Annotated in this window: 108 protein-coding genes (2 of these 108 only partly in view); 56 read left to right on the forward strand and 52 right to left on the reverse strand. The window is 69.5% G+C overall.

Going from position 1 to position 114,167, the window contains the following annotated elements:
- On the reverse strand, positions 1-136 hold the start of the coding sequence (locus tag BS329_RS24410) for a TetR/AcrR family transcriptional regulator (RefSeq protein ID WP_076163582.1). Its footprint begins 392 nt before the window's first position; only the first 136 of its 528 coding nucleotides appear in the window; the start codon lies at positions 134-136; the stop codon falls past the left edge of the window.
- Positions 137-228: 92 nt separating this feature from the next.
- Here BS329_RS24410 and BS329_RS24415 point away from each other — a divergent pair, with 92 nt between their 5' ends.
- Complete coding sequence (locus BS329_RS24415; RefSeq protein WP_076163583.1) at positions 229-1,044, forward strand: oxidoreductase; 816 nt, start codon at positions 229-231, stop codon at positions 1,042-1,044.
- On the opposite strand, the gene BS329_RS24420 is transcribed toward BS329_RS24415, so the two are convergent.
- The 5 genes from BS329_RS24420 to BS329_RS24440 form a co-directional block, all read right to left on the reverse strand.
- Positions 1,041-2,483 carry a purine-cytosine permease family protein gene (locus BS329_RS24420; RefSeq protein ID WP_076163584.1) on the reverse strand — a complete coding sequence of 481 codons (1,443 nt, stop codon included), beginning with the start codon at positions 2,481-2,483 and terminating at the stop codon, positions 1,041-1,043. The genes BS329_RS24415 and BS329_RS24420 overlap by 4 nt on opposite strands.
- Positions 2,484-2,564: 81 nt before the next feature.
- Positions 2,565-3,971: an aminobutyraldehyde dehydrogenase gene (locus BS329_RS24425; protein ID WP_076163585.1), complete on the reverse strand. Its 1,407-nt coding sequence runs from the start codon at positions 3,969-3,971 to the stop codon at positions 2,565-2,567.
- Positions 3,968-5,623 carry a thiamine pyrophosphate-binding protein gene (locus tag BS329_RS24430; protein ID WP_076163586.1) on the reverse strand — a complete coding sequence of 552 codons (1,656 nt, stop codon included), beginning with the start codon at positions 5,621-5,623 and terminating at the stop codon, positions 3,968-3,970. Before BS329_RS24430 ends, BS329_RS24425 begins: the two co-directional genes overlap by 4 nt.
- Complete coding sequence (gene speB / locus BS329_RS24435) at positions 5,620-6,573, reverse strand: agmatinase (RefSeq protein ID WP_076163587.1); 954 nt, start codon at positions 6,571-6,573, stop codon at positions 5,620-5,622. Before speB ends, BS329_RS24430 begins: the two co-directional genes overlap by 4 nt.
- A gap of 21 nt (positions 6,574-6,594) precedes the next feature.
- Complete coding sequence (locus BS329_RS24440; protein ID WP_076163588.1) at positions 6,595-8,046, reverse strand: sodium:solute symporter family protein; 1,452 nt, start codon at positions 8,044-8,046, stop codon at positions 6,595-6,597.
- 111 nt (positions 8,047-8,157) lie between these two features.
- On the opposite strand from BS329_RS24440, the gene BS329_RS24445 reads away from it, so the two are divergent.
- The 4 genes from BS329_RS24445 to BS329_RS24460 all read left to right on the forward strand — a co-directional run bounded on the left by BS329_RS24445 (position 8,158) and on the right by BS329_RS24460 (position 12,662).
- Complete coding sequence (locus BS329_RS24445; RefSeq protein ID WP_208619268.1) at positions 8,158-9,642, forward strand: PucR family transcriptional regulator; 1,485 nt, start codon at positions 8,158-8,160, stop codon at positions 9,640-9,642.
- 376 nt (positions 9,643-10,018) lie between these two features.
- The gene (locus BS329_RS24450; RefSeq protein WP_076163590.1) at positions 10,019-10,696 is read left to right on the forward strand and encodes a response regulator transcription factor; all 678 of its coding nucleotides are present in this window, start codon (positions 10,019-10,021) and stop codon (positions 10,694-10,696) included.
- Positions 10,693-11,811 (forward strand): sensor histidine kinase, encoded by a 1,119-nt coding sequence (locus tag BS329_RS24455; RefSeq protein ID WP_076163591.1) that lies wholly within the window; start codon positions 10,693-10,695, stop codon positions 11,809-11,811. Before BS329_RS24450 ends, BS329_RS24455 begins: the two co-directional genes overlap by 4 nt.
- 26 nt (positions 11,812-11,837) lie before the next feature.
- Positions 11,838-12,662: an aldo/keto reductase gene (locus tag BS329_RS24460; RefSeq protein WP_076163592.1), complete on the forward strand. Its 825-nt coding sequence runs from the start codon at positions 11,838-11,840 to the stop codon at positions 12,660-12,662.
- Between the two features lie 16 nt (positions 12,663-12,678).
- On the opposite strand, the gene BS329_RS41990 is transcribed toward BS329_RS24460, so the two are convergent.
- Both BS329_RS41990 and BS329_RS24470 read right to left on the reverse strand, forming a co-directional pair.
- Positions 12,679-12,999 (reverse strand): alpha/beta hydrolase fold domain-containing protein, encoded by a 321-nt coding sequence (locus tag BS329_RS41990; protein ID WP_244197277.1) that lies wholly within the window; start codon positions 12,997-12,999, stop codon positions 12,679-12,681.
- An 86-nt stretch (positions 13,000-13,085) separates the two neighbouring features.
- Positions 13,086-14,693 (reverse strand): CehA/McbA family metallohydrolase domain-containing protein, encoded by a 1,608-nt coding sequence (locus tag BS329_RS24470; protein ID WP_076163784.1) that lies wholly within the window; start codon positions 14,691-14,693, stop codon positions 13,086-13,088.
- Between the two features lie 156 nt (positions 14,694-14,849).
- Here BS329_RS24470 and BS329_RS24475 point away from each other — a divergent pair, with 156 nt between their 5' ends.
- A complete protein-coding gene (locus BS329_RS24475) occupies positions 14,850-15,311 on the forward strand; it encodes a permease-like cell division protein FtsX (protein WP_143253182.1) in 462 nt (153 codons plus the stop codon).
- 156 nt (positions 15,312-15,467) lie between these two features.
- Here BS329_RS24475 and BS329_RS24480 read toward each other — a convergent pair whose 3' ends face one another.
- A complete protein-coding gene (locus BS329_RS24480; protein WP_076163595.1) occupies positions 15,468-17,579 on the reverse strand; it encodes a 3-hydroxyacyl-CoA dehydrogenase NAD-binding domain-containing protein in 2,112 nt (703 codons plus the stop codon).
- Positions 17,579-18,820 carry a thiolase family protein gene (locus BS329_RS24485; RefSeq protein ID WP_076163596.1) on the reverse strand — a complete coding sequence of 414 codons (1,242 nt, stop codon included), beginning with the start codon at positions 18,818-18,820 and terminating at the stop codon, positions 17,579-17,581. The genes BS329_RS24480 and BS329_RS24485 overlap by 1 nt, the downstream gene beginning before the upstream one ends.
- A gap of 186 nt (positions 18,821-19,006) precedes the next feature.
- Here BS329_RS24485 and bla point away from each other — a divergent pair, with 186 nt between their 5' ends.
- Positions 19,007-19,924: a class A beta-lactamase gene (gene bla / locus BS329_RS24490; RefSeq protein WP_076163597.1), complete on the forward strand. Its 918-nt coding sequence runs from the start codon at positions 19,007-19,009 to the stop codon at positions 19,922-19,924.
- A gap of 75 nt (positions 19,925-19,999) precedes the next feature.
- Here the strand turns inward: bla and BS329_RS24495 are convergent, their stop codons facing one another.
- From BS329_RS24495 to BS329_RS24520, 6 genes are all read right to left on the reverse strand, one after another.
- On the reverse strand, positions 20,000-20,587 hold the full coding sequence (locus BS329_RS24495) for a D-alanyl-D-alanine carboxypeptidase family protein (RefSeq protein WP_076163598.1): 588 nt from the start codon (positions 20,585-20,587) through the stop codon (positions 20,000-20,002).
- A gap of 234 nt (positions 20,588-20,821) precedes the next feature.
- The gene (gene atzF, locus BS329_RS24500; protein WP_076163599.1) at positions 20,822-22,438 is read right to left on the reverse strand and encodes an allophanate hydrolase; all 1,617 of its coding nucleotides are present in this window, start codon (positions 22,436-22,438) and stop codon (positions 20,822-20,824) included.
- Positions 22,435-26,001, reverse strand: a complete 3,567-nt coding sequence (uca, locus tag BS329_RS24505) for an urea carboxylase (protein ID WP_076163600.1) — start codon at positions 25,999-26,001, stop codon at positions 22,435-22,437. Before uca ends, atzF begins: the two co-directional genes overlap by 4 nt.
- The gene (locus tag BS329_RS24510) at positions 25,998-26,609 is read right to left on the reverse strand and encodes an urea amidolyase associated protein UAAP2 (protein WP_076163601.1); all 612 of its coding nucleotides are present in this window, start codon (positions 26,607-26,609) and stop codon (positions 25,998-26,000) included. Before BS329_RS24510 ends, uca begins: the two co-directional genes overlap by 4 nt.
- Positions 26,606-27,439 carry an urea amidolyase associated protein UAAP1 gene (locus BS329_RS24515; protein ID WP_076163602.1) on the reverse strand — a complete coding sequence of 278 codons (834 nt, stop codon included), beginning with the start codon at positions 27,437-27,439 and terminating at the stop codon, positions 26,606-26,608. Before BS329_RS24515 ends, BS329_RS24510 begins: the two co-directional genes overlap by 4 nt.
- A gap of 11 nt (positions 27,440-27,450) precedes the next feature.
- Entirely contained in the window at positions 27,451-28,917 is a 1,467-nt protein-coding gene (locus BS329_RS24520; protein ID WP_076163603.1) for an amino acid permease, read from the reverse strand.
- A gap of 178 nt (positions 28,918-29,095) precedes the next feature.
- Here BS329_RS24520 and BS329_RS24525 point away from each other — a divergent pair, with 178 nt between their 5' ends.
- Positions 29,096-29,752: a TetR/AcrR family transcriptional regulator gene (locus BS329_RS24525; protein ID WP_076163604.1), complete on the forward strand. Its 657-nt coding sequence runs from the start codon at positions 29,096-29,098 to the stop codon at positions 29,750-29,752.
- Between the two features lie 7 nt (positions 29,753-29,759).
- On the opposite strand, the gene BS329_RS24530 is transcribed toward BS329_RS24525, so the two are convergent.
- The 3 genes from BS329_RS24530 to BS329_RS24540 all read right to left on the reverse strand — a co-directional run bounded on the left by BS329_RS24530 (position 29,760) and on the right by BS329_RS24540 (position 33,723).
- Positions 29,760-31,016 (reverse strand): ribonuclease D, encoded by a 1,257-nt coding sequence (locus BS329_RS24530; protein WP_076163605.1) that lies wholly within the window; start codon positions 31,014-31,016, stop codon positions 29,760-29,762.
- Positions 31,017-31,123: 107 nt separating this feature from the next.
- On the reverse strand, positions 31,124-31,840 hold the full coding sequence (locus BS329_RS24535) for a response regulator transcription factor (RefSeq protein ID WP_034318331.1): 717 nt from the start codon (positions 31,838-31,840) through the stop codon (positions 31,124-31,126).
- 1,319 nt (positions 31,841-33,159) lie between these two features.
- Entirely contained in the window at positions 33,160-33,723 is a 564-nt protein-coding gene (locus tag BS329_RS24540; RefSeq protein WP_076163606.1) for a DUF3000 domain-containing protein, read from the reverse strand.
- A gap of 88 nt (positions 33,724-33,811) precedes the next feature.
- Between BS329_RS24540 and hemE the strand changes: the two genes are divergently transcribed.
- From hemE to BS329_RS24560, 4 genes are read left to right on the forward strand one after another with little or no spacing between them, the layout of a single operon-like run.
- Positions 33,812-34,885 (forward strand): uroporphyrinogen decarboxylase, encoded by a 1,074-nt coding sequence (hemE, locus tag BS329_RS24545; RefSeq protein WP_076163785.1) that lies wholly within the window; start codon positions 33,812-33,814, stop codon positions 34,883-34,885.
- A gap of 14 nt (positions 34,886-34,899) precedes the next feature.
- Entirely contained in the window at positions 34,900-36,279 is a 1,380-nt protein-coding gene (hemG, locus tag BS329_RS24550) for a protoporphyrinogen oxidase (protein ID WP_076163786.1), read from the forward strand.
- 25 nt (positions 36,280-36,304) lie between these two features.
- Positions 36,305-36,997 carry a hydrogen peroxide-dependent heme synthase gene (gene hemQ / locus BS329_RS24555; RefSeq protein WP_076163607.1) on the forward strand — a complete coding sequence of 231 codons (693 nt, stop codon included), beginning with the start codon at positions 36,305-36,307 and terminating at the stop codon, positions 36,995-36,997.
- A gap of 11 nt (positions 36,998-37,008) precedes the next feature.
- Positions 37,009-38,355: a CoA transferase gene (locus BS329_RS24560; protein ID WP_076163787.1), complete on the forward strand. Its 1,347-nt coding sequence runs from the start codon at positions 37,009-37,011 to the stop codon at positions 38,353-38,355.
- A gap of 17 nt (positions 38,356-38,372) precedes the next feature.
- Here BS329_RS24560 and BS329_RS24565 read toward each other — a convergent pair whose 3' ends face one another.
- From BS329_RS24565 to BS329_RS24595, 7 genes are all read right to left on the reverse strand, one after another.
- Entirely contained in the window at positions 38,373-38,723 is a 351-nt protein-coding gene (locus tag BS329_RS24565; protein WP_076163608.1) for an SCO6045 C-terminal-like domain-containing protein, read from the reverse strand.
- The gene (locus tag BS329_RS24570; RefSeq protein ID WP_076163609.1) at positions 38,720-39,532 is read right to left on the reverse strand and encodes an MbnB/TglH/ChrH family RiPP precursor modification enzyme; all 813 of its coding nucleotides are present in this window, start codon (positions 39,530-39,532) and stop codon (positions 38,720-38,722) included. The genes BS329_RS24565 and BS329_RS24570 overlap by 4 nt, the downstream gene beginning before the upstream one ends.
- Entirely contained in the window at positions 39,525-40,454 is a 930-nt protein-coding gene (locus BS329_RS24575; RefSeq protein WP_076163610.1) for a TIGR04222 domain-containing membrane protein, read from the reverse strand. The genes BS329_RS24570 and BS329_RS24575 overlap by 8 nt, the downstream gene beginning before the upstream one ends.
- 238 nt (positions 40,455-40,692) lie before the next feature.
- A complete protein-coding gene (gene msrB, locus BS329_RS24580; protein ID WP_076163788.1) occupies positions 40,693-41,115 on the reverse strand; it encodes a peptide-methionine (R)-S-oxide reductase MsrB in 423 nt (140 codons plus the stop codon).
- 19 nt (positions 41,116-41,134) lie between these two features.
- Positions 41,135-41,440, reverse strand: coding sequence for a hypothetical protein (locus BS329_RS24585; protein WP_076163611.1), 306 nt, complete (start codon positions 41,438-41,440; stop codon positions 41,135-41,137).
- 77 nt (positions 41,441-41,517) lie between these two features.
- Entirely contained in the window at positions 41,518-43,134 is a 1,617-nt protein-coding gene (locus BS329_RS24590) for a serine/threonine-protein kinase (protein WP_244197287.1), read from the reverse strand.
- A gap of 181 nt (positions 43,135-43,315) precedes the next feature.
- Positions 43,316-44,002 (reverse strand): TVP38/TMEM64 family protein, encoded by a 687-nt coding sequence (locus BS329_RS24595; protein ID WP_076163613.1) that lies wholly within the window; start codon positions 44,000-44,002, stop codon positions 43,316-43,318.
- A 24-nt stretch (positions 44,003-44,026) separates the two neighbouring features.
- Between BS329_RS24595 and BS329_RS24600 the strand changes: the two genes are divergently transcribed.
- Together BS329_RS24600 and BS329_RS24605 are read left to right on the forward strand one after the other, a co-directional pair.
- Positions 44,027-44,584: a GNAT family N-acetyltransferase gene (locus BS329_RS24600; RefSeq protein WP_076163614.1), complete on the forward strand. Its 558-nt coding sequence runs from the start codon at positions 44,027-44,029 to the stop codon at positions 44,582-44,584.
- Between the two features lie 28 nt (positions 44,585-44,612).
- Positions 44,613-45,632, forward strand: coding sequence for a DNA polymerase domain-containing protein (locus tag BS329_RS24605; protein WP_076163615.1), 1,020 nt, complete (start codon positions 44,613-44,615; stop codon positions 45,630-45,632).
- A 230-nt stretch (positions 45,633-45,862) separates the two neighbouring features.
- On the opposite strand, the gene BS329_RS24615 is transcribed toward BS329_RS24605, so the two are convergent.
- Positions 45,863-46,291, reverse strand: a complete 429-nt coding sequence (locus BS329_RS24615) for a MarR family winged helix-turn-helix transcriptional regulator (protein WP_076163617.1) — start codon at positions 46,289-46,291, stop codon at positions 45,863-45,865.
- 293 nt (positions 46,292-46,584) lie between these two features.
- Here BS329_RS24615 and BS329_RS24620 point away from each other — a divergent pair, with 293 nt between their 5' ends.
- Positions 46,585-46,977, forward strand: coding sequence for a DUF6221 family protein (locus tag BS329_RS24620; RefSeq protein WP_076163618.1), 393 nt, complete (start codon positions 46,585-46,587; stop codon positions 46,975-46,977).
- A gap of 7 nt (positions 46,978-46,984) precedes the next feature.
- On the forward strand, positions 46,985-48,025 hold the full coding sequence (locus BS329_RS24625) for an LLM class flavin-dependent oxidoreductase (protein ID WP_076163619.1): 1,041 nt from the start codon (positions 46,985-46,987) through the stop codon (positions 48,023-48,025).
- 71 nt (positions 48,026-48,096) lie between these two features.
- On the opposite strand, the gene BS329_RS24630 is transcribed toward BS329_RS24625, so the two are convergent.
- Complete coding sequence (locus BS329_RS24630) at positions 48,097-49,698, reverse strand: PucR family transcriptional regulator (protein WP_143253184.1); 1,602 nt, start codon at positions 49,696-49,698, stop codon at positions 48,097-48,099.
- Between the two features lie 129 nt (positions 49,699-49,827).
- Here BS329_RS24630 and pruA point away from each other — a divergent pair, with 129 nt between their 5' ends.
- Both pruA and BS329_RS24640 read left to right on the forward strand, forming a co-directional pair.
- Positions 49,828-51,465, forward strand: a complete 1,638-nt coding sequence (pruA, locus tag BS329_RS24635) for an L-glutamate gamma-semialdehyde dehydrogenase (RefSeq protein ID WP_076163621.1) — start codon at positions 49,828-49,830, stop codon at positions 51,463-51,465.
- Positions 51,466-51,482: 17 nt separating this feature from the next.
- Positions 51,483-52,412: a proline dehydrogenase family protein gene (locus BS329_RS24640; RefSeq protein WP_076163622.1), complete on the forward strand. Its 930-nt coding sequence runs from the start codon at positions 51,483-51,485 to the stop codon at positions 52,410-52,412.
- 86 nt (positions 52,413-52,498) lie between these two features.
- Here BS329_RS24640 and BS329_RS24645 read toward each other — a convergent pair whose 3' ends face one another.
- The gene (locus BS329_RS24645) at positions 52,499-52,855 is read right to left on the reverse strand and encodes a thioredoxin family protein (RefSeq protein ID WP_020637318.1); all 357 of its coding nucleotides are present in this window, start codon (positions 52,853-52,855) and stop codon (positions 52,499-52,501) included.
- Between the two features lie 83 nt (positions 52,856-52,938).
- Here BS329_RS24645 and BS329_RS24650 point away from each other — a divergent pair, with 83 nt between their 5' ends.
- Positions 52,939-53,181 (forward strand): DUF2630 family protein, encoded by a 243-nt coding sequence (locus tag BS329_RS24650; RefSeq protein WP_076163623.1) that lies wholly within the window; start codon positions 52,939-52,941, stop codon positions 53,179-53,181.
- Positions 53,182-53,201: 20 nt separating this feature from the next.
- On the opposite strand, the gene BS329_RS24655 is transcribed toward BS329_RS24650, so the two are convergent.
- The 10 genes from BS329_RS24655 to BS329_RS24695 all read right to left on the reverse strand — a co-directional run bounded on the left by BS329_RS24655 (position 53,202) and on the right by BS329_RS24695 (position 59,907).
- Positions 53,202-54,722 carry an alpha/beta hydrolase gene (locus tag BS329_RS24655; RefSeq protein WP_076163789.1) on the reverse strand — a complete coding sequence of 507 codons (1,521 nt, stop codon included), beginning with the start codon at positions 54,720-54,722 and terminating at the stop codon, positions 53,202-53,204.
- 107 nt (positions 54,723-54,829) lie between these two features.
- Complete coding sequence (locus tag BS329_RS24660) at positions 54,830-55,909, reverse strand: ATP-dependent DNA ligase (RefSeq protein ID WP_076163790.1); 1,080 nt, start codon at positions 55,907-55,909, stop codon at positions 54,830-54,832.
- A 28-nt stretch (positions 55,910-55,937) separates the two neighbouring features.
- Positions 55,938-56,525, reverse strand: a complete 588-nt coding sequence (locus tag BS329_RS24665) for an Asp23/Gls24 family envelope stress response protein (RefSeq protein WP_076163624.1) — start codon at positions 56,523-56,525, stop codon at positions 55,938-55,940.
- Positions 56,522-57,058, reverse strand: coding sequence for a DUF6286 domain-containing protein (locus BS329_RS24670; protein ID WP_076163625.1), 537 nt, complete (start codon positions 57,056-57,058; stop codon positions 56,522-56,524). Before BS329_RS24670 ends, BS329_RS24665 begins: the two co-directional genes overlap by 4 nt.
- Positions 57,059-57,069: 11 nt before the next feature.
- The gene (locus BS329_RS24675; protein ID WP_076163626.1) at positions 57,070-57,426 is read right to left on the reverse strand and encodes an Asp23/Gls24 family envelope stress response protein; all 357 of its coding nucleotides are present in this window, start codon (positions 57,424-57,426) and stop codon (positions 57,070-57,072) included.
- Complete coding sequence (locus tag BS329_RS42765) at positions 57,423-57,599, reverse strand: hypothetical protein (protein WP_143253185.1); 177 nt, start codon at positions 57,597-57,599, stop codon at positions 57,423-57,425. Before BS329_RS42765 ends, BS329_RS24675 begins: the two co-directional genes overlap by 4 nt.
- Positions 57,599-58,048: an Asp23/Gls24 family envelope stress response protein gene (locus tag BS329_RS24680; RefSeq protein WP_076163627.1), complete on the reverse strand. Its 450-nt coding sequence runs from the start codon at positions 58,046-58,048 to the stop codon at positions 57,599-57,601. Before BS329_RS24680 ends, BS329_RS42765 begins: the two co-directional genes overlap by 1 nt.
- 133 nt (positions 58,049-58,181) lie before the next feature.
- On the reverse strand, positions 58,182-58,607 hold the full coding sequence (locus BS329_RS24685; RefSeq protein WP_076163628.1) for a hypothetical protein: 426 nt from the start codon (positions 58,605-58,607) through the stop codon (positions 58,182-58,184).
- On the reverse strand, positions 58,607-59,164 hold the full coding sequence (locus tag BS329_RS24690) for an RNA polymerase sigma factor (protein ID WP_076163629.1): 558 nt from the start codon (positions 59,162-59,164) through the stop codon (positions 58,607-58,609). The genes BS329_RS24685 and BS329_RS24690 overlap by 1 nt, the downstream gene beginning before the upstream one ends.
- Entirely contained in the window at positions 59,161-59,907 is a 747-nt protein-coding gene (locus BS329_RS24695) for a pyrimidine reductase family protein (RefSeq protein ID WP_076163630.1), read from the reverse strand. The genes BS329_RS24690 and BS329_RS24695 overlap by 4 nt, the downstream gene beginning before the upstream one ends.
- A 98-nt stretch (positions 59,908-60,005) precedes the next feature.
- Here BS329_RS24695 and zapE point away from each other — a divergent pair, with 98 nt between their 5' ends.
- Positions 60,006-61,040, forward strand: coding sequence for a cell division protein ZapE (gene zapE / locus BS329_RS24700; protein ID WP_076163631.1), 1,035 nt, complete (start codon positions 60,006-60,008; stop codon positions 61,038-61,040).
- Here the strand turns inward: zapE and BS329_RS24705 are convergent.
- The 3 genes from BS329_RS24705 to rocD form a co-directional block, all read right to left on the reverse strand.
- Positions 60,994-61,596 (reverse strand): phosphatase PAP2 family protein, encoded by a 603-nt coding sequence (locus BS329_RS24705; RefSeq protein ID WP_076163632.1) that lies wholly within the window; start codon positions 61,594-61,596, stop codon positions 60,994-60,996. The two genes, zapE and BS329_RS24705, sit on opposite strands and share 47 nt — an antisense overlap.
- Positions 61,597-61,831: 235 nt before the next feature.
- Positions 61,832-63,193, reverse strand: coding sequence for a DUF2252 domain-containing protein (locus BS329_RS24710; RefSeq protein ID WP_076163633.1), 1,362 nt, complete (start codon positions 63,191-63,193; stop codon positions 61,832-61,834).
- A 31-nt stretch (positions 63,194-63,224) separates the two neighbouring features.
- Entirely contained in the window at positions 63,225-64,427 is a 1,203-nt protein-coding gene (gene rocD, locus BS329_RS24715; protein WP_076163634.1) for an ornithine--oxo-acid transaminase, read from the reverse strand.
- A gap of 156 nt (positions 64,428-64,583) precedes the next feature.
- On the opposite strand from rocD, the gene BS329_RS24720 reads away from it, so the two are divergent.
- From BS329_RS24720 to BS329_RS24730, 3 genes are read left to right on the forward strand one after another with little or no spacing between them, the layout of a single operon-like run.
- Positions 64,584-65,438 carry a PPK2 family polyphosphate kinase gene (locus BS329_RS24720; protein ID WP_076163635.1) on the forward strand — a complete coding sequence of 285 codons (855 nt, stop codon included), beginning with the start codon at positions 64,584-64,586 and terminating at the stop codon, positions 65,436-65,438.
- Positions 65,439-65,458: 20 nt separating this feature from the next.
- A complete protein-coding gene (locus BS329_RS24725) occupies positions 65,459-67,573 on the forward strand; it encodes a S9 family peptidase (RefSeq protein ID WP_076163636.1) in 2,115 nt (704 codons plus the stop codon).
- The gene (locus tag BS329_RS24730) at positions 67,570-68,523 is read left to right on the forward strand and encodes an LLM class F420-dependent oxidoreductase (RefSeq protein ID WP_076163637.1); all 954 of its coding nucleotides are present in this window, start codon (positions 67,570-67,572) and stop codon (positions 68,521-68,523) included. The genes BS329_RS24725 and BS329_RS24730 overlap by 4 nt, the downstream gene beginning before the upstream one ends.
- Before the next feature lie 127 nt (positions 68,524-68,650).
- On the opposite strand, the gene BS329_RS24735 is transcribed toward BS329_RS24730, so the two are convergent.
- Complete coding sequence (locus BS329_RS24735) at positions 68,651-69,727, reverse strand: NAD(P)/FAD-dependent oxidoreductase (RefSeq protein ID WP_076163638.1); 1,077 nt, start codon at positions 69,725-69,727, stop codon at positions 68,651-68,653.
- Between the two features lie 86 nt (positions 69,728-69,813).
- Between BS329_RS24735 and BS329_RS24740 the strand changes: the two genes are divergently transcribed.
- Positions 69,814-70,239 carry a MarR family winged helix-turn-helix transcriptional regulator gene (locus BS329_RS24740; RefSeq protein WP_076163639.1) on the forward strand — a complete coding sequence of 142 codons (426 nt, stop codon included), beginning with the start codon at positions 69,814-69,816 and terminating at the stop codon, positions 70,237-70,239.
- A gap of 1 nt (position 70,240) precedes the next feature.
- Here BS329_RS24740 and crcB read toward each other — a convergent pair whose 3' ends face one another.
- Positions 70,241-70,612 carry a fluoride efflux transporter CrcB gene (gene crcB / locus BS329_RS24745; RefSeq protein ID WP_076163640.1) on the reverse strand — a complete coding sequence of 124 codons (372 nt, stop codon included), beginning with the start codon at positions 70,610-70,612 and terminating at the stop codon, positions 70,241-70,243.
- A complete protein-coding gene (locus BS329_RS24750; RefSeq protein ID WP_076163641.1) occupies positions 70,609-71,019 on the reverse strand; it encodes a fluoride efflux transporter FluC in 411 nt (136 codons plus the stop codon). The genes crcB and BS329_RS24750 overlap by 4 nt, the downstream gene beginning before the upstream one ends.
- Before the next feature lie 172 nt (positions 71,020-71,191).
- Between BS329_RS24750 and BS329_RS45215 the strand changes: the two genes are divergently transcribed.
- The 21 genes from BS329_RS45215 to BS329_RS24850 all read left to right on the forward strand — a co-directional run bounded on the left by BS329_RS45215 (position 71,192) and on the right by BS329_RS24850 (position 93,537).
- Positions 71,192-71,323: a hypothetical protein gene (locus tag BS329_RS45215; RefSeq protein ID WP_255632708.1), complete on the forward strand. Its 132-nt coding sequence runs from the start codon at positions 71,192-71,194 to the stop codon at positions 71,321-71,323.
- Positions 71,324-72,505: a cupin domain-containing protein gene (locus BS329_RS24755; RefSeq protein WP_076163642.1), complete on the forward strand. Its 1,182-nt coding sequence runs from the start codon at positions 71,324-71,326 to the stop codon at positions 72,503-72,505.
- An 85-nt stretch (positions 72,506-72,590) separates the two neighbouring features.
- The gene (locus tag BS329_RS24760; RefSeq protein WP_076163643.1) at positions 72,591-73,538 is read left to right on the forward strand and encodes a sucrase ferredoxin; all 948 of its coding nucleotides are present in this window, start codon (positions 72,591-72,593) and stop codon (positions 73,536-73,538) included.
- 134 nt (positions 73,539-73,672) lie between these two features.
- Positions 73,673-75,580 (forward strand): intein-containing Rv2578c family radical SAM protein, encoded by a 1,908-nt coding sequence (locus tag BS329_RS24765; RefSeq protein ID WP_208619270.1) that lies wholly within the window; start codon positions 73,673-73,675, stop codon positions 75,578-75,580.
- Positions 75,581-75,785: 205 nt separating this feature from the next.
- Positions 75,786-76,358 (forward strand): organomercurial lyase, encoded by a 573-nt coding sequence (gene merB / locus BS329_RS24770; protein ID WP_076163644.1) that lies wholly within the window; start codon positions 75,786-75,788, stop codon positions 76,356-76,358.
- Between the two features lie 100 nt (positions 76,359-76,458).
- Entirely contained in the window at positions 76,459-78,231 is a 1,773-nt protein-coding gene (gene aspS / locus BS329_RS24775; protein ID WP_076163645.1) for an aspartate--tRNA ligase, read from the forward strand.
- Positions 78,231-79,172, forward strand: coding sequence for a DUF389 domain-containing protein (locus tag BS329_RS24780; RefSeq protein ID WP_076163646.1), 942 nt, complete (start codon positions 78,231-78,233; stop codon positions 79,170-79,172). Before aspS ends, BS329_RS24780 begins: the two co-directional genes overlap by 1 nt.
- A 79-nt stretch (positions 79,173-79,251) precedes the next feature.
- On the forward strand, positions 79,252-80,433 hold the full coding sequence (locus BS329_RS24785) for a phosphotransferase (RefSeq protein ID WP_076163647.1): 1,182 nt from the start codon (positions 79,252-79,254) through the stop codon (positions 80,431-80,433).
- Between the two features lie 74 nt (positions 80,434-80,507).
- Positions 80,508-81,356 (forward strand): SGNH/GDSL hydrolase family protein, encoded by an 849-nt coding sequence (locus BS329_RS24790; RefSeq protein ID WP_076163648.1) that lies wholly within the window; start codon positions 80,508-80,510, stop codon positions 81,354-81,356.
- 43 nt (positions 81,357-81,399) lie between these two features.
- Complete coding sequence (locus BS329_RS24795; protein WP_076163649.1) at positions 81,400-82,773, forward strand: replication-associated recombination protein A; 1,374 nt, start codon at positions 81,400-81,402, stop codon at positions 82,771-82,773.
- A 191-nt stretch (positions 82,774-82,964) separates the two neighbouring features.
- Positions 82,965-84,035, forward strand: a complete 1,071-nt coding sequence (locus BS329_RS24800; protein ID WP_076163650.1) for a hypothetical protein — start codon at positions 82,965-82,967, stop codon at positions 84,033-84,035.
- Positions 84,036-84,361: 326 nt separating this feature from the next.
- Positions 84,362-85,399 (forward strand): BMP family ABC transporter substrate-binding protein, encoded by a 1,038-nt coding sequence (locus BS329_RS24805; protein ID WP_244197279.1) that lies wholly within the window; start codon positions 84,362-84,364, stop codon positions 85,397-85,399.
- Positions 85,380-86,897, forward strand: coding sequence for an ABC transporter ATP-binding protein (locus tag BS329_RS24810; RefSeq protein ID WP_244197280.1), 1,518 nt, complete (start codon positions 85,380-85,382; stop codon positions 86,895-86,897). The genes BS329_RS24805 and BS329_RS24810 overlap by 20 nt, the downstream gene beginning before the upstream one ends.
- On the forward strand, positions 86,894-87,898 hold the full coding sequence (locus tag BS329_RS24815) for an ABC transporter permease (protein WP_076163652.1): 1,005 nt from the start codon (positions 86,894-86,896) through the stop codon (positions 87,896-87,898). The genes BS329_RS24810 and BS329_RS24815 overlap by 4 nt, the downstream gene beginning before the upstream one ends.
- Complete coding sequence (locus BS329_RS24820; RefSeq protein ID WP_076163653.1) at positions 87,895-88,752, forward strand: ABC transporter permease; 858 nt, start codon at positions 87,895-87,897, stop codon at positions 88,750-88,752. The genes BS329_RS24815 and BS329_RS24820 overlap by 4 nt, the downstream gene beginning before the upstream one ends.
- On the forward strand, positions 88,749-89,477 hold the full coding sequence (locus BS329_RS24825; RefSeq protein ID WP_076163654.1) for a nucleoside phosphorylase: 729 nt from the start codon (positions 88,749-88,751) through the stop codon (positions 89,475-89,477). Before BS329_RS24820 ends, BS329_RS24825 begins: the two co-directional genes overlap by 4 nt.
- Positions 89,474-90,604 carry an acyl-CoA dehydrogenase family protein gene (locus BS329_RS24830; RefSeq protein ID WP_076163655.1) on the forward strand — a complete coding sequence of 377 codons (1,131 nt, stop codon included), beginning with the start codon at positions 89,474-89,476 and terminating at the stop codon, positions 90,602-90,604. The genes BS329_RS24825 and BS329_RS24830 overlap by 4 nt, the downstream gene beginning before the upstream one ends.
- Positions 90,604-91,620, forward strand: a complete 1,017-nt coding sequence (locus BS329_RS24835; protein ID WP_076163656.1) for a translation initiation factor eIF-2B alpha/beta/delta subunit family protein — start codon at positions 90,604-90,606, stop codon at positions 91,618-91,620. The genes BS329_RS24830 and BS329_RS24835 overlap by 1 nt, the downstream gene beginning before the upstream one ends.
- Positions 91,617-92,333 carry an acireductone synthase gene (mtnC, locus tag BS329_RS24840; RefSeq protein WP_076163657.1) on the forward strand — a complete coding sequence of 239 codons (717 nt, stop codon included), beginning with the start codon at positions 91,617-91,619 and terminating at the stop codon, positions 92,331-92,333. Before BS329_RS24835 ends, mtnC begins: the two co-directional genes overlap by 4 nt.
- Complete coding sequence (gene mtnB, locus BS329_RS24845) at positions 92,330-92,962, forward strand: methylthioribulose 1-phosphate dehydratase (RefSeq protein ID WP_076163658.1); 633 nt, start codon at positions 92,330-92,332, stop codon at positions 92,960-92,962. Before mtnC ends, mtnB begins: the two co-directional genes overlap by 4 nt.
- Complete coding sequence (locus BS329_RS24850; protein ID WP_076163659.1) at positions 92,959-93,537, forward strand: 1,2-dihydroxy-3-keto-5-methylthiopentene dioxygenase; 579 nt, start codon at positions 92,959-92,961, stop codon at positions 93,535-93,537. Before mtnB ends, BS329_RS24850 begins: the two co-directional genes overlap by 4 nt.
- Positions 93,538-93,626: 89 nt before the next feature.
- Here the strand turns inward: BS329_RS24850 and BS329_RS24855 are convergent, their stop codons facing one another.
- From BS329_RS24855 to BS329_RS24865, 3 genes are all read right to left on the reverse strand, one after another.
- Complete coding sequence (locus BS329_RS24855) at positions 93,627-96,011, reverse strand: chitinase C-terminal domain-containing protein (protein WP_076163660.1); 2,385 nt, start codon at positions 96,009-96,011, stop codon at positions 93,627-93,629.
- A 173-nt stretch (positions 96,012-96,184) separates the two neighbouring features.
- Positions 96,185-96,919, reverse strand: coding sequence for a VOC family protein (locus BS329_RS24860; protein WP_244197281.1), 735 nt, complete (start codon positions 96,917-96,919; stop codon positions 96,185-96,187).
- A gap of 65 nt (positions 96,920-96,984) precedes the next feature.
- The gene (locus BS329_RS24865; RefSeq protein WP_076163661.1) at positions 96,985-99,060 is read right to left on the reverse strand and encodes a phosphocholine-specific phospholipase C; all 2,076 of its coding nucleotides are present in this window, start codon (positions 99,058-99,060) and stop codon (positions 96,985-96,987) included.
- A gap of 192 nt (positions 99,061-99,252) precedes the next feature.
- On the opposite strand from BS329_RS24865, the gene BS329_RS24870 reads away from it, so the two are divergent.
- The 7 genes from BS329_RS24870 to BS329_RS24905 all read left to right on the forward strand — a co-directional run bounded on the left by BS329_RS24870 (position 99,253) and on the right by BS329_RS24905 (position 107,171).
- A complete protein-coding gene (locus BS329_RS24870; protein WP_076163662.1) occupies positions 99,253-99,648 on the forward strand; it encodes a DUF948 domain-containing protein in 396 nt (131 codons plus the stop codon).
- Entirely contained in the window at positions 99,645-99,956 is a 312-nt protein-coding gene (locus tag BS329_RS24875) for a hypothetical protein (RefSeq protein WP_076163663.1), read from the forward strand. Before BS329_RS24870 ends, BS329_RS24875 begins: the two co-directional genes overlap by 4 nt.
- Before the next feature lie 100 nt (positions 99,957-100,056).
- The gene (gene alaS / locus BS329_RS24880; protein ID WP_076163664.1) at positions 100,057-102,720 is read left to right on the forward strand and encodes an alanine--tRNA ligase; all 2,664 of its coding nucleotides are present in this window, start codon (positions 100,057-100,059) and stop codon (positions 102,718-102,720) included.
- On the forward strand, positions 102,713-103,216 hold the full coding sequence (gene ruvX / locus BS329_RS24885; RefSeq protein WP_076163665.1) for a Holliday junction resolvase RuvX: 504 nt from the start codon (positions 102,713-102,715) through the stop codon (positions 103,214-103,216). Before alaS ends, ruvX begins: the two co-directional genes overlap by 8 nt.
- 350 nt (positions 103,217-103,566) lie before the next feature.
- Positions 103,567-105,018, forward strand: coding sequence for an endolytic transglycosylase MltG (mltG, locus tag BS329_RS24895; protein ID WP_076163667.1), 1,452 nt, complete (start codon positions 103,567-103,569; stop codon positions 105,016-105,018).
- Positions 105,019-105,031: 13 nt separating this feature from the next.
- Positions 105,032-105,862, forward strand: a complete 831-nt coding sequence (locus BS329_RS24900; protein WP_244197288.1) for a shikimate dehydrogenase — start codon at positions 105,032-105,034, stop codon at positions 105,860-105,862.
- A gap of 58 nt (positions 105,863-105,920) precedes the next feature.
- On the forward strand, positions 105,921-107,171 hold the full coding sequence (locus tag BS329_RS24905; protein WP_076163669.1) for a GrpB family protein: 1,251 nt from the start codon (positions 105,921-105,923) through the stop codon (positions 107,169-107,171).
- Positions 107,172-107,575: 404 nt separating this feature from the next.
- Here BS329_RS24905 and BS329_RS24910 read toward each other — a convergent pair whose 3' ends face one another.
- Positions 107,576-108,247 (reverse strand): TetR/AcrR family transcriptional regulator, encoded by a 672-nt coding sequence (locus BS329_RS24910; RefSeq protein WP_208619271.1) that lies wholly within the window; start codon positions 108,245-108,247, stop codon positions 107,576-107,578.
- Between the two features lie 14 nt (positions 108,248-108,261).
- Positions 108,262-108,684 carry a hypothetical protein gene (locus BS329_RS24915; RefSeq protein WP_076163670.1) on the reverse strand — a complete coding sequence of 141 codons (423 nt, stop codon included), beginning with the start codon at positions 108,682-108,684 and terminating at the stop codon, positions 108,262-108,264.
- Between the two features lie 138 nt (positions 108,685-108,822).
- On the opposite strand from BS329_RS24915, the gene BS329_RS24920 reads away from it, so the two are divergent.
- The gene (locus BS329_RS24920; RefSeq protein WP_076163671.1) at positions 108,823-110,022 is read left to right on the forward strand and encodes an endonuclease/exonuclease/phosphatase family protein; all 1,200 of its coding nucleotides are present in this window, start codon (positions 108,823-108,825) and stop codon (positions 110,020-110,022) included.
- Between the two features lie 3 nt (positions 110,023-110,025).
- On the opposite strand, the gene BS329_RS24925 is transcribed toward BS329_RS24920, so the two are convergent.
- Positions 110,026-110,682, reverse strand: a complete 657-nt coding sequence (locus BS329_RS24925; RefSeq protein WP_084750147.1) for a maleylpyruvate isomerase family mycothiol-dependent enzyme — start codon at positions 110,680-110,682, stop codon at positions 110,026-110,028.
- Positions 110,683-110,729: 47 nt separating this feature from the next.
- Here BS329_RS24925 and BS329_RS24930 point away from each other — a divergent pair, with 47 nt between their 5' ends.
- A complete protein-coding gene (locus BS329_RS24930; RefSeq protein WP_076163672.1) occupies positions 110,730-111,671 on the forward strand; it encodes a D-2-hydroxyacid dehydrogenase family protein in 942 nt (313 codons plus the stop codon).
- Here BS329_RS24930 and BS329_RS24935 read toward each other — a convergent pair.
- Positions 111,661-112,485, reverse strand: coding sequence for a serine hydrolase domain-containing protein (locus tag BS329_RS24935; RefSeq protein ID WP_076163673.1), 825 nt, complete (start codon positions 112,483-112,485; stop codon positions 111,661-111,663). The genes BS329_RS24930 and BS329_RS24935 overlap by 11 nt on opposite strands.
- 536 nt (positions 112,486-113,021) lie before the next feature.
- On the opposite strand from BS329_RS24935, the gene BS329_RS42770 reads away from it, so the two are divergent.
- A complete protein-coding gene (locus tag BS329_RS42770; RefSeq protein WP_143253186.1) occupies positions 113,022-113,441 on the forward strand; it encodes a hypothetical protein in 420 nt (139 codons plus the stop codon).
- Between the two features lie 76 nt (positions 113,442-113,517).
- Positions 113,518-114,167: the 5' portion of a glycosyltransferase gene (locus BS329_RS24940; RefSeq protein WP_158075829.1), read on the forward strand. The gene runs 520 nt beyond the window's last position; 650 of the gene's 1,170 nt are visible here — the first part of the coding sequence; it begins with the start codon at positions 113,518-113,520; its stop codon lies off the right edge, out of view.

Genomic DNA, 114,167 nt, shown 5'->3' on the forward strand with positions numbered 1-114,167 from the left:
CGTAGATCAGCGCCTTGTTGGCACCGGCGTTCTTCGCGATGCGATCGACCCGCGCGCCCGCGATGCCGTACGTCGCGAACTCGCTCGTCGCCGCGTCCAGCAGTTTCCGCTTGGTCGCTTCCTTGTCCCGGACCATACGACCCAGTCTAACTAACTGGTTGGTTGACATCTAGTCAGGCGCCGTGGCAACCTGAGTTAGCAACCAACCGGTTAGTTAGGGAGAGGGATATGAAGATCGCACTGGTCACGGGAGCTTCCGCGGGAATCGGTGAAGCCACGGCCCTCGCGCTGCGAGAAGCGGGCTACACGGTTTACGGTGCCGCGCGGCGCGTCGAGCGGATGGCGGGACTCGCCGAACGCGGCATCAAGATCCTCGAGATGGACGTCACCGACGACGCGTCGATGGTCGCCGGGATCGAGCGGATCATCGAGGAGTCCGGCCGCATCGACGTCTTGGTCAACAACGCGGGCTACGGCTCGTACGGCGCCTTCGAGGACGTGCCGCTCTCGGAGGGGAAGTACCAGTTCGAGGTCAACGTCTTCGGTCTCGCGCGGCTGGTGCAGCTCTCTACCCCGCATATGCGTGCCCAGGGCTCGGGCAAGATCGTGAACATTTCGTCGATCGGCGGCAAGATTCACGAACCACTCGGCGGCTGGTACCACTCGACGAAGTTCGCCGTCGAAGGACTGAGTGATTCACTGCGGCTGGAACTGAAGCCGTTCGGGATCGACGTCGTGGTGATCGAACCCGGCGCCATCAAAACCGAATGGGGTGGCATCGCCATCGAGAACCTCATGAAGACCTCGGGCGACACCGCCTACGCGCCGCAGGCCAAGGCGCTGGCGAAGTTCTTCGACCAGGCCGCGCGCGGTTCCCACCCGAAGGTGATCGCCGACGTCATCGTGAAGGCGGTTCGGGCCCGGCGCCCGAAGACCCGCTACGCCGCGGGGTTCGGGGCGAAACCGATCCTGCTCGTCCGCCGGGTGCTCCCGGATCGCGCCTTCGACGCGCTGTTCCTCGGGGCGCTGTGCCGGTTCGCCTAGACCGCGACAGCCGGTTCCGCGACGGGCTCCGTGTACGAGTAGACCTCCGGCGGTTCGGGGAAGAGCTTGACCAGCACCGGATACGCGATCGCCGCCGTACACAGCGTCACCACCATGCTGATGTCCACGCCGCCCGCGATGTCCTTGAACGGGCCGGCGATCATCGGGGTGTTGGCGGTCAGCAGGCCCAGCGTCGTCGCCGGGATCCACGCGGCCATCGCACGCCAGTTCACGCCGCGGGTGAACCAGTAGCGGCCGCCCTTGCGGCCCTGGTTGAACACCTGGAGGTCGTCCGGGTCGTAGAACCCGCGCCGCAGCACGAATCCGATCATCATGATCACCATCCACGGCGACGTGCACAGCACGATCAGCGTGGCGAAGGCGTTGATGCTGGAGACCATGTCCAGCACGAAGTTGCCGACGAAGATGAACACGACACTGAGCGAGCCGATCAGCAGTGTCGCCTGGACCCGGCTCAGCTTCACGAAGATCGAACTGAAGTCCAGGCCGGTCCCGTAGAGCGACGTCGTGCCGGTGGACAGCCCGCCGATCAGCGCGACCACGATCAGCGGGATCGCGTACCAGAGCGGGGAGATCGCGGTCAGGCCGGTGATGTAGTCGGCCGGATCCGCGACCAGGGTCGCGGTGGCGATGCCGAACCCGAACGGCAGCAACGTCGCCACCTGCGCCAGGAACGGCGCGGCCAACAGGGAACGGCGGCTGTGGCGCGCGGGGATGTAGCGCGTCCAGTCGCCGAGGAAGGCGCCGAACGAGATCGGGTTCGCCATCGTGGTGAGCGCGGCCAGGATCCAGGTCGGCCAGAACTCCCCGAGGGCGTAGGCGCCGGTGCCGGCGAATCCGGGGTCGAACGTGCCGCCGTAGGCCACGACCCCGAGCAGCATGATCGCCGTGCCGAGGGTGACGGCGACCCGGTTCACCAGCAGCATGAACCGGTAGCCGTAGATGCACACCACCAGCGTGGCGATCGCGATGACGCCGTACGCGACGCCGCGGAGCACCTCACCGCCGTCGAAGCCGAAAAGCCGTTGTGCCGCACCGGCGACGGCGTCGCCGCTCACCCAGACCGAGATGGCGAAGAAGGTGATCGCCGTCAGCAGGGAGAGGAAGGAGCCGACACAACGGCCGACGACGCCGAAGTGCGCGCCGGAGGAGACGGCGTTGTTGGTCCGGGTGAGCGGGCCGAACAACGACATCGGCGAGAGCACCAGCGCGCCGACGACGACGCCCGTCGCGGTGGCCGCGACCGCCGCCCAGAAGCTCAGGCCGAAGGCGATCGGGAGCGTCCCGAGGATGATGGTGGCGAAGGTGTTCGCGCCACCGAACGCCATCCGGAACAGGTCGCGGGGGCGCGACGTCTGTTCCTCCGGCGGGATCGGCGCGATGCCGTGCTGCTCGACTTCGGTGATCTTCTCACCCATAGGGACCTCCAAATACGCAACTCGTCCTCTAGTTGCGGTAGTTCGTGCCGCCAACTACCGCAACTAGAGGACGAAACGCGGTCAGGCGAAGCGGGTCATGACGTGCTTGACGCGGGTGTACTCGGCGAAGGAGTAGGACGAGAGGTCCTTTCCGTGGCCGGAGTGCCCGAAACCGCCGTGGGGCATTTCCGCGACCAGCGGCCCGTGGGTGTTGACCCAGACGCAGCCGAAGTCGAGTTCGCCCGAGACGCGGGTCGCGCGTCCGAGGTCGTTGGTCCAGATCGACGACGCCAGCCCGTAGGGGACGCCGTTGGCAAGGCGCACCGCCTCGTCCTCGTCCACAAAGGACTGAACGGTGATGACCGGGCCGAAGATCTCCTCCTGAACGATCTCGTCGTCCTGCTTCAGACCCGAGATCACGGTGGGGGAGAAGAAGAACCCGCGGTCACCGGCGGGGACGCCGCCGGTCTCCACCCGGGCGTGGGACGGCAGCCGGTCGACGAGGCCGCGGACCCGGCCGAACTGCGCCTCGCTGTTGAGTGGGCCGAAGTCCCGGCCGGGCGCCTGCGCCGCGGCGGCCTTGGTCAGCTCCGCGACGAACTTGTCGTGGATCGCCGCGTCCACCAGCACCCGGCTGCCCGCGGTGCAGTCCTGCCCGGCGTTGTAGAACGCCGCGCCGACGATGCCTTCCGCCGTCTCGGCGAGGTTCACGTCGCCGAACACCAGCAGCGGCGCGTTCCCGCCGAGTTCCAGGTGCGTGCGCTTGAGGTCGGCCGCCGCGACGGTGGCGACGTCGATGCCCGCACGGGTCGAGCCGGTGATGGACACCATCTCGGTGATCGGGTGCTTCACCAGCGCGCGGCCGGTGTCGCGGTCGCCGCACAGCACGTTGAAGGCGCCCCGCGGCAGGAACTCCGCCGCGACCTTCGCCAGCAGCACGGCCGTCGACGGCGTGGTCTCCGCCGGCTTCAGCACGACGGTGTTGCCCGCCGCCAGCGCCGGGGCGATCTTCCAGACCCCCATCATCAGCGGGTAGTTCCACGGCGCGATCTGCGCGCAGACGCCGACCGGTTCGCGGCGGATCGCCGAGGAGTGCCCTGGCAGGTACTCGCCGGACGCGGTGCCTTCGAGCTGCCGTGCAGCACCGGCGAAGAACCGCAGCGCGCTGACGCACTCCGGGATCTCCTCGTCCAGCACGACGGCCCGGATCTTGCCGGTCTCGCGGATTTCCAGCTCGGCGAACTCCTCCGCGCGGGCCTCGACGGCGTCGGCGATCTTCAGCAGCGCGAGCTGACGCTGGGCGGGTGTGCTCTTGCGCCACACCTCGAACGCCCGTTCGGCGGCCGCCAGCGCGGCGTCCACATCGGACTCTTCGGACAGGACGCTGGTGCCGAAGACGTCGCCGGTGGCGGGGTCCACCAGGTCGAGCGTCCGCGAGCCCGCCGCCGATACCTCGGCGCCGTCGATGAAGTTCAGGACCTGAGTCATTTCTTCTCCAGGTGGGTCGGCTCGAACATCTTGAGCAGGGCGGGGACGACGACCACCGACGGGCCCGGCGTGCCCAGCGCGTCGGCGAGATCCTTCCCGACGGTGTCCAAAGAGGACACGGTGGCGTGGACGCCGAAAGAGCGTGCCAGCGCGGCGAAATCGGGTCGCGCGAGTTCGGTGGCGGTGGACTGCCCGAAGGCGCCGGTCAGGTATTCGCGAAGGATGCCGTAGCCGCCATCGTCGATCACGAGCCACGTGACGTCCAGTTCGTGCTGGACCGCGGTGGCCAGTTCCGCGATGCCGTACATCGCGCCGCCGTCGCCGGACACCGCGAGCACCGGGCCACCGGTGGCGGCCGCGCCGCCGAGCGCGCCGGGCAGGCCGTAGCCGAGCCCGCCCGCGCCCTGCGCGGTGTGGATCGGCGCGCCATCGGGGTTCCACGCGGACCAGGCCCAGTAGGCCGCGATCGTCATGTCCCAGAACGTCTGCGTGCCTTCGGGTACCGCCGCGCGGATGTCGTCGATCAGCTTGCGTTCGGCTTCGAGTGGCTGGCCGTCGAGCCGTTCGCGCACCTTGGCCAGCAGGTCCGAGACAGCCGCTTCGGCGACGCCGTCCGGCTGCCGGAACGGTACCTGCTCCAGAACTCCTTGCAGGGCAAGCCGGACGTCGGCGTGGATGCCCAGCGCCGGGTAGTTCGACTCCAGCTTCCCGAGATCGGCCTCGACCTGGATCAGCCGGCCGCGCGGGGCGAATTCGCGGTAGTTGCTGGACAGCTCGCCGAGCCCGGAACCCAGCACCAGCAGGACATCCGCGGCCGAAAGGAACTCGGTGCTGTGCCAGTCCTCGAGCCAGGACTGCCCGGAAAGTTCGTGGTCCCAGCCGAAGACGCCCTTGCCGCCGAACGTCGACAGCACCGGGGCGCGCAAGGCCTCCGCGAGCGCCTTCAGCTCCGCTCGCGCGCCCGAGCGCAGTGCGCCGCCACCGGCGAGGATCACCGGATTCTTCGCCGCACCAAGGAGATTCGCGGCCTCGGTGACGAGTTCCGGCAAGGGCGCGAGCGGCGCGGGCCGAGCCGTCACCGAGGTGATCCGCGGCAGCTCCGCCGGCGCCAGCAGGATGTCCTGCGGGATTTCGACCCACACCGGGCCATACGGTGCGGTCGACGCGGACTCCCACGCCTCGCGCAACGCCGTCGGGAGCTGGCCGACGGTCCGCACCACGTGCACGGACTTCACCACGTCACGGAAACTGGCCTGCTGGTCGGGAAGTTCGTGCAGGTACCCGTGCCGTCCGCCGCCGAGCCCGGCGACCGGGATCTGGCTGGAGATGCCGAGCACCGGCACCGACGCGGCCCGGGATTCCTGCAGTGAAGCCAAAGTCAGCAGCGCGCCGGGACCGGTCGACACGATCATCGGGGTCACCGGGACCGGGCCCTCGGGGTCCGCCGCGAGCCGGGCGCGGGCGTGCCCGTCGGCCGCGAACGCCAGGTTGTTCTCCACCCGCGAGCTGATGACGCGCAGGTCGTCCGTGCGCCGCAGCGCTTCGAACAGGCCGAGCGCGTGCTGGCCGGGCAGGCCGAACACGGTGTCGGCGCCGAGCGCGCGGAGGGTTTCGACGACTACGTCGCCGCCTATCCGTTCTGCGTTGGTCATTCGCCCTTCCCCAAGCTGAGCAGGCTCACCAGGTCGTAGGCGACGTGGGAAGCCGCGATGGCGGTGATCTCCGCGTGATCGTAAGCCGGGGCGAGTTCCACCACATCCGCCCCGACGAGGTTGCAGTCCCGCAGGCCACGCAGGATTTCCAGCAGTTCGCGGCTGGTCATGCCGCCCGCCTCGGGGGTGCCGGTGCCCGGCGCGTGCGCGGGGTCGAGCACGTCGATGTCGACCGAGATGTAGAGCGGGCGGCCGCCGATGCGCTGGCGCAGCGCGTCGACGGTCTCGGCGACCCCGCGGCGCATGACGTCGCCGGAGGTGACGATGCCGAATCCGAGGCGGCGGTCCTCTTCCAGGTCCCGCTTGCCGTACAGCGGGCCGCGCGTGCCGACGTGGGACAGCGCTTCGGTGTCGAGGAGGCCTTCCTCGGACGCCCGCCGGAACGGGGTGCCGTGGGTGTACGGCTCGCCGAAGTAGGTGTCCCAGGTGTCGAGGTGCGCGTCGAAGTGCAGCAGCGCCACCGGCCCGTGCTTCTTCGCCGCCGCCCGCAGCAGCGGGAGTGCGATCGTGTGGTCGCCGCCGACGGTCACCAGCCGCGTCCCGCCCGCGGTCAGCGCTTCGGCCTCGTCTTGCAGGGTTTCGATCGCCTCCCCGATGTTGAACGGGTTGAGCGCGATGTCACCGGCGTCGACCACCTGCGTTTCGGCGAACGGGGAGACGTCGAGTTCCGGGTGGTACGGGCGAAGGAGCCTGCTGGCCTCACGGAGCGCCGCGGGACCGAACCGCGCGCCGGGACGGTAGGACACCCCGGCGTCGAACGGCACCCCGACGACGGCGACGTCGGCATGCTCGACCTGATCGATCCGCGGCAGCCTCGCGAAGGTCGCGAAACCGGCGAACCGGGGCACCCTCGAAGAGTCGACGGGTCCGATCGGGGTCTGCTCAGGCACTGTGTCTCCTTCGGATGGTTTTCAGGACTTCGAAGCGGCGAGTTTCGCCTCTTCTTCTTCGGCGACCGCGCTGCCGTTCAGGCGACGGGTCCACACGGTGAGGATCTCGTCCGACGTCCGCGGGGTGAGGAAGCTGACCAGCAGGTACACCGCCAGGCTGGAGCCGAGTCCCCAGTAGATCGGGCTGTTGGCCTCGACGCCGTCCACGAACATGAACGTGACGACCACGACGGTGCCGACGACCATCGACGCGAGCGCGCCCTGCCGGGTGCCGCGTTTCCAGGCCAGCCCGCCGATGATCGCGACCAGCAGGCCGCCGACGAGGATGTCGTAGGCGATGGTCAGCGCGTTGACCACGTCGTCCACGACCATGGCGATGCCGATCGCGGCGATGCCGAGGACCAAGGTCGTGACACGGTTCCTGGTGACCTCGTTGACGGCCTTCTTCAGTCCCAGCTTGGAAAGCAGGTCCGAGGTGCTCACCGTCGAGCAGGCGATGAGCGCGCCGCTCGCGGTCGACATCATCGCCGACAGCGCGGCCGCGAGCACCAGGCCGCGGACCCCGGCGGGCAGTTGGTCCTCGACGATGGTGGCGAACGCGTCCTGCGCGCTGGCCAGCGTCGGGTAGAGCGTCTTGGCCGCGGTGCCGATCAGCGCGCCGGCGAGGCCGTAGACCAGGCAGTAGACACCGGAGATGACGCCACCGCCGGTGGCGATGCCCGGGGTGCGGGCGGTGAACACGCGCTGCCAGATGTCCTGCCCGATCAGCAGGCCGAAGCTGTAGATGAGGAAGTAGGTGAAGATCGTGTCGCCGCCGATGGCGGTGAGTTCGAAGTAGCTCTCGTCCAGCCGCGCGGCCATCCCGTCGAAACCACCCGCCGAGACGATCGAGACCGGCAGCAGGATGAACAGGATGCCGATGGTCTTGACGACGAACTGGACGATGTCGGTCAGCGTGATCGACCACATGCCGCCGAGCACCGAGTAGAGCACCACGATCGAACCGCCGATGGCGATCCCGGCCCAGCTCGGGACGGTGAAGAGGACCTTGAAGATGGTGGCGAACGCCAGCGTCGAGGTGACCGTCAGCATCAGCGTGTAGCCCCACATGACGACGCCGGAAATGGCGCTGGTGGAGCCGCCGTAGCGCAGGTCGAGCATCTCGCCGACGGTGTAGACGCGCAGCCTCACCAGCCGCCGTGCGAACAGCGTGTGCAGGACCAGGATGCCGACGCCGATCGCGATCACGAGCCAGGCGCCGGAGATACCGTAGGTGTAGCCGAGCTTCACCCCGCCGACCGTCGAAGCGCCGCCGAGGACGACCGCGGACATCGTGCCCGAGTACATGAACCAGCCGAGGCGGCGGCCCGCGACCAGGTAGTCGGACTTGGTCTTGGCGAGCCGCAGCCCGAACCAGCCGACGCCGATCATGCCCGCTATGTACAGCGCGATCACCGCGTAGTCACCGGCCACGGTGTCCTCCTTGCCTGGGGGCTGTTCGCTTCGTTCGGGTCACCGTAGGTTCGTTCGCTCCTTGAACGACATGGGATGATCCATCCAAAGTTGTGTACGAATGAGGATGAAATGGCCCAAACCCGCGATCCGCTCGACTCAGATGTGAATGTCCCGTTACGGGCCGTGGTCGGCAACCCGGAACTGGCACTCGACCCGGTCGGGGAGACGCTGCGCCCCGGCGCGCTCGACGCCCCGGTGCGCTGGGCGCACGTTAGCGAACTCCGGGATCCCGCGCCGTACCTGCTCGGGGCGGAGCTGCTGCTCACCGCCGGGGTGAACCTGCCGGTGGAGCCGTCCGAGATCGACCGCTACGTCCGGCGGCTGGCCGACAGCGGGATCTCCGCGCTGGGGTTCGGGCTCACCCCCGGCGCCCACGAAACGCTGCCGCCGCCGCTGCGGGCGGCGTGCGCCCGGCACGGCCTCCCGTTGCTGACCGTCCAGCCGAGGACGCCGTTCCTGGCGATCAGCCGGGCGGTGTCGGTCGCGCTGGCCGAGGCGGGACAGCGGGAACAGCGGCGGATCGCGGTCGCGCGCGAGGCGCTGACCAGGGCGGCCGGTGACGGGCTCGGTGAACTGACGAGCGCGCTGGCCGTACGGCTGCGGGCGTGGGTGGCGCTGGTCGGCGTCGGCGACGTCCTCGCCGCCGATCACGGCACGCCCTCGCCGCTGCCGGCCGAGGTCCGGGAACTGGTCGCCACGCTGCGGGCGGGCCGGGGGATCCGCAGCGCGACGACGGAACTGGCCGACGGCACGCACGTCGTCGCACAACCGGTGTACCCGCAGGCGACGGCGTCGCATCTGGTCGTGGTCGGCCGCGTCGAGCGGTTCGACGGCGCCGACCGCGCGATCCTGTCGGTCGGGGCGGCGCTGCTCGGGCTGGCGGGCCGCGCGGGTTCGGACGCGGCCGGACTGGGCGCCGCCGCCACCGCGTTGCTGCTGGGGGAGACCGACGTGGTCGGCGTGGACGAACGCCGCCTGGTCGCCGGGATCGCCTACCGCCGCGGCCCCACCGAGGCCGCCGCGCGCTACGACTGGCTGCGCGCCCGGCTCGACACCCCGCTCGTGCGCCTGCGGCCGGGCCCGCGGTTCGACGCGATCGTCGGCGAGGCACCGGAGATCGGCGACCTCGACCGGCTCCGCGCCGACGGCTGGCTCGCGGTGGTGAGTTCGCCCGTGCCACCCGATCGCCTTCCCGAGGCCGTCACCGAAGTCGAACTGCTGCTGCGGCGGGCCGCCGCGCTGGAGCGGCCGGTGGTGGCGGAGGCGTCAGGGCTCGGGCTGGACGCGCTGATCACCCCGGGCGCGGCGGCCGGGTTCGCCGCCAACGCCTTGGCGCCGCTGCGCGAACTCGACCGGAAAGGCGACCGCGAACTGGTCGAGACGCTGCGGACCTGGCTCGCGCACCACGGCGGCTGGGACCGGACGGCCGCCGAACTGGGCGTGCACCGCAACAGCGTCCGGCACCGGATCGGGCAGATCGAACGGGCGCTGGAAGTGGACCTGGCGGATCCGGAGATCCGGATGCGGCTGTGGTTCGCCCTGCGCTGGGCGTGAGTGGCGTTTCGGGTCTTGGCGGGCCTGTATTTGCCTACCCACTGGATGCTGATGTGGGTGAGCGGGGAAGATTCCGGACGTTGAGCGTCCGGAATCTTCCCCGCTCGACGGGTGCTGGGGATGGTCTGGGCTGATCGGGGATCCTCAACGTCCCCGATCCTCCGTTGATCAAGGACCGAGACCGGAGGGACCCCTTCGACGATGTGGGAATCGGGACACTCAACGTCCCGATTCCCACATCGTCACACTCCAGCACTCGCTGAGCCGTCACCCCTCGTGCAAGCCAGGCGGTTGCGTGATCCGGCACTCACGACCAGCTGTACCGCCGCGATACTCCGATAAGGTCACTCTCAGGAACCTATGGCAACGTAGGGTCGTGCGGATTCTGGTAGTCGAAGACGAAGAACCCCTCGCCGACGCGATCGCACGCGGACTGCGGCGCGAGGGGATGGCGGTGGACATCGCGCTCACCGGGGACGACGGGCACGAAAAGGCCGCCGTCACCCGGTACGACGTGGTGCTGCTCGACCGCGACCTGCCCGGGATGTCCGGTGACGATTTGTGCCGCGAGATCGTCGCGTCCGGCGAATTGACGCGCGTGCTCATGCTCACCGCGAGCAGTTCCGTTTCGGATCGCGTGGACGGGCTTTCCCTCGGCGCCGACGACTATCTCGCCAAGCCGTTCGCGTTCCCCGAACTCGTCGCGCGGGTGCGGGCGCTGGGCCGCCGGGCGACTCCGGCCGCGCCGCCGCTGCTGACTTCGGGCGACGTCGAGCTGGATCCGGCTAGGCGGACCGTCCGCCGTGCGAGCGGCCCGGTCGAGCTGACCCGCAAGGAGTTCGGCGTACTGGAGGTGCTGCTGTCGGCCGCCGGTTCGGTGGTCAGCAGCGAGGAACTCCTCGAACGCGTGTGGGACGAGAACGCCGACCCGTTCACCACCACCGTCCGGGTCACCGTGATGACCCTGCGGAAGAAGCTCGGCGAGCCGGGGATCATCGAAACCGTCGTCGGCTCCGGCTACCGGGTGCCGGAGCAGGGGACTCCACGCGGGTGAACGCCCGCAGCCTGCGTGCGCGGGTCACGCTGCTCGCGACCGGGCTGGTGGCACTGGTCAGCCTCCTGTTGCTCTGGCTGACCTGGAACCTGGTCGGCGACGCCGTTTCCGCCGTCCCGCAACTGCCGCCGGGCACCACGGTGCGGGTCGACGGCGTCGATGTCGACGCGTCCGCCGTCACCGAGCATCTGCGGGTGTACGCCCGGAACCGGGTGCTGCTGTTCGGCGCGGTCGCGTTCTGTTTCGTCGTGCTGGCGGCGGGGATCCTCGCGTGGACGTTCACCGCGCGGGTGCTGCGGCCGCTGCGTGAGATTACCGGGACTGCGCGGCGGCTGTCGATCGAATCGATGGGGGAGCGGATCGGCGAGGTCCGCACCAAGGACGAACTCGCCGAACTGGCCGAGACCTTCGACGACATGCTCGACAGGCTGCAAGCCGCGTTCGACGCCCAACGGCATTTCGTCGCGAACGCCAGCCACGAACTGCGGACGCCGCTCGCGGTCATCCGCACCGAACTCGACGTCACCCTTGCCGACGAGCACGCCGACGAAGCCGAACTGCGGCGGATGGCGGGCGTGGTCCGCGACGCGACCGAACGGGCGGAACGGCTGGTCGGCTCGCTGCTGCTGCTCGCGCGCACGGACGGCGCTGGACTGGTGGCCAGGGAACCGGTCGACCTCGCGGTGATCGTCGCGAGCGCGTGGCGCGCGGTGCGGGCCGACGCCGAGAAACGCGGTATCCGCACCGAATTCGCGACCCCGGGCGCGGCGACGTTCGGCGATCCGGCGCTGCTGGAACGCATCGCGGGCAATCTGCTGGAAAACGCCGTGCGGCACAACGTCGACGGTGGCTGGCTGGACGTCGTCACCCAGGCCGGTCCACAGTGGTCGGTGCTGCGGGTGCGGTCGTCCGGTGGCCTGCTCGACCCGGCCGCGGTCCCCGAACTGTTCGAGCCGTTCCGCCGCGCCGGTGTCGCCAGGACCGCCCGCACCGGGGCGGGGCTGGGGCTCTCGATCGTGCGGGCCGCCGTCCAGGCTCACGGCGGCATGGTCTCCGCGGAACCCGTTGTGGGCGGCGGTCTTTCGGTGACCGTCCACCTGCCCGCTCTGCCCTGACCCGCCGCCGGGGTTACTGTTCGAGGATGGTCCCCAGCATACGGCTGAACAACGGAACGTCCCTGCCCCAGCTCGGGTTCGGGGTGTACAAGATCGGCGACGACGAGGTCACGGGCGTGGTCCGCGGCGCCATCGAGGCGGGCTACCGCGCGATCGACACGGCTACCTTGTACGCCAACGAACGCGGTGTCGGCGAGGCCGTCCGCTCCAGCGGGCTGCCCCGCGAGGAACTGTTCGTCACCACGAAACTGTGGAACACCGAACACGGCTACGACTCGGCGTTGCGTGCCTTCGACACGAGCCTGAGCGAACTCGGTCTCGAGTATGTCGACCTGTACCTGATCCACTGGCCGCTGCCGTCGCAGGACAAGTACGTGGAGACGTGGCGGGCGCTGGAAAAGATCGCCTCCGACGGCCGGGCGAAGGCGATCGGGGTCTCGAACTTCCAGATCCCGCATCTGGAGCGGCTGATCGAGGAGACCGGCACCGTCCCGGCGGTGAACCAGATCGAGTGCCACCCGTGGCTTCAGCAGCCGCTGCTCCGGGACTTCCACGAGAAGCACGAGATCGTCACCGAGGCGTGGGGCCCGCTGGCGCGTGGCGGGGACCTGCTCGCCGACCAGAAGATCACCACCATCGCGCGGAAACACGGCAAGACCCCGGCGCAGGTCGTGCTGCGCTGGCACATCGAGATGGACCACCTGGTGATCCCGAAGTCCGTCACGCCGGAACGGATCGAGGAGAACATGGACGTCTTCGACTTCGCGCTCGACGCGCACGACGGCGCCGCGATCGCGACCCTGGAGCAGGGCAAACGCCTGGGGCCGGACCCGGACAAGCTGGGCGCGTGAGCCCGCAAGTAGTCCTCTAGTTGCGGTTCGTCGACGCCAGGCACGCCCGCCGCGTGCAGGAGTGCCTGCCGCGCCGACGGATCGACTCCGACCCGGCTGGCGAACCCGTGCAGCTGCCGGGGTGCCGCCGGAGGATCACCGGCACCCCGGCGTCGGCCGGTTTTCGCGCGTAGGCCTCGCCTTCGTCGCGCAGCGGGTCGAAGCCCGACGTCGCGATGTAGGACGCCGGCAGGCCCGCGACCTCGTCGTACAGCACCGAAGCTCGCGGGTCGCGTCCGAGAGGTAGCGGTCGCGGTACCAAGCACGGGCCGGTGAACAGGTGGTCGGCACTGCGCACGTTCCCGCCGATCCCCGCGCCTGCCGGTTCCCCGCTGGTTCAGCTCCACGAGCAGTCGCCTGCCCAGTGAAAAACATGGCGGAACCCTACGCCCGGCGGACGTCCACGAAGATCGGATTCCCGTAGAGCCAGAGGTCTTCGAACGGATTCGACTGCCCGATCACGTCCGCGTTCGGCTCGATCCCGCCGGGCACGTGCTTCTTGCCGTCCGTGCCGCGCGTGCGCACGAAGAACGATTCGCGCACATTGCGGAAGGTGTGCCGGAAGGCGACCGTCCGCCCCGGAGCCCACCGCGGTTCGAAGGAACGCACCACGCGGGTACCCGGCGCCGTCTGGGTGTCGCGGTCGGCGGCGGGGCCGGTGACCGGTCCCGAGACGAGGTCGAGCCGCGCGAGCCGGGGGATCGTGCCGCCGCCGTTGGGCCGCGCCGCCAGTTTCGCCGAGACGACGACCGTGACGTCGGATCCGGGCCGGACCCGCAGCCTGCCGCCCATCGTCGCCGAGCTCCAGCCGCTGTACGCGCCGAACTCCAGTTCCTGCGCGAGCCCGCCGTGCACCACCCAGACGCGTCCCGCGCGCAGGCCTTCGAGCACACCTTCGTGGCTCCGGCGGGTCACGCCGACGACCGTGCGGCTGAACTCGGCGGGTGCGAAGTCCGCGTACGGCGGCAGAGTCTGCGGGACGCCGGTGTCGATCGGGTCCGGGTAGCCGCCGTGCTCGTCGTAATAGCCGTCCGGGACGCCCGGCCGGACGAGGGTGTCGCCGCGGTTGTAGTGCGAGTCGGAGTTGCTGGTGATCCACCACGGCTTTCCTTCGGCCAGCAGGGAATCCCAGAGCCCGCCGACGGTCGCGGTGCTCCAGTCGAATCCGCCGTAAGTGCGGTACGCCGACTCGGGGAAGCCCGGCCACGAGTTCGAACCGGGGGAGTTGCCGTACCCGCCGCGTGCGCCACCGCCGCTTCCGAGCGGTTTGGGGAAGCCGTCGGCCTGCGCGCCGGGCGCGCCCTCCATGCCGATCACGATGCCGGGTGCGGCGTCGCGCAGCGCGCGGATCTCGTGCGGGGCGATCCGGCCGTTGCGCAGCGGGTGGTTGATCACCACCACCGGCGCGTGGATCCGCCGCGCGCGTTCTTCGGTGGCGAGCCAGCGGATCGCCTTGACGGCCAGTGCCTCGTTGTCCGGGGTACCCGGTTCGGTCCCGGTCAGCCGCCAGTCGAAGGCGCGCTCGAACTCACGCAGTTTCGCGGCCTGGTTCGCGCCGGCCTGGAAGAACAGCGTCGCGTGCTCGGCGCCCGGCACGTTCCACTCCATCCCTTGCCACAACAGGAGATCGGGATGCGCGCGCTGCGCCGCCCGGACGGCGGCGTTCGTCCGCTCCACCGAAGACTTCTCGTGCGTGGCGTGGCCGTGATCGGTGATCACCGCCCAGTCCGCCCCGTGACGGCGGGCGCCGTCGGCGATTCCGTCCACTGTGTACATCGCGTCGTAGGAGTACTGGGTGTGGATGTGGTGATCGCCGACCAGCCACCGGTAGCGGTCCCGGCCGAAGAGGAGGCCGACGTCGATGCCGAGGTTCAGATCGAGGGCATCCGCCGGGGTGGCGGCGGCGAGGGGGGCACCCGCGGCCGCCGCGGAGACGAGGCCCGCGCGCTTGAGGAACCCGCGGCGGTCGACGCCGGGTTTTTCGCTGTTCACCGGCGGCACGCTAAAGAGCCTCGCTGAACGGGATGTGTCCGAGCGGCCAACGAACGGCGCCGTGTGATGATTGTCCCTGTGGAAGACGAAGGAAGCGGACCCAGAGCGTCGCGTCGATCGCTCTGGGTGCTCGGCGCGGTCGCCTTACTCATCGTCGTGGCCGCCGTGATCACGGCCGTCGTGGTGCTCGGCGCGGGGCCCGCCGCTCTCGTGGCGCAGCCCCGGGACACCGCGCCCGCCGCGCTCGGCGAACGTGAACTCTGCGGGATCGAGTTGGTCATGTACGTCGAAACCGACCAGGACCTGACCGCCACCGCGGAAAAGCTCCGGGAGGACCCGAAAGCGCGTCGCGTGCTGACCGAGACCAAGCAGCAGGCCTACGAGCGGTTCAAGGAGATGTTCGCGAACAGGCCGGAGTTGCTGGGGCAGACGAGCCCGGACTCCCTCCCGGCGGTCGTGCACCTCGTGCCCGTCGCCGGGACCGACCCCGAAGCGTGGGCGGCAGACCTGCGGCAGCGGTTCCCCGAAGCGGAGAAGGTCGACGTGCTCGACCCCGCGCCGATCGCCGCGCGGATGAAGGTCACACCCCCGCCCTGCCCGCCTTCCGGGGAACGCTGACCGCCCGCCTCCCCGGAGGATGGCCGGGGAGACGAGCTTTCCCGTGCAGGCACAGGATTTCACGAAAACGTAGCTGATTGCCACAAACTCTGCGAAAAACGCAAAAAACCACCGTCGGCGATCAGAAGATCGCCGACGGTGGCCTTTGAGCAGAGATCAGGAGAGCGGAACGCTCGCCACACCCGGCGCCAGGAACGGCTTGCCGTTGACCTTCTCGGACACCCCGGCCCGGTCCAGGTACGGCGTGATGCCGCCCAGCCAGAACGGCCAGCCCGCCCCGAGGATCAGGCACAGGTCGATGTCCTGCGCCTCGGCGACCACGCCCTCGTCGAGCATGATCCGGACCTCCTCGGCGATCGCGGCCAGCGCGCGGTCACGCACCTGCTCGGACGTCGACGGGGAGTCGCCGCGCTGCCAGAGCGCGTCCACCTCGGGGTCGACGGTGGCGTTGCCGTGAGCGTCCCACTGCCAGACGCCCTTCTTGCCCGCCTTGACGAAGCGGTCGAGGTTCTCGCTGACGGTGAACCGGTCCGGGAACGCCTCGTGCAGGGTTTCCCCGACATGCAAGGCGATCGCCGGGCCGACCAGTTGCATCAGCGTCAGCGGGGTCATCGGCAGGCCGAGCGGTTCCAGCGCCTTGTCGGCGACCTCGAACGGCGTTCCCTCGTCGACGGTCACCAGCACCTCGCCGAGGAACCGCAGCAGCAACCGGTTGACCACGAACGCGGACGCGTCCTTGACCAGCACGCTCGACTTCTTGAGCTGCTTGCCGAGCGCGAACGCGGTGGCGAGGGCGGCGTCGTCGGTCTTCTCCGCGCGGACGATCTCCAGCAGCGGCATCACCGCGACCGGGTTGAAGAAGTGGAACCCGACCACGCGCTCCGGATGCTTGAGCCGCGACGCCATCGCGGTGATCGACAGCGACGAGGTGTTCGTCGCCAAGATCGCCTCGGGAGAGACGTACTGCTCCAGATCGGCGAAGACCTGCTGCTTGACTCCCAGTTCCTCGAACACCGCCTCGATCACGAAGTCGGCGTCGGCGAAGGCGGACTTGTCGAGCGAGCCGGAGACGAGCGCCTTCAGCCGGTTCGCACCGTCCGGCGAAACCCGCTTCTTGGCCAGCAGCTTGTCGATCTCACCGTGCACATAGGACACCCCCTTGTCGACCCGTTCCTGGTCGACGTCGGTGAGCACCACCGGCACCTTGAGACGGCGCACGAACAGCAGCGCCATCTGGCTGGCCATCAGGCCCGCGCCGACGATGCCGACCTTGTTCACCTTGCGCGCCAACGACTTGTCCGGTGCGCCGGCCGGCCGCTTCGCGCGCTTGTTGACCAGGTTGAACGAGTACAGCCCGGCACGCAGCGTGTCGTCCATGAGCAGTTCGGCGAGGCCGTCGGTCTCGGCGGCGTAACCGCGGTCGAGGTCGCTCTCCCGGGCCAGCTCCAGCAGCTCGACAGCCTTGGTCGCGCCAGGGGAGGCGCCCTTGGTGCGTCCGTCCACGATGGCCTTGGCGCGGCCGATCGCGGCGTCCCATCCGGCACCGCGGTCGATCTCGCGGCGCGCCGGGGTGATCTCGCCGTTGACGACCTTCGCCAGCCACAGCAGCGACTGCTCCAGGTAGTCGGCCGAGCCGAAGACCTCGTCGACGATGCCGAGTTCCGCCGCTTGCGCGACCTTCAGCATCTTGTTCTGCGCCAAGGCGTTCTCGATGATCACGGTGACCGCGGCGTCCGGCCCGATCAAGTTCGGCAGCAGCTGCGTGCCGCCCCAGCCCGGGAACAGGCCGAGGAAGACCTCGGGGAACGCGATCGCGGCGGTGTTCTCCGACAGCGTGCGGTAGTGGCAGGAGAGCGCGAGTTCGAGCCCGCCGCCCATCACCGCGCCGTTGACGAAGCCGAAGGTCGGGACCTCGGTCTCGGTGAGGCGCCGGAACACGTCGTGCCCGGTCTGCGCGATTTCCCGTGCCAGCGCCGGATCCGCGACCGCTTCGACGCCGGAAAGGTCGGCGCCGACGGCGAAGATGAACGGCTTGCCGGTGACCGCGATCGCGGCGGGCTCGGCCGCGAAGGCGGTGTCGATCGCGGCGTTGAGGCTCACCAGGCCCTGTGGGCCGAAGGTGTTCGGCCGGGTGTGGTCGTGGCCGTTGTCCAAGGTGATCAGCGCGACCGGCTTGTCGAGGCCGGGCACCTTCACCAGACGCGTGACCGCGTTCGTGACGACCTCGTCGGGGAAGGCGGCTTTCGCCTGTTCAGCGGTGAAAGTCATTACTTCGCCCCCTCAGAGCCGTTGTAGGCCGGGTTCTCCCAGATCACGGTGCCGCCCATGCCGATGCCGATGCACATGGTGGTCAGGCCGTAGCGCACGTCGGGGCGCTCGGCGAACTGACGCGAAAGCTGCGTCATCAGCCGGACACCGGACGACGCGAGCGGGTGACCACAGGCGATCGCGCCGCCCCACTGGTTGACCCGCGGGTCGTCGTCGGCGATGCCGAAGTGGTCGAGGAACGCGAGCACCTGGACGGCGAACGCCTCGTTGATCTCGAACAGGCCGATGTCGCCGATCGACAGGCCGGTGCGCTTGAACAGCTTCTCGGTGGCGGGCACCGGGCCGATGCCCATGACCTCCGGCTCGACACCGGCGAAGGAGTAGCCGACGAGCCGCATGCCGATCGGCAGGCCGAGTTCGCGGGCGGTGTCCTCGTCGGCGAGCAGTGCCGCGGTGGCGCCGTCGTTGAGACCGGCCGCGTTGCCCGCGGTGATCCGGCCGTGCGGGCGGAACGGCGTCTTCAGTCCGGCGAGCGTCTCGAGCGTGGTGCCCGGGCGCGGCGGCTCGTCCTCGGTCGCGAGACCCCACCCGAGTTCCTTCGAACGGGTGGCGACCGGGACCAGCTCGGGCCCGATCTTGCCGGTCTTGACGGCCTCGGCGTACTTCTCCTGGCTGCGTGCGGCGAAGGCGTCGGTGCGCTGTTTGGTGATCGCCGGGAACCGGTCGTGCAGGTTCTCCGCGGTCTGGCCCATCACGAGCGCCGTCGGGTCGACGAGCTTGTCGGCGATGATGCGCGGGTTCGGGTCGACACCCTCGCCCATCGGGTGGCGGCCCATATGCTCGACGCCCCCGGCGATGGCGATGTCGTATGCGCCGAAGCCGATGCCGCTCGCGGTGGTGGTGACCGCGGTCATCGCGCCCGCGCACATGCGGTCCAGCGCGAAACCGGGCACGGACTTCGGCAGGCCCGCCAGCAGTGCGGCGGTGCGGCCGATGGTCAGGCCCTGGTCCCCGATCTGGGTGGTGGCGGCGATCGCCACCTCGTCGACGCGCTCGGGCGGCAGTTCGGGATGCCGCCGCAGCAGTTCACGGATGGCGTTGACGACGAGGTCGTCGGCACGGGTGCCGGCGTACATGCCCTTCTCGCCTGCCTTGCCGAAGGGCGTTCGCACCCCTTCTACGAAGGCGACATTGCGTACCGACCGCGCGTTCGGCGCGAGCGGTGGTGCTCCTGCGGCCACGAAATGCTCCTGAAGTAGAGGTAGTCCTGACCGAACCCTAGCCCTGGTTACCCATCGGTAACCAGGATGGTGGCCCGGTCGGGTGGGGGAAGGCACACTCCCGGGTGCGCCCGGGTCGGCCGCTTGGCCGATCCGGGGCCGGTGGGGAAGTTGCTATGTTCGAAGTGATCAGGGGGAGGGATCACGATGAACTCGCCGGGGCAGGCCGTCACCCGCCGTGTGCTGCTGGGGATGGCTGTCCTCGTGCCGCTGGCGGCGTGCACCCGCGGAACGCCGCCCGCGCCGCCGCCGCCCCCTCCGCTGCCCCCGTCTCCTGCCACCCGGCAGTTCCACGACCGGCTGATGGAGCTGGAGAAGAAGTTCGACGCCAGGCTCGGCGTGTACGCGCTCGACACCGAGGGCGGCGGCACGGTCGAACACCGCGCGGACGAGCGCTTCGCGTTCTGCTCGACGTTCAAAGGTGTCGCGGCGGCCGCCGTCCTGCACCGCAATCCGTTGTCGCATCTGGAAACCCGGGTCCGGTATTCGCGGGACGAGCTGATGAAGCACGCCCCGATCACCGGGCAGCACGTGTCCACCGGGATGACGATCCGCCAGCTGTGCGACGCCGCCGTCCGGTTCAGCGACGGCACGGCGGGCAACCTGCTGCTGCGCGACCTCGGCGGCCCCGCGGAGCTGACGGCCTTCGCGCGCGGCCTCGGCGACACCGTGACACAGATGGACCGGCTCGAACCGGCGATCACCGAGGCCACACCCGGCGATCCGCGTGACACCACGACACCGCGGGCGTTCGGCACCGACTACCGGAAGATCGTGCTGGGCGACGCGCTGCCGGACGACAAACGCGACTTCCTCCGCGACCTGCTCCAGCGCAACACCACCGGCGCCGAGCGGATCCGGGCGGGGCTGCCGTCCGGCTGGACCGTGGCCGACAAGACCGGCACCGGCGAGCACGGCACGCTGAACGACATCGCCGTCGTGTGGCCGCCGGACAAGGCGCCGATCGTCGTGGCGATCATGTCGAGCAAGGCCGCCAAGGACGCGCCGTACGACCAGGCGCTGCTCGCGGAGGCGGCGAAGTACGTAGTCGAAACACTCACGTGATCGGGTGAGTTCCGCCTTCAAGCACGCGAGATCGCCGTCCCAGCACGGAAGTTCGGCGTTCGAGCACGACTAGGACTAGTTGCCGGTGGCGCTGGGAAGCAGGGCGGGGCAACCGCCGGTGATGTACGCCGGGTCGTACTCGAAGTGCCACTTCTCGTTGTCGTAGCGGCGGCACCAGCCCAGCGCACCGCCGTTCTTGTCCACCCACGACGCCGAATTCAGCGGCTGGATGTCGACGGCGATTCCCTTGACGTGCATGGACGTCTCCGGCTGCAGTGCCCACTTCTTGGCCTGCTCCACCGAGCCGAACCGCTCGACGGCCTTGTCGAACTCGCGTTGCTGCTGGCTCCGGCTGCGCTTGCCGTCGTTCACGCACAACTCGACGTTCTGTGCCTTGGCCTTGGCGCGCAGGGCATTCCACGCCTCGATCACGTCCGGGCGCATCCCGGTGGTCGCTTCGTCGACATACCGTTTGTCGACGGCGCACGTCGGGCCGTCATCGGGCCCAGGGACCTCTTCGAGGATCGCGAGCGCCTGCCCGTTCACCTGCTTGACGGCCACGCCGGTGGCGCCCAGCGTCACCATCGCGATCCCGGCGAGCCCGAGCGCCACGAGGACGCTGATCACGGTCCTGCGGCTGGAGGTCACTGTGGTGGGCACCACTCCGAAGTTACCTCTCGGCCGGTGGGCCGCCAGGGTTTGTGACCTTCTTCCCAGAATGCCGTCGGAAGCCAACCAAACCGGAAAAGCGCTGATGAGCAGGGGTTCGTGCAGGCCATGGGCAAGTACGCGATCCAGGTCCGCCCTAACGCGACTTACCACTCACGTCACCTGGACCGAACAGGCAGTTTCGCGTGTCGTCCATCCCGTCACGTGAAACCGCTCACGACGCGCTCCTCATCGGCCCAGATAGCCCACCCACCCGCCGTATCCCGTGATGTCCTCGGCGCCTTCGACCGCCATGGGTTCGCAGACGAACCCGGACACCTCGCTTCCGTCGGCCAGCCGCACCTTCCCGATCGCCAGCGGTGCGGGGACGCCCGCCACGAACTCGCCGAAGCCGGCGAGCGGCAGGTCCCACACCTCGGCCTCGATCGGTTCGCCGCCCGACGCGGCCCGGACGAGGCCGGGTTTGGGCGGCACGGTGTCCAGCGCGTAGAGCCGGTACTCGGCCGCCGTCGGCCCCGCCGAGACGAACCGGCCTCCGCGCGAGGTCAGTTCGTGGTTCAGCGGCTGCCCGCGCAGATGGGCGCCGACGACGGCGATCCGGGTCCGCCGCGGGACCAGGCGGGCGACGTCGGCGAGGATCCGGTCGGCGTAGGCGGCCCCGACCAGCATCACCCCGAACGGCAGCCCGCCGACGGTTCCGGCGGGCACGGCCAGTGACGACAGGCCCAGCAGGTTGGTCGAGTTCGTGAACCGGCCCAGCCGGGCGTTCACGCCCAGTGGGTCGGCCTCGACTTCGGCGATCGTCGGATGCTCCGTCGTCGTGGGCAGCAGGACGCAGTCCACAGTGGACAGAATGGCCGAAGTCTGCCGTGAGAGACCGTCGAGTGTCGCGAGGTCGGTGAACAAGCGGTGCGCCGGGATGTCCTTGGCCGCACCGATGATCCGCCGCACGGCCGGATCGACCACGTCCGGACGCGCGTCGACGAACTCGCCGACCGCCGAATACCGCTCGGCCACGAACGCGCCCTCGTACAGCAACCGGGCCGCGGCCAGGAACGCCGATATGTCGACAGGGACCAACTCGGCCCCGGCCTCGCGGAACGACTCGGCCGCCGCGGAGAACGCCTCGGCCCAGCCATCCTGCAAAGGGCCGCCCAGCGAGGCGGGCACACCGATCCGGAAAGGACGGTGGACCACCGGAAGATCCCGTGGCTCACTGAGACACGCGAACGCCGTCGAGGCCTCGTCGACCGTCCGCGCGAACACGGTCACGCAGTCGATGCTCGCGCAGGCGGGTACGACACCGGTCGTCGGCAACAAGCCTCGGGTCGGCTTCAGCCCGACGATGCCGTTGAACGCCGCCGGAACCCGGCCGGATCCGGCGGTGTCGGTGCCCAGCGCGAGATCCGCGATCCCGAGCGCCACCGCGACCGCCGAACCCGAACTCGACCCGCCCGACACGTACGCCGGGTCGATCGCGTTCCGCACCGCGCCGTACGGGCTGCGCGTGCCGACGAGTCCGGTCGCGAACTGGTCCAGATTGGTCGTGCCCAGGATCAGCGCGCCGGCCGCGCGCAGCCGCGCCACCACCGGCGCGTCCTCGTCCGGCAGGTAGGCGTACTCGGGACAGGCCGCCGTAGTCGGCAGCCCGGCGACGTCGATGTTGCCCTTGATCGCGGCGAGTTTTCCGTACAGCGGCAAGAGCTCACCCGCCGCACGGCGGGCGTCCAGTTTCTCCGCGTCGGCGAGCACCTCGTCCTCGGGCCGCAGGTCGATCCAGATCTCTGGCCGGTCGACCCGCGCGATCCGGTGGTACGCGGCGCGCACCCGCTCCAGCACACTCATCCCGCGCTCCTTCCCAGAACCACCAGCGGGGTGCCGGGGGCGACCTGGTCACCGGGGGAGACGAGCACTTCGACGACCTCCCCGGCGGACGGCGCGGGGATCCGCGCCTCGGTCTTCATCGCTTCGAGGATCACCAGTGTCTCCGCCGAGTCGACCTCCTTGCCTGCCTCGACGTCCACCCGCCACACGGTCGCGGCGAACGGCGCTTCGACGACGTGACCGCCGGGCGGAGCCTCGATTTTCGTGGTCGGGACCTTCGCTCCGGCAGGCTCGGGACGAGGGTCGAATTCGCCCGCCGCCGCCCAGGCCCGCCGCTCGGTCTCGAACGCCGAACTCTGCTTCGCGCGGAACGAGGCGATGTCAGCGGCGTTGTCGGCCAGGAACCGCTCGTGGTCGGCCAGCGCGAACTCGCCGTCGGTGATGTCGAGTTCCAGTTCCCCCGCCGAACTCCGCGCCCGCAGGTCCAGCAACTCCTCCGCGGACACGGGATACCACGAGATCCGGTCGAAGAACCGCAGCAGCCACGGCGAACCGGGCTCGAACGAGCCACGCTGCCGCCAGCCGCTCCACACCTGCACGGTCCGTCCGACGAACTGATACCCGCCGGGGCCTTCCATCCCGTAGATGCACAGGTACGAGCCGCCGATGCCGACGGAGTTCTCCGCGGTCCACGTCCGCGCCGGGTTGTACTTCGTGGTGACCAGCCGGTGCCGCGGATCCAGGGGAGTGGCCACCGGCGCGCCGAGATAGACGTCGCCGAGTCCCAGCACCAGGTACTCCGCGTCGAACACCGTCCGGTAGACGTCGTCCACACTGGACAGACCGTTGACCCGCCGGATGAACTCGATGTTCCACGGGCACCACGGCGCGTCGTCGCGCACGCCCGCCATGTACCGCTCGATCGCCTCACGCGTCGCCGGGTCGTCCCAGGACAGCGGCAGCCGCACGGTCCGGCTCGGCACGACCAGATCGGCGGTCCGCGGCAGATCGTGCTCCACCTCCTGGACGAGCCCGAGCAGTTTCGGGACCGGCAGCGCGTCCGGGTCGACATGCACCTGGAGCGACCGGATGCCCGGCGTCAGGTCGATCACGCCGTCCAGGCCTTCCGTCGCCAGCCTGTCGGCCAGTGCGTGGACCCGCATCCGCAAGGCCAGGTCGAGTTTCATCGGCCCGTACTCGATCAGCAGGTTGTCGTCGCCACTGCGCCGGTAGGTGACCTCGGGGTTCTCGTCCGATGTGGACAGACGACCGAGGATGCCGCCGTCGTCGATCGGCTTCCGGCTCGCCTCGACCGCCTTGCCGGGTGCCTCGCGCAGCGAAACCGCGTGCCCGGTGGTGATCGGCACGAACCGGACGGTGTCACCCGGCCGCAGCTGGCCGAGCTTCCAGCGCTGCCCGGTCACCACGGTGGCGGGGCAGACGAAACCGCCGAGGCTCGGCCCGTCCGGGCCCAGCAGGATCGGCAGGTCGCCGGTGTAGTCGACGGCACCGATCGCGTACGGCGTGTCGTGGATGTTCGACGGGTGCAATCCCGCCTCACCGCCGTCTTCCCGCGCCCACCGTGGCCGGGGCCCGACGAGCCGGACGCCGGTCCGCGCGGAGTTGAAGTGCACTTCCCAGTCGGTGGCGTAAAACGTCTCGACGTCTTCCGGAGTGAAGAACTCCGGCGCCGCGTGTGGTCCTTCGGACGCGCCGATCTCCCAGTGCGTCCCGAAAACCGGTCGTTCGGACTCGAAAACCGGCCCGAGGACGTCGTTCTCCGGAAGCGGGCCGGGGGAGAGGGCATCGCCGGTCGCCAGCGCGCGTCCGCCGTGCCCGCCGAAGCCGCCCAGCGTGAACGTCGCCGCGCTGCCCAGGAACTCCGGCACGTCGAAGCCTCCGCGAACGAGGACGTACGCGCGGAGCCCGGCCGTGCCGGTCCCGACGTCCAGCACCCCGCCCGCGGGCACCTCGACCGGTGTCCACTGAGGAACGGTCGCGCCATCGACGGTCACCTGCGACGGAGACCCCGTGACGCAAACGACGGCGTCGTCGGTGAACCGCAGCGAAACACCGTCCACAGTGCACTCAAGACCGGGTGTGCCTTCGGGATTGCCCAGCGCGCGGTTGCCCAGCCGCAGCGACAGATCGTCCATCGGCCCGCTCGGCGGGACACCCACGTGCCAGAACCCCAGCCGTCCAGGCCATTGCTGGACGGTGGTCATCGTGCCACCCCGCAGGACCTCGATCCGCGGTTCGGGATCGAGGATCGCGTCGAGGGTCGCGGTGTCGTGCGTGACGTCGTGCAGCCGCTGATCGGCGGCCACCGCGCGCAACTGCCCGAGGTTCGTGCGGACGCCGTCCACCCGGCTCTCCCCGAGCGCGGCGCCCAGCGCTGCCAGCGCCTCGGCTCGGTCCGCGCCGACGGTGATCACCTTGGCGAGCAACGGGTCGTAATGCGTCGTCACCGTCGTGCCAGCCTCGACCCAGGTGTCCACCCGGGCCTCGGCGGGGAAATCGGCGCGGGTCAGCAGGCCCGCGCTCGGCCGGTGCCCGGCGGCCGGATCCTCGGCGTAGACCCGTGCTTCGACCGCGTGCCCGCGTGGCTCCGGCGCGACGGCGAACATCCCGGTGTCGCCGTCGGCGAGCCGGAGCATCCACGCGACCAGGTCGATTCCGTACACCGCCTCGGTGACCGGATGCTCGACCTGGAGCCGGGTGTTGACTTCTAGGAACGCGGTCTCTTCGCGGTCCGGGTCGTAGATGAACTCGACCGTGCCCGCCGACCGGTAGCGCACCGACTTGCCGAGGTCGACCGCCGCCGAGACCAGGTTCTTCCGCACCGCTTCGGGCAGCCCCGGTGCGGGGCACTCTTCGAGCACCTTCTGGTTGCGCCGCTGGAGCGTGCAGTCCCGGGTGCCCAGCGCCAGCACCTCACCCGCGCCGTCGCCGAACACCTGGACCTCGACATGCCGGGCCCGCGTCACCAGGCGTTCCAGGAACACGCCCGACGTCGAGAAGCTCTTCGCCACGATGCTCCGCACCGCGTCCCAGGCCTCCCGCAACTCCCCGGCCGAAGCGCAGGCACGCATGCCGATCCCGCCGCCACCGCCGGTGGCCTTGAGCATCACCGGGTAGCCGATCTCGGCTGCCGCGGTTTCGGCGTCGGCGAGGGTGTCCAGCAGCCCGGTGCCCGGCAGCAGCGGGACACCGGCCTCGACGGCCTTGTCGCGCGCGGTGTGCTTGCTGCCGAAGACTTCGAGCTGGTCCGCGGTGGGACCGGCGAACCGGATCCCGGCCGCTTCCGCCGTCCGGGCGAAAGCGGCGTCTTCGGACAGGAATCCGTAGCCGGGGTGGATCGTGTCCGCCCCGGTCTTCAGCGCGGCTTCGATGATCGCGTCGCCGAGGAGATAGCTTTCCCTGGCGGGCGCGGGGCCCAGCCGGACGGCCTCGTCGGCGAGCCTCACGTGTGCGGCGGTGCGGTCCGCGTCGGAGTGGACCGCCACCGTCGCGATGCCCATCTCCTTGGCGGTCCGGATGATCCGGACCGCGATTTCCCCCCGGTTGGCGACGAGCAGTTTCACGCGTCACCGCCGGTGACGATCATTCTGACCGGAGTCGGATCGAATCCGTTGCACGGGTTGTTGATCTGCGGGCAGTTCGACACCAGCACCAGGACGTCGGTCTCGGCACGCAGTCCGACCTCCATGCCGGGCCCGGAGATGCCGTCGACGATGCCGAGCGTGCCGTCCTGTTCGACCGGCACGTTCATGTACCAGTTGACGTTGCTGACCAGGTCCCGTTTCGCAAGGCCCCATTTCGCGCCCTCGGTCAGGAAGTTCTCGACGCAGGCGTGCTGGTACCGCGTGTGCTGGCCGTAACGGAGGCTGTTCGACTCCTTGCTGCACGCGCCGCCGATCGTGTCGTGCCGCCCGCAGGTGTCCCCGACGACGGTGAGCAGCGGAGCCCCCTCGCCGGTGCGCAGCACGCTGCCGGTGCTGAGGAAGATGTTGCCCTGCGCGGCGATCGTGGTGGCCGCGCTGTACCGCTTGGCCGTGTCGGCGGCGTCGTAGCACAGGAAGTCGACGGCCTGGTTGCCGCCGAGATCGATGATCGCGAGGGTCTCGCCCTTGCGGAGCACGGTGGAGTACGGGGCCCGCGCGGCGACCTCGGTATCGGAGATGATGGTCATGCCAAGCCCCTTGCGGTGAGGTAGTCGGCGGTGTTCTCGAAGGCGCGCTGGGCTTCGGGCGACGCTGTCCATTCAGGACTGTCCGGAGTGGACGGTGTGCTGCGCTGAGCGAGGACGCGCAGCGGAGTGACCGTGTAGTCCGGGCGCGGGTCGAGCGGGTGCGCCACGTTCGCGATCAGGACGACGACCGGGAGTTCGGTCCGCAGGACCACGGATTTCCCCGGTCCGTCCGAGCCGGTGAACGTCAGTCCGCCGTCTGTCTCCACGTGGATGCCCTGGAAGAAGGACAGGCTCGGCGGCAGATCGCGCGGGGTGAGGCCGTGCTTCGCGGCGGCCAGCGTGAACAGCGCGTTCCCGGACGGCGAACCGCCCTGCGGGCCGCCGTCGCCGTAGCGTTCCGCGTTACCGTCCACAGTGGACGTCCCGCACAACGCGTCGTGCTTGCCGCTCTCGTCGGCGACGACCGTCGCGAGCACCCGCGCCTGATCGGAAAGCAGCGCGATCGCTTCGCCGAGATACGCGTTCCACTGGACCTTCACGGTGTCCGCGACGTTCAGCCGCTCCCACGGCTGATCGGCGTTGAACAGCAGCAGATGCGCGCAGGCGTCGCCATCGAGGTCGGTCAGCCGCAGTTCGGTGCCGCGTGCGAGGACCTTGTGGGTGTAGCCGCCGCCGGCGACGGTCTCGGCCCAGACCAGCTTCGCCGGGTCGATCCCGGGTGGCGGATCCGGCCAGGTGGACGCCGGGATGGAGGGCATCGCTTCGGTCACCGTGCCCGCTTGGGCGCGCGCGTGGTCGCGAGCGCCGTACGTGGTCGATGTCGTGCTCATGGAACCTTCCTTCAGATCGCGGGGACGGGGACCGTGGTGAGCGCGGAGCGGCGGCGCCAGCAGAGGTAGCCGGTGAGGATCGCGGCGCCGACGAACTCGATCGGGAACAACAGGGCCCAGACGGAGCCGGTGCCCGCCAGGTCGTAGATCTCGGCTCGTGGCCAAGCGATGTTGACGATCATCATCGCGCCGTACCCTACTGCCGCGACGTTGACCGGAATAGCCCATCGCCCCAGGGAGAAATGGCCGGGTTCGGCGGTGAAACGGCCTTGACGGCGCCGGAGCAGCAGTGGGCCGGTCACCAGGAGATAGGCGAGGTAGACCACGACCACCGAGGTACCGGTGATGGTGCTGAAGATCGTCGGATTCCCCAGATTCAGTGCCAGCAGCCCGATGGCGAGCGCGCCGGACAGAACGGCGGGCGCGATCGGCGTCCCGGTGCGGGCGTTGACCGCGGAAAGCCGTTTGGCGCCGGGAAGCGCGCCGTCGCGGGCCATCGCGTAAATCAGCCGGACGGTGCCGGTCTGGATGGTCAGGGTGCAGACGACCACCGCGATCGCGACGTCGGCGAGGAAGATCCGGCCGAGTGTGTCCCCGAAGACGGCCGTGATCACGTACGGCAGGCCCTTCCCGGCGAGCTGGCCGTCGGTGAGGCTCGGGGCCGCCATCAGCGCGGTGATGACGACGGCGAGGCCGCCGATCCCGGAGATCAGGAGTGCGCGGAGCACGGCGCGTGGCGCGGTGCGGCGGGCGTCTTTGGTCTCTTCGGCGACCGAAGCCGCGGTGTCGAAGCCGTACAGGACGTACGCGGCCATCAGCGCCGAAGCGAGAACGCCGCCCGCTCCCGGGCTTTCACCCGCCGGTGCGAGCACGACCTGCGGGCCGCGGACGGCGAAGAGCGCGAGCCCGATGATCAGGACGAGGACGCCGACGAGTTCGGCGGCCACCCCGACGTCGTTGATCCGCGCCATGAGCCGCACGCCGGCCGCGTTGATCGCGGTGGTGAAGACGATCAGCAGGGCGCCGAGCAGAACGGCGTTGGTCGCGCCGGTCGGGGACGTGATCGCCGGATTTCCGCCGACGAGCTGGAAGCCGCTCCAGACCGAGGGGAGGACGACCTGCAACGCGATGGCGGCACCGGCGAGCGCGACGACGCAGCCCACCAGCATCATCCAGCCCGCCAGCCAGCCCGCGAACCCCGGGGAGAGGTGTTTCGCCCACTGGTAAACCGATCCGGCCAGCGGGAATCGGGCCGCGAGTTCGGCGAAGTTCAGCGCGACGAGCAATTGGCCGATGATCACCAGCGGCCAGGTCCAGAAGAAGAGTGTGTCACCGAAGGAATAGCCGAAGGCGAACAGCTGGAACACCGTGGTCAGGATGGAAACGAAGGAGAAACCGGCGGCGAAGGCGGAGAAACCGCCCAGTGTCCGGCGGAGTTCTTGGCGGTAACCGAAGGCGGAAAGGTCTTCGGACGGCATTTGCGGGGGCTCCTGTCTGAAGGGCCGAATTTCGATCGAGTGACCGAAATTAAGCGCATGCGGAGTCCTTCTGATCTCCGCCCGGTAAGCGCGGTGTTAAGTGATACCGCATTCGGTAACCTGAGCCGACCGCCGGACGTAACAAAGATCGCCGCGAAGAAATGGCAGGATCGGATAGATGACCAAAACGACCGGGGTGGGCAGGCCGAGAGCCAGCGGTGCTGCCGCGAGCAAGCGGGAAGCGCGGCTCGCGGTATTGGACGCGGCGGGGGAGCTGTTCACCGGCGCCGGGTACGCGGCGACGACCACGCGGGCCATCGCCGAACGGGCGGGCTTGCGCCAGGCGTCGCTCTACTACCACTTTCCGTCCAAAGAGGACATTCTCGCGGCGCTGCTGGAGGACACCGTCCGGCCGTCACTGGAGGTCGCGGGCGGCCTTTCGGTGCAGTTGGCGCCGGTCGGCGCGCGGCTGTGGGCGCTGGCGTACGCGGACATCCACCTGCTCGCCAGCGCGCGGCACAACCTCGGTGCCCTGTACCTGCTGCCGGAGATCTCCTCGCCGAGGCTGGCACGCTTCCGGGCCGAGCGGGCGGAGCTCAAGAACGTCTACGGCGCCCTCGTCGCGGCGGCCGGCGTCCGCGAAGACCTGCGTGGCATCCGGACCGATCTCCTCTTCGGACTCGTGGAGAGCATCGCGATCGTCCGGCGTGACCAGCCGGATCTGGACGTCGAGGCGCACGCCGTCGAAGGCGCGGACGGCGTCCTGCGGCTCGCCGGTCTCGGGGAACCGGACGCCGGTCTGCGCACTTCCGCGCGCGCGTTGCTGGAGGACTGAAGCCGGGTCAGGCCGTGCTGGGGGAGGGCGGGGTGGGGGAGGGCGGGGTGGCGTGGAGCGCCTTGCTCAGCGCCGCCGCGGTCAGCTCGATCTGCCACGGCCTGGCCCCGCCGTCACCGAGGACCTTGGCGACCGAGTCCTCGCTCAGGTCCGCGGGCGGGCGCCAGCAGGTGCGGCGCACGAGTTCCGGCAGCAGCAGGTTCTCCACCGGCAGCCTGCGGTCCTCCGCGATCGCGGAGAGCGCCGCGCGGGCGGCCGAGAGCCGGGCGGCGGCGTCGGGATCCTTGTCCGACCAGCGGTTCACCGGCGGCGGGCCGTCGGTCTGCTGCGCCGGGGTCGGCAGTTCGTCGGCGGGGAGCGCGCGGGCGGTCTGGAGATGCCGCAGCCAGCTCGCGGTGTACTTGCGCTGGACCCGGCCGCTGAACACCGGCAGCGCCTGCAACTGGTCGACCGTCTTCGGGTCCGCGGTGACGGCGTTGATGATCGCGCTGTCGGGCAGGATCCGGCTCGGCGCGCGGTCGCGTTTGCGGGCGAGTTCGTCCCGCGCCTGCCACAGTTCGCGCACGGCGGCGAGTCCGCGCGCACTGCGGATCTTGTGCACTCCGGACGTCCGGCGCCACGGCTCGACCCGGGGGGCGGGCGGTGACGCGGTGCGGACGGCCTCGAATTCCTGCTGGGCCCACTCGAGTTTGCCCTGGGCCGAGAGGTCGGCTTCGAGCTTCTCGCGCAGTTCGATGAGCAGTTCGACGTCGAGGGCGGCGTAGTTCAGCCAGTCGACGGGAAGCGGGCGCTTCGACCAGTCGGCGGCACTGTGCCCCTTCTCCAGCTGGTAGCCGAGGAGGAGTTCGACGAGGGTGCCGAGGGCGACCCGTTCGTACCCGGCGAGCCGCCCGGCGAGTTCGGTGTCGAACAGGCTCTTCGGGCGCAGGTCGAGTTCGGCGAGGCACGGCAGATCCTGAGAGGCCGCGTGCAACACCCATTCGGCGTCGTTGAGTACTTCCGCGAGGGGTTCGAGCTGCCCTTCGAGCGGAATGGGGTCGATGAGGAAGGAACCGGCACCTTCGCGGCGCAGCTGGACCAAGTAGGCCTTCGGCCAGTATCGGTAGCCGGACGCGCGTTCGGTGTCCACCGCGATGGCCCCGCTGCCGCCCGCGATCTTCGCGCAGGCTTCGGCGAGTGCTGTCGCGTCGGCGATCACCGGTGGAGTGCCTTCGGCGGGCTCACGTAACAAGACGGCGGCACTGGCGTCGTCAGTGCCGGTCATAGAGTCCGCCTGCGGTTCTCCGGGTCGGTCGCCTTCCATAGGTGAAGACCCTACGGGACGAGCGGGCCGCGCCTGGTCCGCCCGCCCCGCAGGGCAGTTCGCCTTTGTCAGCGGATCACGCCGGCACGCATGGCCAGCGCCACCATCTGAGCCCGGTCACCCGTGCCGAGCTTGCGCCCGATGCGGGAGAGGTGAGACTTCACGGTGAGAGCGGAGAGGCTGAGTTCCTCGCCGATCTCCTTGTTGGACTGGCCGTCGGCGACGAGCTGCAGCACCTCGACCTCGCGCGCCGAAAGCTCGCGCGGGGTGTTGTCGGTGCCGGCGACCCTGGTGCCGGTGGCCAAGACCGGTGCGACGCTCGGATCCGCGTAGACGCCGCCCTCGAGCACCCTGCGGACGCCGTCGGTCACTACGACCGGCGATGCCGACTTGAGCAGGTATGCCTGGGCGCCGGCCTGGAACGCCGACCTGACCGCGTACGGGTCATCCGATGAAGCGAGCACCACTACTCGAGGCCAGCCATGGCTACGGAGTTCCGTAACCAGCTCGATGCCGCTGCCATCCGGCAGTCCGAGATCAAGGATCGCCAGGTCACAAGGCCCAGTGGCCTGTGCTCGCGCCCTCGCCTCGGCCACCGTGGCGGCCTCGTGGACGGTGCCCGCACCCATCTGTGCGAGTCTTGCTGAGATTGCCTCCCTCAACAGCGGGTGGTCATCGACCACCAACACGGAAAAAAGCTCTTCCCGCGGATGCGGAACCATGCTCGCCGGCAATGAACCGGCTGGCGTGGATCGGACGGCCTGAGAAATGCCGACGGTAGCCACGTCACTACCTCCCTGGAGTCGGTCGTGCCCCCCGACCGGCACCGGGACTTTCGGCCGTTTAGCCGCGCCAGCTTTAGACCGAAAGTGGTGTCGTCGTTGGCACTGTAGCCGCCCTGAGGCCTTCACGGGGGGATCGAATGGGTATCTATCTCAAACCAGCGGTCACTCAGGGAGTTCGTTGTAACACGATCGGGCTAGTACACAGCCGGTGGCTAACACATCGCCCAAAGAACACGATGCACTCCAGTTACCGGGGTCCAACCGACTGTGCAGATGGGCCGTGCACCTGCCGGTGCCTCTGCCCGGGACCCGGGGAAACCGGTGCTTCGCGGGCCGGAAACCGGTCCCGGCGTGGGACTTGATCGACTTCGCTGAGCGTCATGATCGCTTCGCTCGGTGACCACGACGGTAACGCTCCGAAAGCATCTCGGGGTGTTCGGACGGCCCGTCGCGAGGTGCTTGATCTTGTTGCTGACGGTGACACTGTGCGTAGCACGAACGGGGTGGTCCAGACCTCTCAGCGGTCGGCTCGCCGCTGGTCGGAGCTGGTCTAGTCCATCTGGCCCTGAAGGCCGTCTCGATGGCGTAGGGACGCTCTGAGGGCCTCGCGTACGGGTACGCGAAGGCGCTTCGGCGGCTCTCGCGGGTTGTCGACAGTACGTGAAGGACCCCTTCATTGCGCTAGGCGCAATGAAGGGGTCCTTCACGTACTTGGGCCGGGGATGCAGTCGGGGAGCAAGGGACCTTTAGTATCGGCAGCATTGCTAGCGGCGCTAGGTGGCCAGAAATCGCAAGATAACCCGAATGCTATGTCTCGATTGCTGGGATTTCGGCGTGTCGGGACGGGTGGCGGGCCTCAGGAGGGCCGCGGCCGCGGTGGACGGGCACTTTGAGCCTTCGCCGTCCTACGCGTCCTGCGTCGCGAGGTTGTGGGTGATCCGCTCCGACGCCGGGTCGGCGACGTCGCGAAGGCCTCCTTCCCTACCTCAAGGTAGGGCTCCGGCAAAGTCGGGATCTTGCAGGTCAGGCAGCTATTGTCGCTGTGTGAGGCTGGCGATGGAGGGATGGGGACGTGGAGTGTCCCGTTCCTCCATCGTCACGGGACATACCGGTTGCGGAGCCCCCCGAGAGGGCACCAGCGATGTCTAACCCGGTTACCAAGAGCAGCGCTGACCAGCAGCTCTGCGACTTTGCCGGAACCCTGCCCTCAAAGTAGGGAAGGGGGCCTTCACGCGCCGCGGTTGTGGTTGAGGCCAAGCGGTCGCCCGGGACGAGTGAGAGGAACGGACTTGGACAGCAGGCAGCAGGAGGCCAGGTGCTCAGGAGGACTGGCGCTGCCCGAACAGGGTCACGCCGACCGGCGGCAGCCCGACGACGCTCGCCATCACCTGGCAGAAGGCCTGCCCGTGCGGCCGCAGCGCGGCGTCGGTCGGCGTCCAGGACGCCCGCAGCTCCAGATCGTCGGTGCGCGAGGGGCCGGAGATGTCGCCGAAGCGGGCCGACGACGTCTCGGTGACCGTGCCGCCCAGCGCGGTCCACTCGGCGCCGGAGCTTTCCAGCGCGTCGGTCAGCCACGACCAGCCGACGGCGGGAAGGAAGGGATCGGTCGCCAGTTCCCGGTCGAGTTCCGCGCGGACGTACATGACCAGCCGCAGGACACCGTCCCAGCCTTCCTGGCCTTCCGGGTCGTGCAGCAGCACCAGCCGCCCCGACGCCAGCACGTCCGCCGGACCTTCGACCTCGCAGCTCACCGCGTAGGACCACGGCGCCAGCCGCTGCGGCGGGCGCATCGTCTCCAGCTGCACTTCGGGACGGGGCCGGACCGATTGCAACGCCGCGACGGCTTCACGGAAGAGGTCGGGTACTGACGTCATCGCGGTCACCAACCGACTGTAAGACGCGAGTGTCCGGTTCGGGGCGCAGACGCGCCGAGAGTAAGGCCTCGGAGCGCCCATGGCACCATGAACCGTGATGTCTCCTTCAGCTGATTCTCCCGCGCAGATCGTCACTGCGGCCCGTCGTGCCCTGCCCGGTTCGCCGTTCTTGGCCGCCGCGCGCGGCGAACGCCCGGACCGCACTCCGGTGTGGTTCATGCGCCAGGCGGGCCGGTCGCTGCCCGAGTACCGGGCGCTGCGCGAAGGCACCTCGATGTTCGAAGCGTGCTTCGACCCGGAGATGCTCGCGGAGATCACGCTCCAGCCGATCCGCCGTCACGGCGTCGACGCGGCCATCCTCTTCAGTGACATCGTCGTCCCGCTCAAGGCGGCGGGTCTGGACATCGACATCGTCGCGGGCACCGGCCCGGTCGTCGCCGAGCCGATCCGTGACGCCGCGGGCGTGCGCGCGCTCCCGGTCCTGGACCCGGATCAGGTGGCGCGGGTCGCCGAGGGGGTCCGGCTGCTGGTCGGGTCGCTGGGCGAGACGCCGCTGATCGGTTTCGCCGGCGCGCCGTTCACCCTGGCCTCCTATCTCATCGAGGGCGGGCCGAGCCGCAACCACGAGCACACCAAGGCGCTCATGCATTCCGAGCCGGAGCTGTGGCACGAGCTGGCGGGGCGCCTGGCGGACATGGCGATCACCTTCCTGTCCGCGCAGCTCGACGCCGGGGCCGACGCGATCCAGCTGTTCGACTCGTGGGCGGGCGCGCTCTCCGAGCGGGACTACCGCGAGTTCGTCCTGCCGCATTCGGCGAAGGTGCTGTCCGCGGTCGCCGGGTACGGCGTGCCGCGCGTGCACTTCGGCGTCGGCACCGGCGAGCTGCTGGTGGCCATGCGCGACGCGGGCGCCGACGTGGTCGGCGTGGACTGGCGTATCCCGCTCGACGAGGCCGTCCGGCGGCTCGGCGGCGGTGTGGTCCAGGGCAACCTCGACCCCGCGCTGCTGCACGCGTCCTGGCCGGTGCTCGAAGCGGAGGTCCGGCGCGTCCACGCCGAAGGCCGCGCGGCCGACGGCCACGTCTTCAACCTCGGCCACGGCGTGCTGCCCGGCGTCGACCCGGACGTCTTGACGCGCGTGGTCGGGCTGGTGCACGAGCTTCGGCCGTGAAAGCCGTGGAGACCGTGAAGACCGTCGCCGTGATCGGTGGCGGTATCTCGGGACTGACCGCGGCGTACCGGCTGCGGACGCTGCTCGGCGACGACGCGCGGATCGTCGTCTTCGAGGCGACCGGCTCCCTCGGCGGGAAACTCCGCACGATCGAACTCGCCGGTGAGCGTTACGACGTCGGCGCGGAGGCCTTCCTCGCCCGCCGTCCCGAGGCGCTCGCCCTGGTCCGCGAGGTCGGGCTCGGCGAAGGCCTCGTCCACCCCACCAAGGCCCGCGCCAAGATCCACGCCGGCGGATCCGTGCTCGGCCTTCCGCCGGGCACGGTCATGGGCGTTCCCGCTTCGGCCGACGCGGTCTCCGGGGTGCTGTCGGAGAAGGGCCGCGCCCTGGTCGAGGCCGAGTCGTCACTGGCGCCGACGGAACTGCCCGCCGGGGACGTGCCGCTCGGCCCGCTGCTGCGCGAGCGCTTCGGCGACGAACTGGTGGACCGGCTCGTCGACCCGCTGCTGGGTGGCGTCTACGCCGGGGGAGCGGACGGGCTCGGGCTGCGCGCGACGATGCCCGGTCTCGCGGCCGCGGTCGATCGCGGCGCGCGATCGCTCACCGAAGCCGCCGCCTCGCTCATGCCCGCCTCGCCGAGTACGGCGCCGGTCTTCGGAACCCTGCTGGGCGGCCTCGGAACGCTGATCGCGCGGCTCGCGGGGCTGGCCCGCGCCGAAGTCCGCACCGGAACCACCGTGACGGCGCTCGAGCGCACCGCCGACGGCTGGAAGGTCGACGACCTCGACGCCGACGCCGTTCTTCTCGCCGTCCCGGCGCCTTCGGCACGACGGCTGCTCGAAGGTGTCGCAGGAGTGGCCTCGTCGGTGTTCGCAAAGGTCGAACTCGCGTCGATGGCGGTCGTCGCGCTCGCGCTTCCGCCGGGGACCGCGTTGCCGGAGTCGTCCGGGGTGCTGATCGGCGCGGGGGAGCGGGACGCGGCCGGGAAGCCGTTCGCCGCCAAGGCGTTCACCTTCTCCTCCCGCAAGTGGGCGCAGTACGGCGAAGGCCCGGTGCTGGTGCGCGGCTCGGTCGGCCGCTTCGGCGAACCGGGCGCCCTGCACGCCGACGACGACGAACTCGTCCGCGTGGTCCGCGACGATCTGGCGCGGCTGACCGGGGTCACCGCCGAACCGATCGACACCCTGGTGACCCGCTGGGGCGGCGGGCTCCCGCAGTACGGCACCGGGCACCTCGTACGCGTCGAGCGGATCGAACGCGCCGTCGCGGACGTCCCGGGGCTCGCCGTGGCAGGCGCGGCGCTGCACGGTGTCGGTATCCCGGCGTGTGTCGCCACCGCCGACGCGGCCGCCCGCCGCATCGCCGGGATCACACCGACCCACGAGGGCTCCTGAGCACCGGCAGTGCCAAGATGGCGGTATGGCGCGGCTGAACTACAACGAGCTCAATGACACCATCCGCTACACCGCCTGGTCGGTCTTCCGGGCCGAGCAGGGCAAGCTCGGTGAGGACCGCGCGCAGGCGACCGCGGAGACCACCGAGTACCTCGACGCGCTGGAGGGCAAGGGCGTCGTCGTCCGCGGCCTCTACGACCTGTCCGGGCTGCGCGCCGACGCCGACTACATGGTCTGGTGGCACGCCGAGGAGATCGAGCAGGTCCAGGCGGCCTACAGCGGTTTCCGGCACACGCCGCTCGGCCGCGCCTCGGTCCCGGTGTGGAGCCAGGTCGCGCTGCACCGCCCGGCGGAGTTCAACAAGAGCCACATCCCGGCGTTCCTCGCCGGTGAAGAGGCCCGCAAGTTCATCTGCGTCTATCCGTTCGTGCGCTCCTACGAGTGGTACCTGCTGCCGGACGACGAGCGCCGCAAGATGCTCGCCGACCACGGCAAGGAGGCCCGCGACTACCCGGACGTCCGCGCCAACACGGTCGCGTCGTTCGCGCTGGGCGACTACGAGTGGATCCTGGCCTTCGAAGCCGACGAACTGCACCGCATCGTCGACCTGATGCGCCACCTGCGCGGCACCGAGGCCCGCCTCCACGTGCGCGAGGAGATCCCGTTCTACACCGGGACGAAGGTGGAACCCGCCGAGCTGATCACCCTGCTGCCGTAGTGAACGCTTCAGTGGACTCCCGCGTCTGGACCACGCTCACCGGCGACGCACTCGCCGAAGACGCCGTCGAGGTCACCGGCCCCGAATCCGTGCTGCCCGGGACCTTCCGGGTCGAGGAAGCCGCGACCACCAGTATCGCCGTTGCGACGCTCGCCGCCGGCGAACTGTTGCGGTTGCGGGGGATCGAGCCCGGCCGGGTGTCGGTCGACACCCGGCACGCCGCGACGTCGTTCCGCAGCGAGCAGTACATCCGTGTCGACGGGGAGCCGGTGCCGTTCAGCGCGCCGCTGTCCGGCGACTACCGCGCGAACGACGGCTGGGTGCGGCTGCACTGCAACTACCCGCGGCACGTCTCCGCCGTGTGCTGGGGCCTTGGTGTGCCGGCGACCCGCGAGGCGTTCGAGAAGGTCGTCGCGGCCAAGTCGAAGTTCGAGGTCGAGTCGGCGGTGATCGGCGCCGGTGGCGCCGCGGCCGTGCTGCGCGGCCGCGAGGAATGGCTGGCGCACAAGCAAGGGCAGGCGTCGTCGGCGTTGCCCGTCGCCGAGATCCGGTCACTCGGGCCGTCGGAGCCGGTGCGGCTGTTCGAGTCCGCTCGGCCGCTGGGCGGCGTGCGGATCCTGGACCTGACCCACGTCATCGCCGGACCCGTCGCGGGCCGGGTGCTCGCCGCGCACGGTGCCACCGTCATGCACATCGGGGCGGACCGGTTGCCGACCGTGCCGCCGCTGGCCGTCGACACCGGGATGGGCAAACTCTCGGCATACGTCGACCTGGAGACCGAAGCCGGGCGTTCGCGGCTGCGCAAGCTGATCGCCCGCGCCGATGTCGTGCTGCAAGGCTTCCGGCCGGGATCGCTGGTGGCCAAGGGTTTCTCGCCGGAGGCGATCGCCGAACTCCGGCCGGGGATCGTGGTCGCCGACCTGTCCGCCTATGGCTGGGAAGGGCCGTGGGCGCGCAGGCGTGGCTTCGACAGCCTGGTGCAGATGGCGTCGGGGATCGCCGACGAAGGCGGCAAGACCGCCGGGATCGACGGTCCGGGACCGCTGCCGGTGCAGGCGCTCGACCACGCGACCGGCTGGCTCACCGCGGCGGCGATCATGACCGCCGTCCGCCGGGCGGCCACCGAGGGCGGCAGCCAGCACGTCCGTACCTCACTCGCCGGAACCGGGGAGTGGCTGAATTCCTTGGGACGCAAGGAACCCGGCGTGACCGAGTTCGACGCCGCCGAGTTCCTGGAGGACGTCGACAGCCCGCTGGGGCGGCTGACCCGGGTCAAGATGGCGGGCGTGCTGCCGGGCGCGAATCCACAGTGGACGGAAGCGGCGCAGGTACCCGGAAGCGACCGCCCGGTCTGGTGATCACCGCATTTAGAGGACTAAACGCGGCGTAGGCGTAGCCAGCTCGCGAACCGGCCCCGGGGTTTGGGTACCTCGCCGCGGTCGACGAGCCAGGTGCCGAACTCGTCCGCGTAGGCCCGCGCGCGGATCGTGTCGGTCTTCGGATGGCCTGCCGCGTACTCGCGGAACAGGGCGGCGAACCGGTCGCCGAGTGCTTCCGCGAGGTCCGGCCGCAGGAACGCGGTGAGCCTGCCCTGCTTGGTGCGCAGCACGTTCGCCTCGATGCGGAGCCTGTCCGCGTCGAAGCCCGCCGGGGCGTCGCCTCCGGCGAGGAGCGCCTTGAGCAGCTCGGCTTGCTGCCCGGCGAGCCGCTCCCGTGGCGAAGTCACGGCGTGACCGCTTCCCGCAGCGCGGCCAGTTCCGCCGCCAGTTCGCTGTCAGGTGGGTAGTCGTCGTCGCGTTCCAGCAGCACACCGGGCGGCTCGGTGCGCCGCCGCAGTTCACGCAGCAGGTCCAGCACCTCCGGGACCACCGGATGGGCGTGCGTGTCGTGGTAGACGCCGTCGCGTTCGACGCCGCCCGCCATATGCGCGTACGCGAGCCGTTCCCACGGGATCTCGTCGAGGAACCGTCCGGGATCGGTGCCGAGGTTGCGGGCGTTGGCGTACAGGTTGGCGACGTCGATGATCAGCAGGCAGTCGGTCCGGTCGGTCAGCTCCCGCAGGAACTCCGACTCGGAGAACTTCGCGTCCGGCCATTCCAGCACCGCCGCGATGTTCTCCACCGCGAACGGCGCGCCCACGATGGACTGGGTCAGCTTGACGTTGTCCACCAGGACGTCGAGCGCTTCCCGGGTGCGGGGGAGCGGCATCAGGTGACCCGAGTCGAGGCCGCCCGCGCGCACGAAGCACACGTGGTCGCTGGCCATCGGCGCGCCGAGTTCGCGGGTGATCTCCGCGAGGTGCTCGACGCGCGCGGTGTCCAGCGGTTCGGCCCCGCCCAGCGACAGCGAGACCGCGTGCGGCAGCACCGGCATCCCCTTGTCCCGCAGGGCGACCAGCGTCTCGGGAAGATGCCCGGCGTGCAGGTTTTCGGCGACGACCTCGACCCAGTCGACGCCGGGCAGCCGCGCGATCGACAGGTCGAGTTCGTGCCGCCACCCGATGCCGATGCCGAGGTGACCCGGCCCGTCAGCCACCGCAGCCCCCGCCGCCGCACGAGCTGCCACCACAGGAACTCCCGCTGCCGCACGAGGATCCACCGGTGCCACAGGTGCTGCCGCCGGACGAACCACCGCCACCGAAGCCACCCGAGAGGGGCGGCGGGATCAGCGCGGCGCTCAGCTCTTCGTCCGGGTAGTAGGCGAGCCCGCCCAGCGCGACCGCCACCGCGACACCGCCCAGCAGGGCGCCACCCACGGCGGGCCCGCCGGTGATGCCGCGCCCGCGCTCCCTCGAGAATTCGGCGTTGGCGCGGCCGACGATCCGGTGGCCCTCACTGGTCGGGCGAGTGCCGACTCGCTTGTTCCTGGCGGCACGGGCGAGGAGGGTCGCGACCCCGGCGACGATCACCAGGAAGCTCAGAAAACCGACGGGGTGGTCACTGACGATCCCGGCGATCAGGCGCACCACACCGAGGATCAGCGCGCCGAGGTAGATGCTGAACACGACCTGGCGGACCTGCGGCTTCTTGTCGACGACGACCAGGCCCCGCGCCTCCAGGTCCTTGCCGAGCGCCTGCATCGGCCCCGACATCCGCAGGCGGTCGCGGATGCCGCGGGTCGTGGAGTTGTGACCCGGCCTGGCGCTCTTGGCGACGGCCTGTTCGATGGGGTCGGCCGGTACGGGGCCCGCGAGCTGGAGCTTCCGCGAGCTGCTGATCCGCAGCGTCCCGCGGTCGACCAGCGCCGCGATGGCCGTGTCGACCACGCGGTCCGGGCCACCGGCGAGGTAGGCGAGTTCGTACGCCGTCGGCCGCGATCCGCTCACCGCGGCACGCGGTGCCTTATGGCCCAGCTTGACCGCGATCGTCCACAAGAGACCGATGACCAGCGGCAGCGCCAGCAACGCGGCGTAGATCGCCAGGAAAGTGGGTCCGGGGATGCCCCAGGTGTCGTCCATCGCACGGGCCTTTCACGAGCAGGTGCCTTCACCGTGGTCGGACGCTTTTCCGTCCGGCCGTGGTTCCGTGATTCGAACAGCCTGCGTGGACTTTCGTGACGGCAGTTGGGCCGTCAGAAGCCGTGATCGTCCCCGCGGACACTGGAACCTCGAGGGTCGTACAGCGAACACCGCCCTCCCCGACGCTGTTCTGTTCCTCGTGAACGCATCGGAGAGGGCGGTGGTTCGCTTCGGTTGGTTACGACTCGGGAACGAGCGTCAGCGAGATCGAGTTGATGCAGTACCGCTGATCCGTCGGCGTGGCGTATCCCTCGCCTTCGAAGACGTGCCCGAGGTGGCTGTGGCACGACTTGCACAGCACCTCGATCCGGCGCATCCCCATGGCCGTGTCCTCACGGAGGAGGACGGCGTCGGTATCGGCCGGGTCGTAGAACGAGGGCCAGCCGCAGTGGCTCTCGAACTTCGTGTCGCTGCGGAACAGCTCAGCACCACAGGCGCGGCACTGGTAGACACCGGTGGTCTTCTCGTCGGTGTACTCACCGGTGAAGGGGCGCTCGGTGCCCGCCTGGCGGAGCACGGCGTACTCGTCGGGGCTGAGCTGTTCCCGCCATTCCTGCTCGGACTTGACCACGCGCGGCGTGGCTCCGACAACGGGTTTCATGCCTTTCACCGGTTCCACGTTACCCCGAGAGCCAGGCGATGGCCCGGCCGATGATGTCCCATGCGGTGACCATCACGCCGAGCACGATGAGGATCACCACCAGTGCCGAAATCCACCAGCGCAGACCACCGAGGCGGTTGCTGGAGTCGGCGAAATCGGAGACACCGTCGAGGCAGGCTTCCACGGTGAAGTTCGGGCCGCAGCGTTCGATGCGGTCCAGATGCTCGGCGAAGGCGCGAGCTTCGGGGTCGTACGGGTCGAGACCTACCAGGTCCTCGTCGAAACGAGGATTCTGACCAGGTCCGAAAGGTCCGCTATCGGCCATACCGGCAACAGTAAGCCACGAGCGGCGATTGGCCTACCACCAGCGAGGCGGGTCTCACCACCGCCACGCGCCGGGTGCTACTGGTCACCCTGTGCGCTGCGGGTGTCACCGGCGATCAGCAGCTGGCCACCGCCGCCGTCGATGACACGGACGGTCTTCGCTTCGGAGCCACCGGACTTGAACGTGAGGTTGATGGTGATGTCCACCGAACCGTCGGGGTTGTTGCCCTTGGTGGCGTTGGCACCCTTGTAGCTGCTCAGCTGGTGCGTCGCCCAGTACTCCTGATACTTCGCCTGGTCGCCGTACGCCGCTTGGGCGTCGGGAGTCAGCATCGCCCAGCCTGTGGGCGAGCCCGCGTTGCTGTAGAAGTCCACGACGCGTTCCCCGGCGGGCCGGTACTCGATCTTGCCGCCGTTCGAAGGCGCGGAGGACGGAGGCGGGCTGCTCTTGGAGGCGCTCTTCGACGGCGTCGCCGGAGCGGAGGTCTGCGGGTTCGCCCCGGCGTTGTTGCCGCTCTGGCCGCCGGTGCCGCCGTTGCCGGAGTTCAGCACCAGGAACACGATCACCGCGATCACCACGACCGCGGCGCCGGCGCCCGCGAACAGGACGGCTTTGCGCTTGCCGTCCGAGGACTTCGCCGGCGACGGCCGCATCGGGGCGGCCGCCGACGGCGGCGGGCTCATCGCGGCGACCGGGCGCGGCGGGGTGTTCGGCGGGGCCGCCGGTGAGCGCATCGGGATGAACGCGGCGGTCGGCGTGTGCTGCTTGGCGGGAGGAGACAGTGGAGGGGTCGCGGACGACTGGGCCTGCCTCTCGGTCCGCTGCCACGGTGGCCGGTCCCCGCCGGGGACGCCGTGCCCAGGGGTGTCGGGCACGGCGGGCTGTCTGCCGCCGCCCGCCCCGAAAAGCCGCGGCGAGGCCGCCGTGCCCACGCCGGATTCGTTCGCCGCCAGCGCGGCGAGCCGCTCCCTGGCCTCGGCCATGGTCGGGCGTTCGGTCGGTTCGGTGCGCAGGAGGCTCATCAGCAGCGCGGTCGCGGCACCCGCCTGCTGCGGCGGGTTGATCTGCCCGTTCGCGGCCGCGTACAGCAGCGCGAGCTGGTTGGAGCTGTTCCCGTACGGCGTCTGGCCCTCGATCGCCTGGTAGAGCGTCGCGCCGAGCGCGAAGACGTCGGAGCTGGGCACAGGATCCGAGCCCCGCGCCAGTTCGGGCGCGAGGTAGGCCGGGGTGCCGCCGATCAGGCCGGTCTGGGTGAGCGTCATGTCGCCCGCCGCGCGCGAGATGCCGAAGTCGGTGATCTTCGCGGTGCCCGCTTCGTCGATCAGGATGTTCCCAGGCTTGACGTCGCGGTGCACGATCCCGGCGCGGTGCGCGGCGACCAGCGCCGACGCGACCTGCTCGCCGATCTTCGCGACCCGCCCCAGCGGCAGCGTGCCTTCATCGGAGATGATCGCGGAGAGGCTCGGGCCGTTCAGGTACTCCATCACCAGGCAGGGATCGCCGCCGTGCTCGGCGATGTCGAACACCACGATCGCGTTCGGGTGCTGGAACCGGGCCGCGTTCTTCGCCTCGCGCATGGCGCGCTGGCGCATGTTGTCGCGTTCGGCCTCGGAGACACCTGGCTGCGGGAGGATCTGCTTGACCGCCACCGAGCGCTCGAGGCGGACATCGATGGCGCGCCAGACCACCCCCATGGCACCGCTACCAATTTGCTCGACCAGGCGGTAGTGCCCGGCGATCAGCTGACCGGTGTCGATGGCGACTGCTCCTGACACATTCTTTGACGAACAAGGCCCGGGGTGATGGTGGCGTTACGCGGTCGTGCTGGTCCCGCGCACCCGATCGAGTGTAGCGGGCGGCGGTTTCGGATCCCCGTCAGCTTGCCGATGCGGACGCGGGCGTTTCTTCCTCGCCGACCGGTTCGGCCGCCGGAACGGCCTTCCGCCGGAAGACCCTGATCAGCCCGATGGCCCCGGCGGCGGCGAAGACGGCGTAACAGATCAGCAGAGCGGGCGGTGTTTCCCCGGTCAGGGCGTCGCCGAGGACGACGACCGCGACCGTCCCCGGCAGGCTGCCGAGCGCGGTCCCGATCAGATACGGGACGAAACGGACCGACGACACTCCGCACAGGTAACTGAAAGGAGCGAACGGCACCATCGGGATCAGCCGTAAGGAGGTGATCGCCAGAACCCCGCCGTCGGAGAGCCGGTCGTTGACCGCGCGCACCTTGGCCCGGTGCAGATGCCGGGTGACCAGATCACGGCCGAGTGCCCGCGAAAGGGCGAACGAGAGCCCGGAGGCGACCGTGGTCGCCAGGATGCCGACGACGATGCCCGTCGTGGCGCCGAGCAGCAGGCCGCCCGCCAGGTTGAACACGGTGCGCGGGATCGGCGCCACCGTCAGTACCGAGTAGAGCAGGAAGAACACCAGCGGTGTGGCCGGGCCGAGTCCGGCGGCCCAGGCCCGCAGTCCGGCCGGGCTCGGGATCGGCAGGAGCACCGCGGCCGCCACGAAGAGGGCGAGCACGGTGAGCGCGAGAATCACTTTGGTACGGCCGGACACTGCGTCAACCGTACGGTATTCGCTGTGATCGATACCGAGGCGCTGCGGACGCAGCCCGAACTCACCGGCGAGAACATCGTGCTGGCGCAGCTCGACGAGTCCTGCTTCGAGCCCGCCTGGCGGGCGTTGCGGGAGCCGGAGACCATCCGGCTGACCGGCACGCACACCGTCTTCACCGAAGATCAGATCCGCACGTGGCTGGCCTCGCGGCCGGGTCTCGACGACAGGGCCGACTACGCGATCCTGCGCAAGGAGGATCGCGGCTACCTCGGCGAGGTCGTGCTTTCGGACTTCGACGGGGACAACCGCTCGGCCGCGTTCCGGATCGCGCTGACCGGGCCGGACGTCTTCGGCAAGGGTTACGGCACCGAAGCGACGAAGCTGATCCTGGACTTCGCGTTCGACGTTGTCGGCGTCCATCGCGTCTCGCTGGAGGTGTTCGACTTCAACCCGCGGGCCCAGCGTGTGTACGAGAAGTGCGGGTTCGTCCGCGAGGGACTTCAGCGGGAAGCCCTGTGGTGGGACGGCGAATGGCATGACGTGGTCACGATGGCAATTCTGAAGAACGATCCGCGGCCCTGAGCCGCGCCGGACTGGCTACGGTGGGCGCATGCCCAAGAACGGTGAGCCGATCGAGGTCGAGGCAGGCGAGCGCAAGGTCCGGGTGTCCAGCCCGGACAAGGTGTACTTCCCGGCCCGCGGGATCACGAAGCGCCAGGTCGTGGAGCACTACGTCGCGGTCGGCGAGCCGTTGCTGCGCGCTGTCGGGGAGCGGCCGACGACGCTGAAGCGCTACGTCGACGGCGTCGAGGGCGAGTGGTTCTACGCCAAGCGTGTGCCGAAAGGCGCCCCTGAGTGGGTGGAGACCGCGAAGATCACCTTCCCGTCGGGCCGGACCGCCGAGGAGGTCTGCCCGACCGAGGCCGCCGTGTTCGCCTGGGCGGCGAATCTGGGCACCTTCGACTTCCACCCGTGGCCGGTGCGGCGTCCCGACGTCGACCACCCCGACGAACTCCGCATCGACGTCGACCCGCCGGACGAGGCCGGGTTCAGCGACGCGGTCGAGGTCGCCGGCGTGGTGCGTGAGGTGCTCGACTCGGCCGGTCTCGTCGGCTATCCGAAGACGTCGGGCGGCCGCGGCGTGCACGTCCTGGTGCGTATCCGGCCCGAATGGGACTTCATCGACGTCCGTCACGCGGTGATCGCGCTGGGGCGCGAGGTCGAGCGCCGGATCCCCGAGAAGGCGACGATCGCGTGGTGGAAGGAAGAACGCGGGGGCCGGGTCTTCATCGACTACAACCAGGCCGCGCGCGACCGCACGGTGGCCTCGGCGTGGTCGGTCCGCGGCACCCCGCGTGCCACCGTGTCCACCCCGCTCACCTGGGACCTGCTGACCGAGGTCGACCCGGACGACTTCGACGTCCTCACCGCCGGAGCCTTCTACGCCGAGCGCGGCGACCTCCACGGGCCGATGGACGAGCAGGCGTTCGGCATCGAAACGCTGCTGGAGTGGTACGCGCGGGACGAGCGCGACCACGGCCTCGGCGAGATGCCGTATCCACCGGACTACCCGAAAATGCCTGGTGAACCGAAGCGGGTCCAGCCCAGCAAGGCGCGCGACGACACCTAAGCCCGGCCGACGCGGCCCAGTGAGCGGTCAGCGCGAGGAACAGCACGCCGGCGATGAGCATGAACACGGCCAGGTGATGCAGTCCGCCACTGTCGGCACGCTGACCGAAGAACGCGCCGCTGGCGGGATGTTGATCGGCACCAGGGACACCGAGATGATCGGGGAGTTGGCCGGGTTGAGGGCCGCGCCCAGCATCATCGGAGGCAGGAGCCGCCGGTCGAAGCCCGCGCTCATCGCCGCACGACCCGTTCCAGTACGGCCGCCGCTTCGATCAGCGTGCGGCGCTCCGCTTCGGTGCACCGCGTTTCCAGGACCCGGGCGAGCCAGCCTTCCCCGGCGCGACGGCGCTCTTCGAGGAAGGTGTGGCCGTTGTCGGTGACGAAGACCAGTTGACGCCGTCCGTCCTCGGGGTCCTGCCGACGGGCGGCCAGCCCCCGCTCCACCAGGACGCCGACGGTGGTGGCCACCGACTGGTGACGGATGCCTTCGAGGGCGGCCAGGTCGCTGACCGACGCTTCGCCGTCTTTGTCGAGACGGCTGAGCACGGACGTCTGGGACGGCGTGAGGTCATCGCGGCCGTAGTTCTCCCGCAAGCGGCGCCGGAGCCTGCTGAAGGCGACGCGGATGTCGTGGGCCGCGCGTGCGCCGGTCGTGTCCATGTCCGCAGGGTAAGTTGCGCAGTTAAAACTGCGCAACTATGACTACGTAGTTACGGGAACGTATTTCGTGACGACGCGTGCGGTATCGGTGACCGATTCGTACTCTTCATCAGTCTCTTCTCCGGTTTGCTCGCGGAGTGATTGCGCTTTCGTGTCGATCCAGAAACCAGTCACCGCCGCGCGGCGAACCGATACGAGACTGTGTGACGCGTGCGGCCCAGTCGTAACGGCGGGTCTCCTGCCAGCGACATTCCCCGCCGAACGCTTACGCTGGGGGAGACGAAGGAGTGCCTGTGGACGACCTGATCGCCTTTCTCGCCGCGCGTGTCGGACAGCGCCAGGCGTTGATCATGCAGGCGGTCAAGAAAACCGAGATCAGCGAATCGCTCAATCGCGGTGAGACCAAGGTCGTCATCGAAAAGAAGATCCGGTCACTGAACGACATCGAACTCGACGTGGTCAACCAGATGATCAACGAGATCGAGGCGACCCGGCGGCTCCTGCAGGCGCACCGCACCACCGTTACGGAAAAGGTCCCGGGATTCCCCCTGTACGGCAACGAGTACTGGTGCGAGACGTGCAACGTGCCCGCCGACGAGGCCGGCCCGAACTGGTGCCTGACCCTGCGGCTGCTCGCCCTGCCCCACGCCGACCACCCGGACTACAGCGAGCGCTGGCGCCCCTGAGCGGGGAATGCCCGCCGGGGCCGGACGCGTTGATCCGAGGGTGATCACGCTTTCGGTACTGGACCGGTCCCCGACCCGCCGCGGTGGCGACGCGCCCCGCGCGTTGCGGGACACGGTCGCCTTCGCGCGGGACATCGAAGCGCTGGGCTATCACCGGTTCTGGGTCTCCGAGCATCACAGCGTGCCCGGCGTCGCCGGTTCGGCGCCCACGGTGCTGGCGGCCGCGGTCGCCTCGGCGACCGAGCGGATCCGCGTCGGCACCGGCGGCGTGATGCTGCCGAACCACCGGCCGCTGGTGGTCTCGGAACAGTTCGGTGTCCTCGAATCGCTGTTCCCCGGCCGGATCGACATGGGACTGGGCCGGTCGGTCGGGTTCACCGGTGGGGTCCGCCAAGCACTTGGGCACGAGAAGGACGACGCCGACCGCTTCGGCGAGCAGGTCCGGGAACTGCTGGGCTTCCTCACGGGTGACCAGACGGCGTATCCGGGCGTGCACGCCATTCCGGCGGAAGGGCTGCGCGTGCCCGCGTTCCTGCTGGCCACCGGTGCCGGGGCGCGGCTGGCCGCGGAACTGGGGCTGCCACTGGTGATCGCGCCGGTCCGGGGCGAGGGACCGCTGCTCGAAGCCATCGAGGGTTACCGCTCCGGCTTCCGTCCCTCCGCGCAGGCTTCGCGGTCGTATGTCGTGGTGTCCACGGCGATCGCGGTCGCCGAGACCGCCGAAGCCGCGCGACGACTGCTGATCCCCGAAGCGTGGTCGACCGTCTACTCGCGCACGCACGGGGTTTTCCCGCCGCTGTCGCCGGTCGAGGAGATCCTCACGGCGTCACTGTCCGAACGGGACCGGGAGAGACTGGACCGGGCGCTCGACGGTCAGATCGCCGGCACCCCGGACGACGTCGGCGATCGGCTGGCCGACCTCGTCGCCAAGACCGGCGCCGACGAGATTCTGGTGACCACCAGTACTTTCGACCAGACCGAGCGGTTGGATTCCTACCGAGCCCTCGCCGAAGTCGCCGGGCTTCGCAGTCTCGCCGCGGCGTCGTGATCTCCGCGTTTCGTCCTCTGGTTGCGGTAGTTCGTGACGCGTACTACCGCAACCAGAGGACGAAACGCGGTCTAGAGACGCAGGAGAAGCTGGGTGAGGATGCGCTGCGCCGGGTCGTCCAGGTCGATCCCGGACACCCCGGCGGCACGCCGCACCCGGTACCGCACCGTGTTCGGGTGGATGTTCAGCTCGCGCGCCGCGCGCCGGACATCGCCGAACGCGTCGAGGTAGGCGAGTACGGCGGGCACCAGGATGCCGCCGTGCTCGGCGTCGTGCGCGATCAGTTCGAGCAACCGAGGGTCGCGGATTCTCGGTTGGTCGCCGAGAAAAGCGAGCACTTCGGACAGCAGGACCTCGGCGCGGACGTCGGCCAGTGAGGCGACGTCCGCGGTCCCGTGCCCGCGCGCCATCGTCGCGAGCACGCGGTCCGCGTCGCCACGCGAGGCCGCCGCGTCGGAGAGACGTGGCACGACACCGCCCAGCGCGGCGCGCACCCGGACGTCGAGATGTCGTTGCGCGGTGCCGACGATTTCCTTCGCCAGCGCCAGGATCCGCGTCTCGGCGTGCTCGGGCAGATCCGGCAGGAGCGCGTAGACCCGGCCGCCGATCACGCTCACCAGCGCGCTCCGCCGGTACGCGGCGGTGTGCACGGTGATCAGGTGCACCAGTTCGGCTCGCCGCAGTTGCCGGTCGGTCGCCGCCCGGTCGCGGGGGAGCGAGAACCCCAGCACCACGGCCGGTTTCCCGGGATCCGCGCCGATGTCGTCGGCCACGGACTCGACTTCGAGGCGGCCGTCGAGCAATCCCGCCAGCAGGTCCTCCCGCAGCCGGAGTTCCGGGCTCGGCAGGGTCCGGTGCCGGATCAACTGGGGCGCGAGCGCCCGGCTCGCGCCGAGCAACGCGATTTCCGCGCTTTCGGTGAGCGGATGCGCGCCCTCCTGGACCCAGATCGTGCCCAAGGGCTGCGATCCGGCGTGGATCCCGGCCGCGATCCGGCGCCGGATGCCGAGATCCGGTCGTTCGTCGATGCGGACGATGCCTTCCCCAGCGCGAAGCCGCTGGTAGATGCCCCATTCGCGCAGCATCGCGAGGTACCGTTCCGGGCCTTCGCGGCCGAGGATCGAGAGGCGGCGCAGTTCGTCCACCTCGTCACCTGCCCGCGAATAGGCCAGCACGCGGCTCGCGGTGTCCTCGATGCTGACCAGGCCGCCGGTGAGCGTCGCGATGGTCTGCGCGAGCGAGAACAGATCGCCCAGCACCTCGCCGCTGTCCGCCTCGCCCCCGGCGCGGGCCGCGTCCACGACGCCCCTGGCCAGCGCTTCGACCTGTTCCCAGCGTGCCTCGTGGCCGACCTCGATCAGCGCGATGGCGGAGTCGGCCGCGACGTTCACGACCGGCGAGCCGTTCTTGACCGCCACGGCGGCCGCGCCCGACCGTCCCGCCGCCCGGATCGCGCCCGCGGCGGCCCGGCCGCGGGCTCCGATCAGCAGGACGAGATCACCCGGATGGGCGTCGGGTGGATCCTCCGGGTCGTGGATGACGACGTCCCCCACCTCGATCCCGAGCCCACTCGGTGCCGCGAGCACCCTGACCAGCGGTTCCCCGAGCGTGGCGAGGACATGCCGCAGTGACGCGACAGTGGTCGTTTCCGTAGTCGCTGTAGTCGCTGTCATCACCCGAATTAGCCGATCGGACAAGATGGTCACCTTGATTCTAGCCAGTCGGACAAGCCGAAGCGGAGACGTCCGGTCTACCGTTCGGGGTGAGACCTCTAACCGGCGAAGTGAAGTCAGGAGCAGTCAGTGGACGCCGTGACCCAGACCCCCGCCCCGAAGAACGAACCGGTGCTGAACTACGCACCGGGCAGCGCTGAGCGCGCTGAACTCGAGGGCGCGCTCAAGTCGCTGGGCAACGCCGACCCCATCGACATCACCGCCACGATCGGTGGTGAGCAGCGCAAGGGCGGCGGCGAGAAGATCGACGTCGTCCAGCCGCACAACCACAAGGCCGTGCTGGGTGTCATCCACAGCGCGACCGCGCAGGACACCCACGACGCGATCGCCGCGGCCAAGGCCGCCGCCCCCGGCTGGCGCGCGCTGTCCTTCGACGACCGCGCCGCGATCATCCTGCGTGCCGCCGACCTGCTGGCGGGCCCGTGGCGTGCCAAGCTGAACGCCGCCACCATGCTCGGCCAGTCGAAGACCGCCTTCCAGGCCGAGATCGACTCCGCCTGCGAGCTGATCGACTTCTGGCGGTTCAACGTCGCCTTCGGCCGTCAGATCCTCGCCGAGCAGCCGGTCAGCTCGCCCGGTATCTGGAACCGGATGGAGCACCGCCCGCTGGAGGGCTTCGTGTACGCCATCACCCCGTTCAACTTCACCGCGATCTCCGGCAACCTGCCGACCGCGCCCGCGCTGATGGGCAACGTCGTGCTGTGGAAGCCGTCGCCGACGCAGAGCTACGCCGCGCACATGCTGATGCGGCTGCTCGAAGAGGCCGGTATGCCGCCGGGCGTCATCAACCTGCTTCCGGGTGACGGCAAGGCCGTCTCCGAGGTCGCCCTGACCCACCGCGACCTGGCCGGGATCCACTTCACCGGGTCCACCGCGACGTTCCAGCACCTGTGGAGCACCGTCGGCGCCAACATCTCCGGCTACCGCTCGTACCCGCGCCTGGTCGGCGAGACCGGCGGCAAGGACTTCGTGCTCGCGCACGCCTCGGCCGACGTCGACATCCTGCGCACCGCGCTGATCCGCGGCGCCTTCGAGTACCAGGGCCAGAAGTGCTCGGCCGCGTCCCGCGCCTACGTGCCGCGCTCGCTCTGGGCGAGCCTGAAGGACGAGCTGGTCTCCGAGACCGAGGCCATCACTTACGGCGACGTCAACGACCTGAGCAACTTCGGTGGCGCCGTGATCGACCGCCGCACCTTCGACAAGCACGCCGCCGTGCTGGCCAGCGCCGCGGAGGACGCTGAGGTCGAGGTCATCGCCGGTGGCACCGCGGACGACAGCGTCGGCTACTTCGTGCGCCCGACGATCCTCGTTTCGGACAACCCGGAGCACGAGATCTTCCGCACCGAGTACTTCGGCCCGATCCTCTCGATCCACGTCTACGACGACGCCACCGACGAGGGCTTCGACAACGTGCTGAAGCTGGTCGACGAGACCGCCGACTACGCGCTCACCGGCGCCGTCATCGCCAACGACCGCACGGCCGTCGCGAAGGCGGCCGAGGCCTTGCGCTTCGCCGCCGGCAACTTCTACGTCAACGACAAGCCGACCGGCGCCGTCGTCGGCCAGCAGCCCTTCGGCGGTGCCCGCGCTTCCGGCACCAACGACAAGGCCGGTTCGGTGTTCAACCTCCTCCGCTGGACGAGCCCGCGCTCGGTCAAGGAGACCTTCGTTCCGCCCACCTCCGTCCGTTACCCCCACCAGGGCTGAGTTCTCAGGAGTCCGTGATGTTGCGTGCCCCGCTGCTCGCCGCCGCTCGATCCCAGCGGATGCGCAAGCTGGTCGAGGTCGTCCCCGCCACCCGATCGGTGGTGAGCCGGTTCGTCGCCGGCGCCGGGACGCCCGAGGCCGCCCGGGTGGTCCGCGAACTGGCCGACGACGGCCTTCGGGTCACCCTCGACCACCTCGGCGAGGACACCACCGACGCCGAGCAGGCCGCCACGACCGTCCGCGCCTACGAGGATCTGCTGTCCGCGCTGGCGGCCGACGGCCTCGCGTTCGGCGCGGACGTCTCGGTGAAGCTGTCCGCGGTCGGCCAGTTCCTGCCCGCCGACGGCGAGAAGGTCGCGCTGGAGAACGCCCGCAAGATCTGCGCGGCGGCCGAAGCGGTCGGTGCCACGGTGACGCTCGACATGGAGGACCACACCACCACGGACTCGACGCTGGGCATCCTGCGCGAATTGCGCACCGAGTACCCGTGGGTCGGCGCGGTGCTGCAGGCCTACCTGCGGCGGACCGAACAGGACTGCCGCGACCTCGCCGGGGAGGGCTCCCGCGTCCGGCTGTGCAAGGGCGCTTACGCCGAACCTGAAGAGATCGCGTTCCAGGACAAGTCCGAAGTGGACAAGTCCTACGTGCGCTGCCTGAAAATTCTCATGCGGGGCAAGGGTTATCCGATGGTCGCCTCGCACGACCCGCGGATGATCGCGATCGCCGAGAAGCTGGCGATGGACACCGGCCGCAAGGCGGACGACCACGAATTCCAGATGCTGTACGGGATCCGTCCCGAAGAGCAGCGCCGGATCGCGGGCGACGGCAAGACGATGCGCGTGTACGTCCCCTACGGCGACGAATGGTATGGCTATTTCATGCGCAGGCTGGCGGAACGCCCGGCGAACCTGGCGTTCTTCCTGCGCGGACTCGCCACCCGGGGCTGACCCGGTCCCCGGTGGCACGGTTCCGCTGAAATGCGAAGGGGCCCTTCCCGGCGAAATCCGCCAGGGAGGGCCCCTTTCTTTTCGGCTCAGGCTTCTTGGGCCTCTTCCTTGAGCTTGTCCATGTCGATGTCGCGCGCCTGCTGGATCAGGTCTTCGAGCGTCTTCTCCGGGAGCGCGCCGGGCTGCGCGTAGATGACCGTCTTGTCGCGGATCACCGCGAGCGTGGGGATCGAGCGCACGTCGAAGGCGGCGGCCAGCTGCTGCTCGGCCTCGGTGTCGACGCTCGCGAACACGATGTCGTCGTGGTTGCCCGACACCTTCTCGTAGGTCGGCGCGAACTGGCGGCACGGCATGCACCAGCCCGCCCAGAAGTCGATGATCACGAAGTCGTTCTCGGACACGACCTGATCGAAGTTGGCGGCGGTCAGCTCAACTGTGCTCATGTCGGCGTAACGAAACAGGCCGGACGCACATTCCCGCGAGAGCGCGTAGCGTCTCTCATGGAGCAACTCAGAAGGAGGTGCGCATGGCCGACGGAGACATTCTCAGCCGGATCGACGAGCTGGTCAGCGTGGAGCACGAACTCCGCTCGCGGGCGATCGGGTCCGGGCTCAGTTCGGACGACCGGTCCCGGCTCGCGGATGTGGAGCAGCAGCTGGACCAGTGCTGGGACCTGCTGCGGCAGCGGCGGGCACGCGTCGAGTTCGACGAGGACCCGGACCAGGCCGCTCCGCGACCGATCTCCGAGGTGGAGTCCTACCGGCAGTAGCGCGGGCCGCCCAGGCAGGCTCAGGCCGGGCAGAGAGTTCCGTCCACGGGAGTCTTCCCGTCGATCAGGAAAGCCCGCGTCGCATCGCTGACGCAGGCGGAGAGGCTCAGCGCGCCGTGCCCGGCGCCCTGCCACGTGATCGTCACCGCGCTCGGCATCTGGTCGGCGGCCCGGCTGGTGCCCTGCTCCGGCGTGACCGGGTCGGTCGCGGTGCCCGCGACGAGGATCGGCGGGGCGCCCGGGGCGCCGGCGGGCGGGAGCGGTTCGCGGCGGACCGGCCACGGGCTGCACCACGCCAGTTGCTGCGTGGCGAAGACGCCGAACTGCGGGTACTTGTCGCGCAAGGTCGTGGTCACTCGCGTGAGTTCTTCGGCCGAGAGCCGCGTCGCGCTGTCGTTGCACTTGGTCGCGAGCGTGCCGTCCAGCCGGGACGGCCGCGCCCGGGAGTCCTTCAGCACCGGATCGGCGAACGCGGCCAGCGGCGTGACGTCGCCGGTCTGCGCGGTCTTGAGCGCCTCGGCGAGTTCCACCCAGCGGGAGCGTTGCGCGAGCCCGGAATAGACGGCGTACAGCGCGATCCCCGGCGTCATCTCCACCCCGTCGGTGGTCGTCGCGGGGGTGGCGCGGAGCCGGTCCGCGACGGCGGTCACCGCCGCACGGGCGTCGCCGATCGGGCAGCCCTTGGCGATGCAGTCGGCGCCGAACGCGTCGAGGGTGGCCTGCGCGCTCGCGGCGACGGATTCCTGGACGGCGGCCGCGTCGGGGGCCGGATCGGGCAGCCCGTCGAGCATGACGCGGCCGACCTGCGCGGGGAACCGCACGGCGTATTCGGCGAGGACCTTCGAGCCGTCACCGCGTCCCAGCGCGTGCAGCTTGTCCAACCCCAGTTGCTCCCGAAGTTCGTCGAGGTCGCCCGCGGTCCGCCAGCTGTCCATCGCGACCTGCGAGTCGTCCAGTTCGATCGCGCACTGCTGGCCCGCCCTGCGGGCCGCGTCGACCACGGCTTCGAGGTCGCCGGCGGCCGGATCGCCGCCGAGCAGGTCGGTGCGGATCTCCGCCGGGACGCACTGCACCGGCGCGGAAGACCCGGTGCCGCGCCGGTCCACGCCGATCAGGGAGAACTTCCGCAGGTACTCGGGCGGCAGCGCCGCGGCCAGCCGCGCGGCGTACAGCGACCCGGGTTCCCCGTCGACGTCGTTGACCACGACGAGCGGGATCGGCCCGCCCCCGGTCTTGACCACCGACATCCGCGAGAGGCCGCGGCCGGGCAGGTCCGGCGCGTCGAGGGTGGTCGGCACCCTGGCGCAGGAGAACTTCAGCGTGTCCGGCACGGACGGCTGGCCCAGCCGTTGCCGGGTCGCCTCGTCGCAGTCCTCCCATTTGATCGACGGCGACCGCGGTTCGGTGAGCGGCGGCAGCGGCACCGGCTGCGCCGCCGACGAGCCGCCGGGAGCGGGTTTGCCGTCGTTGTCGATCACCGCCGGCCGGACCGACGGCCCGGCCGTGCAGCCCGCGAGCACGGTCGCGACCATGGCCGTCATCAGGAACAGCCGTGGCGTGCGGCGGGCGGTGCTCACGGGCTGGTCCTCACTTCCAGGGCATGACAAAGCTCGTGGGTGAGCTTCGCAGGTGGTGTGTCAGACCCCGGTTAGCGGGTGCGTTTGACCTCGCCGCGGAACACCGCGTCCAGGTCGTACCGGGCGACCTCTTCGAGCTGGGCGTAGGTGCAGGAATCCGGTTCGCGGTCGGGACGCCAGCGCTTGAACTGCGCGGTGTGGCGGAACCGCGACGGATAGCCGCCTTCGGTGTGCTCGTAGCCGACCTCGACCACCTTTTCCAGCTTCAGCGGCACCCACGGCGCTTCCTTGGACTTCCATCGGGTGATCCCGCCGGGGATTCGCTGGTGCTCCCGCACGTTGTCGCCCAGCCACGGGTGATCGGCCCCGTCGGTGACCAGCGGCGCCAGCTCCTCGGCCAGTTCACGCCGCCGGGTGACCGGGAACGACCCGACGACGCCGGGGTGGTGCAGCACGCCGTCCTCGTCGTAGAGCCCGAGCAGGAACGAGCCGACCATCTCGCCCGCTTCGCCGTCGACGTGCCACCGCAGTCCCGCGAGCACGCAGTCGGCGGTGCGCGAGTGCTTGTACTTCAGCAGCACGCGTTTGCCGGGGGTGTACGGCTCGTCGAGCGGTTTGCCGATGACGCCGTCGAGCCCGGCGCCCTCGAACAACTCGAACCAGTGCCGCGCGATCGCCGGATCCGAGGTGGCCGGGGTCAGGTGGATGCCGTCGGAGGCCAGCTTCTCCAGCCGTTCCCGGCGTTTCGACGTCGGTTCGTCCAGATAGGACTCGTCGCCGAGCGCCAGCAGGTCGAACGCGATGAACTCCGCCGGGGTCTGCTCCGCCAGCAGGGTGATCCGGCTTTCGGCGGGGTGGATCCGGTCGGTGAGCGCGTCGAAGTCCAGCTTCCCGTCCCGGCCGACCACCAGTTCGCCGTCGAGCACGATCCGCTCGGGCAGCGCCGCCTTCAGCCGCTCGACGACCTCGGGGAAGTACCGGTTGAGCGGCTTCTCCGACCTCGACTGCAAGGTCAGCTCGTCGCCGTCGCGGAACACCAGGCAGCGGTACCCGTCCCACTTCGGCTCGAACAGCAGACCGCCGGAATCGGGGATCGCCTTCGCCGGTTTGGCGAGCATCGGTTTCACTGGCGGTGTCAAGGGAAGCGACATGACGGCCATTCTTGTCCCAACCCCGTGTTCAGCGCACCCGTTGCGGTGCTCCCGTGTCGAGTTCGAGCCGGACGGCGGTCGGCAGCACGTCGACACCGAGCGATTCCCGCGCGCGGGCCAGCACGGTGAGGTCGAGCTGCTCCCACACCCGTTTCAGGTCGGTGCCTTCGCTCAGCCAAAGTGTGATCCGCAGCGCCGGGGCGTCGCTGTCGCCGACCGCGCGGACCCTGGCGCGTCCGACACCGTCGATCGTCTCGGCGTCGGCGCGGACGGCCTCGGAGATGGCGGAGGAGGTCACCACGAGGTCGTCGTCGAGTTCGAGGTCGGGGCGGCCTTCCGGGCGCAACGAGCGGAAGAACCACCACAGTCCCAGCCACAACAGGAGGACACCGGCCACGACCGCGCCGACGCGGGCGGCGAGCGCGTGCTGTGAGAGCCAGTCGAGCGCGATCGGATCCACGAGCGAGCGGTTGGCGCGGTGCGTGCCGAGCCACCCCGCGCCGACCGCGATCACCGCGGCCCCGCCGAGCAGCGCGAAGAGTCCGATGAGGACGGTCAGGGTGCGTTCCGTGCCGGTGGACCGGCCGAGCGCCTTGGCGGAGACCGAACGGGTCATCGGCGGTCCTTCGGGGAGTCGACGACGACGGACACCTTCGGCCGCCGCACCAGTGGGACGTCGTCGAGGAGGCCGGAAACCGTGTCCAGCAGCCGCGGTCGCAGCTGCCCTTCGGTTTCCATCCGGCTCGTCGCGCGGACACGGACCTTCTTGGCGGTGGCGGTGACCTTCGCACCGGCGACGTTGTCCTGCGCCCGCACGGTCACCCCCACCAGCCGGGCCAGCGAACGCGGTGACGTGGTCACGCTGACCTCGTTCGCCGGATCGGTCAGCCGGATCGCGCGCCGCCCGGCCGAGGCCGCCGCCAGGATCAGCAGCAGCCCCACGATCGCGACGCCGATCGCGACGTACCGGACCGCCGGAGCGCTCCAGGACAGTTCCGCGAGCCTGTCGCGCCAGTCGTCCCACGGGATGAACAGCGGTCCCCGCCCCGGCCGCCACCAGCCCCAGCCGACCTCCAAGGCCAGCAGGACCCCGGCGGCGGCCAGCACCAGCCCGATCAGGGCGGACAGCAGGCGGACGAACAAACGCATGCGGATGCTCCTTAGCGGACGCGGGGCGCGATGTCGGGCAGGAGCGCGGAGACCGTCACCGAGATGTCGCGGACCTGGTACGAGGTGATCCGTTCGACCTCCTCGGTGACCCGGGCGCGCAGATCGCCGACGATCCGCCGCACCGGTGCCGGGTACTTCAAAGCCACGTCGAGCACGAGGTCGACGTCGTTGCCCTCACCACCGACCTTCGCGCTCGCGCCGTGGGTCCCCAGCCCGAGCCCGACGATCCGCCGCTCGGCGACGGTGGTTCCGTCGACCTGGTCCGCGGCGTGCTGCGCGATCTTGCGGACCACGGACGGCGCGATGGTGAGGGTGCCGCGATCGTCCGGGTCGGGCGGGACGGTCATTTGTCGCGGCCCCGGCCGAACAGGTCGGAGAGGTCGAGTTCGCCGTCGAGCACCCGGCCGAGGACGAGGCCGATGACGCCGACGGCCAGCGTCACCAGGAACGCGGTGAAGCCCTGTGTCGCGGCGAGGCCGAGGATGAGCCCGGCGAGCAGGCCGGTCTGGGTCCCGCTCATCATTCGACCCGCGAGGTCTCGGTCTCGCCGCCGTTCTCGTCCGGCAGGTGAATGTCGTTGACCGCGATGTTGACCTCGATCACCTCGAGGCCGGTGATCTGCTCGACCTGGCCGATCACGTTGCGGCGCACCGCCCGCGCGACGTCGACGATGCGGGCGCCGTACTCGACGACCACGTCGAGGTCGATCGCGGCCTGCTTATCGCCGACCTCGACCGAGACACCGGACGTGGTGACCGTGCCGGAACCGGGGATGCGCTCGCGGATCGCGCCGAAGGCCCGCGAGACCCCGCCGCCCAGCGCGTGGATCCCGGTCACCTCACGGGTGGCGAGACCGGCCACCTTCTGCACCACCACCGACGAGATCGTGGTCTTGCCGGCGGCTCCTTCCTCGTTGAGGGACGACCCCGTCACCGGGGTGTCGGGCCTGCTCGCGCTCGGCTGCGCCATGAAGTTCGCTCCTTCTCGCACCGGCGCCACGCGACCTGCGCGCGCGGCGTTCCTAACGCTCTCACCGATCAGGACACACGCGCATGCCGAGTCGTTCCGCGATGTCCCCCGAACGGGGTAATCACTTCCGGGTTCAGTCCGGGTGGACGTCGACGACGTGGACGTTGACCGCGGGCGGGGCCGAGCCGAGCTGGCCGGTCAGCGCCGCGGTGACGCGGTGCCGCAACAGTTCCGCGGCGGCCGCTTCGACGCCGAACCGGATCGTCACCAGCACCTGGAGCACGTCGTCCTCGAGCGCGACGGCCGAGACGTGGACCCCGCCGAGGTCCTGGCCGATCTCGGCGGCGAGCCTCCTGGTCATCAGGACCAGTGCCCGTTCCGACACCTGGGTCTTCCCGCCTGCCGAGGGCAGGTCGAGCGGTGCCGTGGTGTGCTTGCCGCGGGCGCCGCCGACCGAACGGAGCACGCGTTCGACGAGCCCCGGCGGTGTCGGCACGGGGCGGCTCGCGGCGGCGCGCACCTGCTCCCACCGGGGGTCGTCGCGCGGATCCTCGCACATCACCGTTCCCCCGGCCCGAAAGTCTCGCCGAGCTTCGCCAGCAGCGCCACCCTCGCGCGGTGCAGACGGGCGCGCAAGGCGGGCACACCGACTTCCAGAACCTCGGCCATCTCCTCGTAGGTCATCCCTTCGAATTCTCGCAGAATCAGCGGAATCCGCTGGCCGACGTCGAGTTCGGCGATCGCGCGCAGCACCGTGCCGACCTGCTCGGCGCTCACCACGTGGCCCTCCGGGCCAGGCACGATCCCGGCGTCGCCCTCGTCGAGCGGCACGGTCGGTTTGCGGCGCCGTACCTGACCGAGCGCGCCGTTCGTCGTCACCCGATAGAGCCAGGTGGGGAACGCGGACTCGTGCCGGAACCCCGGCAGCGCGCGCCACGCGGAAAGCCAGGCCTCCTGGACGACGTCCTCGGCCTCCGACGTGCTGCCGGTGATCCGCAGCGCCACGCGGTACATCCGGGCCGTGTGCCGCCGCACCAAGGTGTCGAAGGCACCGTGGTCCCCGGCGGCGGCCCTGGCCGCCAGGTCCCGGTCCGGAACCGGCGCGGGCTCGCTCACCCGCTCTCCCGGCGGCGGTAGCGCAGCATGGTGAATCCGTCCTCGAAGAGCATCGACGCGAGGTCCATCCGGCGTGGCTCCGGGGCGGGGCGGCCGTCGGCGATCCGGCGCTCGCCCGCGCCCGCGAGCAGGGGGGCGATTGTCAGGCACAGCTGGTCGACGAGGTCGGCCGCGATCAGGTCGCCGAACAGCGTCGGCCCGCCCTCGCAGTCGACGCGGTACAACCCGCGTCCGGCCAGGAGTTTCAGCGCGACGTGGAGGTCGACGTCGTCGGTCCCGGCGACGAGCACGTCGGCGCCCGCGCGTTCCAGCGCGGCCCGGGGCGCGTTCTCGGTGGTGACGACGATCGGCGGGACCTTGGTGTCGGTGAACAACGGGCCCGCGGGGTCGAGTTCACCGGAACGGGTCACCACCGCGATCGGCGGGACCTCGGACAGCCCGAGTGAGACCCGGCGGGCGGCGCGTTCGGGGCTGATCCGCGCGCCGCGGTAACCCTCGGCGCGAGCCGTGCCCGCGCCGACCAGGATCACGTCGGAAAGCAGCCGCCCCAGCAGGAAGATCCGCTTGTCGGCGGGGTGCGAAAGGCCCTCGGACCGCTCGTCGACCGCGACCGCGCCGTCGGCGGAGCTGACGAAGTTGACCTGGACCCAGGGACGGGTCAGATTCTCGGGATACCCGTAGAGCCGCTTCAGGTCGGCGTCGGAGACGGGATCCGCTGGTGTCGTTGGCCACAAAAGCTGCACACCTCCATCCCAGCACGAGCCCGACGGCACCGCTGAGCGGGGGATACGCCCGGTCAGGGAGGGTGAACGGCCGCCGCCGCAGCCGTTACTCTCGGCGAATGCCCGCCCGCCTGATCGATCGCCGTCCGGAGCTGTCCGCCGACGAGCTGATCACCGCGCTCGTCCCGCCGCCCCGGTTCGACGCGGTCCGGTTCTCCACCTACGTGCCCAATCCGGACGAGCCGAGTCAGGCCGAGGCCGTCGTCGACTGTGGCGCGTTCGCGAAGCGCGTGGCGGAAGCCTCGAACCGGAAGCCGAAGTCGAAGCTGCGCGCGCTGTTCGGCGGCGGGGACGACGCGTTCACCGGGCCGAGGGGGCTCTACCTGGACGGCGGTTTCGGCGTCGGCAAGACCCACCTGCTCGCCTCGACGTGGCACGAGACGCCGTCGCCCAAGGCGTACGGGACGTTCGTGGAGCTGACCCATCTCGTCGGCGCCCTGGGGTTCGCCGAGGCGGTGCGACGGCTTTCCGAGCACCGGTTCCTGGCGATCGACGAGTTCGAACTCGACGACCCCGGCGACACCATGCTCGTCACCCGGCTGTTGCAGGAGCTGATCTCGGCCGGGGTGTTCGTGGCGGCGACCTCCAACACGCTGCCCGACAAACTCGGCGAGGGCCGGTTCGCCGCCACGGACTTCCTGCGCGAGATCCAGTCGCTGTCCGCCCGGTTCGGCGTCTGCCGCGTCGACGGCCCGGACTACCGCCACCGTGGCCTGCCGGACGCGCCACCGCCCGCGAGCCCGCAAGAGCTGGAAGCCTCCGCCGCCGCGCATCCCGAGTCCACTGTGGACGATTTCGACGCGTTGTGCGACCACCTCGGCGGGCTGCACCCTTCGCGCTACGGCAGGCTTCTCGACGGGGTGAGCCGCGTGCACCTGCGCGACATCCACCCGGTTCCGGATCAGAACGTCGGACTGCGGCTGGTCGCCTTCGCCGACCGGCTCTACGACCGCGCGATCCCGCTGATGGTCTCGGGCGAGCCGGTGCCGCTGCTGTTCACCGAGGAGATGGTGAACGGCGGCTACCGCAAGAAGTACCTGCGCGCCGTCAGCCGTCTGACGGCACTGGCGCGCGACGCCGTGCAGCCCAGGTGAGCAGCGTCCACGTCGCGCACACGACCGCGATGGCGAACAGCGTGCCGCCCACGACGTCGGTCAGGTAGTGATAGCCGAGGCCGATCATGCCGATCGTGACCCCGCCGAGCGCCACCGCGCCCACGACCGCGATGACGGCCTTCGCGACGCCGGGCCGGGCCAGCAGGACGAGCACGGTCAGCACCGCGACCAGCGCGACGGTGTGCCCGCTGGGATAGGCGAGCCACGTGTTCTTCCAGCGGCCGAACAGCGGTTTGAGCACCCAGGTGTTGGCGAGAATGGCGACGAGCGGGCCTGCGATGGTCAAGGCCACTTCGGGTTTGCGCCGTCCCAGCAGGCACAGGGTGGCGGTGAGGACCGCGACCGGGATCAGGACGTAGGCCTCGGTCGGCAGCACGAGGAGTCGCAGCAGGTCTTCGCCGAAGGTGCTCCGCACCCACTCGTCGGCGAGCGCGTCGGGGCCCGACAGTCCTTTGCCGGAGACCAGCAGGCCGAGGACGACCATGAGCACGGCGCAGGTCACCGCGACCAGCCCGTACGGCGCTCTTCCACTCATCCGGCGAGATTACGGGACCACCCGCCAGAACGGCTTGTCACGGAAATCACGGCCAGACCCACCGCAAGTAGGTGGCGCACACCCGTGATTGAAGCCGGAACTCGCGTGATTGGAGCCGGAACTCGCGTGATTGGAGCCGGAACTTCGAGTTTCGCCTTCAATCACGTGAGTTCCGTGTCCAAACACGCGAGTTCGGGGTTGGCGAGCGGTGCGTTTTAGAATTCCGTGAAGCGGGTCAGAGGGCCTCGAAGGCGGCGAAGTCCGCTTCGGTCTGATCCGCGTATCGCACCGCGTAGGCACCGATGGCCTCGTCGAGGTCTTCGTCGTCCTCGAAGTACCCCGCCAGCATCTGCGGATGCAGCGACCGCGCGTGCGCCCGCGCCAGCAACGCGCCCGCTAGGCGGCCGTAGTCGTCGAGGTGGTCCTTCTTGAGTTCCGCGGGGTCGATGTCGCCCTTGAGGTTCCGGAACTGCCGCACGATGTAGGGCAGGCCGTCGATGGTCGTCCAGCCGAGCAGGATGTCCGTCTCGGCCTGCACGAGCCGCGCGCCCTCGACGATCCGGCGGCCCTCGTGCTCCGGCGCGGCCAGGCCGAGGTGCGGCGCCAGCGCCGACGGAACAGCCTGTTTCACTTGCAGCACCAGGTCTTCACCACTGTTGCCGTGCAGCAGCGCGACGTAGCCGCGCAGCCCGACACTGCCGGTGCCGACCACCCGGAAGGCCACATCGGACACCCGGTACCGCGAGAGCAGTGTCCGCCGCGATTCACGGATCGTGTCCACATAGGCCACCAGTCCGGTGATCACCGCGTCCGCCGTCGCGTCGTCGACATGCGTGAGCACGGGCGGGTCTTCGACGAACCGGTGCCGTTCGAGACCGGTTTCGTGGTCGTCGATCCGCCGGGTCCACTTCGCGGTGACCTTGGCGCTGGTGTTCTTCCGCGCCTTCTCGGCCGCCTCCTCGAAGTCGTCGATCAGGTCGTGCGCGCGGACCGTGCTCAGCACCGACGCGTTCGGCAGCGCGTTCCACGACCGCAGGAACGGCAGTTCCGCCAGCCCCCGGATGGTGCGCCGGTACGACTTCACCGCGTCTTCCGCGGCTTCACGGCAGCCCGACTCGCCGATGCCGCCTTCGCGCCCGGCCAGCACGAGACTGGCGGCGAGCCGCTTGAGGTCCCACTCCCACGGCCCTGGCACAGACTCGTCGAAGTCGTTGATGTCCATCACGATCTGGCCCTCGGGCGTGCCGTACAGCCCGAAGTTCGCCGCGTGCGCGTCCCCGCAGAGCTGCGCCGTCAGTCCCGACGACGGCGAACCGGCCAGATCCGCGGCCATCAGCCCGGCCGCGCCGCGGTAGAAGGTGAACGGCGACGCGAGCATGCGCTCACGCCGCAGTTCCACCAGTTCCGGCAGGCGGCCTTCGTTGGTCCGCGCGAAGAATTCCGCCACGCCGGGACGGCCGTCGCCCGCCGCCGCGTGATCGTGCGCGGCCGCCGGCGCCTCGTCCCGCAGCGCCTTGCCCCTCGCGAACCAGTCCTCCGGCGTCACCGTCTCGGTGCCGACCAGCGGCCGCTCGACCCACTCCCGCTCGTCTCCCATGGACAGCCAACGTACCGGCCGCCCGAAAGGTTCACCGGGTCTTGACGACGTCGGTGATCGCGTCGATACCGCGGTCGAGCTCCTCGCGGGTGATCACCAGCGGCGGCGCGATCCGCAGCGTGTGGTCGTGCGTCTCCTTGCACAGCACGCCGCGTCCGGCCAGCGCGGTGGACGCCTCCCGGCCGGTCGGCCCGCCGGGCGCGATGTCGATCCCCGCCCAGAGCCCGCGGCCGCGGACCTCGGCCAGCCCGTTCCCGACCAGTTCACCGAGCCTGCCGTGCAGGTGGGCGCCCAGTTCCCGCGAACGCTCCTGGAACTCGCCGGTCTTCAGCAGCCAGACCACGGCCCGGCCGATCGCGCAGGCGACCGGGTTCCCGCCGAAGGTCGACCCGTGCTCGCCCGGCTTCAGCACGCCGAGCACGTCCTGGCTGCCGACCACCGCCGAGACCGGCATGATCCCGCCACCGAGCGCCTTGCCCAGCGTGTAGACGTCGGCGCGGACGCCTTCGTGGTCGAGTGCGAGGACGGTGCCGGTGCGGGCGAGGCCGGACTGGATCTCGTCGGCGATCAGCAGGACGTTGTGCTCGTCGCACAGCCGCCGCGCCTCGGCGAAGTAGCCGGCGGGCGGCACGATCACGCCCGCCTCGCCCTGGACCGGCTCCAGCAGGATCGCGGCGGTCCGTTCGGTGATGGCGTCACGCAGCGCTTCGGCGTCGCCGTACTTGACGGTGACGAAGCCCGGCGTGAACGGGCCGAAGTCGGCGCGCGCGGTCTCGTCGGTGGAGAAGGACACGATGGTCGTCGTGCGGCCGTGGAAGTTCGAGCCCGCGACGACGATCTCCGCCGTCCCGTCGGGGACGCCCTTGACCTGGTACGCCCACTTCCGGGCGATCTTCACCGCGGACTCGACGGCCTCCGCGCCGGAGTTCATCGGCAGCGTCATCTCGGTACCGGTCAGCTCGGCGAGTTCCCGGCAGAACAGTCCGAGCTGGTCGTGGTGGAAGGCGCGCGAGGTCAGCGTGACCCGGCCGAACTGCTCGATCGCGGCGGCGATGAGCCCGGGGTGGCGGTGCCCGAAGTTCAGCGCGGAATAGCCGGAAAGGAAGTCGAGGTAGGTCTTGCCCTCGACGTCGGTGACCGAAGCGCCCTCGGCGGTGGCGATCACGACGGGCAGGGGGTGGTAGTTGTGCGTGCTCCACTGCTCGTCGAGCGCGATGAAGTCGGCGGTCGTCATGCGTTCAGGTTAGATGCCCATCCGGGGGACTTCATCCGGGAAACGTTGCTTTGACCCGTTGTTCGTTGCGTATCGACTCCTTCGGGTGGCGAAATCGTGCATCGGAGGACTTGATCACCGCAGGCGCGTGATCCGGGCCGCGGTTATCGTCGCCGGATGGCGAAAAAGGACCACGTCTCCGTGCGGGACGCGCTGAGGATCGGCAAGGGAACCGAGCGGCACGATCCGGGCACGTTCCCGGTCGGGCCGCACAAGAAGCCCAAGGCCCTCAAGGACCTCCTCGACTCCGGCGGCAGGCTCGCGAAGCTGCAGGAAGCCCTCTACGCGGAAGGCGTCGGCGGCGGGAACCGCAGTCTCCTGCTCGTCCTGCAAGGGATGGACACCTCCGGCAAGGGCGGCACGGTCGGGCACGTCCTCGGCCTGGTCAACCCGATGGGCGTGCGCTACGCGGGGTTCAAGAAGCCGACCGCGACCGAGCGGCGCCACCACTACCTCTGGCGGATCCGCAAACAGCTCCCCGTGCCGGGGCAGATCGGCGTCTTCGACCGGTCGCATTACGAGGACGTCCTGGTCCCGCGGGTCCAGAAGCTGGTGCCCGCCGCGGAATGGCGCAAGCGGTACGCCGAGATCAACGCGTTCGAACAGGAGCTGGCCGACGCGGGCACGACCGTCGTGAAGGTGTTCCTCGACATCTCGCCGGAGGAGCAGCTGCGGCGGCTCAAGGCGAGGCTGGAGACCCCGGCGAAGCGGTGGAAGTACAACCCCGCCGACCTCGACGCCCGCGCCCAGTGGAACGACTACCAGCAGGCCTACGCCGACATCTTCACCAAGACCTCCACGACGACAGCGCCCTGGTACGCCGTCCCGGCCGACCACAAGTGGTACCGCAACTGGCTGGTCGCGCGGCTCCTCATCGAGACGATCGAGGAAATGGGCCCGAAGTTCCCTCAGGCTGACTTCGATCCCGAGACGGAATTGAAGAAGCTGGAAGGCGTTGGCGTACCGGGATGAGTGTCTGAAAGAGTGCGGAAGTGACCGACACCAGCCTCGAAGATCTCCCGTTCCTCCGCCGCCAGGCCCGCACCCAGCGCTTCACCCTCGGCGCGCCGAAAGAGTTCAAGGTCGCCCCGGACGGCTCCCGCGTCTTGTTCCTGCGGTCCGAGTCCGGCACCGACCCTCGGCACAGCCTGTGGTCGTTCGACGTCGGGTCGGGCGAGGAGACGAAGCTGGTCGACGCGGCCGAACTGCTGCCCGGTGAAGAAGACCTGCCGCCCGAGGAGCGGGCCCGCCGCGAGCGCAGCCGGGAGACCGGCGGCGGCGTGGTCGGCTACGCGGTCGACGACGCCTACACCGTTGCCGCGTTCTCGCTCTCGGGCAAGCTCCACACCCTCGACCTGGCCACCGGCGCGGTGTCCGTGCTGGTCGAAGGCTCGGTCGTCGATCCGCGGCCCAGCCCGGACGGCAGCCGGGTCGCCTATGTCCGCGACCGCCGGCTGCGGGTGATCGACCGCGTCACCGGTGAGGACCGGGCACTCGTCGAGGAAGACGGCGAGGACGTCGCTTGGGGGCTCGCGGAGTTCATCGCGGCCGAGGAGATGGGCCGCACCCGCGGCTACTGGTGGTCGCCGGACGGGAAGAGCCTGCTGGCCGAGCGCTCCGACCGGGCGGGCGTGCCGCGCTGGACGATCGCCGATCCGGCCAATCCGCAGTCGGCGGCCAACGTCGTCGCGTACCCGGCGGCGGGGACGGCGAACGCGGACGTGACGCTGGCGTTCATCGGGCTCGACGGCTCGCGCGTCGACGTCGCGAAGACCGACTGGGAGTACCTCGCCGCGGTGCACTGGTCGGCGGCAGGTAAGCCGCTGCTGTCCGTGCAGTCGCGTGACCAGCGAAAACTGGAGATCCAGGCGGTCGACCCCGCGGACGGTTCGGTCGAGGTGCTGCACACCGAGACCGACGAGCACTGGGTCGAGATCGCCGCGGGTGTCCCGGCGTGGACCACCGACGGCAGGCTGGTGCGCGAAAGCGCCGCCGACGGCGATCACCGGCTGGTCGTCGACGGGGTCGCGGTCACCCCGCCGGGAGTGCAGGTGCGCTCGATCCTGCACGTCGGCGCCGAGGTGCTGTTCAGCGCGTCGGAAGCCGATCCGACGCAGATCCACGTCTTCCGCACCGAGGGCGGCGAGCTACGCCGTCTGTCCACTGAGGACGGTGTGCACGTCGGCTCCGGGAACGCCTCGCTGGCCGTGCTCTCGTCGTGGGGCCTGGAGCGCAGCGGACCGGTGGTGACCGTCGTCGACGGTGAGAAGACGGTGGCGAGGATCGGCTCCCGCACCGTGGATCCCGACGTCGTCCCGAACCTGACCTGGCTGACGCTGGGGGAGCGGGGCCTGCGCGCCGCGCTGGTGCTGCCGACCGGGTACGAGGAGAGCGAAGGCAAGCTCCCGGTGCTGCTCGACCCGTACGGCGGCCCGCACGCCCAGCGTGTCCTCCAGACCCGCAACGCCTTCCTGACCCCGCAATGGCTGGCGGACCAGGGTTTCGCGGTGCTGGTCGCCGACGGGCGCGGGACCCCCGGCCGCGGTTCCGCCTGGGAGAAGGAGATCGCGGGCAAACTCGCCGACGTCACCCTCGCCGACCAGGTCGACGCCCTGCACGCGGCCGCCGCGCTGCATCCGGAACTGGATCTGGAACGCGTCGCGATCCGTGGCTGGTCCTACGGCGGATACCTGTCCGCGCTGGCCGTGCTGCGCCGTCCCGACGTCTTCCACGCCGGTGTCGCGGGCGCCCCCGTGACCGACTGGTCGCTGTACGACACGCACTACACCGAGCGCTACCTCGGCCTCCCGCAGGAGGAAACCTCGTCGTACGAGCACAACTCGCTGATCGCCGGCGCCGGTGACCTGTCGCGGGCGCTGCTGATCGTGCACGGTCTCGCCGACGACAACGTTTTTGTCGCCCACTCGTTGCGCCTGTCGTCGGCACTGCTGGCCAAGGGACGCCCGCACGTGTTCCTGCCGCTGGCCGGCGCGACGCATATGACGCCGCAAGCCGAAGAGGTCGCGGAGAACCTGATGCGCACGCAGGTGGACTGGATCGTGCGCGAGCTGTCCGGTGGCGCGGCGAAGAGCGAGGAGAACGCATGAAACGGTGGGGCATCACCATTCCGCTGACCGGGGTGCCGCTCGCGGCGCACAAGGAGATGGTCGAGCGGCTGCCCGATCTCGGCTACACCGACGCGTGGTCGGCCGAGACCGCGGGCAACGACGCCTTCACCCCGCTGGTGCTGGCCTCGCAGTGGGCGCCGCGGCTGCGGCTCGGCACCGCGATCGTGCCGGTGTACACGCGTGGCCCCGGCCTGCTGGCGATGAGCGCGGCGACCGTCGCGGAACTGGCGCCCGGCCGGTTCGTGCTCGGCATCGGGGCGTCGTCGCCGGTGATCGTGCAGAACTGGAACGCCGCCGAGTTCGAGGCCCCGTTCGCGCGCTCCCGTGACACCCTGCGGTTCCTGCGATCGGCGTTGGCGGGCGAGAAGGTCACCGAAGAGTACGAGTCCTTCTCCGTCAGTAAGTTCCGGCTGGAGCGGCCCGCCGACCCGCCGCCGTCGATCATGCTCGCCGCGCTGCGGCCGGGCATGCTGCGGCTGGCGGCGAAGGAGGCAGACGGCGCCATCACCAACTGGCTCGCCGCCTCCGACGTGCCGAAGGTGCGGGCCGAGATCGGCCCGGACACCGAACTGGCCGCGCGGATCTTCGTCTGCCCCACCGAGGACAAGGCCGCCGCGCGCGGACTCGGGCGGATGCTCATCTCGAGCTACCTGACCGTGCCGGTGTACGCGGCGTTCCACGATTGGCTCGGCCGCGGCGAGGCGCTGGCGCCGATGCACGAGGCGTGGGCCGCGGGCGACCGGCAGAAGGCCAACCAGGTCATCCCGGACGACGTCGTCGACGACCTGATCGTCCACGGCAGCCTCGATTCCTGCCGCGAGCAGGTGCAGTCCTATGTGGACAACGGGCTGACGACGCCGATCATCGCGCTGCTGCCGACGGGTGAGGACCCGTTCGCGCACGTACGGGGCCTGGCTCCGCGGTCCTGACTGGCGCACCGATGCGTTGGAGGACGCTTTCATGGCGAAATTTGTTATGAAAGCGTCCTCCATCGCGCTTTTTCATCTCGGGCGCGGGCTGGCCTATGAAGGCCCCCTTCACGCGCCATCGTTGCGCTCAGGCCAGCCCGAAGAGTTCTTCGTACCGTGCAGTCATCATGTGTGACCCCTTGATATCTGACGTCGTCGCCGCGTCGAGGACGCCCACCTCTTCCGTGTAGGTCGCGCCGCCGGAAGGTCCGAGCGGCAGCGAGATCATCGGCCCGCCCGGTGTGTGGGTCCGCAGCTTGCCGCCTTCGATCAGTGCCCGGATGTTGGCGACGACGACTTCCGCGTGGTCACCGGCCACCTTCGCCAGTTTCCCCTCCGGCAGCGCGGTGATGTCGCCGAGCGCGAAAATCCGTGACTGCCCAGGAAGCCGCAGGTCGGCGTCCACCGTCACCTGCCCGTTCGGCTGCCGCGCCGTGGCGAGATCGCCGTCGAGGTAGGCCGTGTGCGGTGCGCCGCCGAAACACTGGAACCACAGGTCGGCGGTCACCTCACCGCCGCCGGTGAGACCCGAGGTGAACGTCTTCGCCTGCCCCGGTTCCGACACCGGGGGCTCGGTCAGCGAAGTGCCGAGCAGGAGTTCGACACCCAGTTCGTCGAGCTGACGGCGAACCTCCGCGCGGAACTCGTCCGGGAAACCGGGCAGGATGTCCGCGGCCGGGTCGACGATCGTCACGGATTTCTCCGGCCACACCGCCTTGATCTCGCCGGCCAGCTCGAGTCCCACCGGGCCCGCGCCGAGCAGCAGCACCCTCTCCGCGCCCGCGAGTTCCTCCCGCGTGGCACGGATCTTCGCCTTCGCCGAGGCGCTGTCCTGGAAATCGATCTTCGCCGGGAACGGGTACGCCGAACCGGTCGCCAGCACGAGATAGTCCGGTGTGAGCCGGTCGCCCGACGCGAGCGTGACGCCGCCCTGGTCGATGCGCGCCGCGCGATCGCGGAGCACCTGTCCCCGTTCGAGAAGGCGGGAGTACGGGTAGAAGAGCCGATCCGTCCACTCGGGATCGACGAGCCCGCGCAACGCGGCGACGTGGTGGACGAAGTCCTCGCGCGGCTCGACGAGGACGACGTCGGTGAACGAGTCCAGTTCCTTGGCGACGGTGGTTCCGCCGTATCCCCCGCCGATGACGGCCACGGTCGTGGTCATGAGCTCCCCTAGTTCGCAGTGCGGAATGTTTGTACTACGAACTACAGTAGTTCGTACTCCGAACGACCGTCAAGTAGGCTGGGTGCATGACCACGGCCGAAGACCTCGGATTCGCGACGGCGCTCGTGCGGCTCTCGCATCTCGTGCAGCGGGCTTTCATCGACGTCGGCCGGTCCCACGACCTCACGCCGCAGCAGGCGCAGCTGCTCTGCGTGCTGGCGCAGGGGGAGACGGGCGTCGGGATGACCGAACTCGGCCGGCTGCTGAACCTGGAGAAATCCAGCGTCACCGGCCTGGTGGACCGGGTGCAGCGGCGCTCGCTCGTCGAGCGGGTCGCGGATTCCTGTGATCGCCGGGCGCTGAAGATCACGCTGACCGAGGAGGGCCTCCGGCTGGCGAACGCCGCTCACGAAGGTGTCGTCGAGAAGCTGGAGGAGATGGCGGCGGAACTCCCGGTCGAACAACGGGAGGCGATCGCGGCGGCCGCGTGGCGGATGGCGCCCGAAGACTGAGTCAGTGCCAGGCGGCGGCGAGGAGGAGCCCGGCCGCCGCGGCACCGATGCCGGCGACCATCGTGACGCCGACGTTCAGCGCGGCGCGCCGCCGTGCCTTGCCGGTGACCAGGAGCAGCGTCTCGTATCCGAAGGTCGAGAACGTGGTGAGCCCACCGCAGAACCCGACGGCCAGCAGCGAGCGGACCGGGTCCGGCTGGCCGCCGTGCAGGGCCCAGCCGGTGAGGACGCCGAGGGTCGCCGAGCCCACGACGTTGACGGCCAGCGTGCCCCACGGGAAGGCGGTGCCTCGCCACGCCCGCATCCGCAGATCGGCCAGATAACGCAGGATCGCGCCGAGTCCGCCACCGAGCGCGACGAAAAGGACGGTCATTTCCTCACCGCGCGGATGATTTCGTGTCCGGCGTAGACCGCTACCAAGGCGGCGGCGACCGTGCCGAACGCGTAGGCCATCCCGGTGAACGGATGCCCCGTCGTCACAAGATCGAGTGAGTCCGTCGCGTAGGTCGAAAACGTGGTGTAGCCGCCCAGGATCCCGACCCCGAGGAAGGGCCGCAGCAGCCGGTGCGGGTCGGCCGCCGCGGTCAGCAGCGCCATCAGGACACCGATCAGCAGACAGCCGGAAACGTTGGTGACAAAGGTCGACAGCGCGAACTGGTCTCGAGGATGGGGGAGCGCGACCGACAGGCCGTAGCGGGCGATGCCGCCCAGCGCGCCACCCGCGCCGACGGCCGCGAGCACGTCCCAGCACGGGCGCGGGACGGATGCCGGATCAGCCATGGACGGCAGCTTAGAACCGCTGTCCGAGTGAACAAGCGTCACGGTGTCGAAGATCGCTCACAAGGCCGTTTTTCCCTGCTGGGCGGTGAATTTTCTGAAAACGTGTCGTACGCTTGGCGACGCTCCAGGCCGATTTTCGGTCCGTCCGCTCGTCTGAGAAAAAGGTGGCAGGATGGCACAGGAACAGTCAGGTACGCAGGCTCCCGACAGCGGTTTGCTGCTGGAGGTCGAGATGATCCCGGCCGCGGTCGACCGCGGGAAGGCCAACGGCGCGGCAGCCGACAACGACGGCAACGACGGCTGAGTGCCCGAAACGCCGACACTGGCTGACCTCGTTGCTCCGCTCGGGGTCAGCCAGTTCTTCCAAGACGTCCAGGGTGAGACCTATCGCCGTTTCGAAGGCCGCGCGGGCCGGTTCGCCGACCTGCTGCCCTGGCCGGCGCTGAACGCGATCCTCCGGCAGCATCGCCTGGAGTTCCCGCGGCTGCGCCTGGCACTCGATGGCACCCCGGTGCCCATGGAGGGCTACACCGATCTCGTCCCCACCCGCCGCAGTGGCACCGTTCCCCGCCTGCGGGCCGCTCCGTTCACCGAGCATCTCCGCGGTGGCGCGACGATGGTGCTCGACGCCATCCAGGAACTCAGCGACCCGATCGGCGATCTCGCGCGGGGTCTCGAACACGACCTCCGCGAAAGCGTGCAGGTCAACCTGTACGCGGGCTGGGGTGTGACCCATGGCTTCGACGTGCACTGGGACGACCACGACGCGTTCATCGTCCAGGTCGCCGGCCGCAAACGCTGGCGGATGCACGGCCCGACCAGGCCCGCTCCACTGCACCGCGACGTCGAACAACCCGAGCGCCCCGGTGAGCCGATCGACGACTTCGTCCTCGAAGACGGCGACGTCCTCTATGTCCCGCGCGGGCACTGGCACGACGTCACCGCGGTGGGGGAGATGTCGCTGCACCTCACGCTCGGTTTCAGCCCGGCCACCGGGATCGACCTGGTGTCCTGGCTCGCCGACAAGCTGCGGGCGAGCACCGCGTTCCGGCAGGACCTTCCGAGATTCGGGACGGCGGAGGAGCGCGCGGCCCGTGCCGCCGCCCTGCGCGCGGAACTGGAAGCCACGCTGACCACCGACGTCGTCGACAGGTTCCTCGCCGAGCGCGACTCGTCGGCCCCGGCGCATCCGCGGGTCGGGCTGCCCTGGGCGGCGACCCCCGGCCTCCTGCCGGACGGAGACGAGACCGAGGTCCGGTTCCTCGTCCCGAGGGCGGTGCTGGAAGAAGGCGACGGCCGGGTGACCCTGCTCGCCGACGGCAAGCGGTTCGTCTTCGCGGACGCCGCCGCCCCGGTGCTGAAGGCGCTGCTCGACGGCACGCCTCAGGCGATCAAGCGACTCGCCGAGCTGTCCGAACTCGATCGGGGGACCCTGCGGGCGTTCCTCGGTGAGCTGACCACGCGAGGGCTTCTCTCGATCGGCTGAAAGTCACAAGGGACGAGGAGTGTGCAAGGAGCTCGGTCGGGGTAAGTTAAGGCATGCCTAAGGTGACGTCCGGGGGGAGTGGCCGATGACCGCACAACTCTCGGACACCCCCGCGCCGCCCGCCGCGTTGCCGGGTTGCGCGACCGTCGCGCGCATGCTGGGCGCGAGCCCCGCCGGCACCGCGGCCGACATGCGCTGCTGGCTGCTCATCGAGCAGCCGGGCCCCTGGCCCGCGGACGCGCTGGAAGACGTCCTCGACGAGGCCTTCACCGCCGAGCGCCGTGAGCTGCTCGAGAACTTGAGACGCTCACACGGGCTCCGTCCGCTGCTGATCCGCCGTCCGGGCAAGCATCGGCGCGACCCGGATCGCCCTCGTGCCGTCTACGTCGGCGGGGGCGAGCCGGGCAACCGCTGGCTGGAGCGCCTGGAGATCCGAGACCTGGGCGACTTGGCCGGGCTGGACCTCCAAGCGGTCGCGGACGGCGTCGGCGGACTCGGCACCCGCGTGGACGGCCCGCTGTTCCTGGTCTGCACACACGGCACCAAGGACCTGTGCTGCGCGGTGCTCGGCCGCCCACTGGCCTCGGCGCTCAACATCAACCACCCTGGCCGGTCCTGGGAGGTCAGCCACGTCGGCGGCGACCGCTGGGCCGGCAACCTCCTCGTGGTCCCCGACGGTTTCCTGCACGGCCAGCTCAATCCGGACGAGGCGGGGCTCGTCGCCAAGGCCGCCCTGCGGGGGCAGGTCGAACCGGATCAGCTCCGCGGCCGCACGTCCGCGCGGACGGCATGGGCGCAATACGCGGAGATCGCGATCCGGCGGCAGCTGAACCTGTCCGGTTTGGACGACGTGCTCGCCCTCCAGGAAGAGCCGCTGCTCGAATCCGACGCGCGGGTGGTCACCGTGCGCGGCGGCGAGAACTTCTACTCGGTGACGGTGCGCCGCCGGTCCGCGACGCCGCGCGGGGACAGCCGGTGCGCCGGTCTCATCCAGCCCGCCGGATACGTCACGGACGAGATCACGAAGCTCTGACCTCCCGCAAGTCGTCCTCTGGTTGCGGTACTTGCGCGCTCAACCACCGCAATCAGAGGACGAAACGCGGCAGAGATCACCCGCGTTCGAACACCTGTTTGACACTTGTCTAGAACGTGTGTTCGACTGGCCGGGTGCGATGGGACAGACAGCGGGTGGACGGCGGCGAGCCGGTCCTGCCCGGATTGGACGGGTTGCGGCGCTCGGTGCGCGCGCCCGAGTTCGACGGCGTCACCTTTCACGAGGTGCACGCCAAATCGGTGCTGAACAAGGTGCCCGACGGTTCGGGGGTCCCGTTCGGCTGGACGGTGAACCCGTACGGCGGGTGCTCCCACGCGTGCACGTACTGCCTCGAAGGCGGGACGCCGGTCCTGATGGCCGACGGCCGGGCGAAACCGTTGGCGGAGCTGGCGCCCGGCGACGAGATCTACGGGACGCGAGGGCGCGGCGCGGGACGTCGCCTGGTGCCCACGACCGTCCTCGCGCACTGGTCGACGCTCAAACCGGCGTACCGCCTGACCCTCGACGACGGCACGTCCATCGTGGCCAGTGGTGACCACCGGTTCCTCACCGGCCGCGGGTGGAAGCACGTCACGGGCTCCCGCTTCGGCGCGGCGCAGCGGCCGCATCTGGTCGGGGGCACGGAACTCGTCGGGGTCGGGAAGTTCGCCCGCACCCCGGACGACACCCTCGGCTACCGCGCCGGGTTCCTCTGCGGGATGCTGCGGTCCGGCGGGTTCTCGGCCGAACAGGCCGCCGCGGACCGCGCGCTCAAGTACCTGCCAGACTTCGGCGCGTCGGTCGGCTTCGTGCAGGTGCCGCCGTCGCCGGATTCCCATTGGCAGCGCGGATTCCTGGCCGGGTTGTTCGACCTCGCCGGCAGCTACCGGCACGGCGCGCTGCGCGTCACCCACGACGAGCAGGACATCGTCTCGACCTTCTGCGCCGCGCTCGACAACTTCGGCTTCCGTTACGTGAAGACCGAAAACGTCAAGTTTCGTCCATTGTGGACGGTTCAGCTGCTCGGCGGGCCGTCGGAGGAGATGCGCTTCTTCCACCTCGCCGATCCCGCCGTCGGCTGGAAACGGTCGCTCGACGGCCTCGCCATCGGCCGGACCCGGCGGAAGGTCGCGTCCGTCGAGGCACTCGGCATCGAGCTGCCCCTGTTCGACATCACCACCGGCACCGGCGACTTCATCGCCGACGGCATGGTCACGCACAACTGCTTCGCGCGGAACACCCACACGTACCTGGATCTCGACTCCGGGCGGGACTTCGACACCCAGGTGATCGTCAAGGTCAACGCGCCCGAAGTGCTGGCCGCGCAACTACGGCGGCCGAGCTGGTCACGCGAGCACGTCGCGATGGGCACGAACACCGACCCCTATCAGCGTGCCGAAGGCCGGTACCGGCTGATGCCGCGCATCATTGCCGCGCTGGCGGATTCGGGCACGCCGCTGTCCATCCTGACGAAGGGCACCGTGCTGGCCAGAGACCTGCCGTTGCTGGAGTCGGTGTCGAAGGACGTGCCCGCCGGGCTGGCGATCTCCCTCGCGCTGCTGGACGAGGGGCTGCAACGTCGCCTCGAACCGGGAACGCCGAGCCCGAAGGCGAGGCTCGAACTGATCCGCAAGGCACGCGACGCCGGGCTCCCGTGTTCGGTGCTGGTCGCCCCGGTGCTGCCCTACCTGACCGACTCGGCGGAAGCGCTCGACGCCTTGTTCGCCCGGCTGGCCGAGGCGGGCGCCACGCGGGTCACCGTCCTCCCGCTCCACCTGCGGCCGGGCGCGCGGGAATGGTTCGCGCGCTGGCTCGGCCGGGAACATCCGGAACTGGTGCCGAAGTACCGGGAGCTGTACTCGCGCGGCGCCTATCTCCCGAAGTCCTACCGGGAGCGGCTGGGGACCCGTGTCGGTCCGTTGTTGCGCCGTCACGACTTCGGTTCCCGTGCGGACGACGGGGAGCGAATGCAGGTGACGATGCCCGTGCAGCGAGCGGGGGAGGTGGACTTGCCCGCGGCGGAGCAACTCAAGCTGCTGTGAGCAGGGTCCGCCTTCCTTCACGGACCAGCGCTCTCACCTGCGCCGATCGCTTCCTTCCGCGCGATAGCGGAAAATCTTTCCCCGTCGCCCGGCGCGCCCTGTGAATCTTCTTACGTCGCAACGTATTCGGCCGTTTGGCTTAGTAACTTGGCGGAAATCCTTTTCGTGCTTAATCTCGAAAGGACGAAAGGCGAGGAGGTGCCTGTTGACCACCCGGACCGACCGCACCGCCGCTGTCCGTATCGCCTGGGCCGCGACCAAGCTGACCAGAGCGGGCAGGCACCCCATCGCCATCGGCAGACTCGCCGCCACCGTCGGCATGGACCCCGCCGAGGCCCACCGGTTGATGGACCTGATGGGTTTCGTCATCCGCGACGGCCTGGTCGTGATGGACCGCGGCTCCCGGCCCGGCCCGGCGGGCTCCGACCTGTTCCGGGTGGACCTGTTCCTGCTGGCCGTCGCCACCGGTGAACCGGTGCACGCCGATTCGGTCTGCCCGGCGACCGGGGCGCGCGTCCGCGTCCACTTCACCCGGGACAAGGTGCTGAGTGTCGACCCGCCGCACGCCGTCGTCGCCGCGTCACGGCTGCCGGGCGTCGACCTCACCCTCGGCCAGGACTACGTCGAGGCGCTGGTCTGCACGCAGTTCTTCGCCTCGAAGGAGGCGGCCGCGGGCTGGCTGCTGGAGAACATCGACGCCCGCGTCCTGTCCGTGCCCGACTACCTGGCACACACCCGGTGGATGGTCGCCGCGCTGGAAGCCTGGCCGACGATCTGAGAACACCTGGTCGCGAGGCATCCGGGGCGATTCGTTAGCCTTTGACGTCGGCGAAAAGCCGTCGAATCGCAGAACGTGATGCCGAAGGAGAGCACCCGCAGTGCTTCGCACCCACAAAGCCGGCACCTTGCGTGCCGAGCACGCCGGTCAGACGGTCACCCTCACCGGATGGGTGGCTCGGCGGCGCGATCACGGCGGCGTCATCTTCATCGATCTGCGGGACGCCAGCGGCGTGAGCCAGGTCGTCTTCCGCGAGGGCGAGATGGCCGAGCGCGCCCACCAGCTGCGCTCGGAGTACTGCCTCCGCATCGTCGGCGAGGTCTCGAAGCGCCCCGAGGGCAACGCCAACGCCGAGATCCCCACCGGGGAGATCGAGGTGCTGGCCACCGAGCTCGAGGTGCTGTCCGAGGCCGCGGTGCTGCCGTTCCCGATCGACGACCGGGTCGACGTCGGTGAAGAGGTGCGTCTCAAGCACCGCTACCTCGACCTGCGCCGCAGCGGCCCCGCCGCCGCGATGCGCCTGCGCAGCGAGGTCAACCGCGCGGCCCGCGAGGTGCTGCACGCGCAGGAGTTCGTCGAGGTCGAGACCCCGACCATGACCCGCTCCACCCCCGAAGGCGCCCGCGACTTCGTCGTCCCGGCCCGCCTCAAGCCCGGTTCCTGGTACGCGCTCCCGCAGTCGCCGCAGCTGTTCAAGCAGCTGCTCATGGTCGGCGGGCTCGAGCGGTACTACCAGATCGCGCGCTGCTACCGGGACGAGGACTTCCGCGCCGACCGGCAGCCGGAGTTCACCCAGCTCGACATCGAGATGAGCTTCGTCGAGCAGGACGACGTCATCGCGCTCGGCGAGGACATCGTCGCCGCGCTGTGGAAGCTGATCGGCGCCGAGATCCCCCGGCCGTTCCAGCGCATCACCTACGCCGAGGCGATGGAGAAGTACGGCTCGGACAAGCCGGACCTGCGCTTCGACCTCGAACTCACCGACATGACGGCGTTCTTCGCCGACACCCCGTTCCGCGTGTTCCAGGCGCCGTACGTCGGCGCCGTCGTGATGGCGGGCGGGGCCGACCAGCCGCGCCGCACCCTCGACGCCTGGCAGGACTTCGCCAAGCAGCGAGGTCACCGCGGGCTCGCTTACATCCTGGTGAACGAGGACGGCACGCTCGGCGGGCCGGTCGCGAAGAACCTGTCGGAGAAAGAGCGCGAGACCGTCGCAGAGGCCGTCGGCGCCAAGCCGGGTGACTGCGTCTTCTTCGCCGCCGGCAAGCCCGCCGACGCGCGTTCGCTGCTCGGGGCCACCCGGCTGGAGATCGGCAGCCGTCTCGGCCTGATCGACGAGAACGCCTGGTCGTTCGTGTGGGTCGTCGACTTCCCGATGTTCATCTCGGCCGAGGAGTCCGACGACGTCGCGGTCGGCAGCGGCAAGTGGAAGGCCCTGCACCACGCGTTCACCTCACCGACCCCGGAGTGGATCGGCAAGCTCGCCGACGACCCCGGCGGCGCCCTGGCCTACGCCTACGACATCGTCTGCAACGGCAACGAGATCGGCGGTGGGTCGATCCGTATCCACCAGCAGGAACTGCAGAAGCAGGTGTTCGATCTGATGGGCCTCGGCGAGGAGGAGGCGCAGGAGAAGTTCGGCTTCCTGCTCGACGCGTTCGCCTTCGGTCCGCCGCCGCACGGCGGCATCGCGTTCGGCTGGGACCGGATCGTCATGCTGCTGGCCAAGGCCGATTCGCTGCGTGACGTGATCGCGTTCCCGAAGACCGGCGGCGGGTTCGACCCGCTGACCGCCGCACCGGCGCCGATCACGCCGGAGCAGCGCAAGGAAGCGGGCATCGACGCGAAGCCCGCACCGCCCGCGAAGAACTGATGCTCCACCTCAGGGCCGTGTGCCCGCCGGAGCGGACCGAAGAAGCGATCCGGATCCTGCGGGCCCACGCCGGGACCGCCCACCTCATCGTGCATCGCGGGGTGGCGGTCGAGCCCGAGGGTGATCTGATCGAGGCCGACGTCGCTCGCGAGGCAGCCGACGGGATCGTCGAGTCGCTGTGCGGGCTCGACCTCGACCACACCGGCGGCATCACGCTGGAAGCGCTCGACACCGCGGTGTCCGACGCGGCCGACAAGGCCGAAGAGGACGCCCCGGGGGAGGCCGCGGACGCGGTGGTGTGGCAGGAACTCGTCGGCCGCAGTGGCGAGGAATCCCGGCTCACCTGGACATTTCAGGCGTTCCTGACCATCGCGTGCCTGCTGGCCGCGGTCGGCGTGATCACGAACTCGTCGGTCACCATCGTCGGCGCGATGGTCGTCGGGCCGGAATTCGGCCCGCTGGCGGCCATCGCGATCGGGCTGGTGCTGCGCCGGGGTGATCTGGTGAAGCAGGGCGCCGTGGCGCTGCTCGGCGGATTCCCGATCGCCATGGCGATCACGCTCGGTGTGGTGCTGGCAGGCAACGCCACCGGAGTGCTCGAGGTGAGCAAGCTCGCGGACAACCACGAGGTCGATTTCGTTTACCAGGTGGGAATCGCGTCGCTGATCGTCGCGCTGCTCGCGGGCGCGGCGGGGATGCTTTCCATGACTTCGGCCAAATCCGCCGCGCTGGTGGGTGTCTTCATCTCGGTGACCACCGTGCCCGCGGCGGGTTACGCGGTGGTCGCGGCGGTTGCCGGTCAGTGGGAACGGTGCCTGTATTCGGCCGGTCAGCTGCTGGTCAATCTCATCGGAATCGTTGCAGCTGCGGCCATTGTGCTGATGGTGCGCCGTCGCGGGCAACGATCGAGGGTGACGGAACGTCCGCTCTCACGTGGATGACTCCGCAATCGCGCCAGTGCGCGCGATTGCCCGGATCTCAGTGGTCATGGTTGCTCAGTCACGAGTAGGGTCGGTGGCAATGACAGTCGATACCTCCTCTGCCGATGATTCGACAGTCGGAGCCGAAACCCTGGCCGTCGCAGCCGCAATGGCTGCCGGCGAGTCGGTCCTTTCACGTCGCTTCGGCAGTGCGATCACCCTCGTCGCACCCGAAGACCTCGCCGGCAGCGGCCCGGCGACGGTAGTGCGGGCGCGGGTGGCGTCCTCGCCGTTCGCGCTGCCACGCACCCTGGTCATCAAGCACTACCCCGATCCACCCGAGCCGGGACGGCCGGATCCGTTCGCGCAGGAGGCGGTCAGCTACCAGCTGTTCACCGCGCTCGCGCCGGAGGACCGGATGTGCCCGGAACTGCTGGCGCACGACGGCCGGTATCGCGTCCTGGTGATCGAGGACCTCGGCGGCGTCCCGACGCTGCACGACAAACTCCACGCCCGTGACGCTCGCGGCGCCGAACGCGCGCTGCTGTCCTGGGCGAGGTCGCTGGGCAGGCTGCACGCGAGCACCGCGAGCCGCGAGCCCGATTTCAACGCGTTGCTGCGCCGTCTCGGCGGCCCGGTCAAGAACGAGGACGCGCCGCTGCCCGCGGTCTGCGCCCAGCTGCCGGGGCTGCTGGAGGAACTGCTCGACGTCGAGACGCCGGAGCCGGTGCAGCGACGGGTCATGGAGGTCGCCGAACGGGCGGGCTCGCCGTCCTACCGCGCGTTCAGCCCGGTCGATCTCAGCCCGGACAACAACCTCGTGACCAGCGGCGGGGTGCGGTTCCTCGACTTCGAACGCGGTCGCGTGCGCAGCACCCTGATGGACGCGGCGTACCTGCGGCTGCCGTTCGCGTCGACCGCGGACGCGCTGGCCCTGCCGCCGGGGATGAGCGAGGCGATGATCGCGGCGTGGCGGTCCGAGGTCGTCTCGGTCTGGCCCGCGCTCGAGGACGAGGACGCGCTGGCCGAGCACCTGATGGACGGTCAGTTGCTGCTGTTGTGGGTCATCACCTGGGAGATCCTCCCGGAGCTGGACCTGGACCGGCACGCCACGCCGATCAGCCGGGAGGCGGCGCTGGTGACCTGGTGGCGGGAGCTGGCCAAGCATTCGCTGCGTGCCCGCCTGACGGACATCTCCGAGCACGCCACCCGGGTCGCCGCCGCGCTGGGTGCCCGGCTGGGGCCGCACGCGGACCTCGCCTTCTATCCCGCGTTCCGGTAACGCCGCACGGACTTTTCGCTCGACCGTCCTCGTCGCGTTACCCAGGCATCACCGCGGGTGAGTCTGCGTGGCCGATGGTGTCTACCGTGACCGTGATCAGTGTCGAAGTCACTCCCAGTCCCGAACCTCTCCTCCCGACGGCCCCGGCCGGGCCCCGGTTTGCCCGCAGACTGGTCGTACTCGGCGATTCCACGGCCGTGGGCCTTGGCGACCCGTTGCCGAACCGGGGCGGCTGGCGCGGGGTGGGCCCGCTCGTCGCCGCAGCGCTGGGCGTCGAGCCGGACGGCTATCTGAACCCGTCGTTCACCGGCGCGCGCATGGGGTGCGTGCTGACGAAGCAGCTTCCCGCGGCCGTGGCGCACCGGCCGGACGTCGCGCTGGTGGTGGCGGGGATGAACGACACACTGCGTCCCGATTTCAGCGCCGAGAAGATCGCCGCGGACCTCACCGAGGTGATCCACTCGCTCGCCGCCGTCGGCACCACCGTGGTGCCGGTGCGCTACCACGACCACGGCCGGGTGTTCCGGCTCCCGCAGTCGCTGCGGCGGGCGCTGAGCGAGCGGGTGGCCGAATTGAACGCCGCCATCGACGGCGTCGTCGAACGCGAGGGCGTGCCGTGCCTCGACCTGGAAGTCCTGCCCGGCGCCTACGACCTCACCGCGTGGAGTGTCGACCGGCTGCACCCGTCGGAGCTCGGGCACCGGATGCTGGCGACAGGCTTCACCGAACGGCTCGCCGGTGCCGGGTTCGCGGTGCCGTGCCCGGTCAACCTGACCTGCTCCGGAGGCGTGGAGCCGAGCGCCGCCGGACACGTCGGCTGGCTGGTGCTGAAGGGGGTTCCGTGGGTGTGGCGGCGGGGCCGTGAGTTCCTGCCGCACGCGGCCGTGATCATGTGGCACTCGTTCCGGGAGCGGCTGCGCTGACCTGTGCCGGAGAACGTCGGTGGCAACGGCTACGGTCGACACCGTGGCACAGGACGAACTCTTCACCGTGAACCCCGATCTCGGGCCGCCTCCGGAGCCGGAGGCGGACGAGCCGAGGGAGGTCGCCGTACCGGCAGGCTCGCCGCTGGCCGTGCGGATGCGGCCGAGGACGCTCGGCGAGGTCGTCGGCCAGCAGCACCTGTTGCGCGAGGGCGCGCCGCTGCGGCGGCTCGTCGAGGGCGCGGCGCCCGCTTCCGTGCTGCTCTACGGCCCGCCGGGGACGGGCAAGACCACGCTGGCGAACCTCGTTTCGGCCGCGACAGGGCGCCGGTTCGTGGCGATGTCGGCGCTGTCGGCCGGGGTGAAGGAGGTGCGCGGGGTCATCGAAGAGGCCCGGCGCCGCCGGAACTACAACGCCGAGAACACCGTCCTGTTCATCGACGAGGTCCACCGGTTCTCCAAGACGCAGCAGGACGCCCTGCTCGGTGCCGTCGAGGACCGGACGGTCCTGCTGGTGGCGGCCACCACGGAGAACCCGTCGTTCTCGGTCGTGGCGCCGCTGCTCTCGCGGTCGCTGGTACTGCAGTTGCAGCCGCTGACCGACGAGGACATCGTCGCGCTGATCGACCGCGCGCTGACCGACGAACGCGGTCTCGGCGGCGAACTCACGCTGACCGACGACGCGCGGGGCCATCTGGTGCGGCTGGCCACCGGCGACGCGCGGCGCGCGCTGACCGCGCTGGAGGCGGCCGCGGACGCCGCGAGCGCGACCGAGCACAAGACGATCGACCTCGGCATCGTCGAGTCCACTGTGGACAAGGCGGCGGTGCGGTACGACCGCGACGGCGATCAGCACTACGACGTCATCAGCGCGTTCATCAAATCGATCCGGGGGTCCGATGTGGACGCCGCGCTGCACTACCTGGCGCGGATGATCGAAGCGGGGGAGGACCCGCGGTTCCTGGCAAGGCGGCTGGTCGTGCACGCGAGCGAGGACATCGGGATGGCCGACCCGACGGCACTGCAGTCGGCCGTCGCGGCGGCGCACGCGGTGCAGTTCATCGGGATGCCGGAAGGACGGCTGGCGCTGGCGCAGGCGACCGTGCACCTGGCGACGGCGCCGAAGTCGAACGCCATCGTCACCTCGATCGACGCCGCGCTGTCCGACGTCCGGTCCGGGCGGATCGGGACCGTGCCGCCGCATCTGCGCGACGGGCACTACGCGGGAGCCGAGAAGCTCGGGAACGCGAAGGGCTACCGGCATCCGCAAAAAGTACCGGAAGGTGTTCTGGCGCAGCAGTATCCGCCGGACGAGCTGGTCGGGCGGGACTACTATGAGCCGACCCGGCGCGGGGCGGAGCGGACGTTGCACGAGCGGGTGCCGAAGTTGCGGCGAACTATTCGGGGCGAACGTTAGTTCCGCACTCGGAGCAATGCCGGGAAGATCGGTAACGTTTGTCGATCATGGGGCTATATCCCGGGTGGCTGGGGGATCTCTGGGTTGTCGTGCTGGGTGGGGTTCCCCGTGCTCGACCACGATGGCGAGCAGAACAAAACTGACAACCTCAACCTATGGCAAACTGGGGAAATTTCAGAGTTCGCAAGGTGATGGCTTCTTCCGTCGCGGCGCTCGCCGCGGTGACGGTGGCGACCGGAGTCCTCGCCCCGGCGGTGGCGACCGCCGCTCCGGCCGGGACCTCGTCCGCCACGGCGCAGACGCCGGACGAGGTGCGCACCAACGCCGCCGCCGTCGTCGGGCTCACGATCACTCCGGAGCTGCTGCGGCTCAGTGAACGTGACTTCGTCCATGAGGTCTACAAGGCCGCGAAGCTGCGAGGCGAGATCGCGAAGGAGGTTCAGTACGAGGCGCTCAACGCCTACAACGGCGGGTCGATTTCGTGGTCGCTGTTCCTCAAGACCTGGATCTACGAGGCACATCAGCGAGACCTGGACCGTGAAGCGGTCTACCAGGCCCGGCGCGCGGAGCGGCAGCCCGCCGCCACGCTGCTCGGTTTCGAGCTGACCACGAGCCTGCTGGCCCAGGACGACAAGAACTTCGTCTTCGCGTTGTGGGAGCGGGCCGCCAAGGGATCGTTCGTGCGGTCCGCCGCGGGCACCGTTTACAGCGGAACGCCGGCGGAGCACAAGGAGTTCATCCTTCGCGGCATCTTCGTCGAGCACCAGCGCGACTTGGACGCGGCGAAGGAGGCGGCCGAAAAGGAGGCCGCGGAAAAGAAGCTTCGCGACGCCCGGGTGAAGGCCGCCGCGGTCGTCGGCATGGACCCGGCACTGGCCGCGCAGTTGACGGACGAGTACTTCGTGCAGCACATCTGGACCCGTGACCTGGTGCCTGAGGATTCCGAGGTGTGGTACCAGGCTTGCTACAGCCGGACGCCGGAGCAGTGGCGGGCCTTCATCGACTCCGGCATTTTCGAGGCCGCGGCCAAGGACAAGGTGGACGCCATCAAGGTGCGCGCCGCCGCCGTCGTCGGTATCGATGCCCGCTACGCGAGGAACCTCCAGGAGGGCCCCTTGGTCCGGGAGATCTGGAACAGGGCGAGGTCCGGCAGCCAGGTCGAGGCCGCCGCCTATCGTGCCCTGCAGAGCGAATCCCCCGCCCAGTGGCGGACCTTCCTGGAAACGGACATCTTCGTCGCCGCCGAGGCGGACAAGCGCTGAGGCTCCTCCGCCCGGCCGCCTTTCGGTCGTGAGCACCGAACTCGCGTGATCGGACACGGATCTCGCGTGATTGAAGGCGTCACTCGTGTGATTGAAGGCGTGACTCACGTGCTTGAAGGCGAATCTCGTGATCAGGCGCCGCACACGTGAGTTCCGCCTCCAATCACGTGAGTTCCGCCTTCAAGCACGCGAGTTCGGCGTCTGATCACGCGAGTCACGTCTTCCTTTACGTTGCCGGCCGTGGACCCGGGCGTATAACGGCCTACACGGTTCCGCAGGGTGGGACTCGGTGCCATATCGTGGACCGGCGACATACAGTCCGGGACATGTCGCCGAGAACCCTCTTGCGGGCCGTCATGGCCGTTTCCGCCGTCGCGCTCCTCGCCGCGTGCAACGCTTCGGCCAAGGACCCGGCCGCCAAGGGCACCGGCGGTCCCGCGCTGGTCCTGATCACGCCGAGCCCGGTCGGCGTCAACGACTTCCTCAAGCTCGCCGTCGCCGGTGTCGAGGGCTCGGCCAAGAAGCACAACGGGACACAGAAGGTGTTCCAGAGCACCGATCCGGCTTCGATCCAGCAGAACCTCGCCGCCGCCGTGCGCGAGAAGCCCGCGGTGATCGTGGCGGTCGGCTTCAATTTCGCCGACGCGATCGCGGCCGAGGCCGAACGCAATCCCGAGCAGAAGTTCCTGTTCGTGGACTCCTGCACCACCAAGCCGTTCCCGAACGTCACCTGCGCGGTGTTCCGCGAGCACGAGGGCACCTATCTCGCGGGCGCCGAGGCCGGGCTGCTGAGCAAGACCGGTAAGGTCGGCGCGGTCGTCGTCCTCGACGCTCCCCAGTTCCGCCGGTACTCGATCCCGTTCGGCCAGGGCGCGGAGAAGGCCAAACCCGGCACCACGCTGAGCCCGCTGTTCATCGGCGGCGCCAACCCGTTCAACGACCCGGCGCGGGCGAAGGCGCTGGCCACCACGCTCGCCGGGCAGGGCGTCGACCAGGTCATGGGCGCGGCCTCCGCGGCGGGCAACCTCGGTGTCTTCGAGGCGGCCAAACAGGGCGGGTTCTTCGCGTACGGCGTCGACGCCAACCAGTGCCCGGCCAGCCCGGGGCAGGTCGCGGACAACGTCGTCAAGCGGACCGACGTCGTCATCGGAGACGGGGTCGACGCGATTCTCGGCGGCAAGTCCGGCGAGACGAAGTCCTACGGTCTCAAAGAAGGCGGCATTTCCCTGACCGGTCTCCAGCCGGAGGCCGCGACGTCGCAGTGCGTCGTCGCGAACCGCCCCGACGTGCTGGCCAAGGTCGGCGAACTGCGGGACCAGATCATCTCGGGCGCGATCGTCGTCGATGACCCGGCCGAATCCTGAGGCGGTCTCACTCCGGGGAATCGTCAAGCGGTTTCCCGGAGTGCTCGCGAACGACAACGTCGACCTCGACGTCGGCGCGGGGGAGATCCACGCGCTGATGGGGGAGAACGGCGCGGGCAAGTCCACGCTGATGTCCGTCCTCTACGGCCTGCATCGGCCCGACGAGGGCACGATCTCCTTGCACGGCGAGGAAGTCTCGTTCGACTCACCGGCGCAGGCCATCGACGCCGGCGTCGGCATGGTGCAGCAGGGGTTCGCGCTGTTCGGCGAACTCACCGTCACCGAGAACGTCGTCTTCGGCAGCGAGCCGACCCGCCGCGGCCTGCTGGACCGCAAAACGGCGACGGCTCGCGTCACCGAACTGATCGAACGGCACGAACTACGGCTGCGACCCGGCGACCGGGTCCGTGAGCTGCCGGTCGGGCTCCGGCAGCGGGTCGAGATCCTCAAACTTTTGTACCGCGAGGCCGACGTCCTGATTCTCGACGAACCCACCGCCGTGCTCACCCCGCCCGAAACCGAGCGGCTGTTCGGCGTGCTGCGCGTCCTCGCCGCCGAAGGCCGCACGATCCTGCTGGTGTCGCACAAACTCCAGGAGGTCCTCGCCGTCAGCGACCATGTCACGGTGCTGCGTGACGGCCGCGTCAGCGCTCGCGGGAACACCGCGGACCAGACCGCCGCCGGACTCGCCGCGGCGATGACCGGACGCGAGGTCGACCTCGACCGGGTCCACCCGGCCGGGACTCCTGGCGAAGCCGTCCTCGAAGTCCGCGACCTGACCATCCCCGGCCCGGAAGGGAAACCGTTGCTGGACAACGTGTCCCTGACCGTGCGCGCGGGGGAGATCGTCGGTGTCGCCGGAGTCGCGGGCAACGGCCAGGCCGAACTGTCCGGCGCGATCACCGGCCTCCTGAAGACGGACGGCGACGTCGTCCTCGGTGGACAGAACCTCGCCGGGCTCTCGGTCCGGGGCCGCCGGGACGCCGGGCTCGCGCACGTCCCGGAAGACCGCGCCGAGGTCGGCTCGGCGCCGACGGCGAGCCTCCGGGAGAACCTGGCCGTCGGCTTCCACCGCAAGCAACCCTTGGTACGCAAGGGATTTCTGCGTCGCAAGGCGGTCGGTGAGCACGCGTCGGCGATCATCGAGGCCTATGACGTCCGCGCCTCCGGCCCCGCCGCCGCGATGGGCACGCTGTCCGGCGGCAACCAGCAGAAGGCGATCTTCGGCCGCGAACTCACCCACGACGCGCCGTTCCTGCTGGTCGAACAGCCGACACGCGGGGTGGACGTCGGCGCGATCGAGAACATCCACGCCCGGCTCGTCGCCCATCGCGACGCCGGGCACGCCGTCCTGCTGATCTCCGCGGAACTCAGCGAGGTCCTCGCGTTGTCCGACCGCGTGCTGGTGCTCTTCGAAGGCCGGATCGTCGCGGAGTTCAGCAAGGCCGACGCCGATCAGCGCCGGATCGGTCTCGCCATGGCGGGAGGTGCGGGATGAACCGCGTCCGTGCCCTCGCCGTCCCGGTCGCCGCCGCGCTCGTGCTCGGTGCGATCCTGTTGCTGGCCACCGGAACCGATCCGCTGGCGGCCTACGGCGCGATCGTCTCCGGCGCGTTCGGCCCGGACGGCATCGGCGACACCCTCGCCTACGCCGTCCCCGTCGCGGGGATGGCCACCGCGCTCGCGATCCCGCTGCGCGCGGGCATGGTGAACCTCGGCGGTGAGGGGCAACTGGTGCTCGGCGCGATCAGCGCGCTCGCCGTCGGGCTGTACGTCCCCGGCCCCGGGCCGATCCGGGTGGTGCTCGCCCTGCTCGCGGGCGTCCTCGCCGGAGCCGCGTATGCCGCGCTGGCCGCGGTCTGTGAGAACCGCCTCGGCGTCCCGTTGCTGATCAGCACCCTGTTGTCGAGCTATCCGGCGATGTCGCTGGCCGGATATCTGGTGCGGTTCCCGTTGAAGGACGCCGGTTCCAGCCTGCCGCAGAGCCCGCGGCTGCCCGAAGGCGTCCGGCTGCCCGAACTGGGCGGGGTGACCACCGGGATCTTCCTGGTGCTGGCCGTGATCGCGGTCCACGCGGTGATCGACGCTCGCGCGCCCGCCGGCTTCGAGACCAAGGTGACCGGCTGGGCACCGCGGTTCGCCGCCTACGCCGGGATCGACCGTCCGAAGCTCACGCTGCGGCTGCTGGCGCTCTCGGGCGGGACCGCCGGACTGGTCGGCGCGATCGCCGTCCTCGGTTTCCCGTACCGGTTCATCGACGGCGCGCTGATCACGCCGCAGTACACCTGGATCGGCCTGCTCGCCGCCCTGCTGGCCGGTGCCGGACCGCTCGGCACACTGGTCGCGGCCGTCTTCTTCGCGGCGCTGACCAGCGGTGGGTTCGCGATGGAACGCGCCACCCAGGTCCCGCGCGAACTGACCGCGGTCCTGCAGGCGGTGCTGATCATCTTCCTGGCCGCCACCTCAGGGGTCTTCAAACGGAAGGCGGGGCGGGCATGATCGACGCGAGCCTGTTCTCTTCGGCGCTCACCGCGCTGACGCCGATCCTGTTCGCCGCGCTCGCGGGCGCGCTGTGCCAGCGGGCCGGGGTCTTCAACATCTCCCTCGAAGGCTCGCTCCTGGTCGGTTGCTTCGGCGCCGTCGCCGGGAGCTGGTACACCGGCAGCGCGTGGATCGGCGTCGTCGTGGCGGTGATCGCGGCGACCGCGTACTCGCTGATCCTCGCGATCGGGTCGATCACCTTCGACGGCGACCCGATCGTGCTGGGCGTCGCGAGCAACCTGCTCGCTGTCGGGCTCACGAGCTTCCTCATCCGCACGGTGTTCGGCACCGAAGGTTCGTTCAGCGACCCCACGCTGCAAGGTCTCGGCCAGTTCGGCCCGATTCCCGGGCAGTCGCTGCTGGTCTACCTGTCCTGGCTGGCCGTGCCCGCGCTCGCGGTGCTGCTGTACCGGCACCCGTGGGGCCTGCGACTGCGCGGGGTCGGCGAACGTCCGGAGGCCGCGTCCAGCCTGGGCGTCAACGTGACCAAGTACCGCTACGGAGTGATCCTGGCCGGGGGAGCGCTGTGCGGTCTCGGCGGCGCGCAACTGGCGCTGGGCTCGGTGACTTTGTTCGCCGAGAACATGACCGCCGGTCGGGGCTGGATCGCCGTCGTCGCGGTCATGCTCGGCCGCGCGCATCCGCTCGGCGTGCTCTTGGCTGCGCTGCTGTTCGGCCTCGCGGAGGCGCTCGGCTTCCGGCTCCAGGGCATCGGCCTGCCGCAGCAGGCCACCGACGCCGCGCCCTATGTCGTCACGCTGGTGGCGCTGTTCCTGTCCAACGTCAAGCGCAAGAAGGGACAGCCCGCGTGAGCGACGTCCTGCCCATCACCAAGATCCCCCGGCACGGACTGCCGCCGCGTGCCCTCGTCGTGGGCGATCCCGACCGCGCGACCGCGGTGGCCGAGTCGCTGGAAGACGCCGTCCTCGTCGGCCAGAACCGCGAGTACCGCAGCTACACCGGCTCCTGGCGGGGTGTCCCGGTCGTCGTGTCCTCGCACGGCGTCGGCGGCCCCGGCGCGTTGTGCCAGTTCGGCGAGCTGGCCGAAGCCGGCGTCCGCACCTTCCTCCGGCTCGGCACCGCCGGTTCGCTGGCCGACGGGATCACCGACGGCGACCTCGTCATCGCCGAGGCGGCGGTCCGCGACGACGGCGTCACCCAGCAGCTGATCCATCCGGAATACCCGGCGTTCGCCACCCCGGAGGCCGTCGTCGCGCTCAGCCGCGCCGCCCCGGAGGCACACCGGGGAGTGGTGTGGACGCGGGCCGCGTTCAGCCCGCTCGTGCTCACCCTCCCGATGGCCGACTACCTGGCCGCGCGGGTCATCGCCATTGAGATGGAACTCTCCACGCTGCTGGTGTTCGCGGCATTGCGCGGCCTGCGGGCCGGTGGTGTGCTCGTGATCGACGGCGACGCGCGGCCCGAGCACCCCGACCCGTCGGCCTACGACCCGCACCGCGACGTCGTGGCCGCCGGGGTGGCGAGGGCGACCCGCGTGGCGCTCGACGCTCTCATCGACGTGGAAGGGGCGGAATGACCGAAGTGTGGCGAAAGGCGGCGGAAGAACTCGCCGACACCTTGCGGGCGGACGCGGCCGAGCGTGACCTCGCCGGGCGTCTCCCGGTCCAGGAGGTCGGCTTGCTGCGCGAGTCCGGCCTGCTGCCCCTACTCGACACCGCCGGTTGGGCGGCCGCGAACCAGGCCACCCGGATCGTCTCCGCCGCCGACGCCTCCGTCGGGCACCTGCTCGGCTACCACTACTTGCAGCTCTGGCGCACGGGCCTGTTCGGGCCGCGCGCGGCGAGCGAACCGGGCTGGTTCTGGGCGGGCGTGAGCAATCCGCTCGACGCCGCCCTGCTCCTGACCCCGGTGGACGGCGGATTCACCGTCGAGGGCACCAAGACCTTCGCCACCGGCGCCGCGGTCGCCGATCGCCTGGTGGTCAGCGCGACGAGGACCGACAACGGCGAGAAGCTCACCTTCGTCGTCGACGCACGGGCCGACGGGATCACCTTCCCCGGTGACTGGGACAACATCGGCCAGCGGCTCACCGCGAGCGGCGCGGTGCGGTTCGAGGCCGTCCGGATCGCCCACGACGACGTCCTCGGCGCCCAGCCGGAGGATCAGTCGGATCCGAAGGTGCCCCGCATCTCCCTCGCGGCGATCGGGTTCCAGCTCATGCTGGCGCAGGTCTATGTCGGCCTCGCGTCCGGCGCGCTCGACGCCGCCGCCGTCTACACGCGGGAGACCGCGCGGGCCTGGACACTGTCCGATGTGGACAAAGCGACGCAGGACCCGTACACCCTGGCCGGGTACGGCGAACTGGTCGCGACGGCGCGTGCGGCCGGATTCGCCGTCGACGCGGCGGTTTCCGCGCTCGGCGAGGCGGACGAGCGCGGATTCGACCTGACCCCGGCCGAGCGTGCCGAAGCGGCGATCGCCATTTCGTCGGCGAAGATCGTCGCGAGCCGGGTGGCCGTCGAAACCACGAGCAAGGTCTTCGAGTTCACCGGCGCGCGGGCCACGGCGACCAAGTACGGTTTCGACCGGTTCTGGCGCAACGCCCGCACGCTGACCCTGCACGATCCCGTGACCTACAAGGCACGCGAGGTCGGCGACCACTTCCTCAACGGGATCCCGCCGTGCCTTTCGGGGTACAGCTGATGACGCTGCCGATCCTCGCCGACAGCGTCCGTCTCGACGGCGACGGCGTGCACATCCTCGACCGCCGTGTCTTCCCGTTCGAGCGGGAATGGGTACTGTGCCGGACTTCGGAGGAGGTCGCGGTGGCCATCGAGGAGATGGTCACCCAGTCGTCCGGGCCGTATTTCGCCGCGCTGGGCGCGATGGTGCTCGGCGCGCGCGAGGCGTCCGGGCTTCCCGGCGTCGAAGCCCGTGCGTACCTGGAGCGGGTGGGGGAGCGGATCATCGCCACCCGCAAGACGAACAACCACCTCCGCAAGGCCGTCGCCACCGTATTGTCCAAAGTGGACGAATCGTCCGGCGATCTCGTCGAAGCCGCGTCGAGGGGAGCGCGAGCAGGTGACGAATTGTATCGGTCCCGCAGTCGCGCGCTCGGCGAGCACACGGCCGCGCTCGTGCCGGACAAGGCGACCGTGCTGACGCATTGCTGGGCCGACCTGTACCTGGTCGAATTCGTGCTGGCCGCGCGGCGCCACGGTAAGGAGTTCTCCTTCCTGTGCACGGAAACCAGGCCGTACTTGCAGGGCGCGCGGCTGACCGCGGAGACGCTCGCCGAGATGGGCGCCGACACCCGGCTGATCACCGACGGGATGGGCGCGGCGGTGCTGTCCTCGGGTGAGGTCGGCGCGCTGGTGACCGCCGCCGACCGCGTCACCATGGACGGCCACGTCGTCAACAAGATCGGCACCCTGGGGCTCGCGGTCGCGGCGGAGGCCTTCGGCGTGCCGTTCCACGCGATGGTCCAGGCGCCCGATCAGGCCGCGCCGACCGGCGCGGACGTGCCGATCGAATACCGCGACGGCGACGAGGTGCTGAGCGCGCTCGGCCACCGCGTCGCCGGTGAGCGCGTCCGTGGGCACTATCCGGCCTTCGACGTGACACCGCCGCGTTTCGTCACCACGGTGGTGACCGACCGCGGGGCCTTCCAGCCGGGACGGCTCCGCGAGTACTACGCAGAAGGGGAAGCGAACCAGTGACCGCAACGCTGACCGCCCGATGGGTGGTCCTCGACATCGAGGGCACGCTGACCGCGACCAGCTACGTGCACGTGACCCTCTACGACTACGCGCGCCCGCGGCTGGGTCCGTGGATCGACGAGCACCCGGACGATCCCCAGGTCGCCGTCGCCGTCGCGCGGATCAAGGAACTCGGCGGGCTCCCCGCGGACGCGTCCACAGTGGACGTCGTGGGGGTGCTGCACGGCTGGATGGACGCCGACCGGAAGATCGCGCCGCTGAAGACGTTGCAAGGGCTGATCTGGCAGCGCGGATACGCCGACGGGGACCTCACGACGGAGTTCTTCGGCGACGTCGCGCCGGTGCTGCGGTCCTGGCACGAGTCGGGCCTGCGGCTGGCGGTGTTCTCCTCCGGTTCGGTCGCCGGGCAGGTCGCGTCGTTCTCGCGCACCACCGACGGCGACGTCACCGGCCTGTTCGAGAAGCATTTCGACACCGTCAACGCCGGGCCGAAACGTGAGGCGCCCTCGTACCGCGCGATCGCGTCCGCGCTGGAGGCCGAGCCGGACGACATCGTGTTCTTCTCCGACGTCCCGGCCGAACTGGACGGTGCCGCCGCCGACGGCTGGCAGACCGTCGGCCTCGCCCGCGACGGCGAGCCCTTCGGTGACGCGGATTTCGGGACACACCGGGCGATCCGGACGTTCGACGAGGTGAAGGTCGTCCCACGATGAGCATCCTGGAACTCGCCGGGCGCGCGCTGGCCGAGGAATCCGCCCGGTTCGCTCGCCTGGGCTGGATGCGGGGCACGTCGGGCAACCTCTCGGTGGTGCTCGGCCGCGCTCCGCTGCGGGTCGCCGTCACCGTCAGCGGGCGGGACAAAGGCGAGCTGACCAGCGACGATGTCGTGGTGGTCGATGAAGCCGGGCTGGCCGTGGCCGATCAGCCGCATCCGGACAAGGTGCCCTCGGCCGAGGCCGGGCTGCACGCCCGGATCGCCGCGGTCTCGGGGGCGGGCGCGGTGATCCACGTGCACGCGCTCGCGCCGGTGGTGGCCGCCGAGCACTGGCCGGACGGCGTCGAACTGCGGGACCTGGAGATGCTCAAGGGTTTCGGCCGGGCCGCGCACGACGACCTGGTGACGATCCCGGTGCTCGCGAACGGCCAGGACATGCGGGTGCTCGGCGACGCGTTCGAGGCCGGGTTCCGGGCCGACACGCCGGCGGTGATCGTCGCGCGGCACGGAATCTACGTCTGGGGTGATGACCTGCGCCACGCGAGGCACCGGCTGGAATGTTTGGAGTGGTTGCTCCGGTTCCGGGTAGAGACAAGACTCGTCAGTGAGGAAAGAGGAGCGCGATGACGCTGCTGACCGTGTGGCCGGACGACCGGCCCGGCGAGATCGCGCTCAGGACCGAGGACCCGGCCGTGATCACCGCCGAACTGGGGCGCCTCGGTGTCCGGTTCGAACGCTGGGACCTCGTTCCGGACTTGCCGCGCGACGTGACACCCGAGCAGGTGCTGGCCGCCTACGAGGAACCGATCGGCAAGGTCTCGGCCGCCGAGGGCTACACCTTCGTGGACGCCGTCCGGATGACTCCGTCCGACGAGCCCGGCTGGACCGCCGAAGCCGCCGAAGCCCGGCAGAAGTTCCTCGCCGAGCACACCCACGACGATGACGAAGACCGCTTCTTCGCCCGTGGGTCCGGCGTGTTCTACCTGCACGTCGGCGGGCGGGTGTACGCGGTGCTGTGCGAGGCGGGGGACCTGCTGAGCGTGCCCGCGAACACCACGCACTGGTTCGACATGGGGACCCGGCCCGACTACGTGTCGATCCGGTTCTTCCACGACGACGGCGGCTGGGTCGGCAACTTCACCGGGGCCACCCTGGCCGGGGACTTCCCGGACTTCGACACTTTGACCGCCGGGCGCCGCTGACCCCCCTGCCGCAAGTAGTCCTCTAGTCGCGGTTCTTGCGTGTGCATCTACCGCAACCAGAGGACTACTTGCGCGCGCTGCCGGGTCTGTCAGGCGGGGGTCCAGAGGGCAGGCACGTTCGGCGGCTCCCAGCCGGGCAGGGAGCGGTGGCCCTGGCGGCACACGTAGGCCGTGCCGTTGTGGGTCACCCTGGTGCCGGTGGTGTAGTCGACGCCTGCCTTCCAGGCGTCGGACGGAGCCGTGGTGGTCGTCGTCGGCGTGGTGGTGGTCGGTCGAGTGGTGGTCGTGGTCGGACTGGTCGTCGTCGTGGTCGTCGTGCCGGTGGTGGGCGTCGTCGTGGTCGTCGGGGGAGCACCGCCGCCACGCGGGTGGTCCGCCGCGATCGCGTAGGTGGTCCCGCCGAAGGTGAAGGTGTAGTTCGACGGCGACGCGATCGGCATGTAGTAGTTCAGCCGGATCTCGATCGTGGCGCCCGGCGCGATGGTCTGCCAGGTCGGCACGGTCACCGCGACGTGCTGGAAGTCTCCCTTCATGCCACCGACGTTGGGCCCGCTATGGCCCTTGCTCGTGACCGTCAGGCCGAAGCCGGATTGGTCGGACATGCTGCCGGGCGCGCTCGTGCCGTAGTCGAACTCGATTTTCGTGCCACCGGGGATGGTGGTGGTCGAGTTGTTGGTGATGCGCATCCGCGGGGTGATCGGGTAGTTCGCGTCGCCCAGCGCGAACCCGGTCAGGTTGACGTTCACGTCGAGCACCGACGACGGCGCGGGACGCGACGACTTGGTGTTGCCGTACGGGGCGGCGCCGCGCAGGCCGTCGTTGATCTTCGTGATCAGCGTGTCGCCCATGAAGTATTGGCCCTTGGCGTCGTCGAAGGCGTAGTCGCCCGCCAATTCCCAGATCATGATGCCGCCGATGCCCTTGTCGGCCACGTACTTGGCCTTCGTGGCGAGCGAGGCTTCGTCTTCAGTGGACAGGAACACCTTCTTGTCGTTGTTCCACAGCCACGGCGTCACCATCGTGTTGTCGTAGTGCCGGTTGTAGCTACCGGAAACCCGGTCCGTCGGGTCGGTCTTCGGGGTGAGCCCGTAGGCCTCCAGATAGTCCGGGGTGATCTCGTTCTCGAGGTTCTTCGCGTGCCACATGGGGTTCGCGCCCGCGGGCACCTCGCCCCCGGCCAGGCCGAGGTCGTGCCAGAGGTTGTCGATGCCGATCGCACCGTTACCGCAGGGCACTGTCGAGCCGACGTGGGATCCGGTACCGGGTGGACACTGTTTTTGATCCGGCAGTGGAGCAGTGCCCCACAGTCCGTTCGTCCCGCCGGACACACCTTGCCAGCCCCGGGTGTAGAAACCGACACCGATGTTGATCCGGCCCGCTTGCATCGCGCCTCGGAAATAGTGATAGGCCCAGTCGGTGTTGAGATACCCCTGACCGTCGTACTGCGGGGTGGTGTACACCTGCCAGTGCGCGAGTTCCGCGTCCTTGCCGTTGTCGTAGAGCGCCGCGTTCGGCCCGACGAACTGGTTCCACGCGCCGTGCAGGTCGTAGCTCATCATGTTGGCGTAGTCGAGATACCGCGTGACGCCGTAGACCTCCTGGCCGCGCAGCAGCCAGCCGGACGCGGGCACGGCCGCGGTCAGCAGGTAGTGCTTGCCGTCGGCGGCACCGGCCCGGTCGATCTTCTCGCGCAGCGTGCGCATCAGGTTCTCGTAGCCCGCCCACAAGGTGCCGCGGTTGGACTGCGCGATCCAGTAGTCGTCCGGGTTTCCGGCGTAGCTGGCCGATGTCGCGTACTCGTAGTCGATGTCGGCGCCGTTGAATCCGTAGTCGCGCAGGAACTTCACGACGGAATCCGCGAAGACGTCAATGCTCGCTTGGCTCTGCGTCATCTTGTAGAACCCGCCCGACGCGTTGCGCGTGCCGTCCGGGTTGAGGAAGCCGCCGGTCTCGGCCCAGCCGCCGATCGAGATCAGCGACTTCACGTTCGGGTTCTGCTTCTTGTACTTGGTCAGCAGATTGAAATGTCCCTTGTAGGGCAACGACGGATCCATCTCGGCGCCGGGGACGCCCGGCCATTCCATGCCGATGGCCTCGTTGTTCGCGCCCGGGTTGCCGACCGAAACCTTGTTCTGCGCGTCGATGTGGGCGAACGCGTAGTTGAGGTGGGTCACCTTCGACCACGGGATGTTGTTGACCAGATAGGAGGGCGAACCGTTCTTGCCGGTGCGCCAGCTGGTGAAGTAGCCGATCACGCGGCGGGAATGGTCCGCCCCCAGCGATTCCCGGCCGTTCGTGTCGTAGACGGTGCAGTAGGGGGTGTCGACGCCGGGTGTCCGGAAGAGCCCGTCGGGACGGCAGTCCTCGTGGCCTGCCGCGTTCGACGTGGACGGGGTGACGACGACGATCATGAGTCCGGCCAGCGCGATGAGCGACGCCAGCAGGGGGAGTAGTTTCCTGGTTCTCCTTGGCACGCCGAACCTCCGACAGTGGAAGATGGCCTCGGTCCCAGCAGCTTGGGCCGCTGACCAGGCGCGCGTCAATAGGTGTAGACCAATTTCCATCCGGTGCCGTAGAGCGAGGCGGACCAGCGCAGCGTCAGGTCCGGTCCGGGGACGGCCATAATTCCGGCCACATCCGGTGAGTGCTATGACCCCGTGCCGACCACCCCGACGGAAAACTCGTTGCCGTCGGGATCCGCCATTTCCACCTGCCCGCCTTCCCAGGTGCCGAGCCGGATCGCGCCGAGCGAAACCAGCCGATCGACCTCCGAAAAAGGGCCGCTCAAAGCGAAACTCACCCGGTTCTTCCCGGTCTTGGCGTCGAACGGCGGGCCGCCCCAGGTGATCTTCGGGCCGCCGTGCGGGGAGCGGATCGCGGTTTCCTGGTCACGATCCCAGACCAGCGGCCATCCGAGCGCCTTGCGCCAGAAATAGCCGACCTCCTGCGAACCGTCGCAGGCGAGCGCGCCGACGAAGCCGCATTCGGCCAGGAAGGTGTTCCCCGGTTCGATGACGCAGAATTCATTGCCCTCGGGATCGGCCAGCACGACGTGCTCTTCCTCGGGGCGCTGTCCGATGTCGATGTGCCGCGCACCGAGTTCCAGTGCTTTCGCCACGATGATTTGCTGGTCTTCAAGGGATTTGCTCGTCAGGTCGAAATGCGCGTGGTTCTTGCGGGACTTCGGTTCCTCGCTCGGGGTGAACCGCAGACGGAAACCGGTATCGTCGCTCGGTACCAGCGTTTCGCCCTCGACTTCCCAGCCGAGCAGCCCGGACCAAAATCGGGCGAGGGCGTGCGGGTCGTGCGCGGCGAAACAGAGCGCGTGCAGGGTGACTGTAATAAGCGACGCTAACCGGCCTCGGGGCGTCGCGAAAGCCATTTTCAGGACACCTGATGTCCCGAAAGTGGCTTTCGCGACACTTCACGCCGCGCCGGACAACCCGGTCAGCAGGAGACGCCGGTCCGCCCGTTCTCCACCCGCGCCGTCAGCGTCCGCAGGAACGACGGGTCCCCGTCGGCCGTGACTTTCACGTCGTACCAGCCGTTCGAAACCGGCCAGTCCACAGTGACCGAACGCCCGGCGCCGACCCGCACCACTCGCGTGAACCGCGACGACGACAGCCGCAGCGTCAGCGCCGACGAGCCCCAGTTGGACAGCTTGAACTCGACGCCCGAACGCCACGTCAGGAACCGCGTCCGCACGTCGACGCCCGCCGCCGCGCCCTTGCGGTTCCCGCGCAGTTCCCACCACGACCGGTTCGGTCCCTGGACGACCACGCGGTAGTCGTCACCCGCCAGCGGCACGGTTTCGGCGGCCTCGCCGCGGACGTCGCGGTGCGCGGGCTCGGGGAATTCACCCTTGTACGGGTACAGCGCGAAATGTGCCGACGACGAGCCGCTGTTCGCCAGCGACAGCGCGAGGGAACCGGACTTCACGACGCCGGACACCGACACCTGGTACGGCAGCGGACGCGACGGCCGGTTGCCGGGCTCGGCCACAGGCAGGCTCTGCTCAGCCGGTGCGGACGGCCGCCACCGGCTGATCGGCGCGGGCACCGCGCCCGGCCGGGTCACGCGCGGCTGACGTCCGGCGCGCGAGAAGTCGAAGGCGCCAGTGAGGTCGCCCGCGACGGTCCGGCGCCACTTGCTGATGTTCGGCTCGGCGATCCCGGTCCAGCGCTCGAGGAACCGCAGCACCGAAGTGTGGTCGTACACGGTGGAGTCGACGTTGCCGCCGATCGACCACGGCGAGACGACCGTCATCGGCACGCGCGGGCCGAAGCCGAGCGGCTGGCCGTTGAAGTGGTCGGCGTCGTTGGCCGCGTTCCCGGGCGGCATCGGCGGCGGGACGTGGTCGAAGTAGCCGTCGTTCTCGTCGAAGTTGATCAGCAGCACCGTCTTGGACCAGGTCTCGCGGTCGGACGCGATGGCGTCGAGCACGCGGTAGATCAGGTTCGCGCTGCCGACCGGGGTGGACGCGCCGGGGTGCTCGGAGTCCACCGCCGAGGGCACCAGCCAGCTCACCGCGGGCAGCCGTCGCGCCTGGATGTCCGCCTTGAGCCGGGTCACCAGCGTCTCCGGCTCGCTGCGGTACATCGCCTTCTTGAACAGGTCGCGCTCGGCGGGCGTCAGCGTGGCGACACCGGCGTCGAACTGCTTCAGCAGCTTCGCGCGCTCCTCGGGAGTCTTCTTCAGCAGAGTGTCGTAGAACTCTTCGGTGGTACGGAACTTCTCCTCGACCGAGGCCAGGATCTTCGTGCCGATCTTCTTGAACGGCACGAAGTACTCGACCGCGTTGTCGGTGAAGTTGTCCCACTCCTGGTAGATCCGCCATGGCACCCCGGCCGCTTCGAGGCGCTCGGGGTAGGTCGTCCAGTCGTAACCCTTGTGGTCGTAGGAGTACGCCGCGTTCGTGACCGCGCGGTTCGTGGTGCTGCCCGGTTCGAAGCCCGTGGTACCGGACCACAGGAAGTTCCGGTTCGGGTTGGTCGAGCCGAAGATCGAGCAGTGGTAGGCGTCGCAGAGGGTGAAGGTGTCCGCGAGTTCGTATTGCAGCGCGATGTCGCGGCGCTCGTAGTACGTCATCGTGGCGGGCGTCTTCGCCGCGATCCAGCCGTTGTTCCAGCCGCGCGCCCACGCCTTGCCGCTGCCGTTCCAGCTGTGGTCGAGGTCACCGAGGTACTGGATGTCGTCCGCTTTCCGGCCGGCGAGTTCGGCCGCCTTGCGCAGCGAGAACGGCAGCACCGTGCCGCCCGCCGGGTTCGGCTGCTCGAACACGGACTTCCCCGACGGCAGTTCCAGCGGGTGGGTGTCGGAGAAGCCCCGGACGCCGCGCAGGCTGCCGTAGTAGTGGTCGAACGACCGGTTCTCCTGCATGAGCACGATGACGTGCTCGATGGCGTCGAGTCCGCCGCGCCGCATGGGCTCGGCCATCGCGGCGTGCACGGACGGCGGGAGGAGAGTGGCGGCGGCCGCGGCGCCGGTGGCGCCCAGCAGTGTGCGGCGTGACAGTTCAGGCATGCGCGCGACCTTTGCCGAGCAATGTGAACGGCACAAGAACCGAACAGGTCGTCCTCAAGGCGAACAGCGTTCGCCACGCTCGCCGTCCCGGTTCACTGCGCTGAGTGACGGTCCGGCGGGGTGACACCGCCGAACGGCTGGCGGGACGGTAACCTCACGGGCACCAAGACCGCAGACCCTTGAGGAGGGCCCGTGTCGGCAGGGCAGATCGCCGCGCTGATCGCCGCAGGAGCATTCGTCGTACTTGTCGTGCTGCTCGCGATCGTGCTGTTCAAGCTCGGCCGGACCCTGGACGAGGCCACGATCGCCATCCGCAAGGCGCACGAGAGCACCGACCCGTTGCTGATCGGCGCGAACGAGACGATCACGCACGTCAACACGCAGCTGGAGCGGGTCGACGGCATCACGGCCAACGCGCAGGCGGTCAGCGGCAACGTGTCCGCGCTGTCCTCGCTGTTCACCGCGACGCTCGGCGGACCGCTGGTGAAGACCGCCGCGCTGTCCTACGGCCTCAGCAAGGCCGTCAAGGCCCGCCGCAAGAAGGCGGAAGCGAAGGCGGCGCGCCCGGCGAAGCGAGGTCGCAAGTGAAGCGCCTGTTCTGGCTCGGCGTCGGCGTGGTCGCCGGTGTCGCCCTGTCACGCAAAGCCACCGAAACCGCTCGCCAGGCCACGCCCGCGGGGCTAGCCTCGAACCTGGGCGACGCCGTGCGGGAACTCGCGGGCGCCGTCGGTTCGTTCGGCGCGGAGGTCCGCGCCGGGATGAGCGAACGCGAACAGGAGCTGCACGACATGGTGTCCGAACGATCCGGCTTGAGCACGGCCTCCGATGGCCCTGCGGGCAGGCACGCGGCACAGCCGCGGCGCCCGGCCAGGCGAGCTCGCCGGGCGGAGGGCTGATCCGGTCGCGTCCGCGACCAGCAGGGTCCCAGCCCTCCGCCGTTCCAGCCTGTCCGCATTCCCAGCGCTTTCGCGCGAGCCCGTATACAAGGACAAACCCGTGGAAACACACGAAATCACCCAGCGTTTCCTGAGCCATTTCGAGAACAAGGGCCACACGCGCGTCCCCAGCGCGCCCCTGATCCTCGACGATCCGAACCTGCTGTTCGTCAACGCCGGCATGGTCCAGTTCAAGCCGTACTTCCTCGGTGAGGTCCCGCCGCCGTACCCGCGCGCGACCAGCGTCCAGAAATGCGTCCGCACCCCGGACATCGACGAGGTCGGCAAGACCACCCGGCACAACACGTTCTTCCAGATGGCCGGGAACTTCTCCTTCGGCGACTACTTCAAGGAAGGCGCCATCGAGGCGGCCTGGGAGCTGATCACCAAGCCCCAGGGCGAAGGCGGTTACGGCCTCGACCCGGCGCGCATCTGGGCGACCGTCTACGAGGACGACGCCGAGGCGGCGGGCCTGTGGAAGAAGCTCACCGGCCTGCCCGGCGAGCGCATCCAGTCCCGTGACGGCAAGGACAACTACTGGGACATGGGCGTGCCCGGTCCCGGCGGCCCGTGCTCGGAGATCTACTACGACCGCGGCCCGGACTACGGCCGCGAGGGCGGCCCGGTCGCCGACGAGGACCGCTACATCGAGATCTGGAACCTCGTCTTCATGCAGGACGTGCGGGGCGACAAGAGCCCGAAGCACGGCCACAAGCCGATCGGCGAGCTGCCGAAGAAGAACATCGACACCGGAATGGGTGTCGAGCGCGTCGCGACGATCCTTCAGGGCGTCGAGAATGTCTACGAGACCGACCTCGTCCGCCCGGTGATCGGCCGCGCCGAAGAGTTCTCCGGCCGCCGTTACGGTTCCGACCACACCGACGACGTCCGCTTCCGGGTCATCGCCGACCACGCCCGCACCGGTGTGCTGCTCATCGGCGACGGCGTCACCCCCGGCAACGACGGCCGCGGTTACGTGCTGCGCCGCCTGCTGCGCCGCATCATCCGCTCCGCGCGCCTGCTCGGCGTGCACGAGCCGGTGCTGCCCGCCTTCGCCGAGGTCGTCCGCGACACCATGGGACCGACGTACCCCGAGCTGCTGTCCGGTTTCGACCGCATCGAGGACGTCGTGCGCGTCGAGGAGGAGGCCTTCCTCGCCACGCTCACCAGCGGTTCGCGCATCTTCGACCTCGCCGCTGAGGAGACCAAGCGCGAAGGCGGCTCGCTGCTGGCCGGCGACAAGGCGTTCCAGCTGCACGACACCTACGGCTTCCCGATCGACCTGACCCTGGAGATGGCGTCCGAGCAGGGCCTGACCGTCGACGAAGAGGGCTTCCGCACGCTCATGAACGAGCAGCGGCAGCGGGCGAAGGCCGACGCGGCGTCGCGCAAGACCGGCCACGGCGACCTGTCCGAGTACCGCAAGGTGCTGGAGCAGCACGGCGAGACCGAGTTCCTCGGCTACCGCGACCTGCAGGCCGACGCGAAGGTCGTCGCGCTGCTGGAAGACGGCGTCCCCGTCCGCGGCGTCGGCGCGGGCAAGAAGGCGGAGCTGGTCCTGGACCGCACGCCGTTCTACGCCGAGAGCGGTGGTCAGGTCGCCGACACCGGTGTCCTGCTCGGCGACGGCGTCGAACTCAAGGTCCACGACGTGCAGAAGATCGTGCCGGGCCTGTTCGTGCACCGCGTCGAGGTGCTCGACGGCGAGGTCGGCATCGGCAGCGCGCTGACCGGCTCGGTCGACCAGCACCGCCGCCTGTCGATCGAGCGGTCGCACTCCGCGACGCACCTGGTGCACGCGGCCGTGCGCGGCGCGTACGGCAAACGCGCGGCGCAGGCCGGTTCGCTCAACTCGCCTGGCCGGATGCGCTTCGACTTCACCACCTCCGGCGGGGTCTCGGCCGACGTGCTGACCGAGGTCGAGGAGGAGGTCAACGACTACCTCCAGACCAACGTCGAGGTGAACACCTTCGTCACCACGAAGGACAAGGCCCTCGAACTGGGCGCGGTCGCGCTGTTCGGCGAGAAGTACGGCAACGACGTCCGCGTCGTCGACATGGGCGAGTACTCCCGCGAGCTCTGCGGTGGCACCCACGTCGACCGCATCGGCCAGCTCGGCCTGGTGAAGCTGGTGGGCGATTCGTCCATCGGTTCCGGCGTGCACCGCGTCGAGGCGCTGGTCGGCACGGACGCGCTCAAGTACGTCCGCAAGGAGCAGCTGCTCGTCTCGCAGCTCGCGAGCACCTTCAAGGTGCCGTCGGAGCAGCTGCCGTCGCGGATCGACGACGTGCTCACGCGGCTCAAGAACGCGGAGAAGGAGATCGAGCAGCTGCGCACCCGGCAAGTGCTCGGTTCGGCGGGTTCGCTCGCGGACAAGGCCGAGGACATCGGCGGGATCGCGGTCGTCGCGGAGAAGCTCGGCGAGGGCGTCGACTCGAACGGTCTGCGCGCGCTGGCTTCGGACATCCGCGGCAGGCTCGGCGCCCGCCCCGGCATCGTCGCGCTGTTCGCGCCGCAGGGCGAGAAGGTCGCCTTCGTCGTCGCGACCACCAAGGCGGCCCAGGAGAAGGGCATCGCGGCCGGCAAGCTCGTCCCGGCGTTCGCCGAGGCGATCGGCGGCCGTGGCGGCGGCAAGCCGGACATGGCCCAGGGCGGTGGCACCAACCCGGCCGGTGCCGAGCAGGCCATCGCCTCACTGCGCGCGGCGGTCGCCCAAGTTGGCTGACGACGCCTCTCAGCGGCGCCCGGATCGGCCTGGGGAGTCCGATCCGGGGCGCGGCAGGCGGCTTGGCGTGGATGTCGGATCCGTCCGGGTCGGGATCGCTTTGAGTGATCCCGACCCCATCCTCGCCAGCCCGCTCGTTACCCTCACTCGCGACGCGACTGGCGACAAAGACGTCGACCAGCTCGTTGGACTCGTCACGGAACACGACGTGGTCGAAGTCGTCGTCGGCTTGCCGAGGACACTCAAAGACCGTCACGGCCCGGCGGCCGAAGCGGCGTTGGACTACGCCGAGAAGGTCGCCGCCCGGATCGCACCGGTGCCGGTGCGGCTGGCCGACGAGCGGTTGACCACGGTGACGGCATCCAGGATGCTGTCGCAGCGTGGGGTGAAGGGACGCAAGCTTCGTGCCGTCGTCGATCAGGCGGCCGCGGTCGAGATCCTGCAAGCCTGGATCGACGCGGTAGCGGCACATCGCGCACGGAAGGGCGATACATGACCGAGCCCCACGGCCGGCCCGAACGCCGTCAGGGCGGTAGACGAAGGTTGCGGGAGGAGCCCGAGGAGACCAGCCTGCCGCCGGCCCCGCCTCGTCGCCGTCCCGACCCGCAACCGCCGGTGGAGCCCGTCGCCCGTCGGCGGCATGTCCGGCAGGAGCCCGACGAGGTTCCCCCGCCGGCGCCGCGTCGCCGCAGGGCCGCTCCCGAAGAACTCCCGCCTCCGCCGCCCCGCGCGCAGCGTCCGGTTCCGAGGCGGGCCCCGGAACCGGCGGCACCGTTGCCTTCCACCGCGCCGCCTCCTCCCGTTCCACCACGGCGGTCCCCCCAGCCGGGTGACCGGAGTCTCGGCATGCCCGCCTACGCCCAGGACGAGCCCCCGCGCCCCGGTCGCCGCAGGCGCCGCGAGGACGACGGCCCGCTCCCGGACGAGCGGCCGACCGACATCATCCCCGCGATCCAGGAGGCGCCGATGGCCCGGCGCCCCGGCGCGGCTCCTCCGCCGCCTCAGGGCAGCGAAGAGGAATACGACGAGATCTTCGGCGAAGACGCGTACGACGACTATGACGAGTACGACGACTACGAGGATTACGAAGACGAGCAGGACTTCGAGGACGAAGACCGCGCCGAGCCCGAACGCATCGAAGACGAGCGCCCGGACCGCAAGGGACCGCCGCCCAAGAAGCGCAAGAAGAAGCGCGCGCTGGGCTGGGTCGCCGCGCTGGCCGTGCTCGTCCTGCTCGCCGGTGGCGCCTATTACGGCTTCACCGAGATCTTCGGCTACGACGACTACGAAGGCAGCGGCGAAGGCGACGTCCTCGTCCAGGTGGAGAAGGGTGACTCGACGTCGGCGATCGGCAACCGGCTGCAAGCGGCCGGGGTGGTCGCCAGCGGCAAGGCGTTCGTGAAGGCGGGCGAGGACAACACCGCCGTCTCGCGGCTCCAGCAGGGCTACTACGTCATGAAGACGAAGATGTCCGGCGCCAGCGCGGTCGAGAAGATGACGGCGGCCGCCTCCAAGGTCGGCCAGGTCGAGATCCGGCCGTACACCCAGTTCCACGACATCACCCAGCCCGACGGCAAGGTGACGCCCGGGGTGTACACGTTGCTGTCCAAGGCTTCCTGCGCGGATTTGAACGGCACGAGCACTTGCATCCCGGTCGAAGAACTGCGGAAGACGATCGAGAACGCGGATCTGGCACAGCTGGGCGTGCCGCCGTGGGCCGTCGCGTCCGCCACCAAGGCCGAGCACAAGGACCGGCGGCTCGAAGGGCTCATCGCGCCGGGCATCTTCAACGTCAAGCCCGGATGGACGGCCGAAGAGCTGCTCACCGACGTCGTGAAGATCTCGGCGAAGCGCATCCTCGACGCCGGGCTCAGCGAGCAGTCGAAGGGCGCGGGCAAGACCCCTTACGAGACGCTCGTTATCGCCTCGATCATCGAACGCGAGGCGGTGAAGGCCGACTTCGAGAAGATCTCGCGAGTCATCTACAACCGGCTCGACGAGAAGATGCGCCTCGAGATGGACTCGACCATCAACTACGTCCTCGACCGGCCGACTTTGCTCACCAAACCCGAAGAACGGGATAAAGCGGGCGCCTACAACACCTACAAGTCGGTCGGCCTGACCCCGACGCCGATCGCGGTCCCAAGCGCGGAAGCGATCCAGGCCGCGCTGAAGCCGGCGGCGGGGGAGTGGCTGTTCTTCGTCAAATGCGAGAAGAACGGACTCTCCTGCTTCGCGGTGAATTTCGACGACCACCGGAAGAACCGAGATGACGCGGAGAGGCGCGGTGTCATCTGACCGCAAGGCCGCGATCCTCGGGAGACCGGTCGAACATTCGCTCTCGCCCGTGTTGCACGGCGCCGCGTTCCGCGCGCTGGGCCTGGACGGCTGGAGCTACGAGCGGGTCGAGATGGACGGTCCCGGGCTGCCCGCGTTCGTCGACGGCCTCGGTCCGGAGTGGACCGGGCTCTCGGTGACGATGCCAGGGAAACGGGCCGCGCTGGAGTACGCCGACGAGGTCACGCCGCGCGCGGCCGCGGTCGGCGCGGCGAACACGCTGGTCCGCGGGGAAACCGGCTGGCTCGCCGACTGCACCGACGTCGACGGTGTCACCGAGGCACTGCGGATCGCCGGTGACTACTCGCCCGGCGAGGACGACGCGGCCGTGATTCTCGGTGCGGGCGGCACGGCCGCCGCGGCGGCCGTCGGACTTGCCTCGCTCGGCGTGCGTACGGTGCGGCTCGTCGTGCGGGATCCGGCGCGGGCCACGGAAACGGTCGAGGCGGCGAAGCGGGCGGAGCTGGACGTCGAAGTCCTCCGCTGGGCTGACGCCGACTTCGGGAAGATCGCGGCGGACTCGGCGGTGCTGGTGAACACCGTGCCCCCGGACGCCGTCCGGCCGCATCTGGCGGAGCTGGCAGGCGTCGGCTGCGTCCTCGACGTCATCTATCACCCTTGGCCGACCGCGCTCGCCGAAGCCGTCGCCGAGCGGGGCGGGCGGCTGGCGACCGGACTGGACATGTTGCTGCACCAGGCTTTCGGGCAGTCCGAGTACTTCACCGGGCAGCCCGCGCCACGCGTGGCGATGCGGGACGCCCTCCGGGAAGCGACCGGCGGGATCCTTTCGCTGCCGATCGGCTGACAAGATCGGTTTCGTTCGATAATCTGGTCGACTGCCTTGAGAGAGGAACAAGGGGTCGATGCCCAAACCCGATCGAGACGACTACACCGAAGACGACATCAACACCATATGGGTCGATCAGGCTCCGGTACTGAATTCCACTGTCATCCTGGCCGAATACGACCCGGAGTGGCCCGAACTGTTCGAGCGGGAAGCCAGGCGCATCAGGGGGATCCTGGGGGAGCGCGCGCTGGTGCTGGAGCACGTCGGCTCCACGTCGGTGCCCGGGCTCTGCGCGAAACCGATCATCGACATCATGCTCATCGTCGCGGATTCGAACGACGAGAGCGCGTACGTGCCGCAGTTGGAGGCGGAGGGCTACAAGCTCGTCATCCGCGAGCCCGAGTGGGAGAAGCACCGGAGCTTCAAGGGCCCGGACACCAACATCAACCTGCACGTCTACTCGCCGGACAACGGCCAGATCGAGCGCTACCGCCTCTTTCGCGACCGGCTGATCGCGCACGAGGACGAACTGAAGCTCTACGAGGCCAAGAAACGCGAACTGGCCGCGCGCACCTGGAAGTACATCCAGCACTACGCCGACGCCAAGACCGAGGTGATCGACGAGATCATCGAACGGGCCCGCGCCGCCCAATACGACGGTTTCGCCCGGCTCTACGCCGCGCACGCCGAAACCAGCAGCACCAACGTCCACTACGACCGCCCCGCCATCGTCGAACTGGCCGGTGACGTGGCGGGCAAGCGGATCCTGGACGTCGGCTGCGCGGCGGGCCACCTCAGCGCGCTGCTCGCCGCGAAGGGCGCCGACGTCCTTGGCGTCGACGCGAGCGCGGGCATGGTCGCCGTCGCACGGGAGAAGTTCGGGGACGTCGCGAAGTTCGAGACGGCCGATGTCACCCGTCCGTTGACGTTCTTGGAGGACGATTCCATCGACGTCATCACGGCGTCGCTGGTGTTGCACTACCTGAAAGAGTGGGCGCCGGCGCTGGCGGAGTTCAAGCGAGTGCTGAAGCCGGGCGGGCTGCTGGTGTTCTCCGTGCACCATCCCGCCGAAGACTGGCGCTGGTTCGAGAAGCGGAACTACTTCGAGCTGGAACTGCTGGAGGACGAATTCCCGCAGGGCCGGAAAGTGCGGTTCTACCGGCGGCCGCTGAGCTGGACGTTCGGTGCCGTGCGGGACGCCGGGTTCACCGTCGACAGGCTGGTGGAGCCGATGCCGGAGGAGTCGATCGCCGAATCCGACCCGCGCTGGTACGCGAACCTGCGGACGAAGCCGCGGTTCCTGTATTTCCGGACGGTGAGCGGCTAGTCATCTGCTCGGTACGGCGCCCTTGTCGTCTGAAGTACATGAAGGCCCCCTTGCTTGCGCCTAGGTACAGGAAGGGGTCCTTGACGAAGTCGAGATCTCGGAGGTTACGCGACTTTCCTGCACTGTCGCGGGGTTGAGCGCACCGATGGCCGAGCTTGATCAACGAAAGATCGGGGATAAGTCACTCAGAACTCGACCACCGCAGGCAAGAGCAGCGTCAACCACCTATGCGACTTTGCCGGGCGTTGCGCCTAGGTACATGAAGGCCCCCTTGCTTGCGCCTAGGTACAGGAAGGGGTCCTTCATGTACTGGAAGAGGCGTCTTCACGCGCTACTGTTGTGACTGCTGGTGGTCCTGTGGCGAACGTGGCGATCACGTGGACCGGGTCTTGGTCATGAGCGGGCTAAGCGCGATCGTCCGGCTTCGAGAGGTCCCGGATCAGCGAGACGATCTCCCGGCTCACCGGCCGCAGCACCCGCAGTCGCGACAGTCCCACCAGCCGCGCGATCAGCGGCACCGTCCGCTCCACCAGCACCCGGCTCCGCTTCTGCTCGCGCGACCGGTCGTGGACCCAGAACAGCACGACGCCCATCTGGTACAGCCACAGCAGGTCGGGCAGCTCGTCGCGCAGTTCCGGGTCGAGTTTGACGTCGGAGTCGGCGATGACGTCGCGCATCAGGCTGACGGAGGCGTTCCGAGCGGGCGACGATTCCTCGCTGAACGGGCTCAGCGGCGAGTCCGGGTCGGCGGCGTTGACGAACAGTTGAGTGCCGAAGCGGTGATACGGCTCGGCGACGTCGAGCCAGGTGAGCAGGACCGTCTTGAGCCGGGCGCTGAAGTCCCGCTCACCTTCGATCGCCTGACGCACCTTCGTCAGGTGCGCGTTGGCTATCTCGTCGTAGAAACCCTGGATCAGCTGGTCTTTCGAGGCGAAGTAGTAGTAGGCGTTCCCGACCGACACGCCCGCTTCGCCCGCGATGGCCCGCATGGTCGTGCGGTCGTAGCCGTTCTCGGCGAACATCCGCAACGCGGTCGCCACGATCAGCGACCTGGTTTCCTCACTCTTCGCCACCATTGCACGTTATCCGGTCAGGGCGCCGGATGTGGAGCGGGCGCCGGGTAGCCGGGGTGGGGCGGCGGCATCGGCACGGGCCGGGCGGCGGCGTGGTTCAGGTGCTTGCGCCGGATTCCGTTGAACACCAGCACGTTCCCGACGTGCATCACGCCGAGCACGAGCGCCACGGTGCCGACCTTGACCGACAGCATCTCGAAGACGTCGCGAGCGTCGAGGACGGTGTCGTCGCTGGTCAGGAACAGGGTGACGAAACCCAGGCTGACCAGGTAGAACCCGACGACGAGCAGCTGGTTGACCGAACGCGCCAATGCCTGCTTGTCCTGGAAGACGTCTTCCAGGAACGTCTTGCCGTGCCTGCTCAGCGTGCGGGCGACCAGCACGGTCAAGGGGATGGTGATGGCCAGGTAGAGCGCGTAGGCCACTACTACGGGTTGCATGGGGCCTCCTTTTGAACGTGTTCAAGAGGAACCGTAGTCCAGGTTTTGAACACGTTCAAGAGCTGCTGTTCACCTGAAGCTCACCCAGGGGGCCGCGCGGGATGCGTAAGGTCGCACGGGAATCTGGGAGGTAAGACCGTGAAACGCATCGCCGCCGTGCTCACCTCGGGCGCCTTGCTCGCCGGGACGCTGCTGGCCGCCACCCCGGCGGAAGCCACCGTCGGACAGAACGTCCGCTTCGCGACGTACAACGCTTCGCTCAACCGCGGAGCCGCGGGCCAGCTGGTGACCGACCTGTCGCAGCCGGGCAACGCGCAGGCGAACGAGGTCGCCGAGGTGATCCAGCGCAACCGGCCGGACGTGCTGCTGATCAACGAGTTCGACTACGTGCCGGAGAACCGCGCCGCGAACCTGTTTCGCGAGAACTACCTGAAGCGCGGTCAGAACGGCGCCGCGCCGATCGACTACCCGTACGCCTTCACCGCGCCGTCGAACACCGGCGTCGCGACCGGGTTCGACCTCGACCGCAACGGCCAGGTCGGCGGGGGGAACGACGCACACGGCTTCGGCCTCTTCGAGGGCCAGTACGGCATGCTCGTGCTGTCCAAATACCCCATCGACACCAAGAGCGTGCGGACCTTCCAGAAGTTCCTCTGGAAGGACATGCCGGGCGCGCTGCTCCCGGACGACCCGGCCACCCCGGCGCCGGACGACTGGTACTCGCCGCGGGCACTCGACGTGCTGCGCCTGTCGTCGAAGTCCCACTGGGACGTCCCCGTCCGGGTCGGCCGGTCCACCGTGCACTTCCTGACCGCCCACCCGACACCGCCCACCTTCGACGGCCCCGAAGACCGCAACGGCACCCGCAACAACGACGAGATCCGTTTCTGGGCGGACTACGTGACCCCGGGCAAGGGTCGCTACATCTACGACGACAGCGGCCGTCGCGGCGGCCTGGGCACGCACGAAAAGTTCGTCATCGCGGGCGACTACAACTCCGACCCGCTCGACGGCGACAGCGTCCCCGGCGCGATCTCCCGCCTGCTGAACGCGCCTCGTGTCATCGAGACGCGTCCGGGCAGCGAAGGCGCGGTGCGTGCCGCACAGGACCAGGCAGGCGCCAACATCGGCCAGAAGGGCGACCCCTTCTTCGACACCGGCGACTTCAACGACAACGCGCCGGGGAACCTGCGGATCGACTACGTCCTGCCGTCGAAGGGCCTGTTCCCCTGGCCTGCCGAGGTTTTCTGGCCGCTGCCCGATTCACCGCTGGCCCGGCTCAACGACGCCTCGGACCACCATCTGGCGCGGGTCGACGTGTTCGTCGGTCGCTGGTAGGTCTCAGACCGAAACCGGCGGATTGCAGTGGGCGCCGATCCGGGCCTTGCCCGGGCCGGTGAGCGCGGCGAGGCCGGTGCCCCGGCCGGTCGCCACCAAGAGCAGGTCGGCGAGCGGGCCCCGCACTTCGCGGGGCCCCTCGCCGCCGGTCCAGCCGGCGTCGGTGGCGATCATCCTCACCCCCTTGCAGCGCTTGCGGGCGCCCCAGAACGGGCTGGCGAGGATGTGCTCCAGCGACGCGATCGCCGGCTCCACGGGCATGGGCCGGGTGCGGCCCAGCGGGCGGACGATGTCCTGGCCGTGGATGAGCACGTCGGCGAGCGGGTCGATCGGTTTGGCGCCGGGGGAGCGGCGGTCCGAACCGGCGTCCTCCCGGATCTGGGCGACGAGTTCGGCTGGGGAGAACCGGGTGGCGTGGCCGATGGCCTGATCGGCGGTCATCCGGTCCCAATTCCCCTTCGCCTTGATGGCGCCCAGGATGGTGTCCTTGAGGCCGGTCCTCGGCGAGAGCGCCAGGTGGGCGGCCATTTCGTGGACGGTCCATTTCGGGCACAGGGTGTCCGCCGACCAGTCCTTCTCATCGAGCCCTTCGAGCAGCTCCGCCACGCTCAGCCGCTCGGCCTCGGTCCAGGCCAGGATCTTGCTCTCGTCCACGTCCATCTCGTCCTCCCCGGGTAGCCCGCGAGCCAGCACCCTAGCCTGGGTGTATGAAGATCGCGATTCTTGACGACTACCAGGAAGTGGCGCTCGGCTTCGGGGACTGGGCCTCCCTCGGCGCCGAGATCGAGGTGTTCACCGAACCGTTCCTGGACGCCGCCGACGTGGTGGCCCGCCTGCGGGAGTTCGACGTCGTGGTCGCGATGCGCGAGCGCACCCGCTTCCCCGCCGAAGTCCTCGACCGGTTGCCCGCGCTCGAGCTGCTGGTGAGCACCGGCCACCGCAACGCCGCGATCGACGTGGCCGCCGCCCGGCGCAACGGCGTGGTCGTCTCCTCCACCGGCTACATCGCGGCCCCGGCGGCCGAGCACACCTGGGCGCTGATCCTCGCCGCCGCGCGGAACGTGCCGGCGGAGTCGGAGAACATGCGCGACGGCGGCTGGCAGACCACGGTCGGCACGATCCTGCACGGCAAGACCCTCGGCCTGCTCGGGCTCGGCAGGCTCGGCGCCGGCGCGGCCAAGATCGGACAGGCGTTCGGGATGGAGACCATCGCCTGGAGCCAGAACCTGACCCGGGAGAAGGCCGATCCTCACGGCGTGACGGCGGTGTCGAAGGACGACTTGTTCGCCCGCGCGGACGTCCTGTCGGTCCATCTGGTGCTCAGCGACCGCAGCCGCGGACTGGTCGGCGCGCCGGAACTCGCCGCGATGAAGCCGACGGCGATCCTCGTCAACACCTCGCGCGGGCCGATCGTGGACGAAGTCGCGCTGGTGGACGCCTTGCGCCGCAAGGAGATCGCGGTCGCGGCGCTCGATGTCTACGACGTCGAGCCGCTGCCGTCGGAGCATCCACTGAGGACACTGGACAACGTCGTGCTCACCCCGCACATCGGCTACGTCACCCGCGAGGCCTACGAGATCTTCTATCGCGACGCGGTCGAGGACATCGCGGCCTTCCAGGCGGGTTCGCCGATCCGCGTCATGGAGTGAGTTCGCGCAGTTCCGCGAGGACGGCGTCGGTGTAGGGCGGCCACACCTCGGCCGCCCACGGGCCGAAAGCGCGGTCGGTGAGCGCGACACAGGCGGCACCGGCGCCGGGATCGACCCAGAGGAACGTGCCGGACTGGCCGAAGTGGCCGAAGGTCCGCGGCGAGCTCGACGCACCCGTCCAATGTGGACTCTTGTGGTCGCGGATCTCGAAACCGAGGCCCCAGTCGTTCGGCTTCTGGTGGCCGAAGCCGGGCAGGACACCGGAAAGACCCGAAAAGGCGATGGACGTCGCCTCGCGCGCCGTCTCGGCGGCGATCAGCTTCGGTGCCTGCAACTCGGCGGCGAACGCGACCAGGTCGTCCACAGTGGACTCCGCACCCGAGGCGGGGGAGCCGGTGAGCTTGGTGGCCTTCATGCCCAGCGGCTGGAAAAGCGCCTCGGCCTGGTAGTCGGCGAAGGGGATGCCGGAGTGCTCGGTGAGCGCGTCGGCGAGCTGTTCGAACCCCGCGTTGGAGTAGAGACGCCGGTTGCCGGGCGGGGCCATCGGCTTGTGCTCGGTGAAGGCCAGTCCCGAGGTGTGCGCGAGCAGGTGCCGGATCGTGGAGCCCTCCGGACCGGCGGGGGTGTCGAGTTCCACGACGCCCTCTTCGATGGCGATCAGCGCGGCGTAGGCCGTCAGCGGCTTCGTCACCGACGCCAGCTTGTACACCTTCGTCGTGTCGCCGTGCGTGCCCAGCACGTCACCGGCGGCGGTCACCACGGCCGTGGCTGCGTTCTCCACCGGCCACTGTTCGATCTCGCGCACGCTCTCCATGCCCAACACCCTAACAACGTTGTGGAATGCATGGTTATGGGCTCTGAGAACTACGTAGTCCGTAGTGGTGGACAGTCCTTGATCGGAATACGTCAGGTCGAAGCTTGGAAATGGGGAATACTTGGGGTGCGTGGTGGCGCGGAAGTATCGCGTCTACGAGATGCCACCCGTTTGGCGGATATTTCACGAAGCCATGATCGATATGGTCTAGACCGGCAGGGGAGGCGGATGTGCTAGATATTTTGATGGAGTGAAAAGTCTCACTGTGCTATTCGGTGGGGCCTCTAAAAGTGAAGCGATCTGCTTGTTAATTCTTTTTAATACGGGTCTGCAGGCTCTCCGAGTTTCAGACAAATTCCTGGGGTAATTCGATATTACTTACTGGTCGAAGTGGGCGACCTGTATCTGCGGGAGTTCTTCTCGACGAGGACGTCTCGATGTCTTGTTTAATAGATGTGAAGTTGTCGGACCTCTGTCTTGCCTTGCTTTTCAAGAGTTTTCCATGTTTGAATCAGCAATTTTGAAGGGTGCACTGTATGTTGAATGCGCAGCGTATGGACTTCCTTGACGGTATCGAGGATGAATTGAGCACGTCGAACTCTGCTGGGCCTTCGAGTCGGTCCTCGCGTGTGCCCGGCAGGGTGGGATTCGTTGCGTCTACGTTGGTCACCGGCGCTTCGTTGCTGGCGCTGCTTCCTGGCGTGGCCTCGGCCGAGCCGATGAAAGAAGCTTCACCTGTCACTGTGATGGCCTGCTCTACGCCGGATCCGGTCGCGCAGTTTCAGTCGAAATGGTGTGGAACCGCAAACTATGTGTTCAACTATCAGTACAATTATTCTCCGAATGGAGTGGTACGCTGTTTCGTGTTCGACCTGACTATTTACCACGCTCCGTGTGGCGGAACAGTGCATGTCGGAAAAGCTGAAGCCTGCGCTAGAATGTTGGCGGCAGAGTAAGACTTCGCGGTCCCTGTAGAGTTCGCCGGTGGCGCCGACAGTACGGTGTCGCCGGCGAGACTATTTAGGAGTACGTGTGAAAAGTGCTGCCTTGCCTGTGACGGTCGTCGTGCTGGCGCGAGACGAGCAGCGGTGTATTGCGCGCTGCCTGGACAGTGTCGTGGGGCGAGGGTTCGCCCGGATTATCGTGGTGGATACCGGTTCTGTCGATCGTACGCCGAACATGGTGGAGGAATATCGGAGTTCCGGAGTGGAGCTCATGTTCGTGTCGTGGAATGACTCTTTTGCTGAAGCCAGAAATTTGGCCATCGACGCGGTCGATAGTGGCTGGATCGTATTTCTTGATGCCGACGAGTGGCTGGCGCCGGAGTCTCCTAATCGGCTCATTGGCGCTTTGCGAAATCTTGCCGTTGTGAGTAATATGTCTCGTGCCGCGTTCGCTCCGATAATATATGATGTAATCCACGATTCTTGGGTTGATCAAGTACCGAGAATTTTTCTTGCCGACAGTGGCCTTCGCTTTCGCGGACCGGTCCACGAATACCTGGTAGCCGGCGATAAACGTGATGAGCCGGTTGAATTGACCAGTCTGAAGGTGGAGTTCCGGCACGACGGCTACAGTCGTGAAGTCATCCACGTCAAGCGAAAGACGGAGAGGAACCTGGCACTTCTCGGATCGGCGATCGCGGCTGATCCGGATGACCCGAGGTGGGTCTATTTCACTGT

Source organism: Amycolatopsis coloradensis (genome assembly GCF_001953865.1).
In the GTDB taxonomy this organism is placed as follows: domain Bacteria; phylum Actinomycetota; class Actinomycetes; order Mycobacteriales; family Pseudonocardiaceae; genus Amycolatopsis; species Amycolatopsis coloradensis.

Coding starts and splice junctions, on each gene's coding strand:
- BS329_RS24525 (WP_076163604.1), top strand. CDS start 29,096: ATGACCAAAACGACCGGGGTGGGCAGGCCGAGAGCCAGCGGTGCTGCC.
- BS329_RS24460 (WP_076163592.1), top strand. CDS start 11,838: ATGGTCCCCAGCATACGGCTGAACAACGGAACGTCCCTGCCCCAGCTC.
- BS329_RS24605 (WP_076163615.1), top strand. CDS start 44,613: ATGCCCAAGAACGGTGAGCCGATCGAGGTCGAGGCAGGCGAGCGCAAG.
- BS329_RS24420 (WP_076163584.1), bottom strand. CDS start 2,483: ATGGGTGAGAAGATCACCGAAGTCGAGCAGCACGGCATCGCGCCGATC.
- BS329_RS24665 (WP_076163624.1), bottom strand. CDS start 56,525: ATGACCCGTTCGGTCTCCGCCAAGGCGCTCGGCCGGTCCACCGGCACG.
- BS329_RS24645 (WP_020637318.1), bottom strand. CDS start 52,855: ATGAGCACAGTTGAGCTGACCGCCGCCAACTTCGATCAGGTCGTGTCC.
- BS329_RS24910 (WP_208619271.1), bottom strand. CDS start 108,247: ATGGTGGCGAAGAGTGAGGAAACCAGGTCGCTGATCGTGGCGACCGCG.
- BS329_RS24780 (WP_076163646.1), top strand. CDS start 78,231: ATGCTCCACCTCAGGGCCGTGTGCCCGCCGGAGCGGACCGAAGAAGCG.
- BS329_RS24590 (WP_244197287.1), bottom strand. CDS start 43,134: ATGGGGGTGGTCTGGCGCGCCATCGATGTCCGCCTCGAGCGCTCGGTG.
- BS329_RS24810 (WP_244197280.1), top strand. CDS start 85,380: ATGACCCGGCCGAATCCTGAGGCGGTCTCACTCCGGGGAATCGTCAAG.
- bla (WP_076163597.1), top strand. CDS start 19,007: ATGAACTCGCCGGGGCAGGCCGTCACCCGCCGTGTGCTGCTGGGGATG.
- BS329_RS24860 (WP_244197281.1), bottom strand. CDS start 96,919: ATGGCTTTCGCGACGCCCCGAGGCCGGTTAGCGTCGCTTATTACAGTC.
- BS329_RS24430 (WP_076163586.1), bottom strand. CDS start 5,623: ATGACCAACGCAGAACGGATAGGCGGCGACGTAGTCGTCGAAACCCTC.
- BS329_RS24710 (WP_076163633.1), bottom strand. CDS start 63,193: ATGGGAGACGAGCGGGAGTGGGTCGAGCGGCCGCTGGTCGGCACCGAG.
- BS329_RS24915 (WP_076163670.1), bottom strand. CDS start 108,684: ATGCAACCCGTAGTAGTGGCCTACGCGCTCTACCTGGCCATCACCATC.
- BS329_RS24685 (WP_076163628.1), bottom strand. CDS start 58,607: ATGTGCGAGGATCCGCGCGACGACCCCCGGTGGGAGCAGGTGCGCGCC.
- BS329_RS24835 (WP_076163656.1), top strand. CDS start 90,604: ATGACGCTGCCGATCCTCGCCGACAGCGTCCGTCTCGACGGCGACGGC.
- BS329_RS24805 (WP_244197279.1), top strand. CDS start 84,362: ATGTCGCCGAGAACCCTCTTGCGGGCCGTCATGGCCGTTTCCGCCGTC.
- BS329_RS24660 (WP_076163790.1), bottom strand. CDS start 55,909: ATGTCGCTTCCCTTGACACCGCCAGTGAAACCGATGCTCGCCAAACCG.
- BS329_RS24575 (WP_076163610.1), bottom strand. CDS start 40,454: ATGGACGACACCTGGGGCATCCCCGGACCCACTTTCCTGGCGATCTAC.
- mltG (WP_076163667.1), top strand. CDS start 103,567: ATGCCCGCCTACGCCCAGGACGAGCCCCCGCGCCCCGGTCGCCGCAGG.
- BS329_RS24630 (WP_143253184.1), bottom strand. CDS start 49,698: ATGACAGCGACTACAGCGACTACGGAAACGACCACTGTCGCGTCACTG.
- BS329_RS24730 (WP_076163637.1), top strand. CDS start 67,570: ATGAAACGGTGGGGCATCACCATTCCGCTGACCGGGGTGCCGCTCGCG.
- BS329_RS24680 (WP_076163627.1), bottom strand. CDS start 58,048: ATGGCGCAGCCGAGCGCGAGCAGGCCCGACACCCCGGTGACGGGGTCG.
- BS329_RS24510 (WP_076163601.1), bottom strand. CDS start 26,609: ATGACCATCATCTCCGATACCGAGGTCGCCGCGCGGGCCCCGTACTCC.
- BS329_RS24740 (WP_076163639.1), top strand. CDS start 69,814: ATGACCACGGCCGAAGACCTCGGATTCGCGACGGCGCTCGTGCGGCTC.
- BS329_RS24480 (WP_076163595.1), bottom strand. CDS start 17,579: ATGACTTTCACCGCTGAACAGGCGAAAGCCGCCTTCCCCGACGAGGTC.
- BS329_RS24655 (WP_076163789.1), bottom strand. CDS start 54,722: ATGACGGCCATGGTCGCGACCGTGCTCGCGGGCTGCACGGCCGGGCCG.
- crcB (WP_076163640.1), bottom strand. CDS start 70,612: ATGACCGTCCTTTTCGTCGCGCTCGGTGGCGGACTCGGCGCGATCCTG.
- BS329_RS24750 (WP_076163641.1), bottom strand. CDS start 71,019: ATGGCTGATCCGGCATCCGTCCCGCGCCCGTGCTGGGACGTGCTCGCG.
- BS329_RS24515 (WP_076163602.1), bottom strand. CDS start 27,439: ATGAGCACGACATCGACCACGTACGGCGCTCGCGACCACGCGCGCGCC.
- BS329_RS24925 (WP_084750147.1), bottom strand. CDS start 110,682: ATGGACGTGGACGAGAGCAAGATCCTGGCCTGGACCGAGGCCGAGCGG.
- hemQ (WP_076163607.1), top strand. CDS start 36,305: ATGGCGCGGCTGAACTACAACGAGCTCAATGACACCATCCGCTACACC.
- BS329_RS24425 (WP_076163585.1), bottom strand. CDS start 3,971: ATGACTCAGGTCCTGAACTTCATCGACGGCGCCGAGGTATCGGCGGCG.
- mtnB (WP_076163658.1), top strand. CDS start 92,330: ATGAGCATCCTGGAACTCGCCGGGCGCGCGCTGGCCGAGGAATCCGCC.
- BS329_RS24905 (WP_076163669.1), top strand. CDS start 105,921: ATGCCCAAACCCGATCGAGACGACTACACCGAAGACGACATCAACACC.
- BS329_RS24615 (WP_076163617.1), bottom strand. CDS start 46,291: ATGGACACGACCGGCGCACGCGCGGCCCACGACATCCGCGTCGCCTTC.
- BS329_RS24785 (WP_076163647.1), top strand. CDS start 79,252: ATGACAGTCGATACCTCCTCTGCCGATGATTCGACAGTCGGAGCCGAA.
- BS329_RS42765 (WP_143253185.1), bottom strand. CDS start 57,599: ATGAGCGGGACCCAGACCGGCCTGCTCGCCGGGCTCATCCTCGGCCTC.
- BS329_RS24585 (WP_076163611.1), bottom strand. CDS start 41,440: ATGGCCGATAGCGGACCTTTCGGACCTGGTCAGAATCCTCGTTTCGAC.
- BS329_RS24650 (WP_076163623.1), top strand. CDS start 52,939: ATGGCCGACGGAGACATTCTCAGCCGGATCGACGAGCTGGTCAGCGTG.
- hemE (WP_076163785.1), top strand. CDS start 33,812: ATGTCTCCTTCAGCTGATTCTCCCGCGCAGATCGTCACTGCGGCCCGT.
- BS329_RS24640 (WP_076163622.1), top strand. CDS start 51,483: ATGTTGCGTGCCCCGCTGCTCGCCGCCGCTCGATCCCAGCGGATGCGC.
- BS329_RS24520 (WP_076163603.1), bottom strand. CDS start 28,917: ATGCCGTCCGAAGACCTTTCCGCCTTCGGTTACCGCCAAGAACTCCGC.
- BS329_RS24705 (WP_076163632.1), bottom strand. CDS start 61,596: ATGAGTGGAAGAGCGCCGTACGGGCTGGTCGCGGTGACCTGCGCCGTG.
- BS329_RS24675 (WP_076163626.1), bottom strand. CDS start 57,426: ATGACCGTCCCGCCCGACCCGGACGATCGCGGCACCCTCACCATCGCG.
- msrB (WP_076163788.1), bottom strand. CDS start 41,115: ATGAAACCCGTTGTCGGAGCCACGCCGCGCGTGGTCAAGTCCGAGCAG.
- BS329_RS24760 (WP_076163643.1), top strand. CDS start 72,591: ATGACCGCACAACTCTCGGACACCCCCGCGCCGCCCGCCGCGTTGCCG.
- BS329_RS24850 (WP_076163659.1), top strand. CDS start 92,959: ATGACGCTGCTGACCGTGTGGCCGGACGACCGGCCCGGCGAGATCGCG.
- BS329_RS45215 (WP_255632708.1), top strand. CDS start 71,192: ATGGCACAGGAACAGTCAGGTACGCAGGCTCCCGACAGCGGTTTGCTG.
- BS329_RS24815 (WP_076163652.1), top strand. CDS start 86,894: ATGAACCGCGTCCGTGCCCTCGCCGTCCCGGTCGCCGCCGCGCTCGTG.
- BS329_RS24625 (WP_076163619.1), top strand. CDS start 46,985: ATGCCCGCCGGGGCCGGACGCGTTGATCCGAGGGTGATCACGCTTTCG.
- rocD (WP_076163634.1), bottom strand. CDS start 64,427: ATGACGACCGCCGACTTCATCGCGCTCGACGAGCAGTGGAGCACGCAC.
- BS329_RS24935 (WP_076163673.1), bottom strand. CDS start 112,485: ATGGAGAGCGTGCGCGAGATCGAACAGTGGCCGGTGGAGAACGCAGCC.
- BS329_RS24415 (WP_076163583.1), top strand. CDS start 229: ATGAAGATCGCACTGGTCACGGGAGCTTCCGCGGGAATCGGTGAAGCC.
- BS329_RS24830 (WP_076163655.1), top strand. CDS start 89,474: ATGACCGAAGTGTGGCGAAAGGCGGCGGAAGAACTCGCCGACACCTTG.
- atzF (WP_076163599.1), bottom strand. CDS start 22,438: ATGAGTGTGCTGGAGCGGGTGCGCGCCGCGTACCACCGGATCGCGCGG.
- BS329_RS24445 (WP_208619268.1), top strand. CDS start 8,158: ATGGCCCAAACCCGCGATCCGCTCGACTCAGATGTGAATGTCCCGTTA.
- BS329_RS24800 (WP_076163650.1), top strand. CDS start 82,965: ATGGCTTCTTCCGTCGCGGCGCTCGCCGCGGTGACGGTGGCGACCGGA.
- BS329_RS24735 (WP_076163638.1), bottom strand. CDS start 69,727: ATGACCACGACCGTGGCCGTCATCGGCGGGGGATACGGCGGAACCACC.
- BS329_RS24790 (WP_076163648.1), top strand. CDS start 80,508: ATGGTGTCTACCGTGACCGTGATCAGTGTCGAAGTCACTCCCAGTCCC.
- BS329_RS24865 (WP_076163661.1), bottom strand. CDS start 99,060: ATGCCTGAACTGTCACGCCGCACACTGCTGGGCGCCACCGGCGCCGCG.
- BS329_RS24530 (WP_076163605.1), bottom strand. CDS start 31,016: ATGACCGGCACTGACGACGCCAGTGCCGCCGTCTTGTTACGTGAGCCC.
- BS329_RS24930 (WP_076163672.1), top strand. CDS start 110,730: ATGAAGATCGCGATTCTTGACGACTACCAGGAAGTGGCGCTCGGCTTC.
- BS329_RS24670 (WP_076163625.1), bottom strand. CDS start 57,058: ATGCGTTTGTTCGTCCGCCTGCTGTCCGCCCTGATCGGGCTGGTGCTG.
- BS329_RS24820 (WP_076163653.1), top strand. CDS start 87,895: ATGATCGACGCGAGCCTGTTCTCTTCGGCGCTCACCGCGCTGACGCCG.
- BS329_RS24720 (WP_076163635.1), top strand. CDS start 64,584: ATGGCGAAAAAGGACCACGTCTCCGTGCGGGACGCGCTGAGGATCGGC.
- BS329_RS42770 (WP_143253186.1), top strand. CDS start 113,022: ATGTTGAATGCGCAGCGTATGGACTTCCTTGACGGTATCGAGGATGAA.
- zapE (WP_076163631.1), top strand. CDS start 60,006: ATGCCCGCCCGCCTGATCGATCGCCGTCCGGAGCTGTCCGCCGACGAG.